The 85,943-nt window shown below is 54.5% G+C and carries 63 protein-coding genes (1 of these 63 cut by a window edge); 19 read left to right on the forward strand and 44 right to left on the reverse strand.

What is annotated here, in order from left to right:
* Both ABDW36_RS16005 and fucP read left to right on the forward strand, forming a co-directional pair.
* Positions 1-731, forward strand: partial view of a fumarylacetoacetate hydrolase family protein gene (locus ABDW36_RS16005; RefSeq protein ID WP_343702929.1) — the 3' portion only. 127 nt of this gene lie to the left of the window's left edge; the window shows 731 of its 858 coding nt (coding positions 128-858); the start codon falls outside the window, past its left edge; it ends in the stop codon at positions 729-731.
* A gap of 21 nt (positions 732-752) precedes the next feature.
* Positions 753-2,051, forward strand: coding sequence for an L-fucose:H+ symporter permease (gene fucP / locus ABDW36_RS16010; RefSeq protein WP_343702930.1), 1,299 nt, complete (start codon positions 753-755; stop codon positions 2,049-2,051).
* On the opposite strand, the gene ABDW36_RS16015 is transcribed toward fucP, so the two are convergent.
* From ABDW36_RS16015 to ABDW36_RS16030, 4 genes are all read right to left on the reverse strand, one after another.
* Entirely contained in the window at positions 2,046-3,065 is a 1,020-nt protein-coding gene (locus ABDW36_RS16015) for a hypothetical protein (RefSeq protein WP_343702931.1), read from the reverse strand. The genes fucP and ABDW36_RS16015 overlap by 6 nt on opposite strands.
* A 17-nt stretch (positions 3,066-3,082) precedes the next feature.
* A complete protein-coding gene (locus ABDW36_RS16020) occupies positions 3,083-4,858 on the reverse strand; it encodes a RagB/SusD family nutrient uptake outer membrane protein (RefSeq protein ID WP_343702932.1) in 1,776 nt (591 codons plus the stop codon).
* A 20-nt stretch (positions 4,859-4,878) separates the two neighbouring features.
* Positions 4,879-7,950 carry a TonB-dependent receptor gene (locus tag ABDW36_RS16025; protein ID WP_343702933.1) on the reverse strand — a complete coding sequence of 1,024 codons (3,072 nt, stop codon included), beginning with the start codon at positions 7,948-7,950 and terminating at the stop codon, positions 4,879-4,881.
* Positions 7,951-8,059: 109 nt separating this feature from the next.
* Positions 8,060-10,657 carry a GH116 family glycosyl hydrolase gene (locus tag ABDW36_RS16030; RefSeq protein ID WP_343702934.1) on the reverse strand — a complete coding sequence of 866 codons (2,598 nt, stop codon included), beginning with the start codon at positions 10,655-10,657 and terminating at the stop codon, positions 8,060-8,062.
* Positions 10,658-11,168: 511 nt separating this feature from the next.
* On the opposite strand from ABDW36_RS16030, the gene ABDW36_RS16035 reads away from it, so the two are divergent.
* Positions 11,169-11,732, forward strand: coding sequence for a hypothetical protein (locus ABDW36_RS16035; protein ID WP_343702935.1), 564 nt, complete (start codon positions 11,169-11,171; stop codon positions 11,730-11,732).
* Positions 11,733-11,775: 43 nt separating this feature from the next.
* On the opposite strand, the gene ABDW36_RS16040 is transcribed toward ABDW36_RS16035, so the two are convergent.
* A complete protein-coding gene (locus ABDW36_RS16040) occupies positions 11,776-12,768 on the reverse strand; it encodes an AraC family transcriptional regulator (RefSeq protein ID WP_343702936.1) in 993 nt (330 codons plus the stop codon).
* An 80-nt stretch (positions 12,769-12,848) separates the two neighbouring features.
* Complete coding sequence (locus ABDW36_RS16045; protein WP_343702937.1) at positions 12,849-13,595, reverse strand: DeoR/GlpR family DNA-binding transcription regulator; 747 nt, start codon at positions 13,593-13,595, stop codon at positions 12,849-12,851.
* Between the two features lie 240 nt (positions 13,596-13,835).
* Here ABDW36_RS16045 and ABDW36_RS16050 point away from each other — a divergent pair, with 240 nt between their 5' ends.
* From ABDW36_RS16050 to ABDW36_RS16100, 11 genes are all read left to right on the forward strand, one after another.
* The gene (locus tag ABDW36_RS16050) at positions 13,836-16,916 is read left to right on the forward strand and encodes a TonB-dependent receptor (protein ID WP_343702938.1); all 3,081 of its coding nucleotides are present in this window, start codon (positions 13,836-13,838) and stop codon (positions 16,914-16,916) included.
* Between the two features lie 15 nt (positions 16,917-16,931).
* Positions 16,932-18,731, forward strand: coding sequence for a RagB/SusD family nutrient uptake outer membrane protein (locus tag ABDW36_RS16055; RefSeq protein WP_343702939.1), 1,800 nt, complete (start codon positions 16,932-16,934; stop codon positions 18,729-18,731).
* A gap of 12 nt (positions 18,732-18,743) precedes the next feature.
* Complete coding sequence (locus ABDW36_RS16060) at positions 18,744-19,952, forward strand: DUF1735 domain-containing protein (RefSeq protein ID WP_343702940.1); 1,209 nt, start codon at positions 18,744-18,746, stop codon at positions 19,950-19,952.
* A gap of 22 nt (positions 19,953-19,974) precedes the next feature.
* Entirely contained in the window at positions 19,975-20,799 is an 825-nt protein-coding gene (locus ABDW36_RS16065; protein WP_343702941.1) for an N-acetylmuramic acid 6-phosphate etherase, read from the forward strand.
* Between the two features lie 30 nt (positions 20,800-20,829).
* Positions 20,830-22,179: a DegT/DnrJ/EryC1/StrS family aminotransferase gene (locus ABDW36_RS16070; RefSeq protein WP_343702942.1), complete on the forward strand. Its 1,350-nt coding sequence runs from the start codon at positions 20,830-20,832 to the stop codon at positions 22,177-22,179.
* A gap of 21 nt (positions 22,180-22,200) precedes the next feature.
* On the forward strand, positions 22,201-24,195 hold the full coding sequence (locus tag ABDW36_RS16075; protein WP_343702943.1) for a hypothetical protein: 1,995 nt from the start codon (positions 22,201-22,203) through the stop codon (positions 24,193-24,195).
* 5 nt (positions 24,196-24,200) lie between these two features.
* Complete coding sequence (locus ABDW36_RS16080) at positions 24,201-25,514, forward strand: sugar MFS transporter (RefSeq protein ID WP_343702944.1); 1,314 nt, start codon at positions 24,201-24,203, stop codon at positions 25,512-25,514.
* A gap of 9 nt (positions 25,515-25,523) precedes the next feature.
* Positions 25,524-26,381, forward strand: coding sequence for an N-acetylglucosamine kinase (locus ABDW36_RS16085; RefSeq protein WP_343702945.1), 858 nt, complete (start codon positions 25,524-25,526; stop codon positions 26,379-26,381).
* 45 nt (positions 26,382-26,426) lie between these two features.
* On the forward strand, positions 26,427-26,939 hold the full coding sequence (locus ABDW36_RS16090) for a hypothetical protein (protein ID WP_343702946.1): 513 nt from the start codon (positions 26,427-26,429) through the stop codon (positions 26,937-26,939).
* A 112-nt stretch (positions 26,940-27,051) separates the two neighbouring features.
* Positions 27,052-28,002 (forward strand): glycosyltransferase family 61 protein, encoded by a 951-nt coding sequence (locus tag ABDW36_RS16095; RefSeq protein ID WP_343702947.1) that lies wholly within the window; start codon positions 27,052-27,054, stop codon positions 28,000-28,002.
* 33 nt (positions 28,003-28,035) lie between these two features.
* Positions 28,036-28,758, forward strand: a complete 723-nt coding sequence (locus ABDW36_RS16100; protein ID WP_343702948.1) for a DUF4197 domain-containing protein — start codon at positions 28,036-28,038, stop codon at positions 28,756-28,758.
* A 65-nt stretch (positions 28,759-28,823) separates the two neighbouring features.
* On the opposite strand, the gene ABDW36_RS16105 is transcribed toward ABDW36_RS16100, so the two are convergent.
* From ABDW36_RS16105 to ABDW36_RS16165, 13 genes are all read right to left on the reverse strand, one after another.
* Positions 28,824-29,687: a DUF4886 domain-containing protein gene (locus tag ABDW36_RS16105; RefSeq protein ID WP_343702949.1), complete on the reverse strand. Its 864-nt coding sequence runs from the start codon at positions 29,685-29,687 to the stop codon at positions 28,824-28,826.
* 123 nt (positions 29,688-29,810) lie between these two features.
* A complete protein-coding gene (locus ABDW36_RS16110) occupies positions 29,811-30,362 on the reverse strand; it encodes a DUF3347 domain-containing protein (protein ID WP_343702950.1) in 552 nt (183 codons plus the stop codon).
* A gap of 39 nt (positions 30,363-30,401) precedes the next feature.
* Positions 30,402-31,613 (reverse strand): efflux RND transporter periplasmic adaptor subunit, encoded by a 1,212-nt coding sequence (locus ABDW36_RS16115; RefSeq protein ID WP_343702951.1) that lies wholly within the window; start codon positions 31,611-31,613, stop codon positions 30,402-30,404.
* Entirely contained in the window at positions 31,592-32,854 is a 1,263-nt protein-coding gene (locus ABDW36_RS16120; RefSeq protein WP_343702952.1) for an efflux RND transporter periplasmic adaptor subunit, read from the reverse strand. Before ABDW36_RS16120 ends, ABDW36_RS16115 begins: the two co-directional genes overlap by 22 nt.
* Positions 32,832-34,103, reverse strand: coding sequence for a TolC family protein (locus ABDW36_RS16125; protein ID WP_343702953.1), 1,272 nt, complete (start codon positions 34,101-34,103; stop codon positions 32,832-32,834). The genes ABDW36_RS16120 and ABDW36_RS16125 overlap by 23 nt, the downstream gene beginning before the upstream one ends.
* Entirely contained in the window at positions 34,087-36,021 is a 1,935-nt protein-coding gene (locus tag ABDW36_RS16130; protein ID WP_343702954.1) for an efflux RND transporter permease subunit, read from the reverse strand. Before ABDW36_RS16130 ends, ABDW36_RS16125 begins: the two co-directional genes overlap by 17 nt.
* Positions 36,018-37,313 (reverse strand): efflux RND transporter permease subunit, encoded by a 1,296-nt coding sequence (locus ABDW36_RS16135; RefSeq protein WP_343702955.1) that lies wholly within the window; start codon positions 37,311-37,313, stop codon positions 36,018-36,020. Before ABDW36_RS16135 ends, ABDW36_RS16130 begins: the two co-directional genes overlap by 4 nt.
* Positions 37,314-37,411: 98 nt before the next feature.
* Complete coding sequence (locus ABDW36_RS16140) at positions 37,412-37,789, reverse strand: hypothetical protein (protein ID WP_343702956.1); 378 nt, start codon at positions 37,787-37,789, stop codon at positions 37,412-37,414.
* Positions 37,790-37,907: 118 nt separating this feature from the next.
* The gene (locus ABDW36_RS16145; RefSeq protein WP_343702957.1) at positions 37,908-38,120 is read right to left on the reverse strand and encodes a heavy-metal-associated domain-containing protein; all 213 of its coding nucleotides are present in this window, start codon (positions 38,118-38,120) and stop codon (positions 37,908-37,910) included.
* Between the two features lie 90 nt (positions 38,121-38,210).
* Positions 38,211-40,478: a heavy metal translocating P-type ATPase gene (locus ABDW36_RS16150; protein ID WP_343702958.1), complete on the reverse strand. Its 2,268-nt coding sequence runs from the start codon at positions 40,476-40,478 to the stop codon at positions 38,211-38,213.
* A 93-nt stretch (positions 40,479-40,571) separates the two neighbouring features.
* The gene (locus ABDW36_RS16155) at positions 40,572-41,147 is read right to left on the reverse strand and encodes a helix-turn-helix domain-containing protein (RefSeq protein WP_343702959.1); all 576 of its coding nucleotides are present in this window, start codon (positions 41,145-41,147) and stop codon (positions 40,572-40,574) included.
* Positions 41,148-41,236: 89 nt separating this feature from the next.
* A complete protein-coding gene (locus tag ABDW36_RS16160) occupies positions 41,237-42,403 on the reverse strand; it encodes an NAD(P)/FAD-dependent oxidoreductase (protein ID WP_343702960.1) in 1,167 nt (388 codons plus the stop codon).
* The gene (locus ABDW36_RS16165; RefSeq protein ID WP_343702961.1) at positions 42,400-42,888 is read right to left on the reverse strand and encodes a transposase; all 489 of its coding nucleotides are present in this window, start codon (positions 42,886-42,888) and stop codon (positions 42,400-42,402) included. Before ABDW36_RS16165 ends, ABDW36_RS16160 begins: the two co-directional genes overlap by 4 nt.
* Positions 42,889-42,984: 96 nt before the next feature.
* On the opposite strand from ABDW36_RS16165, the gene ABDW36_RS16170 reads away from it, so the two are divergent.
* A complete protein-coding gene (locus ABDW36_RS16170; protein ID WP_343702962.1) occupies positions 42,985-43,467 on the forward strand; it encodes a MarR family transcriptional regulator in 483 nt (160 codons plus the stop codon).
* 187 nt (positions 43,468-43,654) lie between these two features.
* The gene (locus ABDW36_RS16175; protein WP_343702963.1) at positions 43,655-45,046 is read left to right on the forward strand and encodes a hypothetical protein; all 1,392 of its coding nucleotides are present in this window, start codon (positions 43,655-43,657) and stop codon (positions 45,044-45,046) included.
* A gap of 47 nt (positions 45,047-45,093) precedes the next feature.
* Here the strand turns inward: ABDW36_RS16175 and ABDW36_RS16180 are convergent, their stop codons facing one another.
* The 11 genes from ABDW36_RS16180 to ABDW36_RS16230 form a co-directional block, all read right to left on the reverse strand.
* Positions 45,094-47,076 (reverse strand): FAD-dependent oxidoreductase, encoded by a 1,983-nt coding sequence (locus ABDW36_RS16180; RefSeq protein WP_343702964.1) that lies wholly within the window; start codon positions 47,074-47,076, stop codon positions 45,094-45,096.
* Positions 47,077-47,103: 27 nt separating this feature from the next.
* Positions 47,104-47,841, reverse strand: a complete 738-nt coding sequence (locus tag ABDW36_RS16185; protein WP_343702965.1) for a GDSL-type esterase/lipase family protein — start codon at positions 47,839-47,841, stop codon at positions 47,104-47,106.
* A gap of 19 nt (positions 47,842-47,860) precedes the next feature.
* Entirely contained in the window at positions 47,861-48,535 is a 675-nt protein-coding gene (locus ABDW36_RS16190; RefSeq protein ID WP_343702966.1) for a DUF4998 domain-containing protein, read from the reverse strand.
* Positions 48,536-48,557: 22 nt separating this feature from the next.
* The gene (locus ABDW36_RS16195) at positions 48,558-49,751 is read right to left on the reverse strand and encodes a DUF5000 domain-containing lipoprotein (RefSeq protein WP_343702967.1); all 1,194 of its coding nucleotides are present in this window, start codon (positions 49,749-49,751) and stop codon (positions 48,558-48,560) included.
* Between the two features lie 34 nt (positions 49,752-49,785).
* On the reverse strand, positions 49,786-51,675 hold the full coding sequence (locus ABDW36_RS16200; protein ID WP_343702968.1) for a RagB/SusD family nutrient uptake outer membrane protein: 1,890 nt from the start codon (positions 51,673-51,675) through the stop codon (positions 49,786-49,788).
* A 26-nt stretch (positions 51,676-51,701) separates the two neighbouring features.
* Complete coding sequence (locus tag ABDW36_RS16205; RefSeq protein WP_343702969.1) at positions 51,702-55,055, reverse strand: TonB-dependent receptor; 3,354 nt, start codon at positions 55,053-55,055, stop codon at positions 51,702-51,704.
* 210 nt (positions 55,056-55,265) lie between these two features.
* A complete protein-coding gene (locus ABDW36_RS16210) occupies positions 55,266-56,378 on the reverse strand; it encodes a FecR domain-containing protein (protein ID WP_343702970.1) in 1,113 nt (370 codons plus the stop codon).
* 164 nt (positions 56,379-56,542) lie between these two features.
* Positions 56,543-57,178 carry an RNA polymerase sigma-70 factor gene (locus ABDW36_RS16215; protein ID WP_343702971.1) on the reverse strand — a complete coding sequence of 212 codons (636 nt, stop codon included), beginning with the start codon at positions 57,176-57,178 and terminating at the stop codon, positions 56,543-56,545.
* Between the two features lie 167 nt (positions 57,179-57,345).
* Positions 57,346-57,786 carry an RDD family protein gene (locus tag ABDW36_RS16220; protein ID WP_343702972.1) on the reverse strand — a complete coding sequence of 147 codons (441 nt, stop codon included), beginning with the start codon at positions 57,784-57,786 and terminating at the stop codon, positions 57,346-57,348.
* Between the two features lie 37 nt (positions 57,787-57,823).
* Entirely contained in the window at positions 57,824-59,374 is a 1,551-nt protein-coding gene (locus ABDW36_RS16225) for a glycoside hydrolase family 28 protein (protein ID WP_343702973.1), read from the reverse strand.
* Positions 59,375-59,566: 192 nt separating this feature from the next.
* Positions 59,567-60,460 (reverse strand): nuclear transport factor 2 family protein, encoded by an 894-nt coding sequence (locus tag ABDW36_RS16230; protein WP_343702974.1) that lies wholly within the window; start codon positions 60,458-60,460, stop codon positions 59,567-59,569.
* Positions 60,461-60,650: 190 nt separating this feature from the next.
* On the opposite strand from ABDW36_RS16230, the gene ABDW36_RS16235 reads away from it, so the two are divergent.
* Together ABDW36_RS16235 and ABDW36_RS16240 are read left to right on the forward strand one after the other, a co-directional pair.
* The gene (locus tag ABDW36_RS16235) at positions 60,651-61,466 is read left to right on the forward strand and encodes a phytanoyl-CoA dioxygenase family protein (protein ID WP_343702975.1); all 816 of its coding nucleotides are present in this window, start codon (positions 60,651-60,653) and stop codon (positions 61,464-61,466) included.
* 8 nt (positions 61,467-61,474) lie between these two features.
* Complete coding sequence (locus ABDW36_RS16240; RefSeq protein WP_343702976.1) at positions 61,475-62,323, forward strand: TIM barrel protein; 849 nt, start codon at positions 61,475-61,477, stop codon at positions 62,321-62,323.
* Here ABDW36_RS16240 and ABDW36_RS16245 read toward each other — a convergent pair.
* The 8 genes from ABDW36_RS16245 to ABDW36_RS16280 all read right to left on the reverse strand — a co-directional run bounded on the left by ABDW36_RS16245 (position 62,299) and on the right by ABDW36_RS16280 (position 76,057).
* The gene (locus ABDW36_RS16245) at positions 62,299-63,882 is read right to left on the reverse strand and encodes a beta-N-acetylhexosaminidase (protein ID WP_343702977.1); all 1,584 of its coding nucleotides are present in this window, start codon (positions 63,880-63,882) and stop codon (positions 62,299-62,301) included. The two genes, ABDW36_RS16240 and ABDW36_RS16245, sit on opposite strands and share 25 nt — an antisense overlap.
* A 4-nt stretch (positions 63,883-63,886) precedes the next feature.
* A complete protein-coding gene (locus tag ABDW36_RS16250; protein WP_343702978.1) occupies positions 63,887-65,104 on the reverse strand; it encodes a right-handed parallel beta-helix repeat-containing protein in 1,218 nt (405 codons plus the stop codon).
* Positions 65,105-65,127: 23 nt separating this feature from the next.
* Positions 65,128-67,998 carry a glycosyl hydrolase gene (locus tag ABDW36_RS16255; protein ID WP_343702979.1) on the reverse strand — a complete coding sequence of 957 codons (2,871 nt, stop codon included), beginning with the start codon at positions 67,996-67,998 and terminating at the stop codon, positions 65,128-65,130.
* Positions 67,999-68,000: 2 nt separating this feature from the next.
* Positions 68,001-68,891: a DUF5017 domain-containing protein gene (locus ABDW36_RS16260; RefSeq protein ID WP_343702980.1), complete on the reverse strand. Its 891-nt coding sequence runs from the start codon at positions 68,889-68,891 to the stop codon at positions 68,001-68,003.
* A gap of 35 nt (positions 68,892-68,926) precedes the next feature.
* Positions 68,927-70,729: a RagB/SusD family nutrient uptake outer membrane protein gene (locus ABDW36_RS16265; RefSeq protein ID WP_343702981.1), complete on the reverse strand. Its 1,803-nt coding sequence runs from the start codon at positions 70,727-70,729 to the stop codon at positions 68,927-68,929.
* Between the two features lie 21 nt (positions 70,730-70,750).
* Positions 70,751-74,143 carry a TonB-dependent receptor gene (locus ABDW36_RS16270; RefSeq protein WP_343702982.1) on the reverse strand — a complete coding sequence of 1,131 codons (3,393 nt, stop codon included), beginning with the start codon at positions 74,141-74,143 and terminating at the stop codon, positions 70,751-70,753.
* 130 nt (positions 74,144-74,273) lie between these two features.
* Positions 74,274-75,422, reverse strand: a complete 1,149-nt coding sequence (locus tag ABDW36_RS16275) for a FecR domain-containing protein (protein WP_343702983.1) — start codon at positions 75,420-75,422, stop codon at positions 74,274-74,276.
* Between the two features lie 80 nt (positions 75,423-75,502).
* The gene (locus ABDW36_RS16280; RefSeq protein WP_343702984.1) at positions 75,503-76,057 is read right to left on the reverse strand and encodes an RNA polymerase sigma-70 factor; all 555 of its coding nucleotides are present in this window, start codon (positions 76,055-76,057) and stop codon (positions 75,503-75,505) included.
* 149 nt (positions 76,058-76,206) lie between these two features.
* Between ABDW36_RS16280 and ABDW36_RS16285 the strand changes: the two genes are divergently transcribed.
* Positions 76,207-77,079, forward strand: coding sequence for an AraC family transcriptional regulator (locus ABDW36_RS16285; RefSeq protein WP_343702985.1), 873 nt, complete (start codon positions 76,207-76,209; stop codon positions 77,077-77,079).
* Between the two features lie 45 nt (positions 77,080-77,124).
* Here the strand turns inward: ABDW36_RS16285 and ABDW36_RS16290 are convergent, their stop codons facing one another.
* From ABDW36_RS16290 to ABDW36_RS16315, 6 genes are all read right to left on the reverse strand, one after another.
* A complete protein-coding gene (locus ABDW36_RS16290; protein WP_343702986.1) occupies positions 77,125-77,964 on the reverse strand; it encodes a sugar phosphate isomerase/epimerase family protein in 840 nt (279 codons plus the stop codon).
* A gap of 149 nt (positions 77,965-78,113) precedes the next feature.
* Entirely contained in the window at positions 78,114-78,998 is an 885-nt protein-coding gene (locus ABDW36_RS16295; protein ID WP_343702987.1) for a LamG-like jellyroll fold domain-containing protein, read from the reverse strand.
* An 18-nt stretch (positions 78,999-79,016) separates the two neighbouring features.
* On the reverse strand, positions 79,017-80,528 hold the full coding sequence (locus ABDW36_RS16300; RefSeq protein ID WP_343702988.1) for a RagB/SusD family nutrient uptake outer membrane protein: 1,512 nt from the start codon (positions 80,526-80,528) through the stop codon (positions 79,017-79,019).
* A gap of 24 nt (positions 80,529-80,552) precedes the next feature.
* Complete coding sequence (locus ABDW36_RS16305; RefSeq protein WP_343702989.1) at positions 80,553-83,840, reverse strand: SusC/RagA family TonB-linked outer membrane protein; 3,288 nt, start codon at positions 83,838-83,840, stop codon at positions 80,553-80,555.
* Between the two features lie 103 nt (positions 83,841-83,943).
* Positions 83,944-84,999, reverse strand: a complete 1,056-nt coding sequence (locus ABDW36_RS16310) for a FecR family protein (RefSeq protein WP_343702990.1) — start codon at positions 84,997-84,999, stop codon at positions 83,944-83,946.
* 79 nt (positions 85,000-85,078) lie between these two features.
* A complete protein-coding gene (locus ABDW36_RS16315; RefSeq protein ID WP_343702991.1) occupies positions 85,079-85,672 on the reverse strand; it encodes an RNA polymerase sigma-70 factor in 594 nt (197 codons plus the stop codon).
* Positions 85,673-85,943: the final 271 nt, after the last annotated feature.

Raw genomic sequence — 85,943 nt, forward strand, 5'->3', positions numbered from 1 at the left:
CAGACCTGCTGGGCAAGGCCCCGATGAACAAGACGGCTGCCGAAAAGATCATTGCCACGGGCCTGCAGCCGCCCATCGCCACGCAGGAAGTATGGGCCGCCGGCGTTACCTACTTCCGCAGCCGCACCGCGCGCATGGAAGAATCTGAAGACTCCGGCGGCGCTACTTTCTATGACAAGGTGTACGTAGCGGAGCGGCCTGAAATATTCTTCAAGGCCACGCCCCATCGCGTATCAGGCCACCGGCAAACGGTGTACATCCGCAAAGATTCTTCCTGGGACGTGCCCGAACCGGAGCTGACGCTTTTTGTCAGCAGCCACGGCACCATTGAAGGTTACACCGTGGGCAACGACATGAGCTCCCGCAGCATTGAAGGTGAAAACCCGCTCTACCTGCCGCAGGCAAAAGTGTATGAAAAATGCGCCGGGCTGGGGCCCTGCCTGCTGGTAACAGATGCGCCCATCCCGCCGGATACGCTGATCAAAATGGCCATTTACCGCGGAGAAGTGCAGCAGTATGCAGACCATGTGCCCATCAGCCAGATGAAGCGCAGCCACCAGGAGCTGGTAGATTTTCTCTTCCGCGGCTGCGCCTTTCCTGACGGGTGTTACCTGATGACCGGCACCTGCCTGGTACCGGAAAACAGTTTTACGCTGCAAGACGATGACCGGGTGGAGATCAGCATAGACCACATCGGCACGCTGGTGAACCATGTAGCCACATTGCATTAGCCATTCTCAAACACCTCCTTTATGGATTCCACAATTGAAATGAAAAACGATACGCTGGCTCCCGCAAAGCGCAACGGCGCGGTAAAGATCACCTTCGTGCTGGTGATCAGCCTGTTCTTTTTATGGGCGTTGACCGGCAACCTCATACCCGTGCTGATACCGCACCTGCGCAAAGCCTGCCAGCTCAACGATTTCCAGTCTGCCTTCATAGACTCCGCCTACTGGGTGAGCTATTTCTTTTTTGCGCTGCCCGCAGCCTGGGTGATGCGTAAATGGAGTTATAAAACGGGCATCATCACCGGCTTGCTGATAGCGGCGGCCGGCGCCCTGTTATTTTTTCCCGCAGCAGAGATGCGCTCTTTCGGCCTGTTCCTCTTTGCGCTGTTCCTGGTAGCGGCAGGCATGACCTTCCTGGAAACCGCCGCCAACCCGTACATTACCGTGATGGGCCCCAAAGAAACTTCTGTACAGCGCCTCAACTTTGCGCAGGCCTTTAACGGTTTGGGCGCCTTTGTGGCGGCCTTTTTTTTGAGCAAGGTGATCTTGTCCGGCAAGGAATATTCACCGGAACAATTAAGCGCCATGAGCCCTGACGCGCTCAACAATTACCTGCTGTCTGAAGCCCGCTCCGTACAGGCGCCCTACCTGGCCATTGCCGGCGTGCTGCTGGTGGTGGCGCTGGTTTTCAGGCTGGTGCATTTCCCGAAGGTGCAGGAAGAGCATGGCAGCGGCTTCAGCCTCAACCTGCGCGTGTTCCGCCACACCCACTTCCGCTGGGGCGTTATTGCGCAGTTTGCCTACGTAGGCGCACAGGTATGCATTTCCAGCTTCTTTATCCGCTACGCGGGCTTCAGCGCCGGCATGCCGGAAATGGAAGCTACTACCTTCCTGGGCATGCTGCTGCTTTGTTTTATGGTGGGCCGCTATGCCGGCACCTTCCTCATGCAGCGTACATCTCCCCGCCTGCTGCTGCTGGCCTACAGCGTGGCATGCGTACTGCTGCTGGCATATTGTGTATTGCAGGGCGGCCTGGCGGGTGTGTACTTTTTGCTGCTGGTGGAGTTCTTCATGTCTATCATGTTCCCCACTATTTTCTCTATGGCCATTAAAGACCTGGGGAATGAAACGAAAACAGGTTCCGCTTTTCTTGTAATGTCTATTGTAGGCGGCGCGCTGGTGCCGCTGGGGCTGGGCGCAGTAGCTTATTATTACAATGTGCAGCTGGCATATGCGGTGCCGCTGGTCTGCTTTGCGGTAGTAGCCTACTATGCATGGCGGCACGCACTGCCGGCCCCGGCAACAGAACTGCCTTCCTCATAAGGGGGAAAACAGTTCTGCTGCCGTTTTACGGCTAAGGCCAAAATAAAAGCGCTGGCCGGGCACATATTTTTCGCGCAGTTCAAAATTCTCAAAGGAAGGGCCGCCGGGTATGGCAATATAGTGCTCCACATTTCTGCTGCCGCCGCTCCAATACCTTGCCCGGCCATTTACACGCACCTGCAGGGAAGGCTGCAGCTGTTCCTTTTCTTTCCGCCAGTATTGGCTCAACATGTAGAACGGCCGGTAGCGCCAGTTCCACCGTTTCATATAAGCTTCTTCCTGCGGCCATGCGGCCAGCTCGGCAAATGTTTCATCTGGCGTGGCTATTACCAGCAGGTCACCGTTGGCATGGCGGAGCATCTGTGCGGCAGGGTAAGGCTTTTTCTCGATGAAGTCTATGCCGTTATAACCTTCGTACAGGCGGCGGGAGCTGATGACCGTGTCTTTCAGGTGCAGCCTTCTCAACCGCGAGTAATTGCCCATGGTGGCGGTAATGCCGCAACGGTCCATCGGCGCGCTGCCGGCGTGATGATATACTTCGATGCACAGCTCTTCAGGGCGGTTTTTATAGATGGTGATTTTCAGGTAAGGATGCGCGCCATTGGCAAACTTTTCCATCTGGAGGTAAAAGCCGATGCTGTCTGCCGTATGAAAGGTATCCGTTACCCACATCAGCTTGCCCCATTTCCCGTCTGACGCAGAGGGCGAAATTTCACTGAACTCTATTTTCCCGTTTACAACAGGCTCTACCGCCATGTAGTTAATGTGGTACACCAGCCCCATATATTCATAGCCGATGCGCAGCAAGCCGCGCGGCCCGCCGTTGGCGCCCTGCTTCAGGTTCTCGATGGCGCCCGGCCAAAGGCCCACCACCATGCCGTTGCGGATGCCCCACATGGTGCTGTCGCGGCGCAGCCACTGCGCCTGCGTGGCGCTGGCAGTGCAAAGCAGCAGGGCCAGCAGTAAATATTTGCGCACGGGTGAGGCCACCCGTGCGCGGAAGTTGTTATGCATATTGTTTCTTTTGTACGTTACCACCCCGGGTTCTGCACCAGGTTGTTGTTCTTGTTGATCTCTTCCTGCTGAATAGGCCATAAATAATGTTTCGGGGCAATGAACACCCGTTTTTCCACCACCGTTCTTTTGTAGAAGTTATTATCATTCAACGCCGTTCCCGCGCCGATGTTCATGCCGTGGATCTCTTTACTGTCAATAGCCGCCGCTATTTTCCAGCGGCGCGTATCAAAGTACCGGTGCGTTTCAAAGGCCAGCTCTATGCGCCGCTCATGGCGTATCTTTTCCCGCATGGCATCCTGCGTGAGCCCGGCGGGCAAGCCCGGCAGGCCGGAGCGGTCACGTACCAGGTTGATGTACTTGTATACGTCTGCCACGGGGCCGTCCATTTCATTCAGCGCTTCTGCATAATCAAGATACAATTCTCCCAGCCGGTAATAAATAAAAGTGTTGAGCGAAAACCTGTTCTGGAAGATATCGGAAGTAGGGTTCACCATTTTTTTCATCAGGTAGCCGGTGATGCAATAATCCGACCCGGCGCGTTTACGCCCGTCCAGCCCTTCAAACCAGAACTGTATGCCCCTCCCCTTCCAGATGGCGCCGTTAAAATTGATACTGGCATAGAAGCGCGGCTCACGGCCTACGTACATGTTACGCACACCCGCGGGGTAATAGTCTTGCGGGTGTTTGGCCGCCGCATACCCGGTTTCAACATACCCTGAAGCCGGGTTGATAACGGGAGACCCGTCTGCGTTATAGCCGGTGATAGGGCGTTCCCCGTTGGCCATTTCATAATCATCTACCAGCTCCTGCGTGGGACAGAAAATAGAAAAGCCGCCGAAGCCGATGGGATTGCTGCAGCGCTCAAAATGCGAGTGCTCCCCGGCATTGCGGGCAAACAGCACTTCCACGTTGTTGCGCTCTATGAACACTTCCTGGTAGTTGCGCACGGGGTCGTTGCCGGCAGAGCGGTACAGGCGGTAGCCGTTAGCTTCTGCGCCGTCTATACATGCTTTGGCCGCCACGGCGGCCTTTCTCCACCGTTCTTTATCAAAAGCGGGGAAGAGCTGTACGCCTTCCTTGTCTTTGATGTTGGTATAGTCAGGGTTGCCGTTCCACAATGGACTGGCCATGTACAGCAGCGCCTGCGCTTTCAACGCCATGGCTGCCGGTTTGGTAATTCGGCCCAGTTGGTCTGCCCCTACGCGCCAGTCCAGCAGGGGTACAGCTTTATCACACTCCGCGGCAATGAAATCGATCACCTTGTCTACCGGCTGGCGGCGGATGACGGAGTAGTCTTCGCTCAGCGCGTAGGGATGGTCTGCAATGGGAATGGCGCCGTAAATGCGGGCCAGCATGAAGTGATAGAATGCGCGCAGAAAGGTGGCCTCCCCTATCCACCGTTTCTTTTCGGCTTCGTCCATCGGCACCTGTTCTACGTTAGCCAGGAAAATATTGGTTTTCCGGATGCCTTCGTACATAAATCCCCAGATGTCAGGATAATAATCGTTGGCGCTCCAGGCGCCGGAGTTGAGCAGGTGGGAGTACGCGCCCAGGAAGGTGATCTCCATCTCGTCACTGGCCCCGGTGTAGGGATTTCGCTGGTCCCAGTCTGCCGCGCCCAGCATCACGGGAATGTTGTGGTAGGCGGAAGAAAGGAAAGACTCCGCGAATTTTCTTTCCGAAAATACCTTTTTGATATCAAGGTCTTCGTCAGGCGCCTTTTTCAGATAGTCTTTGGTGCATGAGGCCGTGAATAACAGTATGGCGGTAAAAACAAGCAGCTTGTTCATCTTGTAAGTTTAAAGGTGTTTTAAAATGATAACTGTGCGCCGAAGTTGATGCTACGTTGCAGCGGGTAGCCGCCGGTGCCGTAGTTGGATTCCGGGTCTATCACTTTTATTTTATCCCAGGTAACCAGGTTATACCCGTTGATGAACAGGCGGATATCATCCAGCCCGTGTTTTTTCAGGGCGGCAACTTTGAAGTTGTACGCTATCTCCGCGCTTTTCAGCCGCAGGTAGCTGGCATCCTGCAGAAAGAGCGTAGACGTTCTGTTGTTGTTCGGGTTCTGGTAGGGCGATACGCGGGGGTATTTGGCCTGCTGGTTAGCGGGCGTCCAGCGGTTGTCGTAATACTCCCGCAGGATGCTGTAGGTGCCCAGCCCCATCTGGAAAGCGTACATAGAAGGCCCGTCTACGAACAGGCTGGCCCTGGCCGCGCCGGTAAAGAACACGCTCAGCTCAAAGCCCTTGTAGCCGAAGCTGGCGCCGGCGCCGTATACCATTTGCGGCGTGCGGGGGTAGCCGATGGGCACGCGGTCATAATCGTCTACTACCCCGTCATTGTTGTAATCCTGGTACTTGATATCTCCCGGTTTCACCTGGTCCATGAATTTCTGCTGGGGACTGCGGTCTATGTCCGCCTGGTCTTTGAAGAAACCCAGGGCTATCAGCCCCATGGGCTGGTCTATGGGGAGGTCTACGAACGACTGGTAGGCATATTTCGGTGTAGGGTCGTCGTTTTGCGTGCAGATGCTTTTGGCGTAGGTGAAGGTGCCGCGGAAGTTGTAATAGAAGCCTCCGCGCGTGGTATGCTTCACTTCCAGCATAGCGTCCAGCCCGGTGTTTTCCGCCTTGCCCAGGTTGGCGTAGGGCAACGTCCAGGGGTAGTAGCCGGTTACGCGGGGAATGACGCCACGTTGTATCATAATGCCGTCACGCTGCTCCCTGAACCCGTCTACCTGCAGGTTCACCTTGCCATTGAACAGCTCCAGGTCAAACCCGATGTTTGATTTGGTGGCCACCTCCCAGGTTACGTCATCATTACCGATCTGCGCTTCTTCAAAGCCCTGGTAGAAACGCTGGTTGTCCCCGAAGAAATAAGACTGCCCGGAGCGGTTAATGGTAGTCAGGAAAAGGAACCGCCGGTTTGCGATCACCTTGTCATTGCCCACCTGGCCGTAAGAGCCCCTGATCTTGAGGTTGGAGATGGCGCTGACATTCCAGAAATTTTCGTTGCTGATGATCCAGCCGGCGGAGATGGATGGAAAAAAGCCGTACTGCTTGCCTTCGGGGAAGTTTTCGGAACCGTTGTAGCCCGCGTTCACCTCAGCCAGGTAGCGGTTATCGAAGTTATACGTGATACGCCCGGCCAGGCCCTGGTTGCGGTAAGGCAGGTTGTTGATGGGCACGCCCGCGGTGAGGTCTATGTTTTCCCGGCGGTTGCCCAGTATCATGCCCGTAACGGTATTTTTTCCAAAAGCCCGGTTGTAGTTCACCGCCAGCTCTGTATAATAGGTGCGGCTGGCCTGGTTGTTCAGCTTGTATTGCATCGGCTGTTCCTCGCGGATAATGGCGTATTTGCCGTTGCCGTCAGCATCTTCCGTGTACTGTTTGATGGCGTATGGTTTGATGCGGTCTGTAGAAGCGGCGTAATGATGATCATAAGAAAAGAGACCGCGTACAGACAAGCCTTTTGTGACCAGTGAAGACAGGTCCCATCTACCGCCGAAGGTGCCCTGCAGCGTATTCCTGTCTTGCCGCGTATAACCTGCCTGTGTTACCAGCCCCCAGGGGTTGTCTTGCAGGTAGGAGGTAGAGGCGCCGGCAACAGACCCGTCAGGGTTCAGTTTGGGGTAATTGATGGGAGAGGTCACTTTCAATGCGTCAAAAATACGCGGGGCGGGCGTACCCGGGTAGTTCCCTTTCTGAATGATACCGCCAATGCCCAGCTCCAGGCTGATGGATTTGGACACGTTGATGTCTACATTGGAGCGGAAGTTGTAGCGCTTCATCTGCGCGTTCGTTTTGTAAGGGTTGTTGGGGTCTTGTTTATAAATGCCGTTCAGTATGGTATACCCCACGTTCGTATAATATTTGACTATTTCATTGCCGCCTGATACGCTGAGGTTGTTGATGGTCTGGTAAGTATTTTCCTTCAGCACCGCGTCCGTCCAGTTTACATCCGGGTAGATGAAGGGGTCTGACTGATCGCGGAACTTGCGCAGCTCGTCTTCCGTATAGCGCGCCGGCTGCCCGTTGTTGGTGAGCGCTTCATTGATCAGCCCGGCATATTCCCGGCCGTTGATATATTTTGGCAGCCGCATGGCTTGCAGGGAGGCGTGCTCCGTGCGGAACACCACGCGCGGCCTGCCCGTGGCGCCTCTTTTGGTGGTGATGAGAATAACGCCGTTAGCCCCTCTTACGCCGTACACCGCGGTGGCGGAAGCGTCTTTTAGAATGGAGAAACTCTCTATTTCCTGCGTGTTGATGTTGTTGATATCCCGCTCCACGCCGTCTACCAATATCAGCGGCGCCCTGTTGGCCCAGGTGCCGAAGCCGCGGATGAACACGGCCGCACCGTCATACCCCGGCTCACCGGAGCTTTGGCGGGTAATGATGCCCGGCATGCTGCCTGCCAGCGCATTGGAGAGTGAAGGCGTGGCAATACGCTGCAGATTGGCCACCGGCACGCTGGAAATAGCGCCCGTTACCGTTGCCTTCTTTTGCTTGCCGAAACCTACCACCACTACATCTCCCAGCGTGCTGCTCTGCTGTTTCATGGCAATGTTGATGACCGCGTTAGTGCCCACCGTAATGGCCTGCGTTTCGTACCCTACGTAGGTAAACACCAGCATGGCATCGTTCCCCGACACCTTGATGGCGTAAGTGCCGTCCGGGTACGTAGTAGTGCCCACGGGAGAGCCCTGCACCACGATGGTCACTTCAGACAGAGGTTTGCCGTCTTCCGCGGACACCTTACCGGTGATGACCTTCTGGCCGTAACCGGCGGCCGTGAAGACGAAAAAGAAAAAGAAGCAGCTGATCCATTTTTTCCTGGACGTGCTTTGCTGGATGGGCATAAATTGCCGGCAACTTTTCATAAACGTGTTAATTTTTTTGTGGATAAGGTATTGCTTTAACGTTTAAGCAAATGGAATTTAAAATGCCGTGCTATTGATCTGGTTGAATGATGCTGTGGTGATGATGATATTATGCCAGGGGTGTTTCTTTTCCTGCAACGATGGTCCTTTTTACCGGGATGGAGCCCTGCACTACGTTCAGCGAAGGTTTGCCGTTGCGGAGGCTGACGGTGCCGAAGCCTTGCGCGGTGGCAATAAAGCTGGTGAAATCCCCTACCCTGGAATCTATGTACAGCGTACCGTCTACCGCGTCAAAACGCACGCCGGTGAGGCCCTGCAGCATGCCGTAGCTGCTCATGGCGCGGGCGTACCAATGGCCGCATTCATATTCATTGAAGGGGTTGCGGACGGAGCCGTCATACCGGTTGCGGCAGGCGCGCACAATGTCCAGCCCTTTTTCCACTTCGCCATGGAACATCAGGTGGGAAGCTACCTGGTACTCAATGCCCGTCCATACTTCGTTGCTGTATACAAAGGGTAAGGACAGCATGCCGCCTTTGGGCCATGAGCAAAGCAGCAGGCCGCCTTCATTGCCCAGCGCAAAAGTGGGGCGCTGCGGGTTGGCATGGGCGCTGAGGTCTTTTTTGAGATTGTATTTGTGTACGGCCAGCAGGTGGCTTTTGGCTTTGGCGGCGCTTACCGGCTCTTCCATACCGCATACGCGCGCTATCCAGGAGCCCAGTATGCCGTCTGACAGGCAGCCGCTGCCGTACTGGTATTTGGGGCCTTCTTTTTCCAGCAGGCGTTGCGCTTCCGCTGAATAGTGGGTGTGAAAAGACTGGGCCTTTACCGGATCTGGCGCGTTGAGGCCCGTCCACTGTATTTTCTGTATGAAATACTCCCCGTTGTACAGCTCCGTTTCGAGATACTGTTTCCCCTTCTGATACAGTGCAGTATAAGCGGTTACATCTTCTCCCAGGTGTTTGCCCATCAATGCCATGGCGTTGAGCGCGCCGAGGTAGAAGCTGGTACACATGCCGGTGGGGCCCCAGAACTCAATATCGTACGTGTTGTGATGCGGTTCTTCCACAATGCCTTTTTTATGCGGGTCCCAGGTGCGGATGCAATAATCCATACTGGTTTTCACCGCGGGATAAATGTTCTTCATCCAGTCATTATCCCCGCTGATGCGCCACTCCCGGTATACTTTCATGATGCCGCCCAGCTGCCCGTCTGCCGCAGAGTGGAAGTTGTGCACCAGCGGACTGATGGGAATGTTGGCCCGGAAACCCTGGTGGCCGTCTGCATTCTGGTTCTCTTTGAACTCCGTATTACGCAGGCTTCTTTCCAGCGCAGGGAACAGATGGGGCACGGCCTGCGCGTAGTTCCATACGTGCGTGCAGGAGCCGTGGCAGCTGCCCCAGTTATCGCCGCAACCTTCCCAGGTCCAGAAGCGGCCGTCATACTGCCGCATCACGGTGGCGGATTTCAGGATGGTGAGGTTGGCCGCCACAGCTTCCACTACTTCCGGCGGCAGGGTGCTTTTGTAGAAGGCATTCGTGAAGAGAAGCGTTTTTTTCTCCAGCGCATCATACTGGCTGTTCCAGTAGCTAACCACCTCCTGGATGTTCCTGAAGCGGCTGCTGTACCAGGGCCGGTGAAACTTTGGCTGCCCGGGATGATCTCCGGAGGCATCTTCCCCGATGCGCAGTTTGGAATCTGGCACGTACCAGGCCATCATGAGGCGCACAGTTTTCTGCTGCCCCGGTTTGAGGCTGAACGGGAGGAAGAGCGAAGCGCCCGGTGCATCTTTCTCTACCGGCGCATTGTCTTTCACCGCGCCGTCACGAATGGTGTTCCATACCATGGAGAGCGGGTCAAACCAGCCGCCCCTGAACCAGCAGTGGTCTGTTACCGTAGCATTGTCTGTGGTGAAGATGGCAAAGTGGCCCTGCTTTTCAGGCGCGTCTGCCACTGCTTCCTGCGAAAGGATAAAACCGTTTTTCAGCGCCTTGATATTGTTGAGCTGGTCTCCCTGCCGCATGAAGTTGCGGGCGTTGTAGGAGAACACGTATTCCTGCGTGGTGTTACCGGTATTGGTGAAGCGGTATTCCAGCGCGCCTACGGGCAGGCTGGCGTTATCTTCATCTCCCGGTGTGAACGGGCTCCAGCCTTTGATCTGTACCGCCAGCGGAATGGCCGGGTCTTTCAGCGAGATGTCCGCAAAAGGGAAACGCGCTTTGAACTCCGCTTCCCGGAACCGCGGCAGCCCCCAGGTAGCGCCACCCGTGCCGCCCAGGCCTGCATCACGCTGGCCGAACTTTTTCCATTCGGGAATGTTCTGCTCCAGCACCCTGGCCCCGCCCGGCATGCCTTTTATACTGATGGCCGCAAACATGGCCGGTTCAAAAAACATTTCAGGGTTATGGCGAACAGACATGTGGGAAATAGCGCCGGTACCTTCCAGGCAGAACATGCCCGCGCCAATGCCGCCAATGGGGAAAGCCACGCGGTTGATGTATTGGCCTTTGTACACGCCGTTGTAAGCGCGCGCACTGTTGGCAGCTGTTCCTGCTGCGCCTTCTTCGCCGGGCATTTCCCCGTCTTCCAAAATGTTCCGGGCGGCAGCGCCTGCATGCGCGGTCACTACTGCGGGCAGCGCGGTTGCGCCAATGGCGCCCAAGGTAAAGTTCTTCAGGAAGTCACGACGGTTCTTGCTTGATTTCATAGTTGAAAGAGGTGCTTGTTGATAGTAATAAAATGGTGAATCATCCACTCGTGGAATACTGATATGCCCCTTCGTTGTACGGCAAAAAATCTCCTCACCGGCCCTGGTCCTGCCGGTCTCTTTCATAACGCTTAAACGTTTAAGCAAAGGGGACTAAAAAAAGCAGCTTTCGCTTCGGGGATGAAAGTAGAATAATAAATTTTAGCATCCAAATTTTTTTTCCGTGTGCAGGGGGCTTCTGTTTAATACCATGCTTTCATGCTGATACTATTTTCGCCACCTTCTCTTTCGCTTCTCCTTCGCTTCACCTTCGCTTCACGTTCGCTTGAGGTACTATTCAGGGACAGGTTAATATAGTATATCTGCCTGCCGGGAGATTCGCCCTTTCGGTATACTTTTTCTACCTGCGGGAACATGCTGTTGTTTCAGCGCGCCGGAACTTTGTAACTGTTAACAATAAGTACTTAAAGTTGACCGAAACAATTTTTATTCACTTTTAAAAACAAATTTTATGAAACAATTTAACAATTCGATTATGAGAGGCGCAAGCGGCGCCCTTGGAGATGAGCTGGTATTTCGCCAACGTGCAGGCAAAACGGTGATCAGCAAGCCTGCAGCCTGGCGGCCAGACAATCCTACAGAAGATCAGGCAGACGTCAGGAACCGGTTCCAACTGGCTTCCCGTTATGCCAAGATCGTGCTCAGTAATGCTGCACTGAAGGCAGCCTACAAAAAGGCCGCAGATCCCGGCGTATCAGCTTTCAACAAAGCCATCGCCGATTATTTCACTCCGCCCGTTATCAGGGAAGCGGATGCGGCCAACTACTCCGGCTCTCCGGGGAGCACCATCAGGATACATGCCACAGACGACTTCCAGGTGCAGTCTGTGTATGTCACCATCACCAACGCCGCGGGCAACGTGGCAGAAGAAGGGCAGGCCGTACCTGTTCCCGGTGAAAAGGACATCTGGCTGTATACTGCCACTGCTTCCAATGCAGACCCGACGGGCGGCATGGTAAAAGTGCAGGTGAACGACCTGCCGGGCAATGCCACCGTACAGGAACTGGCGCTGTAGGCCGGTAACATTCCAGGCGCCGGAGGTACATGTACTCCGGCGCCTATTTTCTGTATGTGGCAGGCGTAATGCCCTCTGCGCGCCGGAACGCTCTTATGAAAGCGGAGGGAGTGCCGTAACCCGCTTCATACGCGATGTCTGTGATGGACAGCTCTGTTTCCCGCAGCAGTTTTTTTGCTTTTTCTATGCGGGCCTGAATGGTCAGTTCTCCCACGTTCCGCTGGTACAACATCTGGAACCCGGCCTGCAGTTTCTTCTTGTGCATGTTCACCATGCGTGCAATGTCTTCCAATGTCAGTTCCTCTCCTGCCTTTTCCAGCTGAAGCTCCCGCGCCCTGCGCACGGCCATTATATCTTCCGCGGAAAAGCTGAACCCGCCGGGCGCCGGGCGGTTATTGGTTTCATAACAATTCGCCACGTCTTCAATGTATAATGCCAGCAAATCAAGCATCCTGGCTTGCCGGCAGAGATCGCCCCGGCTGCCTTCCAGCTTGTTGTATAACAGCCGGGACAACATGTCAAGCAGCTGGTTGCTCATAACGGGTATGCAGGAGCAAAAAATGCTTTTCTCCCTGTCTTTGAACCTTGTCCAGACATCGAAGATCGCAAAGTACTCAAAGGCCAGCGGCTCAACCAGCTTGGTGTGCAGCTCTATCTGGACTATCACATGCTGGCCGGCCGCCATTTGTACGGCATGTTCACCCTTTGGCAAATGAAAAAGGGCATACTCGCATTCATAGAGATGGCTTTCCGGTTCTTTCTTCTTCATAAAAGACACCTTGCCTCTCACCATATGCAACAGCGATATGGATGACCGGTTTGCCAACAGCGTCAGCTGCTGCGGCCCGGAGAGCTCGAATACATGAAGATAGAGCTGGAAGCCGTGCCCGCTTACATGCTGCCAGGTAATGCTGCCGAAGCTGCCTTCTTCATGCTCGGCATAATCATCCGGCAGTAGCAGCTCGTTGCTGTGCGGGGGCGTCAGGGTAAACCGCCGGAAATCCGCGGGGTGATCGGGAACTAAAAAGTAATACATGGCCGGGGTTGTTTTGGTGCAACCCGCAAAATAAGGCTTCCGCCTCACGGCGGCCTTGATAAATATCAAGAAATTGCGGCTTACAACAGCTCCACGCTTCCCCTGTAAGGCGCCAGAAAAGGATCATCAGGCGGCAATTCAGTAATAAGATAATCAATGGCCTGCAGGTCACATACCTTGAGGCGCTGCGTGGTGTTCAGCTTTTCGGAGATGCTGAGCACGGCCACTTTCTGGGAAGAGCGCATCATGGCCTTGATGATCTGTACTATCTCCCAGTCGCTGTCCGTCAGCCCGTCCGCCACGGAAAAACCGTTGGCGCCAATAATGCAGAGGTCCGTTTTGATTTCCGCCAGCTGGTTGATCACGCTGGCGCCGGTATGTACGTTGGAGTTTTTGGAAAGTTTGCCGCCGATGCTGATCACGTCCAGCTTTTCACGGTCAGAGAGGGCAATGGCCACCTGGGGGCTTAATACAAAGAAGGTGGCCCGCAGATCGTTGGAGATGGCTTTGGCCAGTTCCGTGATGGTAGTGCCGCCTTCTATCAGCACCGTCATATCTTTCTTCAGCAGCTTTTTGGTCTTCTCGGCAATGGCCTGCTTGGCGTCCCGCGCATACACATCACTTTGCATGTTGTGAGGAAAGTGGAATGACGGGCTGACAGCGCCGCCGTGCACCTTCAATATCTTGCCGGCTTCTATCAGTTCCTTGAAGTCCCGGCGGATGGTATCTTCGGACACGTTCAGCAGCCGGCTCAGATCTGCGGACAATACTTTGTTGTGCAGATTTACCTCCCGCATGATCAGTTTATGTCTTTCCTCTTTCAACATACTATTAAATTAACTGGAAACATGCCCCAAAGTACAATAAAACAGGCAAAAATCTGCATGAATGAGTTTTTATGCGTTTTTTATTTGCATATATGCGCATAATTGTTTTATCTTGGAAGAGTAATTTTTACACCTAAACGGCCATTCAATGCATACGATCCACCCTTCAACATCCTAATACTGCGCATTTACGATTCGTGAATACGCAATTTTATTGACCAGTTTCAACCAAGATGATTTATGAAGAAATTTCAAACTCATGCAGAAACCGGCAGGGCTTGTTATGTCCTGTACTTTCTTGCCGCTCTGCTTTGTATTTCCTTCCACAACAGGGCTTATGCGCAGGCAGATACCGCCAGGATACTGGTGGCGGGCACCGTGCTGAATGAGGCCGGCGTCAGACTGGCCGGCGTTTCCGTCACCGAAAAAGGCGGCGCCGCCCGCGCGGTAACAGACATCCAGGGCGTGTTCCAGCTGCGCGTACCACCACGGGCCACATTGGTATTAACTTATGTAGGCTACAACACCCGGGAGTTCCCCGTGGCCGGCAACAAGATTGTGATCATTGACATGGTATCCGCTACCGACAAGCTGAATGAAGTGGTAGTGGTAGGCTTCGGCAAACAGAAGAAAATTTCCGTTACCGGCGCCGTCAACACCATCTCCACGCGGGAAATTGCCAAAGTGGCAACGCCCGCCATTTCCAATGCCATTGCGGGCAAGCTGCCCGGCATCATTACCCGCCAAAGCTCCGGTGAGCCGGGTTATGATGCCGCACAGGTGGTGATACGCGGGCTGGCCACCTTCGGCAACAACGCACCGCTGGTACTGATAGACGGCGTAGAGCGTAATATGAACCAGATCAACGCGCAGGAAGTGGAAAGTTTCACCATCCTGAAAGATGCCTCCGCTACAGCGGTGTACGGTGTAAGGGGCGCTAACGGTGTGATTTTGATCAACACCCGCCGCGGCACCACCGGCAAACCGCATGTGACCTTCCGTACGGAAACAGCATCCCTGCAGGCCCTCCGGCTGCCGGAATATATTAATGCCGGTGAATACGCGGGCCTCATGAACGAAGCCATGATATACAACCGCCAGCAACCGCGCTGGAGCGAAGAAGAGCTGGAGAAATACCGCACCGGTTCTGATCCCTATCTCTACCCCAACTCCGACTGGACAAATGCCGTGCTCAAACGCAACACCTGGCAAACCATCAACAACCTGAGCGTTACGGGCGGTACGGACATCATAAAGTACTACACCAATGTAGGCTTCACCTTGCAGGACGGCTTGTACAAACAAGACCCCGCCAATGAGTACAGCACCAATGCTACTATTAAACGCTACAACTTCCGCAGCAATGTAGACGTCAATCTTTCGAAAACGCTATTGATGCAACTGGGTCTGGGCGCCATTATTCAAAACGGCAACTATCCCGGCTTTGCCGCAGGCGATATTTTCAGCGCCATGAAAGTGATCTCGCCCATTGCCTACCCTATCCGCAACCCGGATGGCACGCCCGGCGGCTCTTCCACCTATGTAGGCTGGAATCCCTGGGCCAGGGCTACCCAGAGCGGTTACACTACGCAAGACAACAGCACCCTGCAAAGTACTTTCGGCCTACGGTGGGACCTTGGCTCACTGGTTACCGAAGGGCTCTCTGTGCGCGGTCTCTTTTCCTATGACCGTAACGCCTCCGTGAGCAACGTGCGCCATAAAGCATTCCTGGTGAAGCGGTACGAAGGCAAAAATCCTGACGGCAGTGACAAGTACAGTACGCCTTACCGCGAAGAACAGCCCCTGGCCTACAGCATCGGTACCTCAAGCGACCGCGCCATTTACATGGAAGCACAGGTTAACTATGAACGCAGCTTTAACGATCATACGCTGACCGGCATGTTGTTATACAACCAGCGTGATGCGGTAGCGCTTACAGCCGGCTCATCTCTCGGCAATTTGCCCTTTCGCCGGCAGGGCCTCGCCGCCAGAGTCACATACGCCTATAACGACCGCTACCTGGCAGAAGTGAACATGGGTTACAACGGCTCTGAAAACTTTCCCAAAGGCAAGCGCTTCGGTTTCTTCCCGGCTTTCTCCGCCGGCTGGATAGTGAGCAACGAAAAGTTCTGGAACGTAGAAGCCGTCTCCAACCTCAAACTGCGCGGCTCTTACGGGCTGGTAGGCAATGACCAGATAGGCGGCGCCCGCTTCCTCTTCCTCACCACCACCCTGCTGAACGGGCAGAACTACCGCTTCGGGCTTGACCAGCAAACTTACCGCGGCATGGAGGAGAACCAGATCGGCAACCCGGACGTAAGCTGGGAGAAAGCCCGCAAATCCAACATCGGCATCGACCTTGGTTTCCTGAACGACCGCATCACCCTGCAGGTAGACGCCTTTTCTGAAAACCGCCGCGGCATCCTGCTGCAGCAGAAAACCGTACCCGCCATCACCGGTTTCTATCCCTGGTCTATCCCCTACGGCAACCTGGGCATCATCGAAAACAAAGGCATAGACGCCTTGCTGGAAATAAGGCATACTACACAAAGCGGCCTGTACTATACTTTCCGCGGCAACTACACATTTGCCCGCAACAAGGTATTGGAAGACGCTACGCCCAACCCGCTCTATCCCTACATGCAAACGCGCGGCCTGCGGCTGGGACAGGTAGTGTCTCTCGTATCTGACGGCCTGTTCAAAGACCAGGCAGATATTGACCACAGCCCCCGCCAGACCTTTGCCACCCCGCGGCCCGGAGACATCAAGTACCGCGATATCAACAGCGACGGCGTGATTGACTCGTACGACCGACTGCCCATCGGCAACCCGCGCCTGCCGGAAATGACCTTCGGCTTTGGCGGCACCCTGGCCTATGAAGGTTTTGACCTGAGCGTGTATTTCACCGGCGCGGCCAACACCAGCCTGCTCATCACCGGCACTTCCATGTATGCCTTTGCTGACGGCCTGGGCGTGAACAACGTATTGCGCGAGTATTACGACAACCGCTGGACACCCGGTAACCTCAACGCCAGGTACCCCGCCATTGACGTAGGCAATAACCCGAACAACTACACCACTTCCGACTTCTGGATGCGCAACGGCAACTACCTGCGCTTCCGCAATGCGGAAATCGGCTATAACATGCCCCAGCGCTTTAACGACCGGATGGGCCTGCGCGGCCTCCGTTTCTTTGTGAATGGCATGAACCTGTACACCTGGGACCATATCAAGTTCATGGACCCGGAATCTAACGATGGTACGGGCTCCTACCCGCTGCAAAGATCCGTTAACGTGGGCCTGCAAATAGATTTCAAATAGCCAAAAATGAGTACGATGAAACATATTCCATACTTGATCACCATATTGCTCCTGGCGGGCACCGCCTGTAAAAAGGGTTTTCTTGACAAGCAGCCGGACGAGTCCATCACCATTGAACAGGCCTTCCAGAAAAGGGCTTACGCGGAAGCGTTCCTCACAGACGCCTACGCCTCCATGGGCAACGAATATTATTTCACAGATTACCTGGGCACTTCACCCAACCCGTACGTGATAGCGGCAGATGAAATGAACATCCCCTGGCCGGAAAAGTTTGAAAAGCTGATGAACAAAGGCTCCTGGAATGCGTATAATGTTGATGCGCAATTGTGGAAAAACATGTACGAAGGTATCCGCAAGGCCAACATCTTCCTGGCCAATATAGACAAGACACCTGTTGACGCTACATTTTCCGAAGCGGACAGGCAGCGGTGGATAGGTGAGGCCGTTTTCCTGCGCGCCTACTATCACTTCAGGCTGGTGCGCATTTACGGCGGCGTGCCCATTATGGACGGGCCGGCCGGTGTTGCGGACGATTTTACCAAACTGCGCAGGGCAACGCTCGACAGCTGCGTTCAGTTCATTGTAAACGAATGTGATTTCGCCATTCCCAAGCTGCCTGTCAAACTCACCTCTGACCGTGACTACGGCAGGGCCACCGCGGCCGCCGCACTGGCCCTGAAGGCCCGCATGCTGCTCTACCGCGCCAGCCCCCTGTTTAACGGCAACCCGGATTATACCAGCTTTGCAGACAAAGACGGCAACAAACTGTTCCCGCAGCAATACGATGCCGCTTACTGGGAGCGCGCCGCCGTTGCTGCTAAAGACTGTATAGACAAATGTGAAGCGGCCGGCTACGCCCTGTACAAGAGATACAGCAATCCCGTAGAGAACTACCAGCAACTGTTCCTGGACAATCATAACAACGAGATACTCTTTGCCTACAACGCCGGCATAACCGGCTGGATGGAAAAATGCGCCTTTCCCGGCAGCCTTGGCGGCTGGAACGGCTACAACCCCACACAGGCACAGGTAGATGCATATGAAATGGCCAATGGCATGGCGCCCATCACCGGCTATCAGCCAGACGGAACGCCCATTGTCAACGCCGCCTCCGGCTACCAGGAAAGCGGGTATGCCGCTGCAGACGGGCCAGACAAGAGATGGCTGGCCGGCGTGAGCAATATGTACGTAGGCCGTGACCCGCGTTTTTACGCCACCATCAATTTCAACAGCGCCTACTTTGTAGACCGCCAGATGGAGTTCTGGCAGAGCGGCGCAGACGGGCGCGGCAATGCCGGCAGGGATTATAACACGACCGGTTACCTGCTGAAAAAATTTGTGAACCCCGCCGCCAACATTTCACAAGGCCGCTTCCTGCTGGGCACCTGGCCGTTCTTCCGCCTCGGCGCTGTGTACCTTGACTATGCGGAGGCGCTGAACGAAGCCCAGGGCCCCACTGCCGAAGTATACCAGTATATAGACGCCATCCGCACCCGCGCCGGTATGCCCAAGCTGCCGCAAGGCCTCGGTAAAGACGCCATGCGCGCCCGCATCTGGCAGGAAAGAAGAGTGGAGCTGGCCTTTGAGTCTTACCGCTACTTTGACTGCCACCGCTGGAAAATTGCGCCGCAAACAGACAACGGGCCGGTGTACGGCATGAACATCAGCGCCGGCAGCAGCCTGCAAGACAATGCTTTCTACAAACGCACGTTGGTGGAAACAAGAGTGTTCCAGGCGCCGAAGCATTACCTCTTCCCCATTCCGCAATCTGAAATAGATAAAGCTCCCGCCCTGATCCAGAATCCGGGCTGGTAAAAACTGAACACAATGCGTACACTCATTATACCAGTTGCCTGCAGCCTGTTGCTGCTGGCCTGTTCCAAGGAAGTGCCGGTGAAAGACGTTCCCGGCACGGAAAAATATGCCCTGCTGTACATGCCGCAAGCCGCCCGCGGGCCGCTAGCCGCCTCCGTTACCATCAAGGACGTGCCGGACACCATTACCTTCAACGCCTACCTGGGCGGCATTGCACGCCCCACAGCAGACATACCGGTTACCTTTGCCGTAGACCCTGCCGCCGCAACGGCTTTCAACCAGGCCCACGGCACCAGCTACCCGGTGATGCCGGAGGGCAGCTACAGCATAGCCACTCCTTCCGTCAACATACCGGCAGGCCAGCTCACTACCGGCCCGCAGCCGCTGGTGTTGCAGACCAAAGGTTTTATGCAGCCGTTCGTCAGTTACCTGCTGGCCGTTACCCTGTCGCAGCCCGGTAAAACAGGCACCGTGAACCCCTCCCTGAGCACGGCCTATTTTGTGGTGACCGGCGGGTACATGCCGGGTGAGGTACCGCGTGAAAAAGCCGCATCGCTGGGCGCCAACGCGGGCACTTTCCTCATCAGCTTCGGTGAAAAATTTATCAGGAAAGACCCGGCCAGCGGCAACCTGCTGCTGTACACGCCAGACGCGCAAACCGGGCTGTTCACCGCAGCGCCCGCTACCATTGGCCAAGGCTGGAACATTTTCAACATCATTTTCTTTTACGGCGGCAACCGCCTCATTGGCCGCTATGCGGCCGGTGCGGGAGACCTGGCCCAATATCCCATCAGCGCACAAGGCCAGATAGGCGGCGGCAGAACGGTGGGCTGGGGCTGGGGCGGCCTGAAAAAGATCATTGCCTACAAAGGGCTGCTGCTGGGCATTGACGGCAACGGCAACATGACCAAATACCCGCTGGATGCAGACGGCAACTTCGACTTTGCCAACATCAAAGGCATTGGCAGCGGATGGGGCGGCTTTGTGCACCTCTTTGCCTACGAAAATTCACTCATGGCCATTGAGGCCAACGGCAACATGTGGCAATACCCGCTTTCCGAAGACGGCACTTTCGGCAACCGCCGCCTGGCAGGTACGGGCTGGGACATGTACGTGCATGTAATGACCGCGGGAACAGACCTGCTGGCGCTGGACGCCAACGGCGATCTCTGGCGTTACAAATTTAACCCGGCCGGCCTGTGGGCACTGAAAAAAGACTAAAGCAGAAAAATCAATTATTCATATGACGCGCATTACAGAACAACCCTCCAGGTATGACCACCTGGAAACCAGGCCGGTGGAGGAACTGGTAACCCTTATCAATCAAGAGGACGCCACCGTGGCAGCAGCCATTCAGAAGGCACTGCCGCAGGTAAGCCGCTTGATAACGGCCATTGTTGAAAAGCTGAAAAACGGCGGGCGCATGTACTATATGGGCGCCGGCAGCGGCGGGCGCCTTTCCGTGCTGGACGCTATTGAGCTGCCCACCACCTACGGCATCCCCAAAGGCGTGGTGAACGTGATACTGGCCGGCGGCGTGGAGCACCTGGCAGAAGCCCCGGAAGAAAAGGAAGACGACGTGAACGAAGCGCTTGACAAACTGCATCGTGAGCAGCTTACCGCCCAGGATATTGTGATAGGCATTTCCGCCAGCGGTTCTACGCCTTTTGTGCTGGAAGGGCTGAAAGAATGCCGCAGGCTGGGCGTAACCACCGGTTGCATTGTGAGCAACCCAGATTCCCCTATTGCAGCATCGGCAGACCTGCCGGTAGAAGTGATCACCGGCCCGGAGTTCATCACCGGCAGCACGCGCATGAAATGCGGCACGGCGCAGAAGATGCTCTTTGACATGATCTCCACCACCGTGATGATACAGCTGGGCCGCGTGGAAGGCAACAGCATGGTGAACGTAAAGCTCATCAATGACAAGATCACGGACAGGGCCGTAAAAATGCTCATGCAGAAGTCAGGCATTGCCGTGTATGAAAAAGCAAAAGCCATCCTGCTGGAGCACGGCAGCGTAAAGAACGCCATGACGGCGCTCAACGGCACACATAAAACACAATAAACATCCCGTTCAACACATAAACATCTTACTATGACAAACAATAATCTGCCCCGCAGGCAGTTCATCAGCAACATGGCCATTGCCGGCGCAGGCATGGTATTAGGCCTCCCGCACATTGCCAACGCCGCAGACAACGGCAAGCCCGCCCTGCTCGGCGGCCCCAAGGCACACCCCGGCGGTTTCCCGGGCTGGCCGCTGTTTGACAAGACAGAAGAAAAAGCGGTTACAGACGTATTGAAAAGCGGCACCTGGGGCCGGCTGGGCGGCAACGTAGTGTCTACGTTCGAAAAAGAGTACGCCAAAATGCTGGGCGCCAAACACAGCCTGGGCGTATCCAGCGGTACCAGCGCCCTGTACACCATTCTTGGCGCCAAAGACATTGGCCCCGGAGATGAAGTGATCATTCCCGTATACACTTTTATTGCCACCTACAACGTGGTAGTGCTCAACTATGCCCTGCCGGTGCTGGTAGATACAGACATTGAAAGTTTCCAGATAGACGCTGACAAGGTAGAAGCCGCCATTACGCCCCAAACGAAGATCATTATGCCCGTTCACATCGGCGGCTCCCCCGCCAACCTGGACAAGCTGATGGCCATTGCGCAGAAAACCGGCATTCCTTTGATAGAAGATGCCTGCCAGGCACACCTGGCAGAGTGGAAAAGCAAAAAAGTAGGCACGCTTGGCCTTGCCGGCGCTTTCAGCTTCCAGGCCTCCAAAAACCTGAACTGCGCGGAAGGCGGCGCCATCACCACCAATGATGCGGACTTTGCCCGCACCTGCTACACCTTCCATAACCAGGGCCAGGGCGGCACCACCACCTCCTACGGCACCGGTACCGGCACCCGCGCAACCAACCTGCGCCTCACCGAGTTCCAGGGCAACCTGCTGCTGGCGCAGATGACGCGGCTGCAGGCGCAGGCTAAACGCAGGGCTGAAAATGCCGCTTATCTCAGCTCCATGCTGAAAGAGATCAAAGGCATTTATCCCGCCAAACTGTATGAAGGCACTACACTCAGCGCGTTCCACCTCTACATGTTCCGCTACGACAGCAAATACTTTGACGGCCTCAGCCGCGAAACTTTCCTGAAAGCCCTGCAGGCAGAGGGCGTGCCCTGCTCCGAAGGCTACGGGCAGATGAACCGCAACGAATATGTAACAGGCCTGGCAAAAAACAAACATTACCTGAAGATCTACGGGGAAAGAACAATGAATCAATGGCTGGAAAAGAACCATTGCCCGCAAAACGACAAGCTGTGCAGCGAGCAGGCCGTATGGCTCTTCCAGACCATGCTGCTGGGAAGCCGCGCAGATATGGAACAGATAGCCGCCGCTGTCCGGAAGATCCAGAAGAACGCCAAAGCATTGGCTAAACTTTAATTTTTCACAAAACAACTACTCATGAAGTTTTCCGGATACATCTCCTGTATGTTTCTGCTCCTGTATTGCAGCCTGCCCGGTAAAGGGCAGCAATACAAGGCCGGCTTTGCCCGCGAAAGCACAGAGCCGCAGGCATGGCCTTTTTCATTGACACTGGCCGGCTATGGCGCACCGGTGGAGGGGCGTTTCAGTCTTGACTGGATAAAAGCCGGCCAGCTGGCCAGTGGCGCCAATACCTTCACCGGCGCCGATGCCAGGCTCATGGCAGCCAACGGCAGCGTTCTGTTTACAGCATCAGCCGGCAGTACCCCGCCCGTTTGGCAAGAAGCGGGCGCCGCTGCCGGAGTGAAGCTGCTGGCGGCTGAAGGCAATACATGGTATGCAGTAAATGCAGCGGGAGAATTACTGGAAAGCCATTCGCCCCGCAGAGCGCCCAAAAAACAAAAGCGCTCTGCGGGCAATACCGCTCAGTTGCAGGAAACCGCTTTTGCCAACAAAGCGCCGTGGACAAAAAAGGGCACTGTACCCAATGCCACTGCCATCACGGTGCTGCACAGCATCCTGTACGCAGCCACGCCGGCGGGATTGCAGCGGGCAGATACAAAGCCTTCCAACCTGAGCTGGCAACCTATGCAGGCCCCGGAAAACATCATCAGTCTTGCCGCATACAACAACGAATTATACGCCCTCACCGCAGATGACAACATCTACCGCTGCAACCCGGCCAAAGGCAGCCACTGGCTGCGCATGGCCCGTTACAACGGAATTACCTACGATGTGAAGCTGCGGCACATTGCCGTAGCCGGGAATACCCTGTACGGCTGCGATGCAGCCGGCAATCTCTTCAGGGCAAAACACAACAGCGACGGCAACATGAGCGCCTCGGCCCTGGCCGTAGCGGCAGGCAGGCAACGTGTGGTGGTAGTAGGGCTGGATGTTTGCGGTTTTGACCATGCATTTGCCACGGAGGTGAAACGGGAGATCAGCAAAAAATTCCACGTTCCTCCGCAGGCTGTGATGCTCAATGCCTCACACACCCATTTTGCGCCGGTGGCGCAACCTTACATCACCTGGCATCCGCCCTGCCAGCAGCCAGACAGCAGCTATCTTTACGGCGTGGTGAAACCTGCCGTAGTACGTGCCGCGGGCAATGCCATCCGCAACCTGGCGCCTTCAGACCTGTATTTCGGCCGCGGTAAAACCGCCATTGGCCGCAACCGCTGCCTGAGCACGGCGCCTGAGCCATATGATAATGATGTGGACGTGATCACCGCCGTGCGGAAAGACAACCAGGAAAAAACCGTGCTGTTCCTCACCGGCTGCCATCCTGTATTCAATGCCAGCGGGCGCGAAGGGGTGACACTCAGCGCCAACTACCCCGCCGTGGCCCGTGCCGCGCTGGAAGGGAATAACAGCATCTCCAACGCCGTATTCATCCAGGGCTGCGCGGGAGACATCAATCCGCAGGATGCCGACCATACCAACACCGGCAAGGCGCTGGCCGCCAACGTAACGGAGGTGATGACCGGCAGCATGACGCCCCTCGCCGGGCCCATCACCTTTTATACAGACAGCATCCTCTTCCCTACCCGGCCCATGACCAAAGAGGCCGTGCAGGCCATGTACGAGAGCAACGCCAAAAGCGCCGGACAAATGGTGCCAGACCGCAACGTGCGCTGGGCAAACATGATGCAACATTATTACAACACCGGCACCATGCCGGCCAACATGCCGGTATATGTGCAAACCATCAACATTGGCAACTGGAAACTGGTAGGGCTTTCCCGTGAGGTTGTAACGGAGTACAGCAGCGGCATCAAAGCCCTGTACCCCGGCAGCCTTGTGAGCGTGGCCGGGTACTGCAACGACGTGGCCAGCTACCTGCCCACTTCGCGCCATATGAAGGAGAATACTTACGAAGGGTTGGATTCCTTCTTCTGGTACGGGCAACCCTCCCAGTTTCCGATCAATGTTTATGAAACCGTGCTGGACAATATCCGGCGTAAAAACCGCTAACCGCTATGCCATCTTCCACCATTCCCGTTGCGGGGGCCGCGCCGGCCAGGCTGCACCCCCTCATCATCATCGGCGCGCTGTTCTTTATTTTCGGGTTTGTGACCTGGCTCAGCTCCGTGCTCATCCCTTACCTGCAGATAGCCTGTGAACTGAACAGCTTCCAGTCTTACCTGGTAGCATTTGCCTTTTATATTTCGTACTTTGTTATGGCCGCGCCTTCCGGCTGGCTGCTGAAAATAACCGGGTACAAAAAAGGCATGTCTGCCGGCTTGCTGCTGGTGGCAGCGGGTTCCCTGCTGTTTGTACCGGCTGCCATGTACCGGCAATACACTGTTTTTTTAACCGGGCTCTTTGTGCAGGGCGCAGGGCTGGCCGTGCTGCAAACCGCGTCTAACCCCTACGTTACCATCCTGGGGCCGGTAGAAAGCGCGGCGCGCAGGATGAGCATAATGGGCATTTGTAATGGCGTGGCCGGTATTGTGGCCCCGCTGATACTGGGGGCCATTATACTGAGTGATGCGGACGGGCTGGTGGCTAACCTGCAGCAGATGGACGAAGCGCAGAAAACCGCCGCACTCAACGGGCTGGCACAGAAAGTGATCATGCCTTACATCGTGATCACGGCGTTGCTGGTGTTGCTGGCGGCTTTGATCTACCGCTCTCCCCTGCCGGAGATATCACCGGAAGAAGAAGCATCTCCGCCGGAAGACAACGGCGCGGGGCTCGCAGCCGGCAAAACACCTGACAGCGTATTCCATTTTCCCTACCTGCTGCTGGGCGTGTTCACACTGTTCCTTTACGTAGGCGTGGAAGTGATTGCGGGCAATACCATTATCAGCTACGGCGCATACCAGGGCATCAAGCTCTCTACCGCCCGCTTCTTTACGTCCTTTACGTTGCTGGCCATGCTGGGCGGATACCTGGCCGGCATTATGCTGATACCGCGCTACCTGAGCCAGCAGGCGGCGTTAAAATATTCGGCCCTGCTGGGAATTGCGTTCTCACTGGCGGCCATTTTTACCAGCGGCTTCACTTCGGTGTTGTTCATTGCCCTGCTGGGACTGGCCAATTCCCTGATGTACCCGGCCATATGGCCGCTTTCCATACACGGCCTGGGCCGCTTCACCAACGCCGGCGCCTCATTGCTGGTAATGGCCATCAGCGGCGGTGCGGTGCTGCCCCTGGCTTACGGCAAGCTGGCGGATGCCTTCAATGAACAACAGGCATACTGGCTCGTAGTACCTTGTTACCTGGTGATCGGTTTCTTTGCTGTTAAGGGGCATCTGATGGGGAGAAAAAAAGAACTGTCTGACTTATAAAAAATATACATGTTACTGATCGCAGATAGCGGCTCTACCAAAACCGCGTGGTGCCTTGTGAATGAAACGGGGAAAGAAGCGTATTTCAATACCGAAGGGTACAATCCCTTTTTTGTATCCGCAGATTATGTGGCCGGCTCCATCAGGGCCGGCCTGCCCGCAGACATAGACCCTACGGCTATTTCACAGGTTTATTTTTACGGCGCCGGTTGCCAGGACGGGAAGGAGCTTGACATGGAAGAGGCCCTGCGGCAGGTATTTACCCGCGCCGCCCGTGTTTCCGCTGAAGTAGACCTGCTGGCCGCCGCACGCGGCCTGCTGGGCAATACGCCGGGATTTGCGGCCATACTGGGCACGGGCACCAACACTTGCCTGTATGACGGGCGCCAGATATCCATGAACATAGATTCCCTGGGGTTTATGTTAGGTGATGAAGGGAGCGGTGCGGCCATCGGCAAAAACATCCTGTCGGATTTCCTCCGCCATAAAATGCCGGACGGCGTGCGCCGCCTGTTTGTGAGCACTTACAGGCTGAGTGAGGCCAACATCATGCACCAGGTATATAAAGAACCGCTCCCCAACCGCTTCTGCGCCGGCTTCACCAAATTTCTTACCCTGCCCGGTATTGATCAGGGCTATGCACAGACCGTACTGCACAATGCGTTTACAGCGTTTTTCACCAACCTGGTAAGCTGTTACCCCGGCTATACGCAATACTCATTCAACTGCGTAGGCTCCGTAGGTTACCACTTCCAGGACGTGATCAGTGAAATTGCCGCCGGCTTCGGCATGCGAACAGGGCTTATTATTCCTGACCTCATCGAGCACCTGGTGAAGCATCACCGCAGCATGGCCACGGCCGGTTAAAAAAGGGCGCAGCCGATGAAAGATTTGTCTTAACTTTTGGCTGAGATGAAACTGACAGACGCTATTTCCCTGCTCAAACCCGCCCGCCTTGAGCAGCCGCAACCGCAGCGCTGGGCCGATCTTGGCAGCGGCGAGCTGCTGTTCACCCATGCCCTGGGCAGCCTGCTGGCGCCCGGCAGCCGCATCTTTGCCGTTGACAACATTGCCATGCCGCCTGAAAAAGGCCCGGTAGAGATTGTACCGCTCAAGGCAGACTTTGTGCTGGACGAATTGCCGCTGGAAGGCCTTGACGGGATACTGATGGCCAACGCCCTCCATTACGTGGCAGACCCTGCCGCATTACTGCGGAAAACAGCCGCCTACTTCAGGCAGCAACCGCTCTTTGTAGTGGTGGAATACGATACGGAAACACCCGTGCCGGTATGGGTGCCTCATCCTGTTTCTTTTTCCAGGCTTGAAAAGCTGGCAAAGCAGCTGGGATACGCCGGCACGGAGCGGCTGGGCAACTACGATTCCCGCTATGGCGGCGTGATGTACGCCGCTGTGGTACGGGGGTGAGCAAATGCCATGCCCCCTGTTCAATGACCGTTATCAGAATATTTTCTATTTTTGCCGCCTGTACCATGCAGCAACAGCCGCAGAGCACGTGAATGATCACGAACGGCAACCTATGCAAAAAAGACTTCCCGTAAACATCAGGGAACAAGATGCTTACCTGTTTGAGCCAGCCCTTGCCTTTGAAGCGCATCCAACCGGCATACACCGGCTGCGCAATGCACGTGTGCTGAAAGGCAGCATTTTTGATCCGCATCAGCGGCGGTTCCATATTGCATTTTCACACATACAGCCTGTACCGGCCCGGCGGCTTTTCAAAAAACTGCTGATGCTGCCTTTGCCCGGCCAACAGATTGCACAAGCCGTCTGGATAACGGATGAGTGGAGCCGGGAATACTTTCACTGGTTCTCTGATGCGCTGCCGCGGCTGATGGCTGCGGAACAGGCGGGTTTCCCCGGCCCGGTGCTGCTCCCGGAATATTATGCGCAAACGCCCTATATACCATCTTCACTCAACATGCTCGGTAAAACAGCACTGTACTATGACCCCCGTAGAAAACTGACGTCCGGGGAGCTGATAGTGCCTGCCCACGTGGCGCCAACCGGCAACTACCACCCGCAGCTGATCAATTTGCTGCGCAGCCGCTTCTCCGCCGCGCATACCACCTCCGCCGGCAGAAAGATCTACATCAGCCGCGCCAAAGCGGCCAAAAGAAAGATCATCAACGAAACCGGAGTAGCCGGTGTATTTGCCCGCTACGGGTTTGAGATACATGTTTTCGAAGACTACACTTTCGGGGAGCAGGTAAAGCTGGCCCAGTCTGCAGGTGTGCTGGCAGGGCTGCACGGGGCCGGGCTTACCAACATGCTGTTCATGCCCGGCGGCGGCAAGGTGCTGGAGCTGCGCAATGAACATGACAGCCATAATAACTGCTTCTTTGCCATGGCCGCCGCATTGGAGCATGATTATTATTACCTGCTCAACCAAGGCACTTCAGCAGATACCTACCATGCGGATTTTCATGTAGATGTGGCAGCGCTGGAAGCCGTGGTGGCGCAGTTGTAATTTTTGCACTATTTTGCGGCAAATACACCTACAATGAAACATGTTTGCCTTGCCGGCTTCATCACACTTTTTGCATTCTCCGGTTGTGAAACCACGCAGCAGATCATCAACAACCTGCCCAATACCACTACAGGGCAGCCTAACAGCTTCCAGATAGCCTCCGGCCTGCGGGAAGCGCTCACCATAGGCACACAGAACACGGCCAACCGCCTCTCCGCCCCCAACGGCTTTTTTGCGAATGCCGTGCTGAAAATACTGATGCCGCCGGAAGCGCAGAAAGTAGAATCTACCCTGCGCAACGTAGGCCTGGGCGGCGTGGTAGACAAGGCCATACTGGCCATGAACCGCGGTGCGGAAGAAGCGGCCAAATCGGCCGCGCCTATTTTCGTGAACGCCATCAAACAGATGAGCATTACGGATGCCATCGGCATCTTGCGCGGCGGGGACTTCGCAGCTACCAACTATTTCAAGCAAAAAACCACGGCGGCGCTTACCAGCGCTTTCAGTCCTGTTATTGCCAATGCGCTGAAGAAAGTAGACGCTACCAAATACTGGTCAGACGTATTCACGGTATACAACCGCTTCTCCAAAACGCCTGTTAATACAGACCTTACAGCTTATGTAACGGAAAGGGCCATTAGTGGTATTTTCCATGAAGTGGGGCTGGAAGAGCAGAAGATCAGGAGAGAACCCGCGGCACGGGTAACGGAATTACTGAAAACCGTGTTTGGCAGCTCGCTGGCACAGAACAGGTAATCTGCTGATACATAATAAAAAAAACGGGCTGCGTGCAGCCCGTTTTTTTATGCGAAAGAAACCAGTTACAGGGAAGCCGCTACTTTCCTGAACTGCTTCGCCATCTGGTCAGATACCTCTGTGGGTTTGAACTTCACTTTCTTGACATTGCCGCCCAACAGTGTTTTATACCACACCAGGGAGCCCAGATAACAACCGGCGGTGTTGGCGTGGTTGGCATCGAAGGTGAGTTTGTTGTTGTTCCAGCGGTAGCCTACATGCAGGGAATTGGTCTGGTCAGGCAGGTTGGGAGATTGCGGGGCGTCAAAGTTATAGTTGGGGTCTTTTTTGTACGCCCACTTCTTGCTGGTAGCCATAGCGCGGAAAGCATCTCCCGTAGGGATCACTTTCAGGCCCAGTTCCTTTGCAATAAGATGATAAGCCGCTCTTACGTGCTGGTGCATGTCGGCATCTGTCTGCGCACGCTCTTCGCCCTTTATTTTCCCGAATGCTTTTGCATCGTTGCGGTAGGCCCATATCTGGTGGATGTAGATTTTTGCGTTCGGCTGGAGAGACCTGATCAGCTCTACCAGGCGCTGTGCATAGGGGCGGTAAGTCTCAGGGTCTCCGGAGAGCAGGGAATACTGCTGGATGGTCACAATGTCCCAGGTGCCGTCAGACAGCATTTCTCGCAGGGATTTGCCTTTATAGGCCTTTTCGTTCGCTTCCGCCAGCTTCCAGTGCCGTTCTACAGAGCAGCCACCCAGCTCGGCGCGCCCCAGCTCCAGCTCATAGCCGCCTTCTTTGGCCAGCTGCGGCAGAAAATAGGCGGCATTGCCTGAAAAGCTGTTCCCGATAATAAAGAGGCGTACTTTCTTCCCCGTCTGCGCCTGTACGGTGATGCATACACTCAGCAACAGGTACAGGAAAAATTGAAATCTTGATAACATTATGTATGGTTTGTTTAAGCGAACGGTTAAATTATTATATACTTCCTGATAATCCAAATACCGTGGCAAAAGAAAAGGCTGCAGACTTACGTCCGCAGCCCGTTCCCTGCTTTTCCGCCGCTATTATTTCAATGTCTCCTTCACTTCCCCGCAGGTAAGCATCTGATCCCCGAAGTAAGGATTCTTAATATCTTTTGCCGCACTTATCCAATAGCCGCCTTTGTCGTTCAGCGCCATAGGGCAAAAGTCTACGTACAGCTCACCGCTGCTCAGGCCGGACTTTTTCACCAGTGTTATCATTTCATTGCTCAGGGAAGAGTAGGCGGTGCGCTGCGTGTTGATGTCTGCCGCGGCCACTATCTTTGCCGCGTCTGCCGCAATTTTGTTGCCGCCTTCCACCGCTTTGGCGCCTGTTTCAATAGCGTTGCCTGCAATTTTGGCTTCTGCCGCATCTCCGCTTACGAGGGCGTTGGTGAGGTGAATGTAGTGCTGGTACACGGCATTCAGCTTGTCATCTTTCAGCTTTACGGCTGCGGTAGTTGCCGGCGCCTCTTCGGCGGCATGGTTGTGCCCTTCATGGCCTGTTTCCTTTGGAGGCTGCTGGCTGTTGCCGCAGGCTGCCAGCAGCAGGGCGGCCGCCAGGGGAATGCTGGTTGTTTTCAGGAACTGTTTCATGTGTTCTGTTGATTTTAAGTTTATGATGTAATTGATTTTTTAATGCCGGTGCGCCGCGGGGTCTGCGCCTTTCTTCAGCACGTACTCGCTGTACAGCAGATAGGCCCCGGTTACCACAACTTTCTCTCCATCCCGGATACCGTCTGTGATCTCCACGTCATCAAACGTTTCTATACCGGTTTTAACCGGGCGGGGTACATATTTTCCCTTTGCCGTCTCTATCCATACATGTGCACCGCGCCCATCCCGTATTACCGCATCCGCAGGCACTTTCAGCACAGCGTCTTTACTGCCGGAAGGCAATAGCACCGCCGCCTGCATGCCCGGGCGCCAACGTTGTGCCGGATTGGGCACCGTGCCCCGCAATTGCAGCACCTGTGCGCCGCTTTGCAGCGCGGGGTTCAGGAATTGTACCGTCATTGCCTGCGGTTCCTGCTCCCAGCCTGCTACCACCACTTTCACGGCCTGCCCTGCCTGGATGCCGGCCGCCTCACCAGGGTATACATCCGCTTCCACCCATAACCGGTCATATCCTTCTACGCGCATAATGTTGCCGCCTTCCGCTACATACTGGCCTTCCACCGCCTGCAGCTCCGCCACTACGCCGCTTACCGGCGCGGGGTAAGTGATGAACGGGTCCGGCTGCTGCGCCTGCAACAGCTGCTGAAGCCCTGCTTCCGGCTGGCCGTACAATAACAGCTTCTGCCGCGCCGCTTTTTCTATCTGCTGAAAGCGGGCGTCTGCCGGGAATTGTTTGGCCTGCGCTACTGCCAGCAGATATTCCTGCTGCAAGGTGGCCAGTTGTTCCGAATAGATCCTGTACAACGGTTGCCCCTTTTTAACGGTCACACCCGTTTCCTTTACATATAGTACTTCTATGCGTCCCGGCACCCGGCTCGCAATTACCGCGGTCTGCTCCGGGTCTGTTACCAGCCGGCCATTCAACTGCCGGTAGTTATGCAGCGCACCGGCGGTCACAGTGGCGGTGGTAATGTTGGCCAGCGTTACCTGGCTCTCTCCCAGGGTCAGCGAGGCATCTTTATTGTTCTTGTCAAACGGCACCAGGTCCATGCCGCAAACAGGACAGGTACCGGGTTTGTCCTGCACAACCTGCGGGTGCATGGGGCAGGTATAACTTTGCGCCGCTGCTGCCGCTTTTTGCTCGGTAGCTCCCTCACCGCAGGCGGCCAGCAGCAAAGCGGGCATTAGAGAAGCAAAGGCAATGGCTTTTATAAATCTTTTTCTTTCCATGATGATCGGGTTTTGATAAAACTTTCGCTGTCTACCAGGTAAGCCGCGTTGGCCGCTACCTTCCACGGACCGATGTCTGCCAGTACGCGCACCATACCGCTGACGGCGGGCTCTGCCTCCACTTCGTAGGGCGTGTAAGCGCCTTCTTCATTCCTGAACACTACCGCCTTGCCGCCCAGCCGCCACACCGCTTTCTCCGGCAGCCACCAGCCGCCGGTGTACACAACGGGAACGTAGGCAGTAAGCAATTGCCCCGGACGCAGCCGGTTGTTTTGCGGGTACACCCTTGCCAGCGAAAAATTGCGGCCGTTGCGGAAAACAGGCTCTATTAAACCGATGGTACCCGCTTGCAATGCTTGTTGATCCGTCACCGGGTGGTAGAGCAGTTTTTGCCCGCGCCGGATAGCGGCCGCCTGTGCCGGCGTAAGGGAAAACTCCGCTACCAGGTTATGCGCTTTATAAATAGTGAACAAGGGCTGGCCGGCGTTTACATATTGCCCTTCCCGCAACATCACCGGGGTTGCTGACGGAGCGGCAGGCGGCGGTGTGGCAGCACTGGCAGCAGCCATGCTGCCCATTCCTCCGGAAGCAGCGCCGTCCATGCCGCTATTACCCGGAGTAACGTTGCCCGCGGCAGATGCATTGCTGGCTGCGGCCTGCTCCAGTATATACCCTTCCGTGCTGCTGTACACCGGCACGTGGTACAGTATTTCTCCTGTTTGCAGCACCCGTGCTATCTGCGCCGGCTGCATGCCCAGCAGTTGCAGGCGTTGCTTTGCGGCGGCCAGCAGGTCTGTATTTTGACGGGACGCCAGCAACAGCTCCCGCTGCGCCACCGCCAGCTCCGGTGAATAGATCTCCATAATAAGCTGGCCTTTTTTCACCGGCTGGTAGTTGTACCTGATCAGGAGTTTTTCAACACGCCCGCCTACCCTGCTGGCAATGCCGGTTTGCTGCCGGGTGTCATAGGCCACTACGCCGTTCAGCACCGTGTTGTAGATGTGTGTGCCGGTTTCAGGCGTTATGGTGCTGATGCTTGCCACCACCCGCATATTCACCGGTTGTGCCAGCGCCGTCACCGCACTGTCAATCACCGGCCCGTGGTGGCTTTGCAGCGCGGACCCGGCAGCCGCGCTGTCTCCCGCCCGCTTCCGCGTTGCTGCACCGGGCCGCTCGCCGCAGGCGCCAAGCGCGGCTATCAAAACCATGCACAGCGCATTAACGGTATAATTCTTTTTCATAGCTAACGATCATTTCGTAACGTTTCAGTTTTTCGTCCAGTACATTCAGCTCCATCATGGTCAGCGCCTCCCAGGCGTCTATCACCTCCGGCAGCGGCAGCCTGTTTTCCTGGTAATTCAGGAAAGCCGCATCCAGCACCCGTCGCAAGGATGGCACTATCTTTTCTTCCATAGTGGTGATGCGCCGCTGCATGGACTGTATTTCGTACTGCATGCCGTAAAGCATGCCTTGTGTTTCCTGCAGCATGGCGGCGCGCTCCCGCCGCATGGCCTCCACATCCTGCTGCATGGCTTTGATGCCGGAGCGGTACATGCGGGAAGACCATGGCGCAATGGGAATGCTCACCATGCCCATAGCGCTGAAAGCCTTCGGCATCATGTTGCCCAGCGGCTGCATATGATCAAAACGAAGTTTGAAATCAGGCTTTTTTTCCTGCCGCATGCTTTCGATATTGAGCTGCATGGAGCGGATGCTTTCGTCCATCCGGAACACGTCTTTCCGTGCCATGGCCAGCGCCGACGTATCATACGTGGCCGCAGGCAAAAACTCAGGCAATGCGGCGCTATCTATATCAAAGGGCTCATTGCCCGGCCGGTCCATCAGGCTGTTCAGCCAGGCACGGGCTTTGGCGATAGTGCCTTCCTGCATGCGTACCATGTTAGCATTCTCCGCAATTTTAGCATCGGCCTTGAATACATTGCCCAACTGAGACTGGTTATAAGGATACCTCACCTCCTCTATTTTCTTCATGGTGCGCATGATCTTGTCGTTCTCTTCCAGCACGGCAATACGTTGCTTGGCCACCAGCCAGTTGTAATACAGCTGGCGGGCGCGGGCCTTCAGGTCGTTCAGCGTTACGGCACGGCCGGCGGCTTCCACATTTCCCTGTGAGGAAATGTAGCGCCGTTTGGCCTGCTGTTTGGCGGGGTTGGGAATATCCTGCTCCAGCTGGAACATCAGGCTGCCCTTATCCCTGTCATCCATTATTTCCTGGCGGGGGTAAGGCGTCATAAAAGTACCGGCGCCCACCATGGGGGCCATCCAGGCCGTGGCCGCATCGGCGTTGAGCCGGTAGCTTTCCGCCTTGAAGCGGTAAGATTGCAGCAGCACGTTGTTACGGTCTATGCGCTGCAGAATGCTGTCAAGCGGCAGCACCGGGCCGTCTTTTTCCACGCTGTTGCCCTGCGCCCGCAGCAACGCCGGCAGCAGCAACAGCAGCCATGTGATATATCTAGTGATGTGTGTCATGTATTTCCAGTTTTCCGTACTTGCGTAGCTCGTACTCTTTTGACATTAAAAAGATGAGTGGCGTTACCAGCAGAATGTGGGTGGAAGAAGTCAACACACCCCCTATCATGGGCAGCACAATAGGCTTCATCACGTCTGTGCCCACACCGGTGGCCCAGAGCACGGGCACCAGGCCGAAGAGGGACACGCACACCGTCATCAGCTTGGGCCGCAGCCTTTTTGCCGCGCCCACAATGACGTACTCCCGCAGGTCTGCGCGGGTAATGGTGGCGGCAGAATTGCCTTTCAGCTTCACCAGCTGCTGCATGGCATCGTTGAGATAGATCACCATTACAATACCCGTTTCCACCGCTATGCCAAACAAGGCTATGAAGCCCACCGCTACCGCCACGGAGAGGTTAACGCCCCAGAACCAGATCATGTAGGCCCCGCCAATAAGGGCAAAAGGCACTGTAATAAGGCTCAGGAAGGCTTCGCGGATGGAGTGGAAAGCGAAATAGAGGGAAAAGAAGATGATGACCAGCACCACCGGCGCAATCCACATCAGCGTTCGCTGCCCGCGTACCAGGTTCTCGTACTGCCCGCTCCACTCCAGGTAATACCCGGCAGGCAATATGCCCTTTGCGTCATTCATTTTGTTTACCGCTTCTTTCACCGTGCTGCCCAGGTCTCGGCCGCGTACGTTGAACAAAACCGCGCCGCGCAGCATGGCGTTCTCGGAAGTGATCATGGGCGGCCCGTTCTCGAACTGCACATCCGCCACGGCTGAAAGCGGCACCTCCCCCATGGCGGGAGACATCAGGGGAATACGGCGGATGCGCTCCACGCTGTTCCTGTATTCCTGCGCCAGCCTTACGCTGATGGAAAAACGCTGCCGCCCTTCTATGGTATTGCCAATGGGAGCGCCGCCCAGCGCGGTTTCCACCGCCTGGTTCACATCATCTACATTCAGGCCGTAACGCGCCAGGTCTGCGCGGCGCACGGCCACATTGAGGTACTTGCCGCCGGTAACCGGCTCTACGTACAGGTCTGCTACACCGGGCGTGCCTTCCAGCGCCTGCTTCACTTTTTCAGACACAGCCGCAATGGTGTCAAGATGCTGGCCGTAAACCTTAATGCCCACATCCGTACGGATGCCCGTGGCCAGCATGTTGATGCGGTTGATGATGGGCTGCGTCCACCCGTTCACTACGCCGGGTATCTGCAGTTTGGCATCCAGCTCGCTGATAATGTCTTTTTTGCTGAGCCCTTCCCGCCATTCGGATTTGGGCTTGAGCATGATGATGGTCTCTATCATGCTGATGGGAGAATTGTCTGTAGCCGTGCTGGCCCTGCCCGCCTTGCCCAGCACCTTGTCTACCTCCGGTACGGAGCGGATGATCTTGTCCTGCACCTGCAGAATGCGCTTGGCTTCGGCATTAGACACGTCTGGCAGGGTTACCGGCATGAACAGGATGCTCTGTTCGTCAAGCGGCGGCATAAACTCGCTGCCCAGGCTTTTCAGCAGTGGAACGGTAGCCGCCAGCGCCAGTATGTTGATGGCAATGGTGGTTTTCCGCCACTTCAGCACCGTTCTGATAATGGGCTCGTACACCTTCTCCACCAGCCGGTTCACCGGGTTGGCATGGTCTGGCCTGAACTTCCCTTTCATAAAAAAGGAGATCAGCACCGGCGCCAGGGTGATCACCAGCAGGGCGTCCACTATCATGATGAACGTTTTCGTATAGGCCAGAGGGTGGAACAGTTTGCCTTCCTGGCCTGTAAGCATGAACACCGGCAAAAAAGAGGTGATAATGATCACCGTGGCAAAAAATACCCCGCGGGATACCTGTTTGCTGGATTGTTCAATCACCTTCAGCCGCTCCTCTTCGCTGATCCATTGCGGTTGTTTCCTGAATATTTTGCTGAACCATTTCATTGTTGCTCCGTTTTTTGTTGTTGCTGCCACAGCGCGTAGCGCTCCGCAAGGTGTTTGTACGCGTTTTCGCTCATGATGATGCCGTTGTCTACGATCACGCCTATGGCCAGCGCTATGCCGGTGAGAGACATGATGTTGGACGATATGCCGAAGGCATTGAGCAAAATGAAGCTGGCAGCGAGGGTAATGGGTATCTGGATGATGATGCTGAGGGCGCTGCGCCAGTGAAAGAGAAAAACGATCACCACCAGGGATACCACTATCATTTCTTCTATCAGCGTGTTTTTGATAGAACGGACGGACTCCTTGATCAGCTCTCCCCTGTCATACACAATATCGAATTTCACGCCTTCCGGCAGGCCTTTGGCCACTTCCTGCATGCGGGCCTTTACGCGGTCTATCACTGCGTCCGCATTTTCGCCGTAGCGCATCACCACAATGCCGCCTACCCGCTCTCCTTCCCCGTCCTGGTCAAAAATGCCCAGGCGCGTTTCCCCGGTCATCTGCACCGTGGCTACGTCTGCCACCCTTACAGGAATGCTGTTCTGGTTGGCTACGGGAATGTTCTGTATTTCTTCCATGGATTGCAGGTAGCCGGAAGTTTTGATGATGTACCCGATGTCACTCAGCTCAAATTTCCGGCCGCCGGATTCGTTGTTGTTGCTGCGGATGGCACTGATCACCTGTGCAATGGAAAGGCGGTAATACAACAGCTTGTTGGGGTCTACCGTTACCTGGTACTGTTTCTGAAAGCCGCCGAATGAGGCTATTTCACTCACCCCCGCTACATTTTGCAGGGCAAACTTGATGTACCAGTCCTGCAACGCACGCTGCTCGCCCAGGTCCATCTGCGGCGCGTCAAGCGTATACCAGAGAATATGGCCCACGCCCGTACCGTCTGGCCCCAGCTGGGGCGTAACGCCTTCCGGCAGCGTGCGGGATACGGTGCTGAGCCTTTCCAGCACCCGCTCACGCGCCCAGTAAACGTCTACATCGTCTTCAAAAATGACGTAAATGAAACTCATGCCGAACATGGAAGAGCCGCGCACGTATTTGATGCGGGGCAGCCCCTGCAGGTTGGTCACCAGCGGGTAGGTTACCTGGTCTTCTATCAGCTGCGGGCCGCGCCCCATCCACTCTGTGAATACAATTACCTGGTTTTCAGACAGGTCAGGGATGGCGTCTATCGGGTTCTCCTTGACTGAATACAGGCCCCAGCCGAATAAGGCCAGGCCCATTACCAGTACTATGAACCGGTTGCGCAGCGACCATTCAATAATACGATGTACCATATCAGTTTTTGTAAAAGGCAGTATGCTGCCTGCGTATAATTAGCGATGTAATTGAAAAAAGGCGTAAAGAAGGAACGCCCGGAGAAGGGGAACAGGGATCAGATGCGGAAACTGCAGTGCAGGATGTTGGGGTGTACTTTAAGCACCGGTGGCGGCGCATGTAAAAACGGCATGCCGCCCTGTATGCGCACCGCATCCGGCTCCATCAACGGCGGGAAGGCCGCAGGCAGGGCCAGGGGCAACGGATAAGCCGCGTACGCCACGGCCTGCTGGTCTTTTTCCAGCTTCACCGTTTTGTGCTCGCTTTTGCAACAGTTCTGCTTGTTAACGGCGCCGCACTGGCCGCACCGTTCCTTTTCACCGGCCGTCAGCTGTACCGTTACCAGCCGGCCCATGCAGTAATGCATGCGGAAGGTGGCGCCGGTAGTGGAGCCCATGTACAAGGTGAGCAATATGATTGCCAGGAACTTTTTCATTGCAAGGGTAAAATTAGCGGCCGGGGCGGCGGGAATTGTTACATAATTCCGGTATTCTTTTACATTTTATCATCGGGGAAACATAAAAAAAGGCGGTCTTACAACCGCCTTCCATGTGTCAAGCAACCTGCTCTGCCTTATACCCGGCCTTTTCAATGGCTTCTTTGATCTTTTCCCCTTCTGTTGTTGCTGCTGTTACAGTCAATATCTTGTCCGCGCTTTGCAGGTCTACTTCCCAGTTATCTTTTCCTGCTGCTTCGTTGAGGGCCGGTGTTACAGCGGCTATGCAGCCTGAACATTTGATATTCGTTTTGAATTGCATGGTATCCATGATCTTTTTTATTTTTTGTTTGATAATGTAAAATTACTTCGTTGAGGCCGGGGCGGCGTTATACAATTCGCCCTTCCTTTTATATAATTATTAAAGGGCCGCTGCCTTTAACCGGAGGCTGTTGCTGACCACGCTGACAGAGCTGAGCGCCATGGCCGCGCCTGCAATCATGGGGTCCAGCAAAAAGCCGTTGAGCGGGTACAGCACGCCCGCCGCTACCGGTATACCTATCAGGTTGTAAATAAATGCCCAGAAAAGGTTCTGTTTGATGGTGCGCACGGTTTGGCGTGACAGCTTCAGGGCTTTGGGTATGCTGTTCAGGTCTGAGGTAATGAGCGTGATCTTGGCCACGTCCATGGCAATATCAGAACCTTTACCCATGGCAATGCTCACGTCTGCCTGGGCCAGCGCCTGGGAGTCGTTGATGCCGTCTCCCACCATGGCCACCACTTTACCGGCCTGTTGCAGCTCCTTTACAAATTCCGCTTTATGGGCAGGCAATACTTCCGCCCTGTAGCTGGTAATTCCCGCTTTTTGTGCAACGGCGGCGGCGGTATGCTGGTTGTCTCCCGTGAGCATGTACACGTCAATGCCGCTTTTGCGCAAGGCAGCAATGGCCTGCGCAGACCCGGCCTTGATCTTGTCTGCAATGGCTATGATGGCCATTAACCGGTTGCCTGCGGCAAAATAGATCACCGTTTTGGCTTCTTCCTGCAGGCTGCCGGCCTGCCAGGCCATTTGCGGGGGAATGTTGATGCGGTGCTCATCCATCAGCTTTTTATTGCCCACATAATAATCCAGTCCTTCATACCGGCCTTTTACACCCTGGCCGGTAATGCTTTCAAAGCCCTGCAGTTTCACCGGCTTCACGCCGGTTTCTTTCAGGTGTGCTACCACGGCTTCCGCCAGCGGGTGCTCAGACTGTTGTTCCAGCGAAAAGAGCACTGCGGGCGACAATGCCGGCGCTACTCCTTCGCTCCAGGCCACGTCCGTTACTACCGGTTTGCCTTCGGTAATAGTACCGGTCTTGTCAAGAATAACGGCGTTCACTTTATGCGCCTGTTCCAGGCTCTCCGCATCCTTGATCAGCATGTTGTTTTCCGCGCCTTTGCCTACGCCCACCATAATGGCCGTGGGCGTGGCCAGGCCCAGCGCACAGGGGCAGGCAATCACCAGCACGGTAACGGAGGTAAGCAAGGCATGCGTAAAGGCATGTTCACCACCCAGCAGCATCCATGCCGCAAAGGTGAGTATGGCAATGCCGATCACTACCGGTACAAAAATGCCGGCTATCTTGTCTACCAGCTTCTGTACGGGAGCCTTGCTGCCCTGCGCTTCCTGCACCATTTTAATGATCTGCGCGAGCAGGGTGTCTGTTCCTACTTTCTCCGCCCTGAACGTGAAGCTGCCTTTCTGGTTAATGGTGCCCGCAAATACGGCATCACCGTTCTTTTTAGCTACCGGCACCGGCTCCCCGGTGATCATGCTTTCGTCTACATACGAGTTGCCCGTGGCCACCACACCGTCTACCGGTATTTTTTCCCCCGGTTTTACCAGCAGGTGGTCATTGAGGTTTACGGCCGACACAGGCACTTCCTTTGTATTGCCCGCGGCATCTACCAGCAGCACCGTTTTGGGCTGCAGGCCCATCAGTTTTTTGATAGCGGATGAGGTGTTGGATTTTGCTCTCTCTTCCAGCAGCTTGCCAAGTGAAATAAAAGCGATCACTACCGCGGCCGCTTCAAAATACACGTGCGCATGCAGGCCACGGGCGTGCCAGAACTGTGGATAAATAGTGTTGAATGCGCTGAATACCCAGGCAATGCCCGTGCTCAGGGCTACCAGTGTATCCATGTTGGCCTTGCCGTGGCGCGCCTGCTTCCAGGCATTCACGAAAAAGCTGCGGCCCAGGAAGAATACTACCGGCGTGGCCAGTACCATCATGATCCAGTTGCCGTAGGGCATATTCATGAAGAACATCCCTATTACTACTATGGGGAGGGAAAGTATGGAAGCCCAGATGGTACGCTGTTTTACCGCTTCGTAATGTTTGCGCTGCGCTTCTTCCTTTACTTCATCCTGGTTTTCTTTATCTATTACCAGGTCATAGCCGATGGAGCGCACGGTATTTTGCAGCAGGGCGGGTGTAACCGCCTGCGCATCGTACTGTATCCAGGCGCTCTGGTTGGCGAAGTTAACGCCAGCATCCTGCACGCCGGGCACGGTTTTCAACATAGACTCCACGCTAACGGCGCAGGCGGCGCAGGTCATTTCCAGTACGGGGAAAGTATCTTTGACCAGGCCTGTTTTTTTGTTCCCGGCAGCCGCGGAGGGCTGCACTGCTATAGCTGATGACATATGGTATGATTTTCAGCAAAGCTACGGCCGGAGCGGGGGGCGGATGTTATACTTTTAAGGGTTATTTATATATAATTTGGAAAGGCAGGATGCTCAGGATTGACGGCGGGAGGCCTCTTTCTCCCGGCGCATTTCCCTGAAATGCGAAGCGTTCAGCCCGGTAACAGACCTGAATTGCCGGCTGAGATGCGCGGCGCTGCTGAAGCCCAGCCTGAAGGCAATGGCTGACAACGGCTCGCTGGTGTAGACCAGCAGCTCTTTTACCTTTTCTACCCGGTACTCCATGATGTATTTTTCGAGGGTAATGCCTTCTACGGCGGAGAACGTCTGGCTGATGCTGCTGTAATCCCTGATGAAGTGTTTTACCACCACGTCTGAAAACCGGAAACCCTGCGGGAAGTCATACTCCCCGGAGTACACCTGCTCCACGAGCATTTTCACTTCCCGCACCAGCTTTGTCCTTTTGTCTTCCACCAGGTCAAAACCCAGCGGCGCCAGCTTTGCGCGGATGGCTTCCATGTCCGGCGCTGTAAGGGCGGACACGGTGGTCACCTCCCCCAGCCGTACGTCTGTTACCGGCACATGCAGCTCCTGCAATGCTTCCCTGACGGCCGAAATACACCGGTCGCATACCATTCCCTTGATCTGTATCTTATATTCGCTCACCATAAGGCCCACCTGTTTGAAGGTACAAATATGGCACAATGGCAGCGGTATATTGTTACATAATTGGCGGAAAATTGTACATAATTATGCTCTCAGGCGCGGTAACCATATATCCAGTGCAGCTTTTTGACCTGCGCCTTTATAAAGAAGCCGATGAGCCTGTCACGGAACCAGGTGGCGATACGGTTGGGCTTTGATTTGGCGTTGCCTACCTTCCTGGCGCTTTTGATGATCTTTTCCACCCGTGGTTGCCGCAACCGCTGAAAAGCAGCAAAGGCCGCTTCCGGTGTGGCCGCCTCACCCAGGCACTTCACCAGGCATTCCGTGTCTTCCAGCCCCAGTGAAGCCCCCTGCCCGATGTGCGGTGACGTGGCATGCGCCGCATCTCCCACCAGGCAAACGCGGCGGGTATGCCACCGCGCCAGTTCCGGGATATCGTATACGGGATAAGCGATCACCTGTTCCGTAGCCCTGATGATGCGGGAAAACAGCGGGTCGTCATGCTCATGAATACGCAGCAGCTCGTTCTTTATTTCATCTTTCAATACCGTTTTTACCTCTTCGCGGGTTGGCTCATCAGCGCGGTAATAATTGTTGAACCACCATATTTCTCCCTTGTCAGACACATTATAGGCAAAAAAGCCGCGCTCCCCGAAGGTCATGCGGATAGCGTCCAGCGGTGCGCTTAGTTCCGGCAGGCGGGCATAACCGCCCGTTGAAATATTTCTATTATACACCGGTTTGGCCGCACCGGGAAAAATACTGTTGCGCACGGCGGAGAAAGTACCGTCTGCCCCTATGAGGATGTCTCCCGTGGCACTGCTGCCGTCACTGAACCATACCGTTACTCCCTGCTCCGTTTCATCCACGCGAACACATTTTTTTCCGAAATGTACCGGCACGTTTTGCTCCAGTGCGGCGCGGCAGGCCGCTTCATGCAGCCGGTGCCGCTTTACCTGCAGGGTTTCACAATGGTAAAGCTCCCGCTGATAATCCGTCATCAGCGCGGCTATTTCCTTACCCTGCTGGTTGTAAAAACGCATGGAGCCGGTGGTAGCGTCTTTCCTTAGCACCGCTTCCGGCACGAACCGCAGCAGTACATTGAGCCCGTTGGGCGTCAGCCCCAGGAACGCGCCGTCTTCTGCGCCGGTATTTCTCCTTGCTTCAAAAATTTCCACGTTGTACCCGGCGCTTTGCAGTTGTATGCCCAGTACCGGCCCGGCAATGCCTGCGCCTATGATGATCACCTTGTTGTTCATGATGGTTGTTTAAAGGGTAAAAGTGCGGCCATGACCAGGTTAAGCACGCAGTACAGGCCTGTTCTCACCAGGTTCAGGTTGCGCCATGCGGCCGCTTTGGCCTGCAAGGCAGCGTCTACCGCATCTGAAGGCGGCAGGGCCTGGAACCAGCCGATGGCGGGCGCAAAATAGAGCAGCGTCCACACCCGCAGCGCCATGTGGCCTGCAAACAAGGCCAGCAGCAGGTTTCTTCTGCGTTTAATGCGCCAGTTGAACACAATGCAGGCTATAAAGAGCACTTCATGGAAGGAGTGCATGCCGATCCAGAAAGCGCCCAGGTTGAGCGCATAAGGGCCTTGCAGGAAATGCAGGGAAGCAGGCGGCGCCAAGGTCCACCGGGGAATCAGCACAAAAGTTTCCCACAGGCCGGCCCCGTTCATCAGAAAATAGGCGCTCACCGCAAGGAACAGCCAGAGATTGGCACGCTGGTAGTTAATAGTGTTCATATCCGTTATTGATGTCTGTTTTGTTAACTTTGTCAGGAAGATATTTATCTTACAAACTAAATATCTTAGTCACAAAGATATTATTTTCTAATTGACATGGCAAACATTTCTAAAGAAAAGATTCATGAATTGAATGAATATGGCCGCCGTTTTTCTGACGCCACCGTGCTGCTGCACCTGCAGATAGCCCAATACGCGGGCCTGGCGCCGGCAGACCATAAATACCTGAGCATGCTCATGCAAAAGGGGGCTATGACAGCAGGAGAACTGGCGCAGGCCTCCGGGCTTACCACCGGGGCCGTAACCGGGCTGATAGACCGGCTTGAAAAAAAGGGGCTGGTGGAAAGGAAAGCGGATGCCAATGACCGGCGCAAGGTACTGATAGTGCCTAACCTGCAAAAGGCCGGCAAACTGTTCGGCAGTGTGTTCGGCGCTCTGCAGGAACGGCTGACGGCCCTTGTGGAGCAGTATTCAGACAAGGAGCTGAAAGTGGTGAAGAGCTATATCGGGGAAGCGGTGAAGATCATGGAAGAGCTGACAGAAGAATTGAAAAAAGGTAAAAATAACGTTCACCGGTAAAGCACAAACCGGCTGAGACCGGAGGAAGCCATGGCTTTCGGGCTCCTTCTACATGATATTTCAACAAGGTGTCCACAAAACACTGATGCCCTCCACAGAAAATATTTCAGCTGCAGGAAAACACACCGAAAAACCTGTACTTTAGCCGGCAACTCTTCTTCATTATAAAACAGGAATACCGGCAACGATGAAGATATTACCCGTTATACTACTCCTGCTCTCAGCCAACGCCATGGCCCAGGAATATACCCTCCAGGTGGAAAGCATGATGGCCAACAGCGCACAGAAAACTTACGGCGAATGGAAACAATATTCTACCCGCGCCGTCTCCACCTTGCAAAACTACAAGTCCGTTACTGTGAAAACGAGCCGCTATGGCGGGCGTACAGACCGCAAGGCGAAAGCCTCCGGTTTCTTCCGCGCCGAAAAGATCGGCCAGCGCTGGTGGATCATTGACCCTGAAGGCCACCTTATGGTGAACCTGGGTGTTAACAGCGTAAGCACGGCAGCGTCAGACAGCAGCCGGCAACTGATGGAAAAGAGCTACGGCAACAAACAGGCATGGGCCGCTCAAACCAAAGCCCTCATACAATCCCTTGGGTTCAACGCCCTGGGCGCATGGTCAGATACGGAGTCTTTTGTCAACACGCCTTCCCAGCAGGTACGGCCGCTCTCCTACACCATCATCAAAAACTTCATGAGCGACTACGGGAAAAAAAGAGGCGGCACCTACCAGGCGCCCGGCCACACCGGCTACCCCGACAACACCATTTTTGTGTTTGACCCGGAGTTTCCGGCGTTTTGCGATGAATACGCCAAACAACTGGCAAAATACAAGGATGACAAAAACCTTTTCGGCTATTTTTCAGATAATGAAATGCCCTTTCAGCGGCTTTCTCTTGACCGCTACCTGGCCAAGAAAGACACCACCGACCCCGGCTGCATAGCTGCCCGGAAATGGCTGCAAAGTAAAGGGTATAACGCTGCTACGCTCACAGACGCCATCCGCAACGAGTTCCTGGGATACATGGCAGACACCTATTTTTCCATTGTGTCTAAAGCCATCAAAAAGTACGATCCCAACCACCTCTACCTGGGCAGCCGCTTTCATTCCTACGAAAAGAAAGTGCCCGAAGTGTTCCGCGCTGCCGGGAAGTATATAGACGTGATTGCCATCAACTATTACCGGGAATGGACACCCCTGGCCGAAGACCTTACCAACTGGACGGCCTGGAGCGGCCGTCCGTTCATTATCACGGAATGGTACGCCAAGGGAGAGGATTCCGGCATGCCCAACTATTCCGGCGCCGGGTGGATAGTGCGCACACAGGCAGACCGCGGGCTGTTCTACCAGAACTTTGCGCTGGCACTGCTGGAAAGCGGTAACTGCGCAGGCTTCCACTGGTTCAAGTACCAGGATAACGACCCCAGCAACCTGAAAACAGACCCTTCCAACCGCGATGCCAATAAAGGCATTGTGCAACTGGATTATACCGTATATACAGGTCTTACGGACAAGATGCGGGAACTGAACGCACAGGTGTACAGCCTGATCGATTTCTTTGATGGCCGTAAATAAAAAGGAGCTGCCCCGTGTGGAGGCAACTCCTTTAAATGATGTTTTGCTTACCGTTTCTCCGGCACAAACAGCACCGCATCTGCTATCACCACGCCATCTTCACTATTACCCGCAGATATTTCAACGGCGGAACCTTCTCCTTTCTTCAGGTTGAAAGTACCCAGTTTCACCCATTCTCCGGAGGTTTGCCCTACTACGGTGATCTCGTCACGCTTGATGGGTACGGCATGTTCCTTTTTACCCGCCAGCACTTTCACGTTCATCACGGAAGCATTGGTTTTGAGGTGAGGATAGTACACATAAATGCTGTAACGGCCGGCCTTGCGGATGGCGGGGCGGAAGGTGGCCTTTGCGTTGGCCGTTGCCGTGAGCATATCAGGGCCATAGCTGCCGCGGCCTTTCTCTGTTTTCCATGAGCCTTCCAGCTGCGGTTTGTCTGAATTGTCTATCAGGATGTCTCCGTTGCGGCCATCTGCCAGGGGATTGTTGCGGAGCGTGCTGCTGATCTTTGCGGCATCTACCTCCTGCACGGAAACATTCCCGGCAATAGCTTCATGCGCCGCCACGGCGGAAGCCTGGGCCAGCGCCATAAACACCGGCTCCATACGGATAGAACCGTAAGCAATATGGCTGGCAGACAAACACACCGGCACCAGCAGGTTCTTGCACTCTTCCGCTTTGGGAATGAGGGCGCGGTAAGAGACCGGGTACGGCGGGAAACCGCCTACTTCCACATTGCCTTCGTTCTTCACCATTTTTTTCCCGTTCTTTTCGATCACAATGCGCTGGGTGTTGTGAGAGTCCATCGTGTAAGCGGCCATACCCACGCCGTCCTGCACCACTTCCTTGCCGGTACAGTTAGCCTGTGTCATCACGTAAGCGCCAACCATGCGGCGGGCTTCACGGATGTAGAGCTGGGGAGACCAGTGGCCGTTGTCTGTATATTCATCTTTCGGGTAGCCCCATTTGCGCATTTCTTCCTGCGCCGGTTTGGGGGCGCGGGGATCTGTGGCAAAGAAATAAAGCAGCCCTTTGGTATAGTCTTCATGCGCCTTGATGATCTCCGCGCGTTTTTTGTAGTCTGCCTCCGGGTACTCGTAATTGGCGCCTATCATATCCGTGGAAAAACCGTTGCGGTTGTTGATGTCCGTTTTATTGTTGGGCATGCGGCTCCAGATAAAATAATCGTTCAGCTTCGTTCTCTGCGGCTGTGCCTTAACGAGGCGGGCCAGCAGGTCATAACGGGCCGGGTCATAGTTATCCGGCCGGGTGATGGGCACCATGTTGGCCGGGTCATTGGTGAGGCAGATGCGGTAGTTGTAGGCCTGCACCAGCTTGTCCCCGCTGCCCTTCGGCTGCAACGTGGCAGGGCTGATACCCCAGAGCAGACCGCTGGAAGGGTCTCCCGGAACTTTGTACGGGTCTACCCCATCAGGTATCTGGTGGCCGTCCAGCAGCTGCACACCGTTGTAGGTCTCATTGTACACATCATTGGCTTCACGGCCTACGGTGTAGCTTACGCCGGCTTTCGCCATCAGGTCTCCTTCATAAGTACAGTCAATGAACATTTTGGCAGATACGTTCACCGTAGTGCCGTTAGCTTCCAGGCGGATGGATTTGATGCGCCCGTTTTCTTTGTCTGCCGCCACAATGCGGTGCTGGTACAGCACCTGCAGCTTTGCACGCTGCACGTAGTCTGTAAAAAGGCTTTCGGCTACATGCGGCTCAAATATCCATTGTTCAAACTTGCCGTAGTGGCGGCCTATCTGGCGGTAAAATTCCAGAGACAGACCACGGATGGCGTATTTGTTGCCGATGTCCGTATAACCAAGGCCGCCGGAGGTAAGACCGCCCAGGTGTTTACCCGGCTCTATCAGCAGCACGGAATGACCGGCTTTTTTGGCGGTGTACGCAGCAATAACGCCGGCGGAGCTGCCGCCGTAAATACAAATATCTACTTGATGGTCCGCCTGCGCCGGCCGGTTCAGTAAAAGCACCAGAACGGCGCAGATCAGGGTTTTAAATTGCATGACTGGTATCAATTGTTTTAAAGATGGTTACGATGTTGTCAGCAGCCGGAGCAGGTACGCAGGGTAACTGTTCTTCGTTACGCCGCCGTCTGCCGCCGTGATGCTGTCTCCAAAGCAGACAATGCCTTTCTGCGGAAGCCGGTTGTACATGATGTGCTGGTACACAGCCAGCCCAATGAACCGGTAGCCTTCCGCCGTGGGATGCACACCGTCTGTTTTGTTGCTGTTGGCCTCGTTCTGTATCAGTGAAATTTTATCCAGCCCTACCCTGCCCGCTTTATCGAACAAGGCGCCCAGGTCAAGCAGGGAGGTATTGTATTTTGCCGCCAGCTCTTTAATACATTGGTTAACGGCCGCTCTTCTGCCTGCAGGCCCTTCCTGCCCATAATGATCCCGGTTGTGGCGGGTGAACAGGTATTCTTCTATGAAGGGGCAAATGGTCATCAGCAGCACTTCGCTTTTTGCCCCCTTTATCTTTTCGATCAGGGTGGAAAGGTTTTCCCGGTACTGCGGCAGCGGGATGTACTTCCTGCTGTTCATGTCATTGGTGCCTATCATCAGCACGGTGAGCGCCGGCGCATGTGCCAGGCAATCCTTGTCTATCCGGTTCAGGAGGTCAACTGTATTGTTGCCGCCTATGCCCGCGTTGATCACGGTGTAACCGGGAGCGGCCGGCACATTGCCTCCGGCCCCTTTGGCGGACGTATTGATCACAGCGCCCAGTGCGCCCAGCACCGTGGTAGATAAAAATGTTCTTCGTTGCACGGATTTCGTTTAACTGATCTTACAAATTCACCTTTACAACAGGCGCGGCAAAGGTGTCTATCGCATTTGGTACCGGAAGATACAAAGTTTTAAATTCCATGGTACCTGTTTGTGGAGCACCGGTGATTACCGTTGTTTTTTCCGATGAAGGGATGCGCAGGCTTTTCAGCTCTCCGGCCTGGTCTTTATAAGACAGTTCCACCGCAGGTGAGCGGGGATCTGCCTCCTCCCATTCCAGCTTTGTATTGCCGCCGGTGATCACAGCGCTTTTCAGCACCCGGTTGGCGAGGCCGCTTGCATAAAAGCTGCCATATACGTCACCGTTGGCTTCGGCCTTGATGGAGCGGTTGCCCTCTGCATTGAAGGTATATACTTCAAAAACATAGGGGCCTTCGCTGAGGTTGAGAATATGACGAATGGTATCTACGCCCTGGGAACGGGTAACATCAATGTCTACGGAGTCTGCCTTGCGGTTCCAGTAAATGCGGCACTTTACAATGCGGCTGTCTGTTTTCAGCAGCCATGTAAGTTGTACGCGTTCATTGCCGGGATTGGCTTTCAGGGAATCAGCCTTGCCGGGGTAAGTGATCTCCCCGTTGGGCACATAGTCTTTGTAGGCTTCATCTGCCTTGTCGCAGGCAGCAAGGCCGAAGCCTGCCGCCAGCGTAAAGCATATATATTTCAAGATTTTCATGTGGTCTGTTGTTTGTGGTCAATTACTGTATTTCACCGAAGAAGGTCAGTTCCGCCATCCAGAAATAGTCTGCGTTGCCGAAGGTCTGCAGCATCTTGATGCGGATGTACCGCACTGCGGGTGCGTCTGCTGGTATCAGAAACTCATGCCCCGCCTGCGCGCGGTCTATATCTTCGTTAGAATTAATGCCGATGGGAAGGCCTGATACTTTAACCACTTCACAAGTTTGCAGCTTCGTCCAGCCGTTGAAGCTGCCGTCTGACGCAGGGCTGTTGGAGCCCCATATTTCATAGATCTGCGGGTCTCCGGCGCTATAGAGCAGCGTTTTTTCATCAAAGGCGCCGCGGGGTATCTGTATTACACGGCTGACACGCGCGGTTACCCCCATGTCAAAGGTAACGTGATGCGGTATGCCGGAGCCGTTTTGAGTACGGAACCAGACGTTGGTAACGCTCTGGCCTCCCTCCACCTTATCATTCCAGAGGTTCTGAAGGAGTACAGACCCCCATGCTTTGGCGTCTGTTGGAAGGCTCATGGCTTTGAACAGCTTCTTGTCCAGCTTCTCTTCAAACAACGGCGTTACCTGCTTCCACACCGTATCCGAATGGTTCTGCCAGCGGTCACGCACGTAGAGGCCAAACCAGCGGGGCGTATCGTCAAAACCGCGTACAAAAAATGCCCCTGCTTTCTGGCTGGTATAGAACATATCTGCCGGTATCGGGGCGCCTTGCTCGTCCCGGGTGAGCGTGCCTATCACAATATTGGCGGAATCTTCGTTCACGAACGTGGCCTTTATGCCGCCAAAATCCGGTTCAAAGGCGAGTGAAGCAAAAGTAGCCTGTATGGGCGGGGTGAGCGGTTTCACCTTTATGGTCACGGGTGCAGAAGCGGCTTCGGATTTGCTCACGCTGTAGAGCTTCACCTCCCGTTCGTCCGTGTTCCCGAAGCCTTCCAGCGTCAAGCTGTTGTTGTAAAAGCTGGAGATCACCTCCATGGTTTTGCCGGGGCGGGTTTCATACACGGCTTTTACGTACAGCAGGCCAGGATCTGAGGGCGTACTGTAGCGAAGGGTCACCCTGCCGGGCAGGCTCTCTGCCGTTACGTTAGATACCGGGGCAGGGGCATTGCCGCCTTTGGTAAGCGGTTCCAGTTTTTCTTCCTTACAGCCTATGGCCAGCAAGAGAAGCGTGCATATGATCAGTGAATATTTTTGCATGATGATAATGTTAGTTTGATCAGATAAGGGATGCTTACCAGCCGGGGCTCTGTACCAGCTCTTTGTTCTCTATCAGGTCATCCTCCTTCACCGGCCACAGGTAATCTTTTTTCCTGAACACCTGGTTATAGAGGTACCTTACCTGGTAATAATCCGGGGCTGTTTTGCCAGCGTAGTTCCAGCCGGTAATGGGCTCGTTCATCACTCTTTCCGCTTCTTTCCAGCGGCGCAAGTCCCAGAAACGCGGGCCTTCAAACACCAGTTCTATCAGGCGCTCGCGGTGAATGATCTTCCGGAGGCCGTCCTGGGTATTGGGCGCGCCGGGTGCGGTGGAAAACTGCGCCCAGGCTTCCTGCACCGGCAGCAAGCCCGCCCTTTTGCGCACCAGGTCTATCCATTTGTAGGCTTCTGCGCTGGGCCCTTCAGCTTCGTTGAGCGCTTCTGAATACAGCAGGTACAGGTCTGCCAGGCGTATCAGCGGCCAGGGATACTGCTGCACCGTAATTTCAGTAGTGGAAGAAACGGTTTGCGGGTTCACCAGCTTTTTGGCCCAGTACCCCGTAATGGAATAGGCCCAGGCGTGGTTGTTGGCAATTTGCCCCAACTTGGCCTCCACGTACACGTTATCTGCATCGTTAAAACGGCCCTGACCAAACCAGCGGCCGCCGTCAAAGCCAAGAGAAGCGTAATAACGCACCTCGCGGTCAAAGTTGAGGTTGGCAGTTACGTAGTTGGCCTTCAGGCGCAGCGCATCTGCACTTGTTGCTGTTTTAGTGGCATAGCGCGCGTTGTAGTTCCAGGTTTTGTCTTCCGTAATGGGCACGCCGTTCTTGGTATAGAACTGCTCCACTATTTTTAAGGGTACCCCAAAGGATGACAGGGTAACGTTCTGCTTGTCACTGGAATACAGGCGGGGCAGGTTTTCCAGCTGCAGTGTGGAGGCGCGGGCGGAAGTGCTTGTCCAGATCACTTCCTTGTTCCACTTTTCGCACACCGCGTTCCTTACGCTCATTTCCGTGATAGTGGCGGGCGAGCCGGGGAAAGGCAAAAACGCTGCGTTATAGTAGTACAGCTCATGGCCCGCGCGGTGGCATTCCTCAATGGCCTCCCTGCAGGCCGTTGCAGCGGCCGTCCATTTGGCGGGGTCATAGGTGGTATTGAAAAGTTTTACGCCGGTTTTACCCGTGTAGGAGGCATAGTCTGTATTGCCATTGAACAGCGGGCTGGCGGCCGTTACCAGCAATTGCGCCTTGGTGGCCAGTGCTATGGCCTTTGTTGCGCGGCCCAGCTCCGTGGCTTCGGTGGTAATGCGCTCCGGCAGGTCTGCCGCTGCGGAATCAAGCAGAGCGGCAATATACGCCACGCAGGTATCTACCGGCTGCTGCCTTACCTTCACCTGTTCTGTGGTACTGGTAATGGGCAGGTTTTCCCTGATCAGCGGAATAGGGCCGTACATACGGAAAAGATAAAAATGATAAAAGGCTTTGAGGAATTTCACTTCCGCCGCCCATCTCACTTTTTCATAATCGTCCATATCAGGCACCTTGTGGATGTTTTCCAGGAAGGTATTGCAGTCACGGATGGCCACAAACATTCCCCGGCCGCCGTTGGTGCCGCCCCAGTAATCTGAATAGGGAGATACGATATTCTGGAAGCCCTTGGCTATCTGCCAGGCGGGCTTGCTCAGGTTCACGTTAAATTCATTGGCCCACAACTCGTCGCCGCCCAGGAAGGTGGGATAGTTGTAACCGTCCGTATAACGCGGCTGGTAGCTGTAGATCGTAAAAAGATATTGCTCCGCCGTATTGCGCATCCTGAACACATTGTCTATAGTGGCAATGTTGTCAGGCACTATGTCCAGGTAGTGGCAGGAAAACAGGAAAGACCCTGATAATGCCGCCAGCCATATTTTCAAGTATTTCATAACAGTCTCTTTTAAAATATTTTTTATCAGAACGACAGTTGTGCGCCGATGTTAACAACCTTCTGAACGGGGTACCCCAGGCCGTTGCCGCCCATTTCCACATCCCACATCTTGAACTTGCTCAGCAGCAGCAGGTTGGTACCGTTGAGGTAGAAACGCGTTTTCTCCAGCTTGATGCGGCGGGTGAGCGAGGCAGGCAGCGTATAACCCAGCTCTACGTTCTTCAGCCGCAGGAAGGCGCCGTTGCGCATGAACCAGGTGCTGGTCTGCGAGTTGTTGGAAAGCGGCCGGGCGCTCAGGCGCGGCCAGGTGGCGTAGAGGTTACGCTGCTCTTCAGACCAGTGGCTGTCTGCATATGCTTTCAGCAGGGCCCTGTCATTCACAAAAGGCGCCGTGTTTTCCGCGTCTATCCAGAAAGATTCACGGGCAAGCCCCTGGAAGAAAGCAGACAGGTCAAAGTCTTTGTAGCCGATGGAGAAACCGAAGCCGTACACTATTTCCGGCGTGGTGGGGTAACCAATGGGTACCCTGTCACGGGTAGTGATCTGCCCGTCTCCGTTTATATCGTGGTACTTGATATCACCTGCGCGGTACTCGCCAAAGGCCTGCACGGGAGAGTTCGCTACTTCCGTATCGTCCGCAAACAGGCGCTCTGCAATGTACCCCCATTGCTGGCTCATGGGATAACCTACGCGGGAGAGGTATCTTTCTTCATAATCAGGCTCCTCATATACGCTGAACTTGCTGGTGGCATAGGTAAAGTTACCACGCGCCTGTATCCAGAGGTTGCGGTTGAAGCTGTGGTTGTAGTCTACAGACAGGTCAAAACCCTTGCCGGTGGCCTGCCCCAGGTTGGCCTGTATGTCCGCATTGCTCAGGAGACCCATGGTTACGGGAATGTAGGCCCTGTTCATCAAAATGTTCTTGCGGTGCTCGCTGTAGATGTCAAGCAGTATATTGAGCTTGTTGTACAGGCTCACTTCTACGCCCCAGTTGGTTTTAACGGCGGTTTCCCAGGTAATGTCGTTATTGCCGTAGCGGTTGATGAAAATACCGTCCCGGTAATACGCATAGTCCGTACCGAAAGAAATGCCGCGGGAGCCGTCTTTCATGTTCACGTCTGCCAGGTAGAGGAAGCGTGATTTCGGATCGCCGATGGCGTCATTGCCCACGGTACCGTATGTAGCGCGCAGCTTCAGGGTGCTGATCACCGGCTGCAGCGGCTTGAACCAGGGTTCGTTAGACACCAGCCAGGCGCCTCCCACTGAGGGGAAGAAACCGAAACGTTTGTCTGCATAAAAACGTTCTGAGCCGTTGTACCCGAAGTCATACTCCAGGAAATAGCGGTTGTCATACGCATAGGTAAGCCTGCCGGATACGCCGATGTTGCGGTGCGGCAGGGTCAGCTGCAGGGAACCGGCGTTGGCGTTCACCTGGTTGTTCATCAGGAACACCACCATGGCGCTTACGTTATGCCGCTCGTTGAAAGTGCGGTTATAGTTACCGGTCACCTGTATATAGGTAGTGGAATTAACATCCTTGGGGCCCTCGCTGTAGTTCAGGTACTCCGTGCCGCTGTTGGGGTTCAGCATGGACAGCGTGTACTTGTCAGTATACTTGTCATAGCTGCCCATCTGGTACCAGAACGGATTGTAGAAGCGGGATACGTCGTAGAAAGACCTTCGGGTAGTATTGAACAGCGCATGCAGGTTGAGGCCTTCGGTAATAAAGGCCAGGTTCTGCTTCAGCTCAAATTGCGCCAGCAGCACAGAGCGGTTATATTCCTTATAGCCCTTCACCATTTCCGCATAAGGGTTGATATAGTTGCCATCTCCATAGTTGCCGAACATGATGTGCCGCACGTAAGCATGCTCATCGTCTACCGGGTAATAGGCAGGGAACAGCACGGGGTTGGACTGTATCACCTTTTTGTACATTTCGGTGCCGGTGCTGATGGGGCCGTTATAGTCGTCAAATGTACCTGAGAGGCGGATGCCTACTTCCGTGGTCTTGGTCAGGTTGATGTTGACGTTGGAACGCATGGAGTAGGTCTTGAGCTTGATGTTGTTATTGAAGTTGTTCCGCTTGTCTACTTTCAACATGCCATTGTCCTGGTTCATGGTAGCCGCCAGGTAATAGCGCGCTACCTTGCCGCCGCCAGATACGTTGAAGTTTACGCGCTGGTTCATGGTATAATCCTTGAACAGCTCCTTGCGCCAGTCTGTAGCCGGGTAGGCATATGGGTTGGTACCTGCAATAGTGTTATCTATTTTGGCTTCCGGGTAAGGTAGCACGCCCAGCGGGTCACGGGTGAGCACCGCTTCATTCCCCAGCCGCATATACGTAATGGGGTCTGCCAGCTCCACGTTCTTGGTGGGGGCAGACATGGAGTTTTCCAGCCTTACAGATACGCGGGCCTTGCCCTCTACCCCTTCCTTGGTAGTAATGAGGATAACGCCGTTGGCGCCGCGGGCGCCGTACAGGGCGGTGGAGGTGGCATCTTTCAGGATGGAAAAGCTGGCTATATCGTCTACCTGCATGCGGGAGAGTTCTGTAGTGCTTACTTCAATACCATCTATCAGGATGAGGGGATCTTTTTTGTAGCCAAAGGTGGTAACACCGCGGATGAAGAAGTCCGCATTATCCGCACCCGGCTCACCGCTGCGCTGGTAAGCAATTACGCCTGAAAGGCGGCCGGCCAGCGCTGTAGTGAGGTTGCTGGAGGGCACCTTCAGTTCTTTGGGGTTGATGGTGGTAACGGCGCCCACCACTTCTTTTTTCTTTTGCTTGCCGAAGCCCACTATCACGGTTTCTTCCAGCTGGTTGGACGCTACGGAGAGCTGCACGTTGATCACGTCCCGGCCGTTGATGGGTATCTCCTGTTTATCGTACCCTATCATGCTGTAGATGAGCGTGGTGGCATTGTCTGGTATATCAAGCACGTACTTTCCGCTCAGATCTGTAGTAGTGCCGATGCTGGGCGCCTCTTTTACCGCAATGGTAACGCCCGGCAAAGGAGAGCCCAGCGTGTCTGTTACCGTGCCGCGCACGTCTTTCTTAATTGCAATGCTGCCCTTTTCCTCCCGCGCGGTAATGGCAATGAGGTTGCCTTCCAGCAGCCTGTACTCCAGGTTGGCCACGGGCAGTACGGTTTCCAGCACTTTAAATACCGTTTCGTCTTTTACGGAGAGGTCTATTTTTTTATCGATCCTCACCTTCCGTTCACTGAAGATAAAATGGTATTTGGTTTGTGCCTCTATCATCAGCAGCACCTTTCTCAGATCTGCAGACTCCAGGTGAAGGGACACCCTGTCCTGCGACCGTACGGCGGCTGTTACGTGGAGGAAAGATAGAAGGAGCAGGAAAAAGGTCAGTTTCATAATCACAAATACCTTTATTAGCGCACACGGCGGTCTGTAAGCATGCGCTAAATGCTTTTTTTTCATAACTTACGTAGAATTAGTTGTTAATAATCGGGCACAGCCATCCCACTACAGAGACTGTACCCATTAGGCTAATGGCGGGGAATGGTTGCACATTTCCCGTTTCTTTTTGTGTTTATTCCAAAGGCAAAAGATTTTGGTTCTCTCTTAATAAATAATGATGGCATCTTCCGCGCGCCGGTAATTAAATTGCTCCGTGAGCTGCAGCGCTTCCAGGGCCTGGGTTACCGTTTCATTCCTGAACATGCCGGTGAACCGCAGGTGCTGGATGGCTGCATTCTCGAAGCGGATAGATACATTGTACCAGCGTTCCATACGGGTGGCCAGGCTGGTAAACGATTCGTCGTGGAATATGAGTTTATTGTCAATCCAGGCCGTTTCAATAATGGCGCTGTCTTCTTTCGGGAAATAAGTGGCCGTACTGATCACCGGTATGCCCGGCTCCGGCTGGTCCTGTATGGAATCAGGCCCGTTGGGCACCACCAGCTTCTCCGCCGGTTTCAGGCGTATTTTTTTATCTGCCTGGTTTTTCAGCTGCACTTCTACCGCCCCGCTGATGAGGGTGGCCTCGCTCACCTTGTCTCCAGGGTAGGCCTTAACATTAAAGCTGGTACCCAGTACGTTGATATGCATGGTTTCCGTGTGCACAATAAATGGTTTTTCCGCATCAGGCGCTACTTCAAAGAAGGCCTCCCCTTTCAGGTATACTTCCCGGCTGCCGCCTTTGAAGCGGAGCGGGTATTTCAGCTCGCTGTCTGCGTTCAGCCAAACGGAAGTACCGTCTGCCAGCTTGATGTGCGAGCGGGTGCCGCGGATGTTGTATTCCGCCCGCAGCCCGTCTTCCCGGCCTGGTAATACGCCCGTGCTATCCAATACGTACCAGGTGCCCACCAAAAAAAATATGGCGGCGGCCATGCGGGCCAGCAGCATGTACCACTTCACCGGCGGGGCCTGCCCTTCTGCTTCAGACGGCTCCGGCGTGGCGGAGTATTCGTTTACGGCGTCTTCACGCAATGCCGGCCACAGCTCCGGGTCTGCGGCGTTCATCTGCGCCGTCAGCCGTGCAAAGGCGGTCCTGGTACTGTCTTCGTCTCCCTTTTCGTCATTATTCTTCCAGTAGGCCTGCAGCCACTCGCTCTCTTTCCGGCGCTGCGGGTCTGCGCGGGTAAGGGCTTCCAGTTCCCGCTGTTCTTCCCCGCTGATGTCTCCCGAGAGCAGCCTGGAAAGCAGCCATAAATATCTTTCGTTGTCCGTTTGCATAAAGCCGGGATTTGCCCTGTTTGCATATAAGACACGGAAACATCTGCAGCTTACGTATTCGCCTGGGAAAAATTTTTTGCCTGTGGAGGAACACGGTGTAGAGGTCTTCTCTGAAGTACTTGCGGCGGGACTTTAACGGAGCTCAGCCGCCGCCGGGCATAAGCTTATCCCTGCATTGACATTAAAAAAGCCAGCAGCAGCGTAACGTCTGCGTTCACCCCGGACGGCGATTTGCGTTTGGTAGTAAGGAAAGGTTGCAGGGTATGCTGCAGGGTTTTGACCGCATGGAACAGCTGGGTTTCTACGGTACGGTGAGAGAGGTTCATGATCTCCGCTACTTCTTTGGGCCGGAAACCCTCTTCACGTATGAGGCGGAATATCTTGCGGCGGCGGGGCGGCAACATTTCCACGGCGGCGTCCAGCCGGGCCAGCAGCTCCTTCCATTCGGAAGCCTTATACGGGTCATGCGAAGGTACAATGCCCAGTTGCTCCGGGTTTTCTGTAGGCACCACCCGGTAGGCGGAAAACTTGCGCAGGTAGTTGAGGCTCTGGTTGCGCACCGCCGTAAAGAGGTATTTTTCAATATGGAGCACCTCCTGGTAGCCCTGGCGGCCAGACCACAGTTTCATAAAAATATCGGACACAATTTCTTCGGCAGACTCGTGGCTGCTTACATACTCCGCGGCAAAGCGCACCAGCCCCTGGTAGCAACAGTGAAACAGCTCCTGGAAGGCCCGCTGGTCGTTCTCCTGCCAAACCCTTTGCCATAGAACATTCAGACCGTCTTTACCGTTCCGCATACGCACCGTATTTTTTTGTGAACACCTTCCCTGTAGACATGCCGGAGTGGAATTGGTTGATAATGATCTTCGTGGAACCGGGGCATACCGGGGGGTATGCAACACCGGTGTCCAAAGTACATTTTAAAAACCGGATTTGCAAATAGGGGGTGTTAAATCTGTTCCGGCTACTTTATTTTCCTGATTACTGTGGAGTCCGCGAATTTGTCGTGCCACAATTCTCCCCAAAAAATAGACAGCGGTTCAATAGGGATGAGGCGGGTAAGACTGCGTATCACCACATCATTAAAGGTAAGAGCGCTGCCATCGGTTTTTACTGCAACCGTTCCCGTAATCAGTTTACCCGGCGTACGGCCCTTCAACGCGCTTTCGAAAACAACGTAATACCCAAAGTAGATGGCAAAAGACATCAATGTGTCTTGCCAAAGCCGGTCAAGCCATACTCCCGGCTCAACAGGCTCGCGCCACATAGCATATACCAGGTAGTAAATGATATAATAGCCAATATTGTCCAGAAGAGAATTCGCAAAACGGGTACCTTTGGAAACAGGGGTCAGGGCCAGCTCCTGGTCAAACTCTTCCAGTAAATGAGGGGAGGTTTCTTTCATGGTATGGAATTTAGTACCTGAAAGATAGGTGAAAACATTATTTCTTCACATACCCCTCCGCTGCCCCTCGCACTTTATTTTTCCCCAGCCTGATATCTTTACTGTCTCCTTCGGCCTGCACAAAGGCACGGGCCTTGCCGGCAGCCTTCATGCCGCTGATATCCGCCCCGTTCACATTCTCCAGGCGTACAATGGCTTCCGCCCCTTCCGTGGCGGGAATGGTCCAGTTGGTGAGCTTTACCCCCTGCCCGTCTTCACAAACAAAAGCCGGGCGCAAGTCATTGGCCGCCAGGTTAAAACGGATATTGCGCAGCTGCAGGTCCTTCACATGCCTGGCCCAGATGCCGTACGCAGGTATCAGTGGGCCGAAGGTCTTTACCTCCGGATATTTGTCTATAGCCTCCGGCACTGCCTGCCGCGCATGCGTTGCATTGCCGCACCCTGCCAGGTCTATTTCAATGTTCTCCAGCGTCAGGCCGGTGATATAATGCCCCGGCACGCCGGTAATGAGGATGCCGGAAGGCGGCATCAGTTGTGCGTTGGCGGCAGCCTTTGCTTTTACATTGCGTACGGTCACATTTTCCATGGTGCCGGTGGGCTGCTGCGTGTCTTTCCCTTTTCTGAACACGCTCAGCCGGGAGCCCAGGCGGAACAGCATAGGTGTTTTCACATTCACCATCGTGATGTCTGAAATGTCTACATTGCGGAGGTGCGCGCCGTCTACCGTCAGCAGCTTGATGCCGCCGTTGTTGGTATCATAAATGTAACAGTCCGATATTTTGATGTTCTCAAATGGCGCCGTGGATTCTGTACCCATTTTGATAGCCCCGTGCCCGCTTTTGAGGCGCATGCCCGTTACCACAATGTTCTTGCAGGCCATTTTGCTGGAAGTGGTCTTGAAACACAGCGCATCGTCACCACTTTCAATATCGCAGTTTTTGATGCGTACCTCCTGGCAGCCGTCTATATCTATGCCATCGTTATGCGCTACGCCGTGGCTGATGATCTTTACGTTCTCGATATCCACCTGTTTGCACTGGAAGTAGTGAGACGTCCACGCCGCGGCGTATTTCAGCGTAATACCGTTCACCTTCACCCCTTCGCAGCGCACAATGCGCACCAGGAAAGGTCTCCGGCCCCAGCGCTGGGATTCGGAACGTGTGTCTGTCTGTATATGCGCCGCTTTCAGTTTGGCGCCCTGCCCGTCTATCACCCCTTTCCCTTCTATGCCGATGTTCTTTGCGTCTACCGCTACCAGCAGTGCCCAGCCTACATCTATGCCCAGGCCGTCTGTAAAAGGGTCCATGTTCTTATATTCGTTAACATCTGTGCTCCCCAGCAGCACGGCGTTCTCTTCGAAGTGCAGCACCACGTTATCTTTCATCACAATAGTGCCGGAAAGGAAAGTACCCTGCGGAAACACCACTTTCCCGCCGCCGCTGTTATGGCAGGCGTCTATGGCTTTTTGAATGGCGGCGGTGTTCAAGGTGCGCCCGTCACCCACGGCGCCGTGGGCGGTAATGTTTACGTCTGCGGCATGGGCGCCCATAGCCAGCATGGCAAAAATGCACAGGAAAAACAGTTTCATGCAGTAGTGTGGTTTGTAATGTTGCCGGCGTACCGCCACATAACGGAACTTCCAGTGAAAGCAGCTTCCACCGGGCAATACGCCTGTTCATAACGTGAATAAATCTCGGGACGGAAATTAGCGTTTCGCTCTCTAAAAGTCAAAGCGGCGCGGCAAAATGATAAAATAGATGAAGTCTTTGATACAAACCTGTCAATGCAGGCTGACCACCCGCGTTATTTTCCATTCGTTGCCCTGCTGCTGCCACAGCACAATGAACTTGGAAGGATTGGAGGCGCCCGGCTCCGCTTTGTTCCGGAAACGGTGATACCCTATCTCCACAGCGCCGTACCCCTGGATGGGATATACTTCCAGGCTGCCCTTCACCAGCTCCCTTGTCACTTTGCCGCAGATATTTTTACGGATAGAGGCAAGATTGTCTTGTTTAGAGGTAGAAAGCCCCGTTCTGTCGTGGTAAAACTCCAGCGTATCAGACATCATGGCGGCCATTTTTTCCATGTTGCAGGTATTGTAGGTATCGAAGTAGATACTGTCCAGCCGGGCAATGGTATGGTGCAGCGTTTCAGATACCGGTGCATAAGGCGCCGGCTGGTAACGCGTTTCTGTGGCAAATTGTGTATTCACCAGGAAGTCCAGCTCCCGCGCTATTTTCCATTCATTCCCCTCCTTGCGCCAGGTGCGGGTAAATTTGGATTCTTCCACCTGCCGCTCCACACCGTTTTGCCGCACATAAAAACGCTGTACGCCGGTTTGCATGGCTTCCTGCCCGCCAAACGGGAACACTTGAACACTTTCCTTCACCAGCTCCCGCCGCATTTTCACGGAAGGGTTGCCGCAGGTTTTCTGTATGAATGCCACCAGCCCCTCATAAGGCTGGGCGCTGGTGGGGTTGGCATACCCGCCGTCGTGAAAAAGCATGAAGTCTTTTGCCAATACCGTTTCCAGTTGCTGCAGGTTGCAGGTGCCCATGGCAATGGCAAACAACAGGCTGTCTTTCCGTTCCAGCTCGTTCTTTAAAGCGGTGTTTTCCTGTGCCTGGGTGTATTGGGCCCATAGCAGGGCCAGGATGAAAGGTAATATTTTCATGATTCCTATGTTTTGCCCGGTAGTATGTTATACTTAATACCAAGGTAGTCTCAAAACGTTTCCTCACCAACTTTTTCTTTTGGATTCTTTTCGAGCCCCGTATCAAAAATGATAAATATCTCCCCAGTTTCCCCATTTTCTCTCCCGCTCCGTCTCCCTAATTTTAACCAGTAACTAAATTCCACTGTCCATGAACACAACACTTTCCAAAGAACAGATACAGTTCTATACAGACAACGGCTACATCGTGATAGACAACTTCCTGACCCCGGAGGAGCTGGCCACCTGGCGCGAAGCGGTAACGGAGGCCGTAGCGGAAAGGAACGGGTTGAAGATACCCGGCAAGTCTATCTCCATTAATGACGATGACGGTATCAACAAGGAAGCAGACTACTTCAACAATGTTTTTGACCAGTTGCTGAACCTCTGGCAAACGAATGAAAAGGTAAAAAAGCTGATGCTGGACGAGCGTATCGGCAAAATGATAGCGGAGCTGTCTGGCGTAGACGGCGTGCGCATCTGGCATGATCAGGCGCTGATCAAACGCCCCTGGGCCAACCCAACCTCCTGGCACCTGGACACGCCCTTCTGGTCTTTCTCAGACCGGCGGGCCATGTCTATCTGGGTGGCGCTTGACGACGCCACGCTGGAGAACGGCTGCCTCTTTTTCATTCCCGGCTCTCATAAAACCACCACATTTGAGAACCCGGGCATCGGCAAGAACATGGGAGAGATCTTCACCACCTACCCGGAATTCAAACAAAGCAAATCTGTAGCGGCGCCCATGAAAGCAGGCAGCTGCTCTTTCCATTGCGGCCTTACCATTCACGGGGCGCACGCCAACATGACGCCGGGCTTCCGCCGGGCCATGACCTGCGCTTACATGCCGGACGGGAACACCTTTAACGGCACTCCCAATATTCTGCCGGATGCCTATGTGCAATCTCTCAAACCGGGAGACCTGCTGAACAATAACGAACAAAACCCGTTGATCTATTCCAGATAAACACCGATATGCTATCCATCAAATATTACTATCCACGCTGGGGATCGGAAACCGTTGCCTGGGATGACTTTGCGGGCAAGGTCAAGCGGGCCGGCTTCCAGGGTATAGAGGTATACCCGCTTCAGCACCGCCACGAAAAACCTGACATGCTCCGGGCCCTGGAAGACCACGGCCTGGAGTTTTCTTTGCTGCATGCGGAAATGAAGGAAGGAAAGGATTTTGCGGCGTATAAAAAAGCGCTGGAGCGCAACCTGGTTGAGCTGACCGCATATGAGCGCAAGGGGCTCCGGCCGCAGTTCATCACTTCGCAAACCGGGCGGGAGTACTACTCAAAAGACCAGATGGCGGAGTGTTTTGCCATCTGCGAGCAGGTGAGCCGCGAGTCAGGCATCCCGGTGATACAGGAAACCCACCGCAACAAATGGTCTTTTGCCGCGCATGTGGTGAAAGAATACCTGCAGCAGTTCCCTTCGCTGCAGCTGGCGCTGGACCTTTCCCACTGGGTGTGCGTATCGGAGAGTTACCTGGAAGACCAGCAGGATGCGGTAGACCTGGCCATCCGCCACACCCGGCACCTGCATGCCAGGGTTGGGCATACGCAAGGCCCGCAGGTGACCGACCCGCGCACACCTGAAAACCGGGAGGCGCTGGAGCATCACCTGCAGTGGTGGGATCAGTGGATAGCGCACCTCCGGGCTTCGGGCGCCACGCAATGTACCATTACGCCGGAGTTTGGGCCATACCCTTACCTGTCTTACCAGGTTGGCTCTACAACGCCCGTGGCCAGCCAGTGGGATATTAACTGTTTTATGAAAACGCTGCTGGAGCGGCGCTACTCTTTAGGCTCCCCGGTTTGAGCGGGGTTTGACAGATCGAAATAATAAAGGCCGTCTGCCCGGTACATTGGAAAATGGCCGGCCAGGCGCGTTTTAAAGCCATGATAGTTCCTCTGTGCCGGCGGTGTCCACGCAGCCTCAGCTACGGCGGCCAGCCGGGGAAACAGCATGTAGTCCAGCCGTTGGGGAGAAGCAATGCGCTCCGTCCATACATTGGCCTGAATGCCCAGCACCTGTTCAGCATCCCGGAACTTTACCGGGAGCGCCTCCCGCGTGAACCGGTACACTGCTTCCGTTGAGTTCAGTCCGAATTTCCGCCAGTCAGGGCCGTGTACCTGCGTACTGTCTTGCATATAGTCAAAGTAAAACGGCAAGCGGGGGCAAAGTACAACCGGCAGTGACTTGTCTATGGCCTTTTGCAATTGCTCCGGCTTGTTATGCCGCCACCAGAACACAATGGTACTGTCTGGCCTGAGCGCAAAATCCGCCGCCTCGTCCCACACCAGCACCTTGTTCTGAATGCGCAGCAGCGAATCTGCCACCCTTTCCACAAAATACCGCTCCACCGCTTCCAGGTCTTTCAGCCCGGCCTGTTTCATCAGGCGCTGCACGCCGGTATCCGTTTTCCATTGTTCATTGCCGAAATGCACTTCATCTCCGCCAATGTGTACCATCTGTGAAGGGAACAACACATCCGTTTCTTCCAGAATGCGGCTGATATACTGATAGGTGCCTTCTTTTCCCGGGTTGAACGTGAAGTGAGGGAATTTTGCGGAACCGCCCCCGCTGAACTCCGGGTATGCCCGGTTGGCTGCCGTGGCATGGCCCGGCATGTCTATCTCCGGTATGATGATGATAAAACGTTCAGCGGCGTAGGCTACTATTTCCCGGATATCTTCCTGCGTATAGTATGCGGCGGCAGCGTTTTCATTACTATAATTGCCAATGCCGCCAACCATGGCCAGCCGGGGGTAGCGTTTGATCTCCAGCCGCCAGCCTGGCTGGTCTGTAAGGTGCCAGTGAAACCGGTTCAGCTTGTAGAAGGCCATCCAGTCAAGTATCTGCTTTACTTTTTCCTTGCCGAAAAAGTGCCGGGACTCGTCCAGCATCAAACCTCTCCACTGGTACAGCGGCTGGTCTTTCAGGCTCCAGCAGGCAATCCGGAAAGACGGCCCTTGCCGGCTGACCAGCTGGATAAGGGAAACAGCCCCGTTAAACAAGCCTTCATTGTCTCTTGCGGTAATAACTACGCCGTCTGCTTTTACCTCCAGCCCATATGCGCCGGACGGGCCTTTCAATTTGGCGTTGTAAACCAGCGAAATGCTTTGCGCGGCCGGCACGGGCTTCATAGCCACCGTTAACCGGTAGCGCCTGAACAGCTCCTGCTGCAGGTAATGCGCTACCGGCATTATCTGCGCATCCCGGCAGATGATGCGGGTATCTTCACCAATGAGGAAAGCGCCCTGGCCTTTCACGGCCTCCAGGGGTAAGGGAACTACAGGACAGGCCTGCTGCGCTGCCAGGTAAGCGCCCTGAGTTAACAGGAACAATATCAGGAAGGCCGGTTTTTTCATCTGCATATACTTAAAAATTACCGCTTGCATTGATACCTGCTTTCAGGTTCAGCAAACCCATGTCATTGTCAAATACGCCGCCCAGCGAAGCATTGAAGTTGCTGACGTTCAGCGTTGAAAAGTTGGCCCATATAGTGGCGTTCGGCATGGTGTTGTGCGTGATGCGGATAGAGTATTCAAATCCTGTTGTATTGTTGCGCCAATAGCCGATACCATGATACATGTCATTCACGGGAGAAGGAACATTGATGGTATTGTAGGAAACGTCTACAAACTTGAAGTAGTTGTAAGCCGGCACGTCATACTCATACAGCAAGACACCGGAGCCGTGCATGATGTTGCCGAAAATGGTGATATAGTGGCCATTGCGTGCCTTGACCCCGCCGCCGGAAGCGTCTGGCGGCCAGCCGGCTATGGTGTTGTACTTGATCAGCGTTTGTGCAAAGCTGTGTACATAAATGCCATGGTCTGTATATTCAGGAGATGTGTTAAGGGCTGTGTTTCGCTCAATGGTGTTGGCCTGGATGGTAGTATGGTCTGTTTGCGTGTCATTGATAGCCGTTACAAAATACCCGCCTGCGCCGCCGTCTCCAATAGTGTTGTTGATGATGCGGGTGTAGGTAGACTGCGTGCTCCATATGCCACGGCCGGGATGGCCGGTTCTCCTGTACAGTTCACAATTGTCTACTACAGCGCTGTCTGTGCCGGAGAGGTGGATGTAGGCATCGTGATAATACAGCTTGTCCCATGCGGGCAATTTTTTCCCCTGGTCAAATTTGCAGAAAGCGATCATGGGTTTGTTGGCGCCGGTGATCAGGTACCTGATGTTGAGGAAGCTGATGCCTTTCACCAGGCAATCGCTGATGTCTGTAGTGTAAGACATGGTCAGCAATTGCGTGGCCGCAGTGCCGCCGGCCGTGGTGGTGGCGTCAAACACCGGCCATCCCTGCCCCAGCAGCACAATGCCGGGTTTCATATTGAGCTTGCCGGTGATGTGATAGGTACCGGCTTCCACCAGTACCGTATCTCCCGCGCTGGCGCCGGCTATTACGTTGTTCATATCTGCCAGCGTCATGCCGTTCTGTATCACATGGCTGGCCAGCAATCTGGTGGTAGCCAGCTCCCCTTCAACCACCCGTTTTTCTTCTGCGGGGGTCACACCATCGCGGCTGCAAGATATCATAGCCAGTGCTACTGCCGGTAAAATGAAAAGAAGTGAAATTTTCATGGTTCGTAGTTTAGTGATATGCATTAGTCAGTGAGTTCGATGATGCGCACCGGCCCCGTCATGCCAGCGGGCAGCAGTGTTTTGCCCAGCCCTTTGAACTGCTGGTACCTGGGATTGCCCTTTTCCCCCTGCCCTACAAAAAAGTTGCGGTTGGCCGGTGTCACCATTACCCGCAAGGTATTCTCCCCGTTTTTCAGCAAACGGGTCACATCCAGCTCATACGGCGGCCAGAGGCGTTTGCCGGCATACTGCCCGTTGATCCATATTTCGGCGGTGAAAAATACGTCGCCAAGAGACAGGTGGTAAGCCGCATTCTCTTTCATTGAAAGAGAAAAAGCAGTGCTGTAAACAGCTTCGGCGGAAGAATACTTCAACACACTATCTTCCCGCCAGTCAAACAAGCGGCTGTTCTCAAGATGTACTTCCCCGGCTTTCACATCCCACACCGAAGGCTGCGCCACTACCCTGCCTTCTTTCCGGCCTGCCGGCAATGGGGCCGTAATGCTTCCTGTAACCGCAGCGTATAAGAACACCGCGCTGTAAGGCTGCAACGCTATCTGCACAACAGGGCCTGCATTACGGGTAATCTGGCCGGTCTCCGCGTCAAGCAGGTAGCTTTGTGAAAACTTTTTATCCAGGCTGAGTGAAATATGCTGTGCCGCGGTGCTTTTGTTCCAGAAGAAATGCAGACGGCTGCCGTCTTTCATTTCCCTTTGCGCCTGCCTGATGAAATTGTAAGGCTGTTCAAAACGGACAGGCATGTCCATCTGCCGGCACCATTCTTCAACGGCTTGCAGCGCCTGTATTTGCCATACCTGCGCCCCCTTGGCCACCGCCGTAAAGATGGCGGCCACTTTTGCGTCATTGGCCCGGTAGTCTTTGAAACCAGGCTGCCTGGCCGGCGCTTTTCCGTATATCAGCACTTTTGCACCCTGGCCCGCCAGCTGCCGCACCTGCTCTGCTGTTTCAACCGGCATGTACGGCAGGCATGACAATACCAGCGCCTGATAGTTATTACCACGCACGGTAATGGCGCCTGAGACATTGGATGCGGCCAGGAGCGACTCGTCATTCACATAATCCCACGTCAGCCCCGCCGCTTCCAGCTTGTTCAGCAATGGCCAGGTGTCTATGAACCACCGCTGTATTACGGTGGGGTTGGGAATACGCTTTTTTGTAGCGCCGGCGCCAAATGGCTCCAGGTCTTCAAAATAACCGTTCACGAATGTTTCTTCCGGGTTGTATACAAACTGGGAAGGCCCTGCGTCAACAAAGGGAAAGTACACCAGCACGTCTGCCCGCGGCCGGCCTGCTCTCAGTGCATACTGGCTCCTGGCAATAAAGGTGTTGATCTCTCCCATGTAGTTCCAGTAGTTGTACCCTTCGCTGAAATTGGAGGCGTAGTTGAAATTGCGGAAGGGCGTAGACCAGGTGTTCCATCCTTCCACGCCGTACTCTCCCGTCTGGTATTTGTAGGAAGTACCGTGGTATACCAGTTGGTTGATGCCTGCGGCGAAAGATTTATTGGCAAAGGCCTTGATCTTTTGCGGCGTGGTCATGCCCGCACGCTGGCTGAAAACATAGGATTCCTGGGCTATTACCGGCCGGTTGTAAAGATGCGCGCCGGAAGCAACCAGCTTCACCAGCCCGTCAGACCCGCCGGCAGATAACTGCTCCGCTTCCGGAATAGAGGCAAGGCCGCTGGCGCCGATGATATCTACCATCAGCCCGTACTCCTGGGTACGGTGCTGCAGGCCTCGCTGCTCCAACCAGCGCCTGCTGGCGTTGAGGAAGTTTTCCTTGTAAAGCTCGGAGATGGTCAGGTTGTAATCATAATGCAACCGCGGGTCTTCAGCAGAAAAAGCATACCGGGGCACGGTATCCCGCCCGAATGAATAGGCGTTGTTGTAGTTGGGGATCATGTTGGCCGCCAGCCAGGGGCGGATATCGTATCCTCTTCTTTTTTTGAACTGTGCTATAAAATCTGCGGAAATGTGGCGGCTGGTGATGAACTCCTTGCTGTCATTAAACACAGCCCTGAAGGGTTTTCCATAATACTTGTTCAGGCCGGTACCCTCACCGAACAAATGCCCATAACTGTCTTCAACCGCCTTTGCGTTCAGATGGTCTGCCACCAGGCTTGTTTGCCTGGTGCCTATGTACATGGGTTTTTCCCCGTTGGGCAGCATGTACATGGCAACGATCTTCCATTCTCCCCCTGCGGGGGCTTTCCACCGCAGCTTTCCTGCGCGCACATGCGGCTGCAGCTGCACCAGGCTGGAAGCGTCCAGCCAGGTGGTACCGTTCTGCTGCGCGGTTATCCTGGCCGCACAAACAGACAGCAGCTGCGCCTGCGAAAGGTCTACCGGGTTGTAAACGGGGTTGCCGTTGCGGGTAATGGCGGAATAGTCTGCTTGCAGGGCCGGTACAGGCATGTTCACGAGCGTTCCGCCCGCCACCACGGTGTCTGCAGACTCCATGGTAAGCATGCTTTCCGCCGGTTTTACGAACGGCCCTCCCAAAGGCCAGCCGCTGCCTCCGTTCATGTCTACCGTAAGCCCTGTTTTAACGGCCTCGTCCATTACGGCACGCACATGATTGTAGAAGGAAGGCGTATGCCAGCTATACACCCGGTCAAGGTCCCGGCTGTTTGGGTTGATGCCCACCGTCAGCGGCTGAATTTCCACGCCGCCGAATTTCTTTTCTGCAAAGAGGCGCACTTCCCTCCTCAGCTCCTGTTCGTTCACATCATTGCCCGGCCACCACCACCGGGTAAAGGGGCCGTAGCGCAAGGGCGGCTGGCGGAACAAGGCGGCGTCAAAATCCTGCTGGGCAAAGCATGGCAGCCCGATGCCTGTAATAAGCAGCAGCCATGCGGTCAAAAATCTTTTCATACTTATTGCGAAACGCGGATGTTTATTTTCCTGACAACAGATTTGGCGCCGGTTACATTGGCGTTGGATGCTACAAACACCACCTCCCGGTCTCCGGGCTGTTGCAGCACATACCGGTAAGTGTTCAGCGTACCGGTCACGTCCTTGATGCCCACGCCCCAGTCAGGGCTCACGCGGTTGGGAATGAGCGCCGCCACTATCCAGTCTTCATTGTCCGGCGTATTGGCGCCTCCCCCGGCCATCTGCAATTGCGTGGCGTTCTGCGTCCATTTCTTTTCATCGTTTTTAATGCTCACCGCGGTAAAGCCGGCGGCGGGAATGGCGTTTACAGAATATACCTTTTCTCCGCCCGCGGTTTCAGTATACAGCTGGAAATTTTTGATAGTCCAGGTTTTCTGCGCGGAAGTGGCGCTTTGTGTGCCAATGTACCGGAACGCCACATAAACCGTTCTGTCCCCATCAGCAAAAGGGGAAAGATCAATTTCACCGGAGGGCGTATTGTCTGCCCCGGTGGAAAGCTTTGCCTGCGCGGTAATGTCCGTCCAGGTGGCCTGGGCAATATCCGCATCCACCTTGCCATTGAAGTCTGTAGACACCAGCAGGCTGAGGCTGTTTTGCTGTGTGCCGTACTGGGCAAAAGAGGTGAAGCTGATCTTCGGGGTACCGGTTACGCTGGTCCTTTCACGGTTAGCGTAGTTGTTGCCGCTTTCGCCGGAAAAGAACGTGAGGTAGTCTGGGTTGCCCTTGAAGATGAACTCCACTGTATCTCCCACCTGGTACTGGTCTTGCGCAACAGACACTTCAAAATCCGGTTCGCTGAATGCCAGGTCTTTCCGGCAACTTGCGGCTGTCAGCATTATGGCCGCCGTCAAAAAGCATATGTATGTTTTCATGCGTATTCGTCTTTTTTGAATCGTACACCTTTATATTACCATCCGGGGTTTTGCACCAGCAGCTTGTTGAGGCCCAGCTCCGTAATAGGTATGGGAAACAGCTCGTTCCTGGATTGCACGTTGTTAAAGCTCAGCGCACCATATTTCAAGTTGGCGGGCGCATCTGCGGTAAATTCTGACGCTACTTCTTTCAGGGTGGGAACAAAAATATTCCACCGGATGAGATCGTATTTCCGCATGCCCTCAAAACACAGCTCGCGGGAGCGTTCAGCCTGTATCAACTTGAGGAAGCCTGCTTTGTCCAGTGCAGGTATATCCGCATCTGCCGTGGTGTAGATGGTGGCCGCCGCGGTAGCGCCGGAGCCGCCGCCGCCGGTGATGGTGATGGTTGGAGCTGTAGTGTACCCTTCTCCCATAGCGGTACCGGTAACAGCGTCCGGGTTAAGCACAATGGCTGTTACCTGCCCGCCTGCTACCGTGGCGGTTGCAGCCGCACCGGAACCATTGCCGCCGTTGAAGGTAACCGTGGGCGCGCTGGTATACCCGCTGCCGCCAGACAGCACCGTGATAGTTTTAATGCCGGTAGACCAGCCCCTGCGCCTCACCATGTTCACCGCGTCAATGGCAGCCTGGCTGGGCGCGCCGTTCACTTCATTGTCTGCTTCGGCAAACATCAGCAACACATCTGAATAGCGGAGCAAGGCCAGGTTTTGCGGCGTGGACTGGTTAGGCTTGGGGTTCACCAGCTCCTCTTCTCTTCTCCATTTGCCCACGGTTCTGTTATAACCGGGAACAGTGGCGGCATGGAATGTTTTTGTACCGGTGGCCGTGTAGCTGAAATTGGCAATGGCCCTGTCTCGCCGGATGTCTCCGGGCTCATAGGAACGGTACAGGCGGTCTGTAACGCCAATAAAACCGTAAGCCGTTCCAATGGCGGCGTTCGTTGATGTAATGCCTATCCACGAACCGATCTGCCCCAGCTCACGGGTATTTCCCTTGGCGGAAAATTCTACTTCCCAGATGCTTTCCTTCATATCGTACTTATCCTGCGCGTAGTTCACGAACACCTGGCTGAATGAAGGGTTCAGGCGATGGGCAGACTCCGCATCGTCTATCACCTTTTTAGCCCAGTCCCTCGCATCCTTGTATTTGGCGGTGTTCATGAGCGGGTAACCGGCCCAGTACAGGTACACCCGCGCCAGTATGCCTCTTACGGCAGACTTGCTGATCCTGCCGCCAATAGCTGCCTGGCTGGCCGTTTGCACCAGCTGCTCCGCCTCCTTCATGTCTTTCGTGATCTGCTCATACACCTCCGCTGCGGGGCTCCTGGCCACGTCGTTGCCCAGCACGGAGCTAACGGTGTTCAGGATGAGCGGCACGTCCCCGAAGTTGGACACCAGCAGGAAATAATAATACGCCCTCAAAAACAGGGCTTCGCCTTTGATGTGGCCGCGGACAGTCTCGTCCATCACCGGCTTGTTAACGTTTTCCAGCAGGGCGTTGGCGCGACTGATGCCCTGGTACAGCGTGGTCCAGAGGTTCAGTATCTCCGGGTCGCTGGAAGTAAAGTTGTATAGCTGGGGCCCGTTGATCTGGGTGGCCCGCATGTAATATCCTTCATCTGCTTCCGTGGCCAGCTTTACCGTCATGGTATAGGCATACAAAGGCGCTTTGCCGAGAATGTCGTATACACCGGCCAGGCCATACCGCAGATGGTCTTCCGTAGTATAGTAGTTAGCCGGCGCCAGCACGTCAAGCGGTTTGGTATCCAGAAACTTCTTGCAGGCGGTAGTGCCTGACAAGAGGCATACAAGTGGTATAATATGTTTGATCTTCATGTTCCTGTTGATTTTGATTGGCTAAAATGTGGCATTGATCCCGAACACAACCGTTCTTGCACGCGGGTAAGCTGAAAAATCGAAGCCGGGTGTAAGGGCTGAATGGCGTACAGACACTTCGGGGTCCATCCCCTTGTAGTTGGTCCACACCAGCAGGTTTTGCGCAGACAGGTTGAAAGACAGGTTGCTCATTTTCAGTTTTTTTGACCAGACGGGAGGAACGCGGTATGCCAGCGAAACGGTTTTCAGCCTTAAAAAAGACGCATCTTCTATCACCCTGGAAGAATAGTACCCGAACGGCCCGTGCCCGCCGGTGCGGTACATGGTGTTGCTGGGGTTTTCCGGCGTCCAGCGGTTGGTGTATTCCGCGTACTGGTTCATACCGGGGCGCCCCAGGGAGTTGCCTTCGAACACCATGCGGTTGGCGTTGTACACGTCGTTGCCGTAAGACCATTGCAGGAGCACGCTCAGGCTCAGCCCCTTGTAGCTGATGTTGTTGGAAAAACCGCCGGTGTGCGCAGGCTGCGGGTTGCCGATGATGCCCTGGTCTGCGGAGGTGATCACGCCATCCCCATTCAGGTCCCGGTACCTGATATCTCCCGGCTGTACGGTAGACACAGACGGGCGGGTGCTTTCACTGGTGGGCACCGTGCTTTTCAGCACGTAGCGGCCGGGGGCCACCTCATCAAAATCGCTGTACTGGTAGTTGCCGTCCCATATATAACCATAGAACAGCGCCGCCGGCTGCCCGACGCGGGCAATGTACAGCGGCGTCTGGTAAAAATTGTCCCAGGTCACAGCAGTACGCAGGTTGTTTTCCCCGCTTACAAGCCCAATGATCTTGTTGCCGTTGAAGGCGATATTGAAATTGCTTTCCCAGCTGAAATCTTTTTTCCGGATGTTCACGGTATTGAGGGTCAGCTCCAGGCCCTGGTTGCGGATGGAGCCAATGTTCTCGAACACGGTAGTAAAACCGGTGGTACGCGGCACGCTGGCATTGAGCAACAGGTCAGACGTGGTTTTGCGGTAAACGTCTGCGCTGAGGGAGATCCTGTCATTAAAGAACCCCAGCTCCAGGCCAATGTCCAGTTGCCCGGTGCTCTCCCACTTCAGCAGCGAGTTGCCCATAGAACCATAGATCAGCCCTTTTACCGGCTCGGCATCGCCATAGGAATAGCCATAGGTGTCATTCAGCACCAGGCCGGGGAAATAGGCGAAATCACCCACCCTGTTATTGCCTGTAACACCATAGCTTACACGCAGCTTGGCGTCAGACACGAGGCGGCTGTCTTTCAGGAAATTCTCTCCCTTCACACGCCAGGCCAGCGCACCGGAGGGAAAGTAGCCCCATTTGTTACTGCCGGGAAATTTGGAAGAGCCGTCCGCACGCATGGTAAACGTAAGCAGGTAGCGTGAATCATAGTTATAGTTGACCCTGCCAAAATAGGAAGCCATGGTGTTAACGCTCTGGGCGGAAGTATTGCTGTAGGGCGTGCCTGAAGCCAGCGCTGCAATGCCCAGCTCTTCATTAGGTACTTTCGATGCCTCAAACGCATAACGCTCGCTGTTAGCCTGCTGTACGGTGAAACCGCCGAGCAGGTCTACCGTATGTTTCCTGTTGAAGACCTTGTGGTAGCTGAGCGTGTTCTCGTTCAGCCAGGAACGGCTCATGCTGTTCGCCACACCGCCGTACACGCCCCTGACATTGGTGGCGCCAAACGGCGTACCGCGGGATGTTTTGGAGTTATAGAAATACTGGTTCTGCGACTTCCTGCTGATCAGGCCTCCTGTAACGCGGAGCGTAAGGCCCTCCAGGATGTTGTAGGAAAGGTAGCTGTTTACCGAAACATCAGTATGTGTATTCTTGTAAAATTCTTCCTGTGCGTTGATCACGGGGTTGATACGCAGGAACGAGCCTGTGTTCTGGGGATCATCGTCAATAAACTCTTCCACCAGGTTCTCGTTCCCGGCGGTAACGGGGCGGTAGGCCCAGGCATTGTACATCACGTAGCCCAGCATGCTGGCGCCGCCCTGCGCAATGGGGTACCCGTTGGTGATGGTTTGCCCCAGCGCAATGTTCACGCCTGTTTTTACTTTAGGTGAAATATCCTGGTCCAGCACCACCCTGCCGGTGTAACGTTTGTAATTGGAATTGATGATCACCCCTTCCTGGTCATACAGCGAGCCGGAGATGCTGTAGCGGGTGCCGCCGGTGCCGCCTCTCACGGCTATGTTGTGGATCTGCATGGGCGCGGTGCGGAGGAGCAGGTCTTGCCAGTTATAGCCTTGTTTGCTCCGGTAATCTTCCAGGGTAAGCCCGTGCTTGTCCAGGTAAGTCTCCTTTGCGGGAGCCGGCGTCAGTTCCAGCTGGTATTTCACAAATTCATAAGGGCTCATCATTTCCATGGTATTAGTTACCTGCTGCACGCCAATGGAGCCCTTGTAGTCTACCACAGGTTTTCCGCTGCGGCCCTTTTTGGTAGTGATCACGATCACGCCGTTGGCGCCCCTGGCGCCGTAAATAGCGGTGGCAGACGCGTCTTTCAGTACGGTGAACGTGGCTATTTCTTCCGGGCTTACCGGAGACTGCTCAAAGTTCTCCACCGGGAACCCGTCTATTACATACAGGGGGGATGTGCTTTGCGTGAGGGAGTTGCCGCCCCTGATCACGATGTTACTGACGCTGCCGGGCTGCCCGTCTCCCGATGATACGCTGACCCCGGCTACACGCCCTGCCAGCGCCTGGTCAAAGGTGGCTACCGGCGCCTTGGCCATTTCTGCAGGGTCTACCTGCCCTACCGCTCCCGTCAGGTCTTTTTTCAGCATGCTGCCATAGCCTACCACCACTACTTCGTTCAGCCTGGTATCAGCTTCGGCCAGCACCACATCTATCTCTTTTCTGCCGTTAATGGATACCGTCTGCGGGGCAAACCCCATCATGGAAAACAAGAGCACCGCGTTGTCTGCCACGCCGCTCAGCTTGTACTGCCCCTGGTCATCACTCACGGTATTTTTATTGCTGCCGCTCACCCTGATCACCACGCCCGGCACCGGGGCGCCTTTGCTGTTCGTTACCTTGCCCTTTACATCAATGAGCGCAAAGAGGCTGCCGGCAGGCTGCGGTTTCGGTTTAATGACAACGCTGCCGTCTACAATAGCATAGGTCAATTCCTGGCCCTTGAAGCAGGCTTCCAGTGCGGCTTCCAGGCTGGCGTTCCGGAGGCTGACCGTTATGGGCCGCGCAGCGTTGAGCACTTCCGAGCTGACCATAAAATCATACCCGCTCTGCGACCTCAAGGTGGTGATCACACTTTTTAGAGAGGCGTTCTTCACTTCGAGGGTAATAGGCTGCGCATAAGATGCCGCGTTCACCTGCAGCAGGAGCGCCGTCATCAGCAGCATGACCAGTTTCATGCAGCGTTTCATCTGGCCTGGCATGCAAACAGCCCGCCCGGGTCTGTACAGACCGAGAAAATAGTCCATCATAATGTATTCTGTTGGTTTGGTGGTGAAGGCTTTCTTCTATGCCTTCAGAATTTGGTTGTTACTTTTTTACAATGACCTTCCGTCCTTCTATTCTAAAATGTACGCCGCCTGTAGTCTCCATAATGTTAAGCACTGCGGAGATAGGCTTCGATTTGGATACCATGCCGAAAAATGTATGCTGTGTAAGGTCGTCTTCAAATACGGGATCTATATTGTACCAGCGGGACAGCTTCTGCATGATGCTTCCCAGTGGTTCATCATTGAACATAAAATAGCCGTTCTTCCATGCCAGGGCCGCTTCGGTATTTGCCTGATGCACTGCTATGGCGCCGTTTGTCCATACCGCCTGCTGGCCCGGCTGCAGCAATACAGGCTGCCCCTTGCCGCCGTTGATGCGTACACTGCCTTCCACCAGCGTGGTCCTGACCTGGCTGTCTTCCGGGTAGCTGCTGATGTTGAACGCGGTGCCCAGCACTTCCACCGCTTGCCCGTTGCTGTTCACAATAAAAGGCACCATGCCGTTCCCGCCGGGTTGTTTCACTTTGGCAATTTCGAAGTAAGCCTCACCGCTCAGTTCTACGGTGCGTATAGATTTATCTTTAAACGTGGAGGGGAATTTAAGGGAAGACGCCGCGTTGAGCCATACCCTGGAGCCATCCGGTAAAATGATCTGGTAGGTACCTCCCCTCGGCGTAGTGGCTACCAGGCTTTCCGCACCGCCGCTGCCTGCGGGCGCATCCACGGCAGAGCCGTCATTGTAGGTCAGCCCAGCGGTGTTGATCACCACTCCGCTGCGTGCGCTGCTCAACTGAACGGTTTGCCCGTTGCCCAGGGTCAGCGTGGCCATATTGCCGCCGGGCGCCACATCTCCGGGAAACACCTGCCCGGCCGTTGGTTGCCTTGAAACGGGCGTATTCACCAGCCATACCGAAAGCGCCACGGCAAACAACACGGCCGCCGCCGCGGCCACGGCCACCCAGCGCCTGATAACCGGTTTCTTTCTACCGGTACCAGCCTTTATCCCTGCATACATCTCATCCTTCAGCTGCTCCGCAGATGCCGCAAATGTATCCGGAACGGCCAGCGGTTCATCGCTGTCACGGTTTAGCCATGCCATCAACTCCGCCTCCTCTTCGGGAGAGATGCTTTTGTTCTTCCATCTGTGGGCCAGGTATTCGTACCGTTGCCGCTCTTCGGAGCTGCTCATGATTGTGGCATTTATAACTATGTCAGTTCAGGAAAGGGAATCCCTTAGTGGAGAATAAAAAAATTTTCAGGCGGGTGGCGTCAGAGCAGAAGGTAACTTCTGAGCCCTGCTTTCAGCGTTTTGAGCGCCTTTCCAAGATGGGCCTCCACCGTTTTTTCGGAGATATGCAGCGCTTCTGCAATTTGTTTCTGGGACATGCCTTTATCCCGGCTCATGGTAAACACCATCCGGCATTTTTCCGGCAGGTCTGCCACCAGCCTGGCCAGCCGCTCCCTCGTTTCCTCAAATTCAAGCCATTCTTCTGTAGTATTATGGGCAACGGCGGCCGTAAATTCAGCAGCGTGCTTTTTGCGGACGTAATGTTTATCCAATGTATTGATGATCCTGTATTTCACGCAAACAGACAGGTATGCGGAGAGGGTGCTGTCTATTTCCAGGCGGGCCCTGCGCTCCCAGAGATTAATAAAAATGTTCTGCACTACTTCCCGCGCCTCTTCCAGGTCAAACAGCTTCCGGGAGGCAAGCACAAACATCCGCTGCCAGTACCGGTTGTATATTTCGGTAAAAGCCTGCTCGTCTCCCTGCTGTAAGAATGTGATCAGTTGCTGGTCGCTGTATAGGCCGTAAGCACCCATCCCGTTACTGTTTTGCCCCGTTAATCATGCACATAATATAAGAAAGTCTGCTTAAAGTTAATAAAGCACCAGGTAAAAAAAATACAAAATTTGCGATATAGTTTGTAATTTTTGAGCATACCCGCTTGCCTTCCGTCAAGCCCACAGCAATGAAGAACTATAGCAAATATTTGCCATTTGGCCCGCAGGAGATCAATTGGGGCTTTTACATTACCACCGCCGGATATACAAAAATTGATATCCGCCAACCTTACCCGCTCAATACGAACCACCCTGACAGCCACAAGTTCAATTGGGACAGCGGCAGGATACTGGAAGGCTATTATCTCGTTTTTATATCCAAGGGGCAGGGCATTTTTGAATCTGCTCAAACAGAAAGCCGTACCATACAGGAAGGCACCTGCTTCCTGCTGTTCCCCGGTGTATGGCACCGCTATAAGCCGGACGTAGACAGTGGCTGGGAAGAATACTGGGTGGGCTTTAAGGGAACGTACCCCAACCTGCTGATGGAAAACTTTGACGCAGGCAACCCTTTTATAGCAACCGGGCATAACGATAACCTGTTGCGGCTCTTCCAGCAACTGCTGGAAAAAATACAGCAGGCAGCCCCCGGTTACCACCAGATCATTACCGGCATCACGCTGCAGATACTTGGGCTGGTAAAAGCCGCCGCCCGGTATCAGCACCTCAATGCAGACCATACGCACCAGCTGGTGGAAGAAACCAGGTTCCTGCTGCGGGAATCCATCCAGAACCCGGATAGCATCGAGAACATCGTGAAGCGGCTGCCGGCAGGGTATTCAAAGATCAGGCGGGATTTCAAGAAGATCACCGGCCAGTCTCCCAACCAGTACCTCCTCAACCTGAAGCTTGACAAAGCGAAGGAGCTGCTGGCAGACACCAACCTCACCATCAGTGAAGTAAGCTACCAGGTGGGGTTTGAATCGTTATTCTACTTTTCGAAAGCGTTCAAGATGAAGAACGGGGTGTCTCCGAAGGCATTCCGGAATATGGGGCGGTGAAACAAGAAGCCGCTCCTGCAATTGCAAGAACGGCTTCGAATATTATCAGCTGACGGTTTTGATCACTCCTCTGAAGAAACCGGCAGATTCAGCAATGCCCGGCAGGGGGTCTGTCATATCTTTCTCGTACTCAATGCTGGAATAACCGCTGTACTTGATCTTCCGCAACGCTTTGATGAGCGCTGCAAAATCAATCACGCCGCGGCCTATTTCAGTGGCCTTGCCCTTGTTGGAGCCTTCCGTCACGTCTTTGATGTGCAGGTCAAATATGCGCTCCTTGTAGGCTACGATAGCTTTGGCGGGATCTTCGCCCGCGCGTTGCGCGTGGCCGATGTCGAGACAGATGCCCATGCGTGCGTCACGGTTCTTAATAAGATCGTACACATTTTTGGGGCCGGGATACAGCTTATCTTCCGGGCCGTGGTTATGGATGGCCAGTTTGATGTTATACTCCTTGATCTTTGCCTCTGTATAATCCAGCAGCTCCGGGTTGGGCACGCCTACGATCAGCGGCACCCCTACCCTTTTGGCATAAGCGAAAGCATCATCTACCGCTTTTTCAGATTTCATGTAGATAACCCCTACGCCATATACATGAATGCCGCCTGTCTTGAACTGCTCCAGCACGGCCTGTATCTTTTCAGGCGTACTGTTGAGGGGCAGGTGAATGTCTTTCACGGAAATGTTGGTGATGTTCACCCGCTTCATCATGGCAATGGCCTTTTCCAGGTCAAACTTGGCAAAGGTGTAGCCCGCCATGCCGATGGGCAGGTCTTTTGCCTGTGGCCGCGCTACAGAGGCGCCGGCTGCGGCGGCCAGCGGCGCCACCGTAGTGGCGGCAAGCCCCATGGCCGTTTGCAGTATAAAATTCCTTCTTGATGACATGTATTACTTCATTATTTGCAATAATGATAATAAAAAGATGCCGGAATCACAATTTCTTTATGCAAACGGTTTACTGCCCGCCGGTAAAAGGAACGGCCCCGAAGGGCCGTGCTTTTTTATGCAAACGTTTACTGATATGTCACAATGCCTTACTGATGCAACAGCCCCAGGTTGTACAATGCCTTGATGTGGGCGTCTGTCAGGCACGCCTTGTACACCCTCACTTCGTCTATATTGCCTGTCAGGGGCGCAAAGGTAACATCTGCATTCACCGTTTTGCCCGGTATGGTATTGTAATTGCCGCCGATGATGACTTCGCTGGGCTCGTGAGACTTGAAGAAGTTGGTGCCGCGGTTCTGGAAAGCGGGCACGCCCACCTTCACGCCGTCTGCCCATATCTGGAAGTTATTGGCCACACCGTCGTACGTGATCACAATATGCGTCCATTTGTCCATCCCTATTTTGGGAGACAGGAAGGGGAAAGACCCGTTGGCGGTGTTCAGGTTATCCTGCGTGCCGCCGTTGGCTGCGGTGAAGGTGGGGTGAATGGTGAGCTTTTCCAGTTCCGTAGCCGGGTACCGGTTGGTTTCCAGCACCACGTTGATGTTGCCGTTGAAAATGCCGGGGCGGGCCAGCTGGAAGAGCATTGTTTTTTTGGAACCGTTGTTCAGCACCTGCACCCACTGGCTCACAGTGAAGCTTTTGAGAGAATCCGTTTTGAACGCGCCGAACTGCTTGGCAAAATACAGGTACCCTGCGTTGAGGCTGAGCGCTTTTCCCCTTACGCCACCGTCTACGAAGCCGTCTCCTGCCTTGGCGGTGGGCGCCGTGCCGCTGAATTGTTCGTTCTGCGTGCCGTCAAAAGACCAGTAGGCTACCAGCGCGGCGGAAAACACCTCATCCGAACTGGCGTACCCGTCTATTTTACCGGCATAGGCGTCTGGCGATACGTCCGGCAGTTTATTAGGGTTACCGTCCTTTTTACAGGCAGTAACGGAGGCGGCCAGACTGAAGAATATGATCAATCGTTTCATAATGTTCATTTTAAGAGATCAATAACCGAAGTTTTGCGTGAGCACGCCCTTGCTGATGTCTATCTGCGTTTGCGGAATGGGCAGCAGCTCATGTTTGCCTACTACAAAGTTTTTACCGGCGGCCTGCAGCACCGGGCCGGCAATGCCCCAGCGCACCAGGTCAAAAAAGCGGTCGTATTCCATGCCCATTTCCACGCGGCGTTCGTGACGGATGATGTTGCGCAGCAGGTCTTTGTCCGTTTCCGTGATCTGCGGCAGGATGGCGTTGTTGGCGCCGCGCGCCCTTTTGCGCACCATTTCCAGCTTGGCCAGCGCTTCGGGTGTGTTGCCGGTTTCATTGGCGGCTTCGGCATAGAGCAGCACCACGTCTGCATACCGCAGCAGGCGTATGTTCATCCAGTAGCTGAAATTGTCCAGTATCTGGTTACGCATGGTGGGACTGCTGAGTATCTTATGGTTGTAGCGCGGGTTGGGCAGCCCGGCGGGTACCGGCTCTCCCCATACGGAGGTTCCACCGGCGTACAGGATGGTACGTTCCCTGCGCGGGTCTCCTGTTTCATAGGCCGCTTCCAGCAACAGGCTGGGTGAATTAAAGCCCCAGCCCAGGTTCCAGATGCCGGTGCCTCTTACGCCCTGCACGCTGGCATGCTGGGAGCCGCGGGTGCGTTTCTCGTTCAATGTGGCCGTAGCCTGCACTTCCAAAATGGATTCGCTGCTGTTCTCCCCGTCTTCACCGAATATTTTCGCATAAGGCGTGCTGAGATTGTACCGGCCGCTTTCTATCACTTGCTGCGCAGCCGCCATGGCTTGCGCCCATTTCTGCTGGGTGATGTACACCTTGGCCAGCAACCCGTTGGCGGCGCCTTTGGAAGCGCGGCCAATGAAACGAGGCTCCCAGTTGAGCGGCAGGTTGGCAGCTGCAAACTGCAGATCGCTCTCTATAAGCGCGTATATAGCTGCGGGCGGGCTTTGCGGCACGTTGGCCTGCCCTACAGGATCAGTAAATGTCGAATCTATCAGGGGCACCCGGCCAAATAAACGCACCAGCATGAAGTAAGCGTAAGCCCGGAAGAATTTAGCTTCTGCTTCCGCCTGTACTTTGGCCTCTTCCGGAGCGTTGAGCCCCTGATCATTCCTGATATGCCAGAGCACAAGGTTGGCCCTGTCTATCAGGCTGAAATGCCCTAACCACAATGCATTGCACAAGCCGTTGGAAGGCGTGAGCGTAAAATTGTCCATCTGTATGTTGCCGCCGTCATCAGATGGCGTGCTGCCTTTGTCCGCATCATCACTGCGGATGCTGGTGGCGGATACAAAGGGCATCACCGTTACATCGTAGGAACGCATGACGTCATAACAGGCAAATATATACTGGTCGTACGGGCCTGCGCCCTCCGGGTAGGGATAATTATCCGTGGTGTATGACCCCTGCGGGCCGCGGTCAAGGAACCCTTTTTTACAACCTGCCCAAAGCAGGCACACTGCTGCCGCGCATAACAGGAAAGCGGTGTATCTGTTGCATAATTTCATTGTATCAGGTATTTGATCAGTTCACTAAAAGGTTACATTCAGGCCAAAGGTGTAGGTAGCCGGCAAGGGGTACAGCCCATTGTCTGCACCGCCGCCAAGAATATTGCTGATAGGCGCTTCCGGCGTATACCCTGTGGTTTTGCTGAAAGTGTGGATATTCTGTCCGCTCAGGTAAAGCCGAACTGCTTTCAGGCCCGTTTTTGTCAGCAAGGCGTTACTGAACGTATAACCCAGCTGCACGGTGCGAAACCGGAAATAATCACCCGGCTCCAGGAAATAATTGCTGAACAGGTAGTTATTAGCACGGGTATTGTCAAGTATAGGCTCTACGTTGCTGGTACCGGGACCGTTCCATGCGTTCAGGCGGTTGCTCTCATAGTTGAGCGTGGCAAAGTTGCCTGTACGCCGTTGGGTGTACACATAATTACCGGCCACCCCTTGCCCTTCCAGCACCAGGTCAAACTGTTTGTAACGCAGGTTCACATTCACCCCGAAGCTGTAGGGAGGGAATGGAGAGCCCAGGTTGATGCGGTCATTGGGCGTAATGGCGCCATCCCCGTCCGTATCGGCAAAAGCAATATCTCCCGGCAGGGAATTGGACATGCGGGCCATCTTGTCCATATCTGCGGAAGACTGGTATATACCTACCTGCTTATACCCGTAAAAATGGCCGATAGACTCGCCGGTGATAGTTCTGTTGGCGCCGCTGTTGCCGGTGAGCAGGAAGTTGAAGTTATCACCGATAGACTCAACCTTGTTGCGGTTGTAACTAAAGATGGGCGATACGCTGTATGAAAAATCCTGCCCTACATGATCCTGCCAGCTGAGTGTTACCTCAATGCCCTTATTTGAGATAGTGCCAAGATTGGTGGTGTAGAGTTTGTTACCCAAAGATCCCGGCGGGATGATGTTTGTGATAATGTCGGTGGTTTTGCGGTTATACAGGGTAATTTCCGCGCTCAGCCTGCTGGCCAGGGCACGCACGTCCAACCCCAGGTCCAGCCCGTGTACCACCTCCCATTTCAAATTAGGGTCAGGTATATAGGCCGGTTCCACGGCCGTGTAAATATTGTCACCAAATACAGCGGCGGAAGACGTGCTTACACCGGGCCGGAAAATGTTGTTGCGAATGCCCAGCGCAGCCCCGGTAGTGCCCCAGGAACCGCGCAGCTTCAAGAAATCAATGCCGCTGACGGATTTAAAAAATTCTTCTTCACTGATCACCCAGCCTGCCCCCACGCCGCCGAAGTTGCCCCAGCGGTTGGCCGGACTGATCTTTGACAAGCCGTCCCTGCGGTATGAAAGGTTCAGCAGGTACTTGTTGGCATAAGCATAATTTACCCTCGCAAGAATGCCTATGGACGTCCATTCATCACCGCCACCGCCAAAGCCGCCCGGCATGTTGGGATCTACAATGCCCACATACCAGAAATCGGGATGATCAGGAATGTTCAGCGTAGTGTCTGTTCTGTTGGCGTTAAGGTTGGTATTGCCTTCATAGTAAGTGGTAAAACCACCCGTAGCGGTTACCCTGTGCACTTCGTTAAATGTCTTTTCGAAAGTAAGGGTATGGTCTTGCTGGAACTTGCGGAACTCTTCCTGCCGCTGGTTTACCCCGGTGCGTACGTTGGCATTGATGGTAGTGTCTGTTGGCACGTTCCCTTCTCCGAGGTTGATAAACGCAAAAGGCAGCGGGCTGTAGCCGCGGTTGTTGTTAAAGCCCAGGTCTGTGTAGAATACCGAGCGCCAGGTAAAGTTGCTGAGGAGCTTCAGCTCTGCGAATGCGCTGCCCACAAAACGGTAACCCTTGTTCACGGCGTTGCGGTCCATGTTGTGGAGGCGGGCTACGGGGTTGCCCACCTGCGTGCGCTGGAAAGACGGCATGCTGTAGTAAGTGTTCTCATTGTACTGAACGGGCACTATGGGCGCGGCGAATTTCGCGTTATTGAGGTCTGCGCCTGCAGCGTTCAGTATCCAGTGAGTGCCTGTGATGTCTGCGCCCACTTTCAGGTTTTTGTTGATCCTTATTTCTTCATTCAGCCGGGCCACAATACGCTGGTATTTGCCATTGCGCAACACGCCTTCATGCGTGTTGTACCCCACGTTAAAAAGCGTAGTGGTCTTTTCGCCGCTGTTGGAGATGTTGAGGCTGTTGTTGCTCATCATGGCGGTGCGGAACACCAGCTTCTGCCAGTTGGTGTTGGCGGTGTAGTTGGTATAATCGAAGGGCGCGGCGCCTATGTTCTTGAGCTGTTCGTCAAACAGCTTCCTGAAGCCAGCGGCGTCCGTCACCTCTATGAGGTTCTGCACTTTCTGCATGCTGATGGAGCTTTGCAGCGTTACACGTGTTTCTCCTTTTGCGGCCCTTTTAGTGGTAACCACTATTACGCCGTTACCGCCGCTAAGGCCAAAAATGGCGATGGACGAAGGGTCTCGCAGCACTTCGATACTTTCTATTTCAGCAGGGTTGAGGTAATCAATATTCTGCTGGAACACCCCGTCTACCACGTACAGCGGGTTGGTGTTGTTGGTGCTGTTCACCCCGCGGATGCGCACCGTGGGAGATGCGCCCGGTACGCCGCTGTTCACTACGGTTAAACCGGCCACCCTGCCCTGCAGGGAAGAAATAGGGTTGGTATTGGGCATGCGGGCAATGTCTTCCCCTTTTACAGAGCTGATAGTGCCCGTAAGGTCACGCTTCCGCTGCGTGCCGTAACCCACCACTACCACCTGCTCCAGGTCATGCCGGGATGTTTGCAGCACAATATTGACCGTGGTTTGACCGGCAATGGCCACTTCCTGTGTTACGTAGCCGATGTAGGTGAACACCAGCACCCCGTTATCTGGCACTGTAATGCTGTAGTTGCCCTCCGCGTCCGTAAGCGTACCTGTGGAAGTGCCTTTCACATGTACGGTGGCGCCCGGTACCACCGCGCCGGTGGCATCGGTTACTTTACCGGTTACCTTTACGTCCTGCGGGCCGGCGTTTTTTCTTTTCAAAACGATCAGCCCGTTGTCCATCACCTCATAGTCCAGCGGCGTAGCCTCCAGCAGCTTGTTGAGCACTTCGCGCACCGGTTCGTTGCGCGCGTTTACAGACACCCTGCCAATGCCTTGCAGCAGGGCCTGGTTGTAGAGGATGCGGTAGCCTGATTGTTTTTCGATGCGTTCGAATGCAGTTTGTATATCTACATCCTTCACCTGCAACGTGATCTTCACCTGTGAGAAACCGTTTGCCGAAACGTACAGGCAGGCTGCCAGCAGCAAAACAGTGGTTAACAGGCGCTTCCATCCATGTTGACGTTTTTTCATAATCGTGCGTAGAAATGGTGATTAAATAGGAAACCCTCTCCGCGAAAAAACCTTCGCAAATTACCCGCCTTGGCGCAGGTCAGTTACCGTTTACTTTGAATGATTACTGTTGAGAAATAGAAATGTTCTTGCCGTTCATTGAATACCTGAACTCTGCCGTGATCTGTAGTGCCTTCAATACCTGTTCTATCGTTTCTTTTTCGAACCGGCCCGTGAAACGGAGGTTTTTCACCTCGGGGCCGTTCAGACTGATCTGTACGCCGTACCAGCGTTCCAGGCGGGCGGCCAGGGTGCCGAACGCCTCATCGCGAAATACCAGTTTATTTTCCACCCAGGCAGTTTCCAGGGGAAAGCCGTCCTGCTCCGCCACTTGCAGCGGGCGGATGGCAAATTCCTGTTTTGGTTGTTCGTTTATTTTTCCCGGTTGCTGCTCTTCCAGGTACAGCACCAGTTTTTCATTCGGTTTCAAAATAACAGGGCGCATCTGCTGCCCTTCGGCGCTCACTTCCACGCTGCCCCTGATGAGGGCGGTTTCGGCAGTGCGCTCGTTCGGATAGGCGCGCACGTTGAAAGTGGTGCCCAGCACCTTGATGTTCATACGGGAGGTGTGGATGATGAAGGGCTTCCCGCTGTTCTTCACCACGTCAAAGTATGCCTCCCCTTCCAGGTACACTTCCCTCAGGTTGCTGTTAAAATCATTGTTATAAGTAAGGCGGCTGTCTGCATTGAGCCATACCACAGAGCCGTCTGGCAGGGTTACGCGGGAGCGGGTACCTTTTTCCGCATGCACTTCTTCCGCCACTGCAGGCCCCGGCGTATTGCCCGCAGGCATCAGCCACCAGGCAGCTGCCGCCAGCAACACTACGGCCGCAGCGGCGGCCCACCATTGCATGGCAACCCGGCGGCCGCTTTTCACCGGCCTGTTCCAGTCTGTGCCGGCCAGCTTCATCCGGTCAAGATGGTCTGCAAAGGCCTGCTCCCGCTGGTAAAGGGAGGCGGGCGCCTCCTGCTTCCAGAGGTCAGACAGGTGCTCAGCCGCATAATGCAGGTCAGGGTGCTGCCGCAGCAGCGCTTCCAGCTCCGCCAGCTCGGCCGCGGTGGCCTCGCCCGACAGTTTTTTTGCCAGCAGTTCCCAGATCACATCTTGCTTGTTGGACATGTGTACGGATTGTTGTGTATAGAGGACAATGGCAAAGGGCAAATACCCCTAAGCCGGAGAAAAAAAGTTTTCATGTTGCTTATTCTCCTGTTGAATTGCCCAGGGGGGTGGAGCGCCCCGCTTCAAACCGGATGGTATTGCCCAGCTTTTTGATGGCCAGGGTTACCTGGGCTTCCACGGTTTTAACGGAGATGCCCAGCAGTTCCGCCACTTCGCGATATTTGAGTCCATCTTCCTTTACCAGCTTGAAGATCATTTTGCAGCGGAGGGGCAGCTGGTTTACCGCCAGCGTTACCCGGTCATGCATCTCCTTGGTAATCAGCAATTGTTCCGGATTGGCCTGTATGCTGGTGATCTCCACGCTCAGCTCGTCAAAGTTAAAGACATGGCTGCGGCGCATTTTCTGCAGGTAATTGAGCGCGTGGTTTTTGGTGGATACATAGAGGTACAGGCGCAGATTCTCCACCTCCAGCAGCTGCGTTCTTTTTTGCCAGATGCGGATAAACACGTCAGACACAATTTCTTCCGCCAGCTCGTGAGATTTGATGAAGGAATAGGCAAACTGGTACAGCCAGGGCTGAAAGTGGAGGTAAAGCGTTTTATATGCCTGCTGGTTGCCTTCGGTGGCCAATTGTTGTTGTAAGGCAGCTATATCGTCATTGTTCAGCTTCATAAGCGCGGGCTGCTGCGTATTATGGAAGCAAGTTAAGGCAAAGCGGCATACGGCGCGCGTTAAATCTCATATCTTCACAAATTTGTTTGTGACCATTCCCCTGTAAACAAGAACCCGTATTATCAAACGCGGATGTAAACCTATATCAGGATAACACTAGGGGTCACATCCTAAAATAGGTTTACACCCAAAAATGTAAACCAATGAATCAATTAAAAAGAAGGGGCCGTCGTAGTATCCATGATTTGGCCTTTAAGCGGCAAGTAGTCGC

The sequence above is a fragment of the Chitinophaga sp. genome, assembly GCF_039596455.1.
GTDB lineage: Bacteria > Bacteroidota > Bacteroidia > Chitinophagales > Chitinophagaceae > Chitinophaga.

Coding starts and splice junctions, on each gene's coding strand:
- fucP (WP_343702930.1), top strand. CDS start 753: ATGGATTCCACAATTGAAATGAAAAACGATACGCTGGCTCCCGCAAAG.
- ABDW36_RS16015 (WP_343702931.1), bottom strand. CDS start 3,065: ATGCATAACAACTTCCGCGCACGGGTGGCCTCACCCGTGCGCAAATAT.
- ABDW36_RS16020 (WP_343702932.1), bottom strand. CDS start 4,858: ATGAACAAGCTGCTTGTTTTTACCGCCATACTGTTATTCACGGCCTCA.
- ABDW36_RS16025 (WP_343702933.1), bottom strand. CDS start 7,950: ATGAAAAGTTGCCGGCAATTTATGCCCATCCAGCAAAGCACGTCCAGG.
- ABDW36_RS16030 (WP_343702934.1), bottom strand. CDS start 10,657: ATGAAATCAAGCAAGAACCGTCGTGACTTCCTGAAGAACTTTACCTTG.
- ABDW36_RS16035 (WP_343702935.1), top strand. CDS start 11,169: ATGAAACAATTTAACAATTCGATTATGAGAGGCGCAAGCGGCGCCCTT.
- ABDW36_RS16040 (WP_343702936.1), bottom strand. CDS start 12,768: ATGTATTACTTTTTAGTTCCCGATCACCCCGCGGATTTCCGGCGGTTT.
- ABDW36_RS16045 (WP_343702937.1), bottom strand. CDS start 13,595: ATGTTGAAAGAGGAAAGACATAAACTGATCATGCGGGAGGTAAATCTG.
- ABDW36_RS16050 (WP_343702938.1), top strand. CDS start 13,836: ATGAAGAAATTTCAAACTCATGCAGAAACCGGCAGGGCTTGTTATGTC.
- ABDW36_RS16055 (WP_343702939.1), top strand. CDS start 16,932: ATGAAACATATTCCATACTTGATCACCATATTGCTCCTGGCGGGCACC.
- ABDW36_RS16060 (WP_343702940.1), top strand. CDS start 18,744: ATGCGTACACTCATTATACCAGTTGCCTGCAGCCTGTTGCTGCTGGCC.
- ABDW36_RS16065 (WP_343702941.1), top strand. CDS start 19,975: ATGACGCGCATTACAGAACAACCCTCCAGGTATGACCACCTGGAAACC.
- ABDW36_RS16070 (WP_343702942.1), top strand. CDS start 20,830: ATGACAAACAATAATCTGCCCCGCAGGCAGTTCATCAGCAACATGGCC.
- ABDW36_RS16075 (WP_343702943.1), top strand. CDS start 22,201: ATGAAGTTTTCCGGATACATCTCCTGTATGTTTCTGCTCCTGTATTGC.
- ABDW36_RS16080 (WP_343702944.1), top strand. CDS start 24,201: ATGCCATCTTCCACCATTCCCGTTGCGGGGGCCGCGCCGGCCAGGCTG.
- ABDW36_RS16085 (WP_343702945.1), top strand. CDS start 25,524: ATGTTACTGATCGCAGATAGCGGCTCTACCAAAACCGCGTGGTGCCTT.
- ABDW36_RS16090 (WP_343702946.1), top strand. CDS start 26,427: ATGAAACTGACAGACGCTATTTCCCTGCTCAAACCCGCCCGCCTTGAG.
- ABDW36_RS16095 (WP_343702947.1), top strand. CDS start 27,052: ATGCAAAAAAGACTTCCCGTAAACATCAGGGAACAAGATGCTTACCTG.
- ABDW36_RS16100 (WP_343702948.1), top strand. CDS start 28,036: ATGAAACATGTTTGCCTTGCCGGCTTCATCACACTTTTTGCATTCTCC.
- ABDW36_RS16105 (WP_343702949.1), bottom strand. CDS start 29,687: ATGTTATCAAGATTTCAATTTTTCCTGTACCTGTTGCTGAGTGTATGC.
- ABDW36_RS16110 (WP_343702950.1), bottom strand. CDS start 30,362: ATGAAACAGTTCCTGAAAACAACCAGCATTCCCCTGGCGGCCGCCCTG.
- ABDW36_RS16115 (WP_343702951.1), bottom strand. CDS start 31,613: ATGGAAAGAAAAAGATTTATAAAAGCCATTGCCTTTGCTTCTCTAATG.
- ABDW36_RS16120 (WP_343702952.1), bottom strand. CDS start 32,854: ATGAAAAAGAATTATACCGTTAATGCGCTGTGCATGGTTTTGATAGCC.
- ABDW36_RS16125 (WP_343702953.1), bottom strand. CDS start 34,103: ATGACACACATCACTAGATATATCACATGGCTGCTGTTGCTGCTGCCG.
- ABDW36_RS16130 (WP_343702954.1), bottom strand. CDS start 36,021: ATGAAATGGTTCAGCAAAATATTCAGGAAACAACCGCAATGGATCAGC.
- ABDW36_RS16135 (WP_343702955.1), bottom strand. CDS start 37,313: ATGGTACATCGTATTATTGAATGGTCGCTGCGCAACCGGTTCATAGTA.
- ABDW36_RS16140 (WP_343702956.1), bottom strand. CDS start 37,789: ATGAAAAAGTTCCTGGCAATCATATTGCTCACCTTGTACATGGGCTCC.
- ABDW36_RS16145 (WP_343702957.1), bottom strand. CDS start 38,120: ATGGATACCATGCAATTCAAAACGAATATCAAATGTTCAGGCTGCATA.
- ABDW36_RS16150 (WP_343702958.1), bottom strand. CDS start 40,478: ATGTCATCAGCTATAGCAGTGCAGCCCTCCGCGGCTGCCGGGAACAAA.
- ABDW36_RS16155 (WP_343702959.1), bottom strand. CDS start 41,147: ATGGTGAGCGAATATAAGATACAGATCAAGGGAATGGTATGCGACCGG.
- ABDW36_RS16160 (WP_343702960.1), bottom strand. CDS start 42,403: ATGAACAACAAGGTGATCATCATAGGCGCAGGCATTGCCGGGCCGGTA.
- ABDW36_RS16165 (WP_343702961.1), bottom strand. CDS start 42,888: ATGAACACTATTAACTACCAGCGTGCCAATCTCTGGCTGTTCCTTGCG.
- ABDW36_RS16170 (WP_343702962.1), top strand. CDS start 42,985: ATGGCAAACATTTCTAAAGAAAAGATTCATGAATTGAATGAATATGGC.
- ABDW36_RS16175 (WP_343702963.1), top strand. CDS start 43,655: ATGAAGATATTACCCGTTATACTACTCCTGCTCTCAGCCAACGCCATG.
- ABDW36_RS16180 (WP_343702964.1), bottom strand. CDS start 47,076: ATGCAATTTAAAACCCTGATCTGCGCCGTTCTGGTGCTTTTACTGAAC.
- ABDW36_RS16190 (WP_343702966.1), bottom strand. CDS start 48,535: ATGAAAATCTTGAAATATATATGCTTTACGCTGGCGGCAGGCTTCGGC.
- ABDW36_RS16195 (WP_343702967.1), bottom strand. CDS start 49,751: ATGCAAAAATATTCACTGATCATATGCACGCTTCTCTTGCTGGCCATA.
- ABDW36_RS16200 (WP_343702968.1), bottom strand. CDS start 51,675: ATGAAATACTTGAAAATATGGCTGGCGGCATTATCAGGGTCTTTCCTG.
- ABDW36_RS16205 (WP_343702969.1), bottom strand. CDS start 55,055: ATGAAACTGACCTTTTTCCTGCTCCTTCTATCTTTCCTCCACGTAACA.
- ABDW36_RS16210 (WP_343702970.1), bottom strand. CDS start 56,378: ATGCAAACGGACAACGAAAGATATTTATGGCTGCTTTCCAGGCTGCTC.
- ABDW36_RS16215 (WP_343702971.1), bottom strand. CDS start 57,178: ATGCGGAACGGTAAAGACGGTCTGAATGTTCTATGGCAAAGGGTTTGG.
- ABDW36_RS16220 (WP_343702972.1), bottom strand. CDS start 57,786: ATGAAAGAAACCTCCCCTCATTTACTGGAAGAGTTTGACCAGGAGCTG.
- ABDW36_RS16225 (WP_343702973.1), bottom strand. CDS start 59,374: ATGAAACTGTTTTTCCTGTGCATTTTTGCCATGCTGGCTATGGGCGCC.
- ABDW36_RS16230 (WP_343702974.1), bottom strand. CDS start 60,460: ATGAAAATATTACCTTTCATCCTGGCCCTGCTATGGGCCCAATACACC.
- ABDW36_RS16235 (WP_343702975.1), top strand. CDS start 60,651: ATGAACACAACACTTTCCAAAGAACAGATACAGTTCTATACAGACAAC.
- ABDW36_RS16240 (WP_343702976.1), top strand. CDS start 61,475: ATGCTATCCATCAAATATTACTATCCACGCTGGGGATCGGAAACCGTT.
- ABDW36_RS16245 (WP_343702977.1), bottom strand. CDS start 63,882: ATGCAGATGAAAAAACCGGCCTTCCTGATATTGTTCCTGTTAACTCAG.
- ABDW36_RS16250 (WP_343702978.1), bottom strand. CDS start 65,104: ATGAAAATTTCACTTCTTTTCATTTTACCGGCAGTAGCACTGGCTATG.
- ABDW36_RS16255 (WP_343702979.1), bottom strand. CDS start 67,998: ATGAAAAGATTTTTGACCGCATGGCTGCTGCTTATTACAGGCATCGGG.
- ABDW36_RS16260 (WP_343702980.1), bottom strand. CDS start 68,891: ATGAAAACATACATATGCTTTTTGACGGCGGCCATAATGCTGACAGCC.
- ABDW36_RS16265 (WP_343702981.1), bottom strand. CDS start 70,729: ATGAAGATCAAACATATTATACCACTTGTATGCCTCTTGTCAGGCACT.
- ABDW36_RS16270 (WP_343702982.1), bottom strand. CDS start 74,143: ATGAAACTGGTCATGCTGCTGATGACGGCGCTCCTGCTGCAGGTGAAC.
- ABDW36_RS16275 (WP_343702983.1), bottom strand. CDS start 75,422: ATGAGCAGCTCCGAAGAGCGGCAACGGTACGAATACCTGGCCCACAGA.
- ABDW36_RS16280 (WP_343702984.1), bottom strand. CDS start 76,057: ATGGGTGCTTACGGCCTATACAGCGACCAGCAACTGATCACATTCTTA.
- ABDW36_RS16285 (WP_343702985.1), top strand. CDS start 76,207: ATGAAGAACTATAGCAAATATTTGCCATTTGGCCCGCAGGAGATCAAT.
- ABDW36_RS16290 (WP_343702986.1), bottom strand. CDS start 77,964: ATGTCATCAAGAAGGAATTTTATACTGCAAACGGCCATGGGGCTTGCC.
- ABDW36_RS16295 (WP_343702987.1), bottom strand. CDS start 78,998: ATGAAACGATTGATCATATTCTTCAGTCTGGCCGCCTCCGTTACTGCC.
- ABDW36_RS16300 (WP_343702988.1), bottom strand. CDS start 80,528: ATGAAATTATGCAACAGATACACCGCTTTCCTGTTATGCGCGGCAGCA.
- ABDW36_RS16305 (WP_343702989.1), bottom strand. CDS start 83,840: ATGAAAAAACGTCAACATGGATGGAAGCGCCTGTTAACCACTGTTTTG.
- ABDW36_RS16310 (WP_343702990.1), bottom strand. CDS start 84,999: ATGTCCAACAAGCAAGATGTGATCTGGGAACTGCTGGCAAAAAAACTG.
- ABDW36_RS16315 (WP_343702991.1), bottom strand. CDS start 85,672: ATGAAGCTGAACAATGACGATATAGCTGCCTTACAACAACAATTGGCC.